This window comes from Klebsiella sp. HN106 (assembly GCF_051209435.1).
Classification (GTDB): Bacteria; Pseudomonadota; Gammaproteobacteria; order Enterobacterales; family Enterobacteriaceae; genus Klebsiella; species Klebsiella oxytoca.
The window spans coordinates 57672-173014 of the sequence record NZ_JBLURD010000011.1 but is presented as its reverse complement, the minus strand read 5'-3'; the positions used below and the strand labels follow the sequence as shown (position 1 = coordinate 173014).

Sequence of the window (115343 nt, the reverse complement as noted above, 5' to 3'; positions counted from 1 at the left end):
GCGGCCAACGAACGAAATGACGGACATGCCATTGCGACGGTCCACGGTAAGCTGGATGCCATCGATGCCTGGACCATAAGATCCCGCGCGGCCAGCCTGCTGCACGGCCTCGGTTTCAGCAATGAACAGCTTGAGAGGCCGGTGAGCGACTTTTCCGGCGGCTGGCGCATGCGTCTTAACCTCGCGCAGGCGCTTATTTGCCGTTCCGATCTGCTACTGCTTGATGAACCGACTAACCACCTCGACCTCGACGCGGTAATCTGGCTGGAGAAGTGGCTCAAAAGCTACAGCGGCACGCTGATCCTGATCTCCCACGATCGCGACTTCCTTGACCCAATCGTCGACAAAATTATTCATATCGAACAGCAAACGATGTTCGAATACACCGGCAACTACAGCTCTTTCGAAGTGCAGCGCGCAACCCGCCTTTCTCAACAACAAGCGATGTATGAGAGCCAGCAGCAGCGCGTGGCCCATCTGCAGAGCTATATCGATCGTTTCCGCGCGAAAGCGACCAAAGCCAAGCAGGCGCAAAGCCGTATCAAAATGCTCGAGCGTATGGAGCTCATCGCCCCTGCCCACGTTGATAATCCGTTCCACTTTAGCTTCCGTGCGCCGGAAAGCCTGCCCAATCCACTGCTGAAGATGGAAAAAGTCAGCGCCGGCTATGGCGAGCGCGTCATTCTCGATTCGATCAAGCTGAATCTGGTTCCAGGGTCGCGCATCGGTCTGCTGGGGCGTAACGGAGCAGGTAAATCCACGCTGATTAAGCTGCTGGCCGGCGAGCTACAGCCGCTGCGCGGTGAAATTGGCCTGGCGAAAGGCATCAAGCTTGGCTACTTTGCTCAGCACCAGCTTGAATTCCTGCGCGCGGACGAATCCCCGCTCCAGCATCTTGCCCGCCTGGCGCCGCAGGAGCTGGAGCAGAAACTGCGCGACTATCTGGGCGGTTTCGGGTTCCAGAGCGACAAAGTCAACGAAGAGACAAAGCGTTTCTCCGGCGGCGAGAAGGCGCGCCTGGTGCTGGCGCTGATCGTCTGGCAACGCCCTAACCTGCTGCTGCTTGATGAACCGACCAACCACCTCGATCTCGACATGCGCCAGGCGCTAACTGAAGCGTTAATTGATTTTGAAGGCGCCCTGGTGGTGGTCTCCCACGACCGCCATCTGATTCGTTCCACTACCGACGATCTTTATCTGGTGCACGATAGCAAAGTCGAACCTTTCGACGGCGATCTCGAAGATTACCAGCAGTGGTTGAGCGACTCGCAAAAGCAGGAAAGCCAGGCATCGGAAGAACCGAAAGAAAACGGCAACAGCGCCCAGGCGCGTAAAGATCAGAAACGCCGCGAAGCCGAGCTGCGTACGCAAACCCAGCCGCTGCGTAAAGAGATTATCCGTCTGGAAAAAGAGATGGAGAAGCTCAACGCCCAGCTGGCGCAGGCGGAAGAGAAGCTCGGCGACAGCGGCCTGTACGATCAAAGCCGTAAAGCAGAGCTTACCGAATGTTTACAGCAGCAGGCCAGCGCAAAGTCCGGCCTCGAAGAGTGTGAAATGGCCTGGCTGGATGCGCAGGAACAGCTGGAGCAGATGCTGCAGGAAGGCTAGCGGCAACATGCGCTACAGCGAGGCGGGGAAACCCGCCTGTTTACCTCTCTCTCCGCGGCTTTTTACACGTAACCTGCCTACCGATTAGCCGCAAGACCACATATTGGCTAACCTGCGTACTTCATGCGCGGTATAGTATGGATAAAGATTATTAATTGCTCTGGTGCTATGGTTGATATCACTCCTACAGAAATGACGCCCCCGGAAAACGACTCGCAGCAGTTTCATCCGATGCGCGGCGTAGGTAATCGTCATTTGCAAACCATGTTGCCGCGGCTAATCCGTCGCAAACTCCGTTTCACTCCCCACTGGCAGCGTCTTGAACTGCCGGATGGCGACTTTGTCGATCTGGCCTGGAGTGAAGATCCTTCTCAGGCACGCCATAAACCCAGACTGGTGGTATTTCATGGCCTGGAGGGCAGCCTGCACAGCCCTTACGCACACGGACTTATCCATGCGGCAATGCAGCGCGGCTGGCTGGGCGTGGTGATGCATTTTCGCGGCTGTAGCGGCGAACCCAACCGAAATAACCGCATCTACCATTCGGGCGAAACGGAAGACGGCTCCTGGTTTCTGCGCTGGCTCCAGCGCGAATACGGTTCGGCACCGACCGCAGCGGTAGGTTATTCGCTCGGGGGCAATATGCTGGGCTGCCTGCTGGCAAAAGAAGGCGACGACATTCCGGTCGATGCCGCGGTAATCGTCTCGGCTCCGTTTATGCTGGAAGCCTGTAGCTATCATATGGATAAAGGTTTCTCACGCGTTTATCAGCGCTATTTGCTTAATCTGCTAAAAGCCAACGCCGCACGTAAGCTAAAAGCCTATCCTGGCTCTCTGCCCGTCGATTTACGTCAGCTAAAAAGCATGCGCCGTATCCGCGAATTTGACGACAGCATCACCGCGAGGATCCACGGTTTTGCCGATGCGCTGGACTATTATCGCCAGTGCAGCGCCATGCCGCGCTTAAGCGATATCACGAAGCCCACGCTGATTATTCACGCAAAAGACGACCCTTTTATGGACCATCACTCGATACCGCCGCAGGAACAATTGCCGGCGAATGTCGAGTATCAGCTGACGGAGCACGGCGGGCACGTTGGGTTCGTCGGCGGTACCTTGCGTAAGCCAGAGATGTGGCTTGAAAGACGCATTCCGGATTGGCTAACCCGCTGGTTAGGAGGAAAATTATGATCATACCCTGGCAAGAGCTCGCTCCCGAAACGCTGGATAGCCTGATCGAAAGTTTTGTCTTGCGCGAAGGCACCGATTATGGTGAACATGAACGTTCGCTGGTTGATAAAGTCTCTGATGTAAAACAGCAGCTAAAAAGCGGAGAGGCCGTGCTGGTATGGTCAGAGCTGCACGAGACGGTCAACATCATGCCCCGCAAGCAGTTTCACGGCTAAGGCGGCACACACTATCGTTTATCCAGGGAGTTGTTATGTCTGCCAAACATCCGGTGATTGCCGTCACGGGCTCCAGCGGCGCGGGTACCACAACCACCAGCCTCGCTTTCCGCAAAATCTTCGCCCAGCTGAATCTGCATGCCGCTGAAGTCGAAGGGGATAGCTTTCACCGCTACACCCGCCCGGAAATGGACATGGCGATCCGCAAAGCGCGGGATCAGGGCAAACATATCAGCTACTTCGGCCCAGAGGCCAACGACTTTGGCCTGCTGGAACAGACGTTTTCTGAGTATGGGCTAAGCGGCAAAGGCCAGTCGCGCAAGTATTTACATACCTATGACGAAGCCGTGCCGTGGAACCAGGTTCCGGGGACCTTCACGCCCTGGCAGCCGCTGCCCGAGCCGACTGACGTCCTCTTTTACGAAGGCCTGCACGGCGGCGTCGTGACGCCGCAGCACAACGTCGCAAACCATGTCGACCTTCTGGTCGGCGTGGTGCCCATCGTCAATCTTGAGTGGATCCAGAAGCTTATCCGCGACACCAGCGAACGCGGCCACTCTCGGGAGGCGGTGATGGACTCGGTGGTCCGCTCGATGGAGGACTACATCAACTTTATCACCCCGCAGTTTTCGCGCACCCATCTCAACTTCCAGCGCGTCCCCACGGTGGATACGTCCAATCCCTTTGCGGCCAAAGCCATCCCTTCCCTGGATGAAAGCTTCGTGGTGATTCATTTCCGCAACCTGAAAAATATCGATTTTCCGTGGCTTCTGGCGATGCTTCAGGGTTCGTTTATCTCACATATGAACACGCTGGTGGTACCGGGCGGAAAAATGGGGCTGGCGATGGAGCTGATTATGGCGCCGCTGGTTGAACGGCTGATGGAAGGCAAGAAAATAAGCTAGCTGCGATCGCCCCGGCGGCAACATAACCTACCGGGGTCGGTTCCGTTTATCCTTCGATCACTTCATAAGAGTGAGTAATGTTTACCGCCTTCTCAAGCATCAGCGCCACCGAGCAGTATTTTTCCGCCGACAGGTCAACGGCGCGGGAAACGGCCGCGTCTTTTAACTCCTTACCGGTCACGATAAAGTGCAGATTGATATGGGTAAACAGACGCGGCGCCTCTTCGCGACGCTCCGAGGTCAGCTTAACTTCGCAGTTGGTGACGTTATGACGCCCCTTCTGCAAAATGGAAACCACGTCAATCGCGCTGCACCCGCCTGCCGCCATTAGCACCATTTCCATCGGGCTGGGCGCTTTATCCCCGGAATTACCGTCCATCAGAATCTGGTGGCCAGAAGCCGACTCACCGATGAAGGTTAACCCTTCAACCCACTTCACTCGCGCTTGCATAAATTTAACTCCAGGGCTGTAATTTTCCTGACAGATTACGCGTAGATAACAATTCTCGCAACGGAAGGCGACCTGGGTCATGCTGAAGCGAGACACCAGGAGACATGCGGCGAAAGCTATGCTAAAACAGTCTGGATGCTACAGTAATACATTGATGTACTGCATGTATGCAGAGGAGTTCACATTACAGGCTGCAGAACACTTTCAGCCGGATTCCCAGGTATAGGGATTCAATACGATTGCATGCCCGGATGCCGTGTAGTGTCGGCACCCGGAGATAGCTTATAACAGAGGATAACCGCGCATGGTGCTTGGCAAACCGCAAACAGACCCTACCCTTGAATGGTTCTTGTCTCATTGCCACATTCATAAGTACCCATCAAAGAGCACGCTGATCCACCAGGGTGAAAAAGCAGAAACGTTGTACTACATCGTTAAGGGCTCCGTGGCTGTACTCATCAAGGATGAAGAAGGTAAAGAGATGATCCTCTCTTACCTCAACCAGGGCGATTTCATCGGTGAATTAGGCCTGTTTGAAGAAGGTCAGGAGCGTAGCGCCTGGGTACGTGCGAAAACCGCATGTGAAGTGGCCGAAATCTCCTACAAAAAATTCCGTCAGCTGATCCAGGTTAACCCGGATATCCTGATGCGTCTCTCTTCGCAGATGGCGCGCCGTCTGCAGGTTACGTCGGAAAAAGTGGGCAACCTCGCTTTCCTCGACGTGACTGGTCGTATCGCCCAGACGCTGCTGAACCTGGCAAAACAGCCGGATGCGATGACCCACCCGGACGGTATGCAAATTAAAATTACCCGCCAGGAAATCGGTCAGATTGTCGGATGCTCTCGCGAAACCGTTGGCCGCATCCTGAAAATGCTGGAAGATCAAAACCTGATCTCGGCACACGGTAAAACTATCGTCGTCTACGGTACCCGTTAAGTCGGTAAAACGGCGTATTGCCTGACAATACGCCGTTTTTGTTTTCCCCTCATGTGGCGCAGGCTGATTTACCACCCGGAAGTCAACTATGCACTGCGGCAAACGCTGGTGTTGTGTCTGCCGGTTGCGATAGGGCTTCTGTTCGGTCATCTACAGCAGGGGCTGCTGTTTTCTCTTGTTCCCGCCTGCTGCAACGTTGCCGGGCTGGATACACCGCATAAGCGTTTCTTTAAACGCCTGATTATCGGCGGCTGCCTGTTTGCCGGCAGTAGCCTTATCGTTCAACTCCTTCTGCAGCGAGAAATACCTTTGCCGCTGATCCTCACGGGTCTGGCGCTCATCCTCGGCGTCACGGCCGAAATCAGCTCTCTGCACGCAAGGCTGCTGCCCGCCTCGCTTATCGCGGCTATATTTACGCTCAGTCTCGCGGGCAACATGCCGATCTGGGAGCCGCTGCTGATCTACGCGCTCGGGACGTTATGGTATGGCGTTTTTAACTGGGTCTGGTTCTGGCTTTGGCGCGAACAGCCGCTGCGCGAATCCTTAAGTCTGCTGTATCGCGAGCTGGCCAATTATTGCGAGGCCAAATACAGTCTGCTTACCCAGCATACGGACCCCTCAACATCGTTGCCGCCGCTGCTTAATCGACAGCAAAAGGTGGTAGATCTGATAACCCAGTGCTATCAGCAGATGCATATGTTGGCGGCCAACCAGCGCAGCGATCATAAACGCCTGCTGCGCGCATTCCAGGTTGGACTGGACCTGCAGGAGCATATTTCCGTCAGCCTTCATCAGCCGGAAGAGGTGCAAAAACTGGTGGAGCGCAGCCATGCGGAAGCGGTGATTCGCTGGAACGCGCAAACCGTTGCCGCCCGCCTGCGGGTGCTGGCGGACGATCTCCTTTACCATCGTTATCCTCAGCGCTTTCAGATGGATAAACAGATCGGTGCGCTGGAAAAAATCGCCTGGCAGCATCCCGATAACCCGGTCGGGCAGTTTTGCGCCTGGCATTTCAGCCGTATTGCCCGGGTTCTGCGCACCCAGCGGCCGCTGTACGCGCGTAACCTGATGGCGGATAAAACCCGTCGCCTGCCGCTGCTGCCTGCCCTGAAAAACTATCTGTCGCTTAAGTCGCCGGCCTTACGAAATGCGGCGCGTATCAGCGTGATGCTGAGCGTCGCCAGCCTGATGGGCAGCGCGCTAAACCTGCCAAAACCCTACTGGATCCTGATGACGGTTCTGTTCGTGACGCAAAACGGCTACGGCGCCACCCGAGTACGCATCGTCCACCGGGCTGCAGGAACCATTGCCGGGCTGGTCATTGCCGGACTGACGCTGCACTTTCACGTCCCTGAAGGCTATACGCTGACCGCGATGCTCTTTATCACGCTGTTAAGCTATCTGATTATCCGCAAGAACTACGGCTGGGCGATGGTCGGATTTACGGTAACGGCAGTGTATACCCTGCAGCTACTCACCCTGAACGGCGAACAGTTTATCGTTGCCAGGCTGATTGATACGCTGATTGGCTGCCTGATCGCCTTCGGGGGTATGGTCTGGCTATGGCCGCAATGGCAAAGCGGCCTGCTGCGCAAAAATGCCCACGATGCGCTGGAAGCCGATCAGGATGCTATCAGGCTGATCCTCAGCGACGACCATCAGGCCCCGGCGCTGGCCTATCAGCGAATGCGCGTCAACCAGGCGCATAACGCGCTGTTTAACTCGCTGAATCAGGCAATGCAGGAACCCGGTTTTAACTCGCACTATCTGGAAGATATGAAGCTGTGGGTTACCCACAGCCAGTTTATTGTCGAGCATATCAACGCCATGACCACCCTGGCGCGCGAGCACAATATGCTCACGCCAGATCTGGCGCAACGTTATCTGGAGTCCTGCGAGATTGCGCTCCAGCGCTGCCAGCAGCGGCTGGATTCCGATGGGCCGGGCAGCGCAGGGGATGTGAATATCATGGAGGCGCAGGATGCGGAGGTTCCTCGCGGCCCGCTCAGTACAATGGAGCAGCATCTGCAGCGCATCCTCGGGCATCTGAACACCATGCACACGATTTCATCGGTGGCATGGCGTCAGCGTCCGCATCATGGCATCTGGCTGCGCGCCACTAAGCGCTGAGCACCCGCTCAACAGCCTGGGCAAAGCGCGTCATGCCTTCAGCAATATCGCTATCATCAATCACCAGCGACGGTACAAAGCGCATCACGTCCGGTCCGGCATTGAGCACCATGACACCAGCCTCTGCGGCGGCGTAGAGGAAATCGCGCGCCTTCCCGTGATACTGCGGCTTAAGCTCGGCGCCGATAAGCAGCCCCATGCCGCGGATATCGCTGAACAGATCGAACCGCGCGTCAATTTGCTGAAGGTGCTCAACAAACAGCTCGCGCTTCGCGGTGACGCCGTCCAGCACTTCCGGTGTGTTAATCAGATCGAACGCCGCTCCGCCCACCGCGCAGGCCAGTGGGTTACCGCCGTAGGTCGATCCATGAGAACCGGCGTGGAACGCGCTGGCGATGTCATGGGTGGTCAGCATCGCGCTGATTGGGAAACCGCCGCCCAGCGCCTTGGCGCTGGTCAGAATATCCGGCGTCACGCCATAGTGCATATAAGCAAACAGCGAGCCCGTGCGCCCCATACCGCACTGAACTTCATCAAAGACCAGCAAAGCCTGATGCTGGTCGCACAGATCGCGCAAGCCTTGCAGAAATTCCGGCGTCGCTGCGGTCACGCCGCCTTCTCCCTGAATCGGCTCGACCACCACCGCGCAGGTATGATCGTCCATCACGGCTTTCACCGCGTGTAAATCGTTAAACGGCACGTGAACGATATCGGCCGGTTTAGGCCCAAAACCATCGGAATATTTCGGCTGCCCGCCAACGGAGACGGTAAACAGCGATCGACCGTGGAATGCGTTATGGAAGGCAATAATTTTGGTTTTGTACGGACTATGGCGAGTGACGGTATAGTGGCGCGCCAGCTTAAAAGCCGTTTCGTTGGCTTCGGTTCCGGAGTTCATAAACACGACGCGATCGGCGAACGTCGCATCAACCAGCTTACGCCCCAGGCGCAGGGCCGGTTCGTTGGTAAAAACGTTGCTGGTATGCCACAGCTTTTCACCCTGTTCATGGAGTGCCGCCACCAGCGCCGGATGGCAATGTCCGAGCGCAGTCACGGCAATACCCCCGGCGAAATCAACGTACTCTTTCCCCTGCTGATCCCATACCCGGCTTCCTTTGCCCTTCACCGGAATAAATTCCGCCGGTGCATAAATTGGCAAAATAACCTCATCGAATGTCGCGCGGGTGATCGCCGGTTGTTCAGTTGCCATGTCGTGCCCATCCCTCTTCGTTATGCGATAGTGATTATGATAATCTAATCACAAAATATGCATAAAAAATCAACCCATGGCAACTACAAATCACCGATTGAAGAAGTTTGCCAGCAGCTGGTGGCCCTGTTCGCTGAGAATGCTCTCCGGATGAAATTGCACGCCCTCAAGGTCGAATTCGCGGTGGCGAATGCCCATGATCTCACCTTCCTCGCTGCGAGCGGTCACCTCAAAGCATTCAGGCAGCGTTAGCGGGTCAATCAGCAGGGAGTGGTAGCGGGTCACGGTTAGCGGATTATTGAGGCCACGAAATACCCCCTGGCCACGATGGCTAATGGGGGACGTTTTCCCGTGCATGACTTTGGCCGCCCGCACGATCGCGGCGCCGAAAACCTGGGCTATCGCCTGGTGGCCCAGGCAAACGCCTAAGATTGGCGTCTTGCCGGAGAAGTGGCGAATAACCGCCAGCGAAATCCCGGACTCATTCGGCGTGCAGGGCCCCGGCGAAATAACGATTTTCGCGGGCGCCAGCGCAACAATTTCCGCTAACGTCAGCTCGTCATTACGCCTGACCTGCACTTCTGCCCCAAGTTCGCAGAAATACTGGTACAGATTCCAGGTAAAAGAATCGTAGTTATCGATAAGCAGGATCATAGCGGCTCCGGGAACAAAGAACCGCGCTATTCTACTCAGTTTCCGCAGCTTCGCTTACCACTTTACGAAATATCGTCTGCAGTGGAGAAAGGTCGCCCATTGCGCCACTCTGGTTGGCCTGGTTCCATACATCGACGGCAATATCACGCCAGTCCAGCGTATAGCCAGCATGAATAGCCAGTTGTTCAAAGAAAATGCGTTGCGCCAGGCCGTTGCCGATTCGGAAAGGATGCAGGACGTTAATTTCGCAGTAGTAATGAGCGAGACGTTCAATGAATTTATCCTGAGCAAGCCCCACCAGATAGCCTTCCTCTTCCAGGGCCTGAAAGAGCGTGTTCCCCTCTTTTTCGATATAGGCGAAATGGCAGAAACGGGTGTCGCCCTGATAGATATCCACTTCACGCAGTTGTCCCGCCCAGTCGAAAATATCCTGATAGAGCTGGCGATGAATCGCGCAGAGATGAGGCAAGCCGCGCACCAGTGGCCCGAGTTCGATGGTTGCCGCGCGTAGCGCGGTCAGCTCCCACGCCGCCTGCTCAAGGCGCTGTGCCTGGCGGATACCTAAGCGGTTACGCATGACCTGCAGACCGGAGTAAAGATAAGGATCCCGGCCCTCACCAAATTTATCGCTCATAGTGGCTCCTTAACGCCGCAATACGCGCCAGGGCTTCTTCGGGAGTAAGGTTGATTAGCGGAATATCGACGCCCTCCAGCCGCCGGCTGGCCTGAAAATTCACGTTGCGTCGATCCTCCCAGAGTCGGGATTTCTGTTTTTCGGTGAGCTTTTTCATTTAACACCTCCCTGACATGTCCGCAGTAGCCACAAGTATAAGCGGCAAAAAGCGATTTCGCAGGGAAGCGGGGAATGCGCGGGTGAGCGTTACCCGCGCAATTAAGATTACGGCAGTACTTTTGCGGAAAGAATAACGATAGGTTTGGACGGAACATTTTGATACGGCCCAACGTTGTGAGTCGGCACCTGAGAAATTTTATCCGCGACGTCCATGCCTTTGACTACTTTACCAAACACCGCATAGCCGAAATCACGCTGGCCATGATCGAGGAAGGCGTTATCCGCAATATTGATAAAGAACTGGCTGGTGGCGCTGTCCTGATCGGCAGTACGCGCCATGGCGATGGTGCCGCGCGTGTTGCGCAGACCGTTGTCGGCTTCATTTTTAATCGGCGGATTAGGCTGTTTCTGCTGCATCTGTTCGTTAAAGCCGCCGCCCTGCACCATAAAGCCCGGGATCACACGGTGAAAAGTGGTGTTGTTATAAAAACCGCTGTTCACGTACTTGAGGAAGTTATCAACCGAGATGGGCGCTTTCTGGCTATTCAGCTCAAGCTCAATATTGCCCGCAGACGTGGTCAGCAACACATGAGGATCCCCCTTTGCCGCCATGGCCGGGGAAAATGCTGAAATGGCGAAAACGGCAGCCACCGCCGCGAGAGTTGATTTGAGCATGGAAATTCCTTAACGGAGCAGAATAAAAACCGAGTGCTTTGATTCTAAAGAGCCTTTGCATCCTGGGCTAGCCTTTTACCTAATTTTACTTAGCTGAAACACTTGTAACGATGGGCCAGGCGCTCCGCCAAATAATCAAATGTGATACAAGTCACACTAACAATTGCAAAAAACTATAAATTTCAGAATAAACGTTTGCTTGAATCACGCTAACGCATAAAATCTGTCCGCCCGGCGCAGAGTCAACGCGCTTTACATTTCTATTCACAGGCCTGTCATGACTAACAGCAATCGTATCAAGCTCACATGGATCAGCTTCTTCTCCTACGCCCTGACCGGCGCGTTGGTGATTGTCACCGGGATGGTGATGGGAAACATCGCAGATTATTTTCATCTGCCCGTCTCCAGCATGAGCAACACCTTTACCTTTCTTAATGCCGGTATCCTGATCTCTATCTTCCTGAACGCTTGGCTGATGGAAATTGTTCCGCTGAAAACGCAACTGCGCTTTGGCTTTATCCTGATGATTCTGGCCGTCGCCGGTTTGATGTTCAGCCATAGCCTGGCGCTGTTTTCCGCCTCGATGTTCGTGCTTGGGCTGGTCAGCGGGATCACCATGTCGATTGGTACCTTCTTGATTACCCATATGTACGAAGGTCGTCAGCGCGGCGCGCGGCTGCTGTTCACCGACTCCTTCTTCAGCATGGCGGGGATGATCTTCCCGATGCTGGCCGCCTATCTGCTGGCGCGCAGCATCGAATGGTACTGGGTTTATGCCTGCATCGGCCTGGTCTACGTCGCTATTTTCATTCTGACCTTCGGCTGTGAATTCCCGGTCCTGGGCAAAAAAGCCCTGCAGGATAGCCAGCCGGTCGTGAAAGAAAAATGGGGTATCGGCGTGCTGTTTCTTTCCATCGCCGCCCTGTGCTACATCCTCGGCCAGTTGGGGTTCATCTCCTGGGTACCGGAATACGCCAAAGGCCTGGGCATGAGCCTTGGCGATGCGGGTAAGCTGGTAAGCGATTTCTGGATGTCGTACATGATCGGCATGTGGTCATTCAGCTTCATCCTGCGCTTCTTTGACCTGCAGCGTATCCTGACCGTGCTGGCGGGCGTGGCGACGGTGCTGATGTATCTGTTTATTAACGGTTCGCCGGAGCATATGCCGTGGTTTATTCTCACCCTCGGCTTCTTCTCCAGCGCCATCTATACGTCGATCATCACCCTGGGGTCACTGCAAACTAAAGTGTCGTCGCCGAAGCTGGTGAACTTCATTCTGACCTGCGGCACCGTGGGTACCATGCTGACTTTCGTCGTTACCGGCCCTATCGTTGCCGCCAGCGGACCGCTGGCAGCGCTGCATACCGCTAACGGCCTCTATGCCGTGGTCTTTGTGATGTGTCTGATCCTCGGCTTCGTCTCCCGCCACCGCCAGAACAACGCGGCAGCGGAATCGCACTAAGCCTCAGGCCCCTTTGTTCCGGCAAAGGGGCTATTTCGGGTAAAGAACAGCTCCTCCCCGCCCCGATCCATCTGTACCCAGGTTTGCGCCAGCTGCGTGGTAGCGATAACTCTCCCCTGGCGAATTGACCAACGAACCGGAACCTGACAACGCACAGCCTCAAACCCGTTTTCCGCAGGGAGAATCACCAGATTCGCCGTGTTCCCCGTCGCAATACCGTAATCGCTCAGGCCAAACGTTCGCGCGCTATTTTCCGTCACCAGCTTGAGTCCATCGTTAATCTGCTGATAGCCCATCATCTGACAAACGTGCAGCCCCATGTGCAGCACCTGCAGCATGTTGCCGGTTCCCAGCGGATACCAGGGATCAAAGACATCGTCATGGCCAAAGCAGACGTTAATGCCCGCCGCCATCAGCTCCTTCACGCGCGTGATGCCGCGGCGTTTCGGATAGTCGTCAAACCGTCCCTGAAGGTGAATATTGACCAGCGGGTTAGCCACGAAGTTAATGCCGGACAGTTTCAGCAAACGAAAAAGACGTGATGTATAAGCGCCATTGTAGGAGTGCATCGCGGTGGTATGGCTGGCGGTCACTCTCGGCCCAATCCCCTCTTTTAACGCCAGGGCCGCCACGGTCTCAACGAATCGCGACTGTTCATCATCGATTTCATCACAGTGGATATCTAAAGGCCGCTGATACTTTTTCGCCAGACGAAAAGCGATGTGCAGGGACTCCACGCCATATTCGCGAGTGAATTCAAAATGCGGGATGGCGCCCACCACATCGGCGCCCAGCAGCAGGGCTTCTTCCAGCAGAGCCTCACCATTGGGATAGGATAAAATCCCCTCTTGTGGGAAGGCGACAATCTGCAAATCTACCCACGGCGCGACTTCCTGCTTCACCTCCAGCATGGCTTTGAGCGCGGTCAGCGTCGGATCGGAAACGTCGACGTGGGTGCGCACAAACTGAATACCGTTGGCAATTTGCCATTTCAACGTCTTCCAGGCGCGGGCTTTCACGTCCTCATGGCTCAACAGCGCCTTACGCTCCGCCCAACGCTCAATCCCTTCAAACAGGGTACCGGACTGATTCCAGTTCGGCTCGCCGGCGGTCTGGGTCGTATCGAGGTGAATATGCGGTTCAATAAAAGGGGGGATGGCCAGCCCGCCGCGCGCATTCAGCACTTCAAAATTCTCTTTGCGCGCCTCCCCCATAGGGGTGATATCCCCGAAGCGCCCCTTGTCTATCGCTATCTGCCATAACCCTTCGCGATCGGGCAGACGAACGTTCTCAATTAACCAAAGCGGCGCTGCTGTCATATCGATGACTCCCGTAATTGTTGCTGAAATTTTACTCAACCCGCCGTGGGTATCCGTTGCTAATTTTGTACATAAAAAAAGCAAAAAGGAAAAGCCAGCGTTTTCCGTTACTTATAAAAATACTGACAAATCATAAACATACCACTTAAGTAGTAGGTAAAGGTGTAATTGATTTGCATCAATAAGTGTCGCGGCTGAATCGTTAAGGTAGGCGGTAATATAAAAGAAATCGAGGCAAAAATGAGCAAAGTCAGACTCGCTATCATTGGTAATGGTATGGTCGGCCACCGCTTTATTGAGGACCTTCTTGATAAATCCGACGCCAGCCTGTTCGATATTACCGTCTTCTGTGAAGAACCCCGTATCGCCTACGACCGCGTACACCTCTCCTCCTACTTCTCTCACCATACTGCCGAAGAGCTCTCTTTGGTACGGGAAGGTTTCTACGAGAAGCACGGCGTTAAGGTACTGGTCGGTGAACGCGCCATTACCATCAACCGCCAGGAGAAGGTCATCCACTCCAGCGCAGGCCGTACCGTTTTCTATGACAAGCTGATTATGGCAACCGGCTCCTATCCGTGGATCCCGCCGATAAAAGGTTCTGAAACTCAGGACTGCTTTGTTTATCGCACTATTGAAGACCTGAACGCTATTGAAGCCTGCGCCCGTCGCAGCAAGCGCGGCGCCGTCGTCGGCGGCGGTCTGTTAGGCCTGGAAGCCGCTGGGGCGCTAAAAAACCTCGGCGTTGAAACCCACGTCATTGAATTCGCCCCCATGCTGATGGCGGAACAGCTGGATCAGATGGGCGGCGAACAGCTGCGCCGTAAGATTGAAAGCATGGGCGTGCGGGTGCACACCAGCAAAAATACCAAAGAGATTGTCCAGGAAGGACGCGAAGCGCGTAAAACCATGCGTTTTGCCGACGGCAGCGAGCTGGAAGTTGACTTCATCGTTTTCTCTACCGGTATCCGCCCGCGCGATAAGCTGGCCACCCAGTGCGGTCTGGAAGTCGCTCCACGCGGCGGCATTGTGATCAATGACGCCTGTCAGACTTCTGACCCGGATATCTACGCCATCGGGGAATGTGCCAGCTGGAATAACCGCGTTTATGGCCTGGTCGCCCCGGGCTATAAAATGGCCCAGGTTACCGTTGACCATATCCTGAAAACAGAAAACGCCTTTGAAGGCGCGGATCTGAGCGCCAAGCTAAAGCTGCTGGGCGTTGACGTCGGCGGGATTGGCGACGCTCACGGACGCACGCCAGGCGCGCGCAGCTACGTTTATCTCGACGAAAGCAAAGAGGTCTACAAACGCCTCATCGTGAGTGAAGATAATAAAACTCTGCTCGGTGCGGTGCTGGTGGGCGACACCAGCGATTACGGCAATCTGCTGCAGCTGGTGCTCAATGCGATCGAACTGCCGGAAAACCCGGACTCGCTGATCCTCCCGGCGCACGCGGGCAGCGGTAAGCCGTCAATTGGCGTGGATAAACTGCCGGACAGCGCACAAATTTGCTCCTGCTTTGACGTCACCAAAGGCGCATTGATTGCCGCTATTAATAAAGGCTGCCACACCGTGGCGGCGCTGAAAGCAGAAACCAAAGCCGGCACCGGCTGCGGCGGCTGTATCCCGCTGGTGACTCAGGTTCTCAACGCCGAACTGGCGAAACAGGGCATCGAAGTCAACAATAACCTGTGCGAGCACTTTGCGTACTCCCGTCAGGAACTGTTCCACCTCATCCGCGTGGAAGGCATCAAAACCTTTGAAGAGCTGCTGGCAAAACACGGTAAAGGCTACGGCTGTGAGGTTTGTAAACCGACCGTTGGCTCGCTGCTGGCCTCCTGCTGGAACGAATATATTCTGAAACCGCAGCACACCCCGCTGCAGGATACCAACGACAACTTCCTGGCCAATATCCAGAAAGACGGCACCTACTCCGTTATTCCTCGCTCTGCCGGCGGTGAAATCACCCCGGAAGGGCTGGTGGCGGTGGGCCGCATCGCTCGTGAATTTAACCTGTATACCAAGATCACCGGCTCCCAACGTATCGGCCTGTTTGGCGCACAAAAAGACGATCTGCCAGAAATCTGGCGTCAGCTGATCGACGCGGGCTTCGAAACCGGTCACGCATACGCTAAGGCGCTGCGAATGGCGAAAACCTGCGTAGGCAGCACCTGGTGCCGCTACGGCGTGGGCGATAGCGTCGGCTTCGGCGTAGAGCTGGAAAACCGCTACAAAGGCATCCGTACGCCGCACAAAATGAAGTTTGGCGTCTCGGGCTGTACCCGCGAATGCGCGGAAGCTCAGGGTAAAGACGTCGGCATCATCGCCACGGAGAAAGGCTGGAACCTTTACGTCTGCGGTAACGGCGGTATGAAACCCCGCCACGCGGATCTGCTCGCAGCGGATCTGGATCGCGAAACATTAATGAAATATCTCGACCGCTTCATGATGTTCTATATCCGTACCGCCGACAAACTGACCCGTACCGCACCGTGGTTAGATAACCTGGAAGGCGGCATCGATTATCTGAAGTCGGTCATCATCGACGACAAGCTGGGACTGAACGAGCATCTGGAAGAAGAGATGGCTCGCCTGCGTGCAGCGGTAGTCTGCGAGTGGACAGAAACCGTTAACTCGCCAGCGGCCCAGGTACGCTTCAAACACTTTATCAACAGCGACAAGCGCGACCCTAACGTCCAGGTCGTGCCTGAGCGTGAGCAACATCGCCCGGCCACGCCGTACGAACGTATCCCGGTAACTCTGGTGGAGGAAAACGCATGAGCCAGTGGAAAAATATCTGCAAACTCGATGACATCCTGCCGGAAACCGGCGTCTGCGCGCTGTTAGGCGATAAACAAGTGGCGATTTTCCGCCCGTATCACGGTGACCAAGTGTTTGCGATTAGCAATATCGACCCGTTCTTCGAGTCCAGCGTCCTCTCTCGCGGCCTGATCGCCGAGCATCAGGGCGAGCTGTGGGTGGCCAGCCCGCTGAAAAAGCAGCGCTTCCGCCTGCGTGACGGCCTGTGTATGGAAGATGAAAGCCATTCGGTGGCGCACTATGAAGCCCGAGTGAAAGACGGCATCGTGCAATTACGCGGTTAAGCAATTTAAGGGAGGCGCAACGCCTCCCTTTTTTTTAAATTTTTTACCTTCAATTGATGACACAACATCATCTGTGCTGCGTCGCGAAGGCTGCCAACCAGGAAGCAGCGCAAAGGATGAGGTGTTAAAGGAAATCCTATGTTTACGGACACAATAAACAAGTGCGCGGCCAACGCCGCCCGCATTGCGCGCCTTTCGGCCAATAATCCAATCAGCTTCTGGGTCAGCTCAATGATGGCGGGAGCCTATGTCGGCCTCGGCATCATTCTTATTTTTACCCTCGGCAACCTGCTCGATCCTGCGGTCCGCCCGCTGGTGATGGGCGCCACCTTTGGCATTGCGTTAACGCTGGTGATTATCGCCGGCTCTGAATTGTTCACCGGCCACACCATGTTCCTTACGCTGGGCGTGAAAGCGGGCACCATCAGCCAGAGTCAGATGTGGGCGATTCTGCCCCAGACCTGGATGGGTAATCTGCTGGGTTCGGTTTTCGTGGCGCTGCTGTATTGCTGGGGTAGCGGCAGCCTGCTGCCGGTCGATAGCAGCCTCGTGCATACCGTCGCGCTGGCAAAAACCAGCCAATCCGCGATGGCGCTCTTTTTCAAAGGCGCGCTGTGTAACTGGCTGGTGTGTCTGGCGATCTGGATGGCGATTCGTACCGAGGGCGCGGCCAAATTTATCGCCATCTGGTGGTGTCTACTGGCGTTTATCGCGTCCGGCTATGAGCACTCCGTCGCCAACATGACGCTTTTTGCCCTCTCCTGGTTTGGCCATCACAGCGATGCGTATACCCTTGCGGGAATAGGTCACAATTTGTTATGGGTAACACTCGGCAATACTTTGTCCGGTGTCGTATTTATGGGATTGGGTTATTGGTATGCTACGCCGAAATCGGAGCGCCCCGCCCCGGAAAAAACTAACGAGACTGAGAGTCTGGCTCAGTAGGCGTAATCGGTGAAGGCAGGTTGAACGCGGACAGCGCGAAACAACCGGAACGTACACGTAGTACGTGAGGATGATTCGCTACGCTCACCCTTCGGGCCGCCCTAAAGGGCGTTCAAAACTCGATGAATTTTGTGTGAGCACTGCCCAGGTTCAACCTGACAAATAAAATAGCCTGATAGCCAGATTCTAAGGCTGCTGCCAATAATTAAGAGGGAATGTCGTGGACCATTTGCCTATATTTTGCCAATTACGCGATCGTGACTGTTTGTTAGTCGGCGGCGGCGATGTGGCTGAACGTAAAGCTCGCCTGTTACTGGACGCTGGCGCCAGATTGACGGTTAATGCCCTGGATTTTGTGCCGCAATTCCAGGTATGGGCCGATGCAAACATGCTAACCCTGGTCCAGGGCGAGTTTAATCCTGCGCTGCTGGATAACTGCTGGCTGGCCATCGCTGCTACCGATAACGAAGCGGTTAATCAACAGGTCAGCGAATCAGCGGAAGAAAGGCGAATATTTTGCAACGTGGTCGATGCGCCTCAGCAAGCCAGCTTTATTATGCCGTCGATTATCGACCGTTCACCGCTGATGGTTGCCGTCTCTTCCGGCGGCACCTCGCCGGTGCTGGCGCGCCTGCTGCGCGAAAAGCTGGAGTCGGTTCTGCCATTACATTTAGGCCAGCTGGCCCACTATGCAGGTCAGCTGCGTTCAAGGGTGAAGAAGCAGTTTGCCACCGTCGGCGAGCGCCGACGCTTCTGGGAGAAGCTGTTTGTTAACGACAGGCTGGCGCAGTCGCTGGCCAACGAGGACCGCCAGGCCGTCGCGGACGCTACGGAGCAGCTGCTGACCGAGCCGCTGGATCATCGCGGCGAAGTAGTGCTGGTAGGCGCAGGTCCTGGCGACGCCGGACTGCTGACCCTCAAAGGCCTTCAGCAAATACAGCAGGCCGATGTAGTGGTTTATGACCGCCTGGTCTCCGACGACATCATGAATCTGGTGCGCCGCGATGCCGATCGGGTCTTCGTGGGAAAACGCTCGGGCTACCACTGCGTACCGCAGGAAGAGATTAACCAGATTCTGCTGCGCGAAGCCCAGGGTGGAAAACGCGTTGTTCGCCTGAAAGGTGGCGATCCGTTTATCTTTGGTCGCGGCGGCGAAGAGCTGGAAACTTTGTGTCATGCGGGTATTCCTTTCTCGGTAGTACCGGGAATTACCGCGGCCTCTGGCTGTTCCGCCTACTCCGGCATCCCCCTGACTCACCGGGATTTTGCCCAGGGCGTGCGCCTGGTCACCGGCCACCTTAAGACCGGCGGCGAACTGGACTGGGAAAACCTGGCGGTAGAGAAACAGACCCTGGTGTTCTACATGGGCCTGAACCAGGCTCCGGCGATCCGGGAAAAACTGATTGCCCACGGCATGGCGGCGGATATGCCCGCTGCCATCGTTGAGAACGGCACGGCGATAACCCAGAAGGTGGTCACCGGTACGTTAGAACAGCTGGATATTCTGGCGAAGCAAATGGCCAGCCCCGCGCTGATTATTGTCGGTCGCGTTGTCGGCCTGCGCGACAAGCTGAACTGGTTCTCAAATCACTAATCTTCCTGGCCCACTATTACCATTAATATTGGGCCATATTTTCTTTCAACATAATCTTGCCGCAAATATATTCCATAATATTTAAAAAGCAATTAAGTTAATTTAATCCTTGAAAATTTGACACCCAAAATAAAATCCTATTAAATCAAAAATAAGAAATGACTCAAAAGCCGTTTCTTATTAGCAATGGAAAGTCAAATATATTATATATCATACGACAGGGATTATCTTATGAAAAACATGCTCAGGTTCGCTGCATTAGCGGCAGTTCTCACGTCGCTCACTGCCTGCACCGGCCACATTGAAAACAAAAATAAAACATGCAGTTATGACTATCTCCTTCATCCTGCAATTTCTATTTCCAAGATGATAGGCGGCTGTGGACCCGCAGCAGATCAGAAATAAAATATCAGGTCGGATTATTCCGGCCTTTTTATATGCGGCCTAAAAACCAGTACAATTAAGAAAGTCATGATTGTGTATGAGCGATACGAATAATGACATTTCGGGCTCACTGCTTTCCGGCCAATCAACGAGTGCTCCTCGCTAATAAATGCAGAGCGTTTACAGAATCACTGCATCATATGGCATCAGCGATTACCAATGAAAAAGCCGGATGTTTTGCACCCGGCTTTTATTGCTCAACCACCGTTAATCCATCAGGGTTTGGCGACGAAACCAATCGCTTCGTAAACCGCTTTCAGGGTCACGGAAGCGCGAGCGCTGGCTTTCTCTGCGCCCTCTTTCATGACCTGATTAAGGAAGGCTTCATCACCGCGGAATCGGTGATAGCGCTCCTGCAGTTCGGTCAGCATACCGGAAACGGCTTCTGCCACCTCGCCCTTCAGATGACCGTACATTTTGCCTTCAAAATGCTGCTCCAGCTCTGGAATGCTCTGACCGGTAACCGCAGAGAGAATATCCAGCAGGTTGGAAACACCCGCTTTGTTCTGGATGTCGTAGCGAACAACCGGCGGCTCGTCGGAGTCGGTGACCGCGCGTTTGATCTTCTTCACTACCGATTTCGGGTCTTCCAGCAGACCGATAACGTTGTTGCGGTTATCATCTGACTTGGACATCTTTTTGGTCGGCTCCAGCAGCGACATCACGCGCGCGCCGGATTTGGGAATAAACGGTTCCGGAACTTTAAACACGTCGCCATAGATAGCGTTGAAACGCTGGGCGACATCGCGGCTCAGTTCCAGGTGCTGCTTCTGGTCTTCGCCAACCGGGACCTGGTTAGTCTGATACAGCAGAATGTCGGCAGCCATCAATACCGGATAGTCAAACAGACCGGCGTTAATGTTTTCCGCATAGCGCGATGACTTGTCTTTAAACTGGGTCATACGGCTCAGTTCGCCAAAATAGGTGTAGCAGTTCAGCGCCCAGCCCAGCTGCGCATGCTCAGGCACGTGGGACTGAACAAAAATGGTGCTTTTTTTCGGGTCGATACCGCACGCCAGATACAGCGCAAGCGTATCCAGCGTCGCCTTACGCAGCTGCTGCGGATCCTGACGGACGGTAATCGCGTGCTGGTCAACGATGCAGTAAATGCAGTGGTAATCGTCCTGCATGTTTACCCACTGACGCAGCGCACCCATATAGTTGCCAATGGTCAATTCACCTGAGGGCTGTGCGCCACTAAAAACGATGGGCTTGGTCATTTTTTATTCCTGATTTTCACTGTACGGTAGCCCGAAAGCGGGCAAGAGTTCATTAAATTGGTCAAAGATATAATCCGGCTCACTCAACGAAATCGGCTCGCCGTAGTTGTAGCCGTAGGTCAATCCGATAGAGCAGCAGCCGGCGGCCTTCGCGGCCTGAATATCATTGCGCGAGTCGCCAACGAACAGCAGCTCTGCGGGCGCCAGCCCCAGTTTCTCCGCGACCATCAGCAGCGGTTCCGGGTGCGGTTTTTTGTTTTTTACGTCATCGCCGCCGATAACAACGGTAAAATATTTGGCGATATCCAGCGACGACAGTATTGGCGCGACAAACTGCGTTGGCTTATTGGTCACCAGCGCCAGCGGCAGGCCTTTTGCGTGCAGCGCGCCCAGCGTATCGGCAACGGCAGGAAACAAAAAGCTCCCCTCTTCCGCCACTTCGCCATAGTAGCGATCGAACAACTTGCGCAAAATGGCCTGTTGCTCAGCCTGCGGGATATCATCATGATCGACGGAAGGTTTGCCCTGCGCCGCTCTGAGCGTCGCGCGCTCCTGACGAGCCCAGGTCAGGGCCCGCTGGATGAGTACGTCAGCGCCGTTACCAATCCAGGTCACGACTCGCTCTTCGCCCGCCATCGGGAGTTCCAGCGCATACAGGGCGTTATCAACGGCAGCGGTCAATCCCGGCGCGCTGTCCACCAGCGTTCCGTCGAGATCAAACGCCACACCGCGAATGTTGTGTAACTTATCCATGGCTAACCTTTGCTAATTCACTACGCATTTGTTCAACGACTTTTTTGTAGTCCGGCTGATCGAAAATAGCCGAGCCGGCAACAAACATATCCGCACCGGCAGCAGCAATCTCAGCGATGTTGCTCACTTTTACACCGCCATCCACTTCCAGACGGATGTCGTAGCCGGATTCATCAATGCGACGACGAACTTCACGCAGTTTATCCAGGGTATGCGGAATAAAGGACTGACCACCAAAGCCAGGGTTGACGGACATCAACAGAATGACATCCAGCTTATCCATCACGTAATCGAGGTAGCTCAGGGAGGTCGCCGGGTTAAATACCAGGCCGGCTTTACAGCCGTGCTCTTTGATAAGCTGCAGCGTACGGTCAACGTGTTCGGAAGCTTCCGGATGGAAAGTAATGATGCTGGCGCCCGCGGCGGCAAAATCAGGGATGATGCGGTCAACCGGCTTGACCATCAAATGCACATCAATCGGCGCGGTGATACCGTAATTTCGCAGTGATTTCAGCACCATCGGACCAATGGTCAGATTCGGCACGTAGTGGTTGTCCATCACGTCAAAGTGCACAACATCCGCACCCGCAGCCAACGCATTGGCGGTATCCTCGCCCAGACGGGCAAAATCAGCCGACAGAATCGAAGGGGCAATCAAATACTGCTTCATCCGCATCTCCTTGAAATTTATTTGGTCTTGGGCGGACGGTACAGAGCCAGAAGCTCGTCCACCTTCTTACGTGTACCACCGTTACTGCTGATGCTGCGTCGAACCTTCACAATATGCGTCTCAGCGGCGTTTTTATACCACTCCTGAGTGAGCGGCGTGCGATGGTTGGAAATCAGCACTGGAATACGCTTTTTCATCAGCGATTCCGCTTTTTTAGCCAGCAGCTCCTGCTGCTCCTGGCTAAAGCTATTCGTATGATAGGCCGTGAAGTTAGCCGTTGACGACAGCGGCGCATAGGGCGGATCGCAGTAAACAACGGAACGGTGATCTGCCCGCTTCATGCACTCTTCATAAGATTCACAATGAAACTCGGCATGCTGCGCCTTCTCCGCGAAATGATACAGTTCAGCTTCGGGAAAATAGGGCTTTTTATAACGGCCAAAGGGCACGTTGAACTCCCCGCGCAGGTTGTAGCGACACAGACCATTGTAGCCATGACGGTTCAGATACAGGAACAGCACCGCGCGGCGCAGCGGCTCCTGGCTCTGGTTAAACTCGTCGCGAAACAGATAATACTGTTCAGCAACGTTGTTCTCAGGCGTAAACATCTCTCGCGCCGCCGCAACGTACTCATCGGTTTGCAGTTTGACGATGTTATACAGATCGATCAAATCACTATTGATATCAGCGAGGATATAACGAGAAAAGTCGGTATTAAGAAATACCGACCCGGCGCCCACGAAAGGCTCAATCAAGCAGTCGCCCTGCGGCAAGTGCTTTTTAATATCATCAAGCAGGGGGTATTTGCCCCCTGCCCATTTCAGAAAAGCGCGATTCTTTTTCATGCTGCCTAACTAATTACACATTCTCCGGCTGTGGAGAAAGCTCCGACAGCATCCAGCGCTTCAGACTACACTGCGGCATTATTTCAGGTCAGACTGAACCTGATGCAGCGGTTTTGCCCACGGATTTTTCGCCTGTACATCTGCTGGCAGCGTAGCAACGGCACGTTTCGCTTCATCTTTTGAAGCGTAAATACCGCTCACCAGCACATACCAGGGCTGACCGTTACGCGTAGTCTCGTAGACAACATATTTCTCCAGCTTCTCTTTCTTCGCCCAACTGTTAAGGTTGTTGTAGTTAGAAGAGCTGCTGAGCTGCAGCGTATAGTGGCCGGACGGCGCAGACTTCATCGAACCAACATCGCCAGCGCTTTTACCCGTAGTCGCCGCTGTTGCTGCCGGAGCGGCAGCTGCAGTCGCAGCCGGAGCAGTAGATGCTGTCGCGGTGGTCGCCGCAGGAGCGGTAGTCGCAGCCGGTTTAGCCTGTGCAGTAGCGGTAGGCTTAGTGGTCGGCTGAGTTTTTGCCGGGGTCGTAGCGGCGACGCTTTCTGTACGCTTAGGCTGAACCGGAACCTGTTTCGGCTGCGTCGGCGCTTTCGCCGTGGCCTGCGGTTTTGGTTCGATAACCGTATGCTTACGCTCAGCCGGACGCGGCGCTGCCGCCGTCTGACGCTCGGTAGTGGCCTGACGCGGGGCGGCGCCATTGCGCAGCGGCGCAACGGTAGCAGGTTCTGTAGGCAGAGTAGAGTTGGCTACCGCGCTATCAATTTGCCCCTGCTGCTGGGTCAGCGCGTTATTCAGATCACCCTGAACCTCAACGCGCTGCTGCCCTTGTGGTTCAGCCGTCGTCTGCCCTTGAGTCGGGTTAGACGCGATGGGCGGCAGAGAGACATCCTGCGATTGCGCGTTGTTTGCCGCAGAGGAGTCCTGGGCCGCTGGCTGGGTATTATTGTCCTGATCTCCGGACAAGTTGATGCTCTTCTCGCCGGAAGCGGTTTGCTCGTTGGATGAGGATGGTGATTTCAGCGCGGAACCAACGCCAACGATCAGCAGCAGCAGAACGAGGATGCCTACGCCCATCATGATGTACTGACGGGAGGCCGGTTTTGCCGGCGCTTTCTTACGCTTACGCGGACGACGCTCAACCTGACGCTCTTCGTCATCGCCTTCGTCAGACTCTACTTCTTCTTCGTACTCTTCATACTGCTCTTCATCGCGCTCACGGCGTGCTTTGCTGCCGCGCGTCGGGCGACCATCGTCAGCATCATCAAGATCGACATCATCAAAATTGATTTGCGGATCGGCATCACGCTCTGAAGACTGACGAGAACGACCAGTACGACGATCGCTGCGATCGGCTTTCATATCGTCTTCTGGTTTTAATTCATCCATTTAACACCCCACTAAAAGGCTTATGCTCACGACTATTGCATGTCACCCGAAATGATAACGCCGCGCGAACGCGGCCAGACCTTCTTATTGTTGCGCCTGCTGAGTATCAGCAATCGCGCCAAGAACAACATCATGCGGTACTCCGCCGCGTATCTCGCTCTTCCCTATCGCGAGGGGTAGCACCAGCCGCATCTCGCCTGCCAGTACTTTTTTATCACGCATCATGTGGGGCAAATACGCGTCAGCTGTCATCTCCTGCGGCCCGCACACCGGCAGGCCTGCACGTTGCAGCAGATGGATAATTCGCTGCGTATCCTGCGGATTAAACCGCCCCAAACGCTCGGACGCATGCGCCGCCATCACCATACCGGCAGCAACCGCTTCACCATGTAACCAATTACCGTAGCCCATTTCAGCTTCGATAGCATGACCAAAAGTATGGCCAAGATTGAGTAAAGCACGTAACCCGGTTTCGCGCTCGTCGGCAGCGACAACTTCAGCTTTCAGCTCACAACAGCGACGGATACAGTACGCCATCGCTTTTTCATCCAGCGCCATCAGTGCATCAATATTATTTTCCAGCCAGTCGAAAAATTCGCCGTCAAGAATCACGCCGTACTTGATCACTTCAGCCAGACCGGAAGAGAGCTCACGCTTCGGCAGCGTTTTAAGACAGTTGAGATCGACAACAACGGAAACTGGCTGCCAGAAGGCGCCAATCATGTTTTTACCGAGAGGGTGGTTGACGGCCGTTTTGCCGCCCACCGAAGAGTCCACCTGCGACAGCAGAGTGGTAGGAACCTGAATAAAGCGCACGCCACGCTGGTAGCTGGCGGCGGCAAATCCGGTTAAATCACCGATCACCCCACCGCCGAGCGCCACTAGCGTCGTGTCGCGGCCGTGTGGTTTTTGCAATAGCGCGGTAAAAACAGTATCCATCACCGCCAGGCTTTTAAACTGCTCGCCGTCGGGAAGAATCACGCTATCGACTTTTACTCCCGCTTGCTCAAGTACGGAGCGTACGGTATCCAGATAAAGCGGCGCCAGCGTTCCATTGGTGACCAGCATAACCTGATCGCCTGATTTCAGTGGCAGGAAGGAAGCTGGATCGTTAAACAAACCAGCCGCGATGGTAATCGGGTAACTACGTTCCCCGAGGGTTACAGTAAGCCTCTCCATAACGCGACGTCCACCTCAGTTGCTTTTACTCTGACGCACTTTATTAAGCCAGAATCAATTGCTTTCCAGCATATGAATAATCTGGTTTGCTACCACTTTCGCGCTTTGATCGTCAGTGCGGATAGTGACATCAGCAATCTCTTCGTACAGTGGATTGCGCTCATCTGCCAACGCTTCCAGAACTTCGCGAGGCGGCGCATCAACTTGTAACAAAGGACGCTTTTTATCGCGCTGCGTACGGGCAAGCTGCTTTTCGATAGTTGTTTCCAGGTACACCACCACGCCGCGGGCGGAGAGACGGTTACGCGTTTCACGGGATTTTACAGAGCCACCGCCGGTTGCCAGCACGATTCCCTGTTTTTCCGTCAACTCATTGATGATTTTTTCTTCACGGTCGCGGAAGCCGTCTTCGCCTTCTACATCAAAGACCCAACCCACATCTGCGCCAGTGCGTTTCTCAATTTCTTGATCGGAATCGTAAAATTCCATGTTGAGCTGTTGGGCTAACTGGCGCCCAATAGTGCTTTTGCCGGCACCCATAGGCCCAACCAGAAAGATATTGCGTTTCTCTGCCATTTTTTCGGTACTACTAAGACTATTCGTTAATGGTAAACCCGCTTCGCAGACACCCAGCGCAGCAGGACATGAACTGAAACCTCATATGCAATAGAGCGAGAGTCAGACTAAAAATTATCTCAATACTCCGGCTGGTTTGGCAACAGAATAAATCACCGGACAAGAAAGGGAGGATTGATGTCGTACCCGACTCTCAAATCGGTACCCCTTGTATGCTAAATCCGTCCTCACGTCAAACACCTGAAACGTGTTTAGCATGAAAAACCCGCTTAATGCACTGCCAGAATACGTGGAGTGATGAAGACAACCAGTTCACGTCGTTCGTTATCCTTGCCGTCGCGGCGAAACAGCTGGCCAAACCAGGGGATGTCGCTAAGGAGAGGAATACCCTCGCGAGAAGTTTTATTTTTTTGCGCAAAGATACCGCCTAAAGCCAGGGTCTCGCCGCTTTTAACCTCTACCTGAGTTTCTATTTCTTGTTTATCAATAGCCAATACTTCGCCATTATCCTGTTTGAGCACCTGGCCCGGCGTATTTTCGCTAATTCTGAGTTTTAAACGTACGCGGTTTTGATGTAACACCGTCGGCGTTACCTCCATCCCCAGCACCGCCTCTTTAAACTCCACAGAGGTTGCGCCGCTTTCGCCGCTGGAGACCTGATAAGGTATCTCGCTTCCTTGCTTAATGCTGGCGGGCTGCATATGCGAAGCCAGCAGTCGAGGGCTGGCGATGATGTCTACCTGCTGCTTCCGCTCAAGCGCGGAGAGCTCCAGCTCCAGAAGCCGCCCGCTGAGGCGGCCGATGTTAAACCCGGCCCTTGTACTGGCATCCCCTACCGCCAGGTTGCTGCTCAAGGTGGTTAATTTACCCGAGCCTGGCGGGCTACTCGCTTCTGCCAGGCTCCATTTAACGCCCAGTTCCCGCAGGCTGGTTTCGCTCATTGAAACGATATGCGCCGCCAGCTCGACCTGACCTACGGGTACATCCATCTCCTGGGCCCATGCTTTTAATGCCGGAAGGTGCCGGACATCATCTCGAATCAACAGACGGTTGGTTCGCTTATCGACCGTCAGATGTCCGCGAGCGCTCAGCAATTTTTCGCCGGCTTTAGCCAGATCCTCCGCATCAGCATAGCGAAGGGTCACGCTATGCCCCTGCAAAGGGAGATTCTGCAGACGCTTTGCTCTTTCCGCCTCAAGGTTCATCTGCTGCGCCTTTTGCCACGCCTGGGTGTGTACGTAGAGAACCGAACCTTGCTGGGTAAGGGTCAAACCGGCGCTGTCGATCACCGATCGCAACGCCTGCAGCCAGGGTACCTCATTCAGATGAAGAGATACCGAGCCGCTGACGTCAGGTGCGATCACGAGATTTTTTTGCTTTAGCTCCGCCAACGACTGGAGTACCTGAGCCACCGGGGCATCATCGACGACCAGCGACACGGGAAGATCCTTTTTTGCCGCGTTGCCCATCAGCGGCAGGAGCAGAAACAGCAGGCTTATCCATCGCATCATTCTTTATTCCCTTTCGCAGCCAGACCCACTGTGCAGGTTCACACCCGGGGCCGGTTAATATGGTTATTTTCTCTGCCGTCAGCAGCGTCACCCGCCAGCCCGCGGGTAAAATCGTCTCCGCCCTCACCCGACGCCACTTCCCGGCGCTATCCTGCAAGATGCCAATAAGCGCCAGCGGGTCGCCGACAGCTCCGCCATAGCGCCACTGGCTAAGCTGCGCCGTCCGGCAGCGATCCACCGGGGGGCGGAACGGATCGCGTTCCACCGCCAGCAGCGGAAGTGGGAACAGCAGCCAGTACCACCATTTAAGGCGCATCTTCCGCCCCCAGATGCAAAGTCAACCGTAGAGCCTGTTTTTCCGGCTGCACAGAGAAAGCCGTAGCCCGCATCCCGCAGCGGGCAAGCCAGGAAAAGAGCGCAGGCACCGCTTGCCAGTCAGCCTCCAGCTGCATCTCGCCCCCACCGCCCATCGGCCGCCAGGCGATAAGCGCCGCCCCAGCCACCGGGGGCTCAATGGGAGAAAATGGCTGGGTCGCTGCGTCATCTATTCCGGCTGCACGTAGCGCGCTCACCAGCGGCAGCAGTTTTCGCCACTGCATCTGTATGCGCGGCGAGAGCTCCACTGGCGTTTCTGTCTGGGAAGGCAGCATGAGCCAGCGCCCGATTGCGGCAATCAGAACCAGCAGGAGAGGTATCGCTAACAGACTTTTACGCTCCGCCAGCAAGCGTTCAATGCTCCCCCGCATGTTCGTCCTCTCCAACCATGGAAAAGTGAAATAGCCAGCGCCCTTCGCTATCGCGGTGCGTTTCCCCTGCCTTTGCCGGAAGAAAACCGCTAATGTTTGCCAGCGCCTTTTCCAGCGCGGCTAACCCTTTAAGATTCAACGTTAGCCCGCTTAGCGACAGAGCGTTCTGGCGGTATTCCAGATGGGTTAACCAGGCATCTTCCGGCATACGCGCCGCTATCTCCTGCAGCCTTGGCTGCCACGCGGCGGTTTTTTCGCGCCGCAGGCGGCGCAGGCGCTGTTGATCCCTGTGCTGTAGCTGCTGACGCATGGTGCGCTCACGCTGCTGTAATGCGCTGTAAAGCTGGTTATCAGCGTTTAGCTTAACGGTTGCCAGCCAGTGAGCGGCCCGTTTGTTGAGCCGTGGGGCAAGCAGCGCCGCAAGCAGGATAAGCAGTAAACCGACGCTCACCAGGCCGCCTATGCGCAGGCGCTGTTTTCGCCGCGTTTCGCGCCAGGGAAGAAAGTTGACGATGTGGCTCATAGCTGGCGCGCTCCCAGCGCCAACCCCAGAGCAACGGTATAGCTGTCGCCACAGCTCGGCAGAGGCGGCTGCAGGCGATCGATGACGCTCCAGGCGTCAAAGCTCTGCCCGTCGCACGGCGCTGAAGTGCAGAGACGAAATGCTCCAGCGTTTACCCGGGAAACCATGTGGGGAAAAGAGGGAGCTTCGCTGCACAAACAATATCCCCAGTTCTCGGCGGTTGCCCAAAGCCAGCTCGCTTCGTCGCGCCACGCCAGCCCCTGCGTTTCAACCGGCAGCCAGGGGATAAAAGCGCTAAGCGCGCTGGCATCCGGGACAATCCCCACCACTCTTAACCTGAGGCGGGTTGCCAGCCGGCATAGCGCGTTGACGTCTAAGCGCTGCGCAGCGGTAACCCGCCAGCCATCGACCGCAGCAGATTGGGCATAATCGACGCACAGCGAAGAGGCGGGCATTTCCAGCTGCTGCGCCATGGCGCTGGTAATCCAGGTCGCCTGCTCGCTTTCTCTTAATGAAATCTGCGGACGCAGGAGCTGCTTCTGCAGCGTTCGCGCCGCCGGGAAGGCAATGCAGACTTGATGCTGCAAAGGCAGCTCCCGCCGCCAGCTTTGCAACTGGTGGGCCAGCGACTCAACGTCCACTACCATCCCCTGACGCACGGTGCCGGGCATTAATGGGATATTCCACCAGCGGCGCAGCGCCCAGCGTGAGCGCTCATGCAACAACGCGACAATAGCAATATGGTCCTGCTGAATATGCATTCCTATGCGCCAGTTTCTAAAAGCCATGCCTACGATCTCCTTATCACCCGATATGCTTCGCTATATCAATGCTCCAGGCTTGCCTTTATACTACTGCGCGTTTGTTTATAAACTGCCCAATGAAAACTAAATGAGAAATCTCCGGTGAAGTTCGTAAAGTATCTTTTTATCCTTGCAGTCTGTTGCGTACTGCTGGGAGCAGGCTCGATTTTTGGTCTCTATAAATATATAGAGCCGCAGCTCCCCGACGTCGCAACGCTGAAGGATGTGCGCCTGCAAATCCCGATGCAGGTCTATAGCGCGGATGGCGAGCTGATCGCGCAATATGGCGAAAAACGCCGTATTCCCGTCACGCTGCAGCAAATGCCGCCTGAGCTGATTAAAGCGTTTATCGCCACCGAAGATAGCCGTTTTTATGAGCATCATGGCGTTGACCCTGTCGGGATTTTCCGCGCCGCCAGCGTCGCGATGTTCTCCGGTCACGCCTCGCAGGGCGCCAGTACGATTACCCAACAGCTGGCGCGTAACTTCTTCCTGAGCCCCGAAAAAACGTTGATGCGTAAGGTGAAAGAGGCCTTCCTCGCGATCCGCATCGAGCAGTTACTCAATAAAGATGAAATTCTTGAGCTGTACCTGAACAAAATCTATCTTGGCTATCGCGCCTACGGCGTCGGCGCGGCCGCGCAGGTCTACTTTGGCAAATCCGTCGATCAGCTTACGCTGAGCGAGATGGCGGTGATTGCAGGCCTGCCTAAAGCGCCGTCAACCTTTAACCCGCTCTATTCCATGGATCGTGCAACCGCCCGCCGCAACGTTGTTCTTTCGCGTATGCTGAGCGAAGGCTACATCACGCAGGCGCAGTACGATCAGGCGCGTAGCCAGCCTATTGACGCAAGCTACCATACCCCGGAAATCGCCTTCTCCTCGCCGTATCTCAGCGAAATGGTGCGTCAGGAGATGGTCAGCCGCTACGGCGAGCAGGCTTATGAAGACGGCTATCGTGTCTACACCACCATCACCCGTAAAAATCAGCAGGCAGCCCAGCAGGCGGTGCGGAATAACGTGCTGGATTACGATATGCGCCACGGCTATCGCGGGCCGGAAAAGGTGCTGTGGAAAGTGGGTGAAACGCCGTGGGATAACCAGAAAATCATCGATACCCTGAAAAAAATCCCAGGCTCCGGACCGCTCTCTCCGGCGGTTATCACTTCGGCAAATCCGCAGGAAGCCGTCGCGCTACTGAGCAACGGAACCTCGGTGTCGCTGAATATGGAAGGCGTCCGCTGGGCGCGGCGCTTTATCTCCGATACTCAACAGGGCGCCACGCCGCGTAAGGTGAACGATGTCGTGCAGACCGGACAACAGGTCTGGGTTCGCCAGGTAGGCAACAGCTGGTGGCTGGCGCAGGTGCCGGACGTCAACTCGGCGCTGGTATCGATCAACCCGCAAAACGGGGCGATCATTGCGCTGGTCGGCGGTTTCGATTTCAACCAAAGCAAGTTCAACCGCGCCACTCAAGCGCTGCGTCAGGTTGGCTCTAACATTAAACCGTTCCTCTACACCGCGGCGATGGATAAAGGCCTGACCCTGGCGAGCATGCTCAACGACGTGCCGATTTCCCGCTGGGATGCCGGTTCCGGCTCCGACTGGCGGCCAAAAAACTCCCCGCCGCAGTATGCGGGTCCTATCCGCCTGCGCCAGGGTTTGGGTCAATCAAAGAACGTGGTAATGGTCCGCGCGATGCGGGCTATGGGCGTGGATTACGCGGCTGAGTATCTGCAGCGCTTCGGCTTCCCGGCGCAGAACATCGTGCGGACCGAATCACTGGCCCTGGGCTCCGCATCGTTCACGCCGCTGCAGGTTGCGCGCGGCTACTCGGTTATGGCTAACGGCGGTTTCCTGGTTAGCCCTTATTTCATCAGCAAAATCGAGAACGATCAGGGCGGCGTCATTTTTGAAGAGCGGCCAAAAATTGCCTGCCCACAGTGCAATATTCCGGTGATTTACGGCGATACGCCGAAGTCTGATGTGCTGGAAAATAAAGACGTTGAGGACGTAGCGACCTCGCAGGATCCGCAAAATCCCGGCGTTCCTCCGCAGCCGCAGCTGGCGCAGGCAAACCAGTCTCTGGTCGCGCAAAGTGGCGCTCCGGAGTATGCGCCGCACGTGATCAACACGCCGCTGGCGTTCCTGATTAAAAGCGCCCTCAACACCAATATCTTCGGCGAACCCGGCTGGATGGGTACCGGCTGGCGAGCAGGCCGCGACCTGCAGCGTCACGATATCGGCGGCAAAACCGGGACCACTAACAGCTCAAAAGATGCGTGGTTCTCCGGCTATGGCCCTGGCGTGGTGACATCGGTATGGATTGGCTTTGACGACCACCGTCGCGATCTCGGCCGCACCACCGCCTCCGGCGCCATCAAAAATCAGATATCGGGCTACGAAGGTGGCGCCAAAAGCGCGCAGCCGGCCTGGGATGATTTTATGAAAAGGGTGCTGGAAGGCGTACCGGAAGAGCCGCTCACGCCGCCGCCGGGCATTATTACGGTCAACATTGACCGCAGCACCGGTCAGTTAGCCAGCGGCGGGAATAGCCGCGCAGAGTACTTTATTGAGGGAACTCAACCTACCCAGCAGGCCGTTCACGAAGTGGGCACCACCATCACCGATGGCGGGGGCGAGACTCACGAACTGTTCTGACAAAAAAAGCGCCTGCGGGCGCTTTTTTCTTTGGCTGATGGTCACCATTCTAGAGACGCTGCCCGCCGCGTAGCCAGGCGGCTGGCGCCTTACCCGCCCAGGCGGTGCGGTACAGGCATTCACTCCGCAGGCAACGGGCGTTTTTTACCTGCGAGTGCGTTAAAGTCGCCCCTGAGCCTGAAGCCATTCCCGCAGCAGGAACAGCGCGCTCACGTTACGGGCTTCGTTGAAGTCTTCTTCATCAAGCAGCGTCATCAGCTGCGATAGCGGCCAGCGAACCTGCGGCAGCGGCTCTGGCTCATCGCCAGGCAGCGATTCCGGATACAGATCTTCCGCCACCAGGATATTCATCTTGCTGGAGAAATAGGACGGAGCCATGCTGAGCTTTTTCAAAAACGTCAGCTTTTGCGCGCCAAATCCGACCTCTTCTTTCAGTTCGCGGTTGGCGGCTTCCATAACGCTTTCGCCAGGATCGATCAGGCCTTTCGAAAAGCCCAGCTCATAGGACTCGGTACCAACAGCGTATTCGCGAATCAGGATTATGTGGTCATCGACAATCGGCACAATCATCACGGCTTCACGGGTAGAAGGCCGCATCCGTTCATATACGCGGCGCACCCCGTTGCTGAACTCAAGGTCCACGCTTTCAACATTAAAAAGGCGCGAGCGCGCGACTGTTTCAACGTTGAGAATGGTGGGTTTTTGTAATGATTTGCTCATTGTCATCGGTCTATGCTGTGATTACAGAGGGCATTGTGCGATACGCAGCACGGTTTCGGCAATCCAATTCGCCACTAATTTACATAGTTGCAACCTTTTCGTTTTGAAACCTATTATCACAAAGACTCAAAAGTCAATAGGTTGACCAGTATTTGAGAATATACCGATTCCTGGATTTTAACGTTTTTGATAAGGTTGTATGCTGCTGCATTGCACAATAGATGTTCCCGCTTTGACAGGATAAGTGCCGATGGCAACGGCTGTTTTACCTGCATGATGAATGGCAACCGACGATACCAATAAGAAAAGAATAACTATGATGGGATGGGCATGGGCACCTTTCTGATATTTTTGTTAGCTCTGCTAATCTGCGCATTGCTTATCGGGTGGTGGTATCGCTCGCATGCCAGACGTCGCCGCCTGCCGCTGCTGCACGCCTTTAGCGATGCCGCTACGCGCAACCTCTCCGATGAAGAGCGCAGCGCCGTAGAAAAATACCTCGAAAGTCTCAGCCGCAACCAGCAGTTGCCAGCTTCAGGCGCCAGTACCGCGCCGCTAAACCTGATGCTGAACGAACAGAGCGATACCGTTTATAGCGTTACCCGAGCGATCACTCGCTACGGCATCACCACGGACGATCTCAACAAATGGCGCTACTTCCTTGATTCAGTAGAAATTCATCTGCCCCCATTCTGGGAGCAACATATTAATGACGAGAACAGCGTCGAATTAATCTCCACCACGAGCCTACCGCTGGTGATTGCGCTTAACGGGCAGACGCTGAGCGACTATCCGCAGGAGTCCCGTGGTTTCGCCCTTGAACAAGCCCCGGCGACCCAGGCATCTATCCGCGGGGAAGAGAGCGAACAAATTGAGCTGCTCAACATCCGCCCGGAAACGCCCGAAGAGCACGCACTGAGCCGCCCCGACGGCCTTCGCGAAGCTATTCTGGCAGTCTCCGCGTTCCTGCTGTTTTATTGTAGCCTGATCGCCCCCGACGTCTTTTCGCCCTGGCTTCTCGGCGGCGGTATACTGCTACTTCTTGCCAGCGTATGGGGAATCTACGCGCCGCCGCGCAAAACGTCGCTGCGGGAAATTCATTGTTTGCGCGGTATGCCTAAACGCTGGGGGTTGTTTGGTGAAAACACCCAGGAGCATACCAACAATATTTCTCTCGGCATTATTGACCTCATCTACCCGCGCCACTGGCAACCGTGGATCGCGCAGGACCTTGGCCAGCAAACGGATATCGACATCTATCTCAGCCGCCATGTAGTCCGCCAGGGACGCTATCTGTCGCTGCACGATGAGGTTAAAAACTTCCCGCTTCAATACTGGCTTCGTAGCACGATTATCGCCCTGGGAGCACTACTGGTTGTTGTCATGCTGTGGGCCAGCGTTCCGCTAAACATGCCTTTTAAATTCACGCTGTCATGGCTAAAAGGCGCACAGACCATCGAAGCCACTACGGTCGCCCAACTGGAGAAATCGAAAATTCGCATTGGCGATACGCTGCGCCTGAAAGGCTCGGGAATGTGTAACATTCACACCCCGGGCGCGTGGACAGCAAAAGAGAACTCGCCGTTTATGCCGTTCGATTGTTCACAAATCGTCTGGAATGATGCGCCTCCCCTGCCCCTGCCGGAGTCAGATATCGTCAGTAAGGCCGCCGCGCTGATGCAGACCGTTCAGCGCCAGCTCCACCCCGAATCCGATGACGATTCGCGGGTCAGCCCGGCGCTACGCTCCGCTATTCAGAAATCCGGCATGGTGCTGTTGGATGACTTTGGCGATATCGTCACCAAAACCAACGACCTGTGCTCTGCGAAAGACGATTGCGTTCGCCTGAAGAATGCGCTGGTTAACCTCGGTAACACCCGTAACTGGGAAACGCTGACCAAACGCGCCAGCGCGGGCAAACTGGACGGGGTTAACGTGCTGCTGCGTCCGGTAAGCGCGGAGTCGCTGGAGAATCTGGTTACCACCTCCACCGCGCCGTTCGTCAGTCGGGAAACCTCACGTGCCGCTCAGGCGCTGAATAGCCCGGCGCCTGGCGGTTTTCTGATTGCCAGCGATGAAGGCAGCGACCTGGTCAATCAGCCCTGGCCAAGCACCGGATTATACGACTTCCCTGCACACCAGCAGTGGAGTGAACTACGGCGCCTGGCGAGCATGTTGATGCACACGCCGTTCCAGGCTGAAGGTATCGTCACCAGCCTTTATACCGATGCTAACGGCACGCAGCATATCAACCTGCACCGTATCCCTGACCGCACTGGCCTGTGGCGCTACCTCGGGACAACGCTGCTGCTGCTGGCCATGCTGGGCTGCACGGCGTATCACGGCATCCAGGCTTTTCGTCGCTATCAGCGCCATCGCCAGCGCCAGGAAGAGATCCAGAAATACTACGAAAGCTGCCTGAATCCGGTTCTGCTCTCCTCGCCGGACCCGCAAGAATAATTCTCTGTACGGCGGGGTGTGATACCCTGTCGCGCAATTTCCCTTCGCTGGAGACTTACCATGCATTTTGATATCGCCTGGCAGGAGGTTGATACCGTTCTGCTGGATATGGACGGCACGCTGCTCGACCTCGCTTTCGACAACTACTTCTGGCAAAAACTGGTTCCCGAAACCTGGGGCGCCGCGCGCGGGCTCAACCTGCAGGAAGCCAGAGACGCGATGCGCCAGGAATATCATGCGGTGCAACATACGCTAAACTGGTACTGCCTGGACTACTGGAGCGAGCGCCTGGGTTTGGATATTTGTGCGATGACCAGCGAGCAGGGGCCAAGGGCGACGCTACGTGATGATACCGTGCCGTTCCTTGAGGCGCTTAAAACCAGCGGTAAGCGCCGGATTTTGCTGACTAACGCGCATCCGCACAATCTGGCGGTGAAGCTAAAACATACCGGGCTGGATGCGCACCTTGATTTATTGCTTTCCACCCACACATTTGGTTATCCGAAAGAAGATCAGCGTCTGTGGCACGCTGTGGCTGAAGAGACCGGCTTCGACGCGCGTAATACGCTCTTCGTCGACGATAACGAGGCGATTCTGGACGCGGCGGCGGAGTTTGGCATCCGCTATTGCCTGGGCATCACCAACCCAGATTCCGGACTGGCGGAAAAAAGCTACGTTCGTCATCCCGGGTTGAATGACTACCGGCATCTGATCCCCTCGCTGACCCTACAGGAGAGGCCATGAAAGAAAAACCCGTCGCAGCCGTCAGGCTGGACAAATGGCTGTGGGCAGCCCGCATTTATAAAACCCGAGCGCTGGCGCGCGAGATGATTGAAGGCGGCAAGGTACACTACAACGGACAGCGTAGTAAGCCGGGAAAAGTGGTCGAACTCAACGCCACCCTGACGATCCGCCAGGGCAATGATGAACGCACTATCGTGGTAAAAGGCATTACCGAACAGCGCAGACCTGCCAGCGAAGCCGTCGCGCTCTATGAAGAGACGGCAGAGAGCATCGAGAAACGCGAGAAAATGGCGCTGGCGCGAAAAATGAACGCGCTAACTATGCCGCATCCCGACAGGCGTCCGGATAAGAAAGAGCGCCGCGACCTGATGAGATTTAAACACGGCGATAGTGAATAACTGTGGCCCGCAAGAGAGATGATTATGACTCAACACGATCAATTACACCGCTATCTGTTTGAAAACTATGCCGTACGTGGTGAGCTGGTGACAGTTTCTGAAACGTTAGAACAGATCCTGACTAACCATAGCTATCCGCAGCCGGTGAAAACCGTGCTCGCGGAACTGCTGGTCGCCACCAGCCTGCTGACCGCGACGCTGAAATTCGCTGGCGATATCACCGTTCAGTTGCAGGGCGATGGCCCGCTGTCGCTGGCGGTGATCAACGGCAACAACCAGCAGCAGATGCGCGGCGTAGCCCGCGTCCAGGGCGAGATCCCGGATGGGGCGGATCTGAAAACTATGGTCGGTAACGGATATCTGGTCATCACCATCTCTCCGGAAGAGGGCGAGCGCTATCAGGGCGTGGTCGGCCTTGAGGGAGACACCCTGGCTGCCTGCCTGGAAGATTACTTCCAGCGTTCCGAACAGTTGCCGACCCGGCTGATCATCCGCAGCGGCGAGCACGAAGGCAAACCGATGGCCGGCGGCATGCTGCTGCAGGTTCTGCCGGCGCAAGATGCGCAGGCGGCTGATTTTGAACATCTGAGCACGCTGACCGAAACCATCAAAGCTGAAGAGCTGTTTACCCTGCCAGCGAACGATGTGCTCTGGCGTTTGTATCACGAAGAGGAAGTCACCGTTTACGAACCGCAGAACGTCGAGTTTAAGTGCACCTGCTCTCGCGAACGCTGCGCCGGCGCGCTGAAAACGCTGCCCGATGAGGAGATTGATAGCATCCTCGCCGATGAGGGTGAGATCGATATGCACTGCGACTACTGCGGAAATCATTACATCTTTAATGCAATGGATATTGCCGAGATCCGCAACAACGCCTCTCCGGCCGACCCGCAGCTCCACTAATCCTCAATTCGTCAGGAGCGAGCTCTCCTCTCGTTCCTGACGTCAACCTTTTTCATCCGCGTGATGAATCGATTCCCCATGAAAGAGTTACGTAATTTTCTTTCAGGTAAGCGATTACATTCACATTTCAACAGTTTTTTTAATTACTTTTTAACCATTAAGAAACATCTACCCCCACCGACGCATCAATTCCTGAGATAATCCCCTATGCCTCGTGACAGGAGTCACAACGTTTTTCGTAAGTCCGTCGTTTGTCGAGATACGTAAATCTATGAGCCTGGTCGCGGTCTATACCCCGTAATAACCCCTACAATTTAAAGCAGTACATATTGGCTAAGGAGCAGTGACATGCGCGTTAATAATGGTTTAACCCCGCAGGATCTCAAGGCTTATGGTATCAATGACGTCCAGGATATCGTCCATAACCCCAGCTACGATACTTTGTATCAAGAAGAGCTCGCCCCCAATCTGGAAGGTTATGAACGTGGCGTATTAACAAATCTTGGTGCAATCGCCGTAGATACCGGTATTTTTACCGGCCGTTCTCCAAAAGATAAGTATATCGTTCGTGACGACACCACCCGCGATACGGTGTGGTGGGCTGATAAAGGCAAAGGCAAGAACGACAATAAACCGCTGTCAGAGGAAACGTGGCAGCACCTGAAAGGACTGGTCACCCGCCAGCTCTCCGGCAAACGTCTCTTCATCGTTGACGCCTTCTGCGGCGCTAACGCCGACACCCGCCTGAGCGTCCGCTTTATTACCGAAGTCGCCTGGCAGGCGCATTTCGTGAAGAACATGTTTATTCGCCCGAGCGATGAAGAACTGGCAAACTTTGAGCCGGATTTCATCGTGATGAACGGCGCCAAATGCACCAACCCGCAGTGGAAAGAGCAGGGTCTGAACTCCGAAAACTTCGTCGCCTTTAACCTGACCGAGCGCATCCAGCTGATCGGCGGTACCTGGTACGGCGGCGAAATGAAAAAAGGGATGTTCTCGATCATGAACTACCTGCTGCCGCTGAAGGGCATCGCTTCCATGCACTGCTCCGCCAACGTCGGGGAAAAAGAGGATGTCGCTATCTTCTTCGGGCTTTCCGGTACTGGCAAAACCACCCTTTCCACCGACCCGAAACGCCGCCTGATTGGCGATGATGAACACGGTTGGGACGACGACGGGGTATTTAACTTCGAAGGCGGCTGCTACGCTAAGACGATTAAGCTTTCAGAAGCCGCAGAACCGGATATCTATCATGCGATTCGCCGCGATGCTTTGCTGGAGAACGTGGTCGTACTGGCCGACGGCACCATCGACTTTAACGACGGTTCGAAGACCGAAAATACCCGCGTCTCCTATCCGATCTACCATATCGAAAACATCGTTAAGCCGATATCCAAAGCGGGTCATGCCACTAAGGTTATCTTCCTGACCGCCGACGCGTTTGGCGTTCTACCTCCGGTTTCTCGCCTGACCGCCGACCAGACCCAGTACCACTTCCTGTCTGGCTTTACCGCCAAGCTGGCCGGTACCGAGCGCGGCGTCACGGAGCCGACGCCAACCTTCTCCGCCTGCTTCGGCGCCGCGTTCCTTTCGCTGCACCCGACGCAATACGCTGAAGTGCTGGTAAAACGCATGCAGGCCTCCGGCGCGCAGGCCTATCTGGTCAACACCGGCTGGAACGGCACCGGCAAACGTATCTCGATCAAAGATACCCGCGCCATTATCGATGCGATCCTTGACGGTTCGCTGGACAATGCCGAAACCTTCACGCTACCGATGTTTGAGCTGCAGATCCCGACCGAGCTTCCGGGCGTGGATACTCATATCCTCGATCCGCGCAACACCTACGGATCGCCGGAGCAGTGGCAGGAAAAAGCGGAGCAGCTGGCGAAACTGTTTATCGAGAACTTCGAGAAGTACACCGATACGCCAGCGGGCGCTGCGCTGGTGGCCGCAGGGCCAAAACTCTAATCGGTTCAGCAGAAAATACAAAGCCGGGAATCACTTCCCGGCTTTTTTAACGCTCCCAATCAGGCGGATTTCTTCTTACTTGCCGACTTACGCCGCTTATCCAGATCCTTAATCAGCTTATTCACCTGCTCATCGGCAAACATCGCCTCGAGCGTGGTGGAGAGCTTGCGACGCCAGTTTGGATACTCCGTGCTGGTGCCGGGAATATTGACCGGCTCGGCCATCTCCAGCCAATCTTCCGGCTGCAGGCCCAGCAGCGCGCTGTTGCTGTCGGCAATATAGCGCTGCATACCGCGATTCAGGGTTGAGGTCATCGCCATCAGCGACGCTTTATGCCCGGTACGCTTCGGCAGACAGCCGTAGCGGTGCAGAGCATCCAGCAGCCCCTGCTTCGCCAGCTCGCGATCCTGATAAAGTCCGCGCAGCACCACCTCATCCGGATACAGGCCAAGCGATTTCCCCAGCGTCAGGTCGCCGCTTTCCCAGTAGCCGCGCAGCGTTGGCAGGTCATGCGTCGTTGCCACAGCCATTGATTGCTCCGGATACGCCTTCGGCGCACGGAAAGTCTTCTCGTGGTCATTTTCGAAATAGAGCACTTTGTAAGAGTAAACGCCGCTTTTTCGCAGCTTACCGACGATCTCAACCGGTACGGTTCCCAGATCCTCGCCGATCACCATACAGCGGTGACGCTTACTCTCCAGCGCCAGAATCGACAACAGATCGTCTACCGGATACTGAACGTAAGCACCGTGATCGGCCGTCTCACCGTAAGGGATCCACCACAGACGCAGCACCGACATCACGTGATCGATGCGCAGCGCCCCGCAGTTTTGCATATTAGCGCGCAACAGCTCGACAAATGGCTCATAGGCGCGCGCCACCATGATATGCGGGTCCATCGGCGGCAGGCCCCAGTTCTGTCCCAGCGGACCCAGAATGTCCGGCGGCGCCCCGACGGAGGCTTTCAGACAGTACAGCTCGCGATCGCACCAGGTTTCCGCTCCGCCTTCCGCAACGCCGACCGCCAGATCGCGATACAGGCCGATCGGCATGGCATCGTTCTGGCTGGTATGCCAGCACTCGGCGAACTGGGTGTAAGCGAGCCATTGCAGCCACAGGTAAAAATTCACCTCGTCGGCATGCTCGGTACAGAATGCTTTAACCTCCGGGCTATCGGTATCCTGGTAAGCCTTCGGCCACGCGGGCCAGCCCCAGCGCATCGGATCCTGCTTAACCTGCCAGGCGTGCAGCGCGTCATACGCCGCCTGCCAGTACAGACTTTCGCCCTCACGGGTCACAAACTGACGGAACTCCGCCGTCGTCTCATCATTGCGCGCGGAAAAACCTTTCCAGGCCATGCGCAGCGCAGTGAGCTTAAGAGCGGTCACGGCGGTATAGTCAACGTCATCGGTCTGGCGCGCGGCCTGTAAGGCTTGCTGCGTAGCCGATGATTGCCACCATTTTTGCGCCTCTTTGCTGTGACGGAAATCGTCTACCGCGTTGACGTCGATATAGATAACGTTGAGCCAACGGCGTGAAGAGGGGCTGTACGGGCTGGCGCTCTCCGGGTTAGCCGGGTAGAGCGCGTGAATCGGGTTAAGCCCAATAAACGCGCCGCCGCGGCGAGCGATTTCCGGCAGCATAGCGCGCAAATCGCCGAAGTCGCCAATTCCCCAGTTCTTCTCCGAGCGCAGCGTATACAGCTGCACGCAGGTTCCCCACAGCTTCTTACCATCCTTCAGCGCCTGCGGTTCATAGCAGCGCGCGGGCGCGACGATAACCCGACAGTGGCTGCGCTCGCCGTCCTGAGTCAGCGTCAGCGTGTGATACCCTTCCGGCAATTTTGCCGGCAGCGGCAGCGTTTCTCCGCCACGCGCCTGGCCCTGATACTGTTTCCCTTCTTCGGTGGTGAGGATCCAGTGAAACTCCCCCTGGCCCGCCACCGGCAGAGACATCTTTTTGCCATAGGTGAACACCTGCACCGCAGGCAGCGGATCAACCGTCGCCTTCACGGCAGTCGCTGTACGATGCATCGCATCAAGCAGCCGCTGCTTGGTCGCCGCAGCAATAGACTGCGGCTTACCGTGAGCATTGATGTAGCTTGGGCTTATCCCCGCCGCCAGGGCAGCGTTATCAAGGCGTTTACTCTCCATAGGCCTGTCCTTAGCGTTTTGCCTGCCAGATACGTTGCTGATAATCGCGAATCGAACGGTCGGAGCTGAACATGCCGCAGCGCGCGGTGTTCAGAATCGTTGCGCGCGTCCAGGCTTCCTGGTCGCGATACAGCTCATCAACCTGCTTCTGCGCCGCCACGTAGGCTTCAAAATCCGCCAGCACCAGGTACGGGTCGCCGCCTTTCAGCAGACTGTGCAACATCTGGTCGAAGGCATGCTTATCGCCATCGCTATATTTACCGCTCTCCAGCTCTTTCAGCACCGCATCCAGCAGCTTATCTTTCTTCCGCCACTTCAGCGGGTCGTAACCTTTGGCCTTCAGCGCTTTCACTTCTTCCACAGTATGACCGAAGATGAAGATGTTCTCTTCGCCCACCTGCTCAGCAATTTCAACGTTGGCGCCGTCGAGGGTTCCCACGGTCAGCGCGCCGTTCAGCGCCAGCTTCATATTGCCGGTACCGGAGGCCTCTTTGCCCGCCGTAGAGATCTGCTCGGAGACATCCGCCGCCGGGATCAGCATTTCCGCCGCCGAGACGCAGTAGTCCGGCAGGAATACGACTTTCAGCTTATCGCCTACCAGCGGATCGTTATTGATCGCTGCGGCAACTTTGTTGATCGCCCAGATAATATTCTTCGCCAGGTAGTAGCCCGGAGCCGCTTTCGCACCGAACAGGAACACGCGCGGTACGCGGTCGGCCTGCGGGTTCTCGCGGATTTCTTTGTACTGCGCGAGGATATTCAGCAGGTTGAGGTGCTGGCGTTTATATTCGTGCAGACGCTTAATCTGAATATCGAAAATCGCCTGCGGATTAATTTCGATACCGGTACGCCGCTTCACAAACTCCGCCAGACGAACCTTGTTGGCCAGCTTAATCTCACGATACGTCTGGCGGAACGTCGCGTCATCAGCATATTTTTCGAGGTTGATCAGCTGGTCGAGATCGTTGGCCCACTCTTTCTTCAGCGTTTTATCCAGCAGCGCGGCCAGCGCCGGGTTACACTGCTTGATCCAACGACGCGGGGTAATGCCGTTGGTGACGTTATGGAATTTGTTCGGCCACAGCTGGTGATATTCCGGGAACAGATCTTTCACCACCAGATCGGAGTGCAGCGCGGCAACGCCGTTAACCGCAAAGCCGCTGACCACGCACATGTTCGCCATACGAACCTGTTTGTCGTGCACCACCGCCAGCTTCGCCCAAACCTGCTTGTCGCCCGGCCAGGTTTTATCCACCAGCGTTTTAAAGCGGTCGTTAATCTGTTTAATGATCTGCATGTGGCGCGGCAGCAGCGCTTTTACCAGCTTCTCATCCCAGCACTCCAGCGCTTCCGGCATCAGGGTGTGGTTGGTGTAAGCAAAAGTTTTGCTGGTAATCGCCCAGGCGTCGTCCCAGCTCAGCTGGTGCTCGTCAATCAGCACGCGCAGCAGCTCCGGAATCGCAATCGTCGGGTGAGTATCGTTCAGCTGAATAACTTCATAATCCGCCAGCTCTGCCAGCTTGCGACCTGCCAGATGATGGCGACGCAGAATATCGGCAACCGAGCAGGCGCACTGGAAGTACTGCTGCATCAGACGCAGTTTTTTACCCGCCTGATGGTTATCGTTCGGGTAGAGGACTTTCGTCAGTTTTTCGGCGTCAATGCCCTGCTGTTCGGCACGCAGGAAATCGCCGTCGTTGAATTTAGTCAGGTTAAAAGGATGCGCGTGCTTAGCCTGCCACAGACGCAGCGGCTGAGCCACGTTGTTGCGGTAGCCCAGCACCGGCAGATCCCAGGCTTCGCCGGTAATCACAAATGCCGGAACCCACTCACCATTTTTAGTCACTTTACCGCCGAGGCCCACCTGTACGTCCAGCGCTTCATTGTGGCGGAACCACGGGTAGTTGCTACGTCCCCAGTCATCCGGCGCTTCCATCTGCTGCCCGTCAGCGAAAGACTGGCGGAACAGACCGTACTGATAGTTCAGGCCGTAGCCGGTGGCCGACTGACCCACGGTTGCCATTGAATCCAGGAAACATGCCGCCAGACGGCCGAGGCCACCGTTGCCCAGGCCCGGGTCGATTTCCTCTTCCAGCAGGTCGGTCAGGTTAACGTCATGCGCCTGTAGCTCATCGCTGACCTGCTGATACCAGCCAAGGTTGAGCAAATTGTTGCCGGTCAGGCGACCAATCAAAAACTCCATTGAGATGTAGTTTACGTGACGCTGCCCTGCGGCCGCTTTCGCTACCGGCTGAGCCGACAACAGCTCGGACAGCGCACCGCTTACGGCGCGCCACCATTGACGCTGGGTCATCTCGGAAGCGGACTGTAAACCAAAATGCTGCCACTGACGCGTCAGTGCAGCCTGAAACTGAGCTTTGTTAAAAGAAGTCTGTGACATAAGAAATCCGGGTCCTTTACTAAAACGTTAGCGTTAGTGTGCCGACCTCCCGGAGTCACGTCCTCATCCCGCCAGGGATTAGCCGGGGAGGAGTAGCAGGGATGAGCGAAAAGTGTGATCGTGGCCACTATTACGTTAGCTTACCGGCAAAATTATGCTGCAAAATTCGCCGCTGCGGAACCCGCAACCTGTCTCTCCTGGCGAACAAAACTTTGTTACAAGCCTGGCTGATAAAAAGGCCATAAAATGCCGTTTTGTAAATATGGCGAAATAAAAGTAAATATTCGAAGAATAAACGGAATTTAATGCAGAAATAACTCAAAAAGATGACTTATAAGAATAAGCTGACAATATTTTAATAAAAACAAACAACTACTTAGATTGTAAAAAAAGATTAGCCTGTCGTGCCTGAATTTCCCGCAAGCCCAGAAACCGCGCACGCTGCCCTCCTTTATATCAATTTCACTCGATGTCAAAATTTGTGACATAGAGCAAATTCAAGAGCATAAAACTCGGACATAACTTGCAATAAAATTCATTATGGCCGACCTTATTGGGTATTAATTACGAAGCGCAAAAAAATTCGCAATCCCTCCCTTGCACAGCGAAATGAAGAACTATGTTGATTCCGTCTAAATTAAGTCGTCCGGTCCGCCTTGAACACACTGTGATTCGTGAGCGATTACTGGCGAAACTTTCCGGCGCGAACAATTATCGTCTCGCGTTGGTGACCAGCCCGGCTGGATACGGTAAAACCACGCTCGTTTCTCAATGGGCGGCGGGGAAAAATGACCTTGGCTGGTTCTCGCTGGATGAAGGTGATAACCAACAGGAGCGTTTTGCCAGCTATCTCATCGCCGCCGTTCAGCAGGCGACCGGCGGCCACTGTGCAGCCAGCGAGGCCATGGTGCAAAAGCGCCAGTACGCCAGCCTGCCTTCCCTCTTCGCTCAACTGTTTATCGAACTGGCCGACTGGCAGCGCCCGCTATTCCTGGTGATTGATGATTACCATCTGATCACCAACCCGGTTATTCATGATGCAATGCGCTTCTTCCTCCGCCACCAGCCGGAAAATATGACTCTGGTGGTGCTGTCGCGTAATCTGCCGCAGCTGGGTATCGCCAACCTGCGCGTACGCGATCAGCTGCTGGAAATCGGCAGCCAGCAGCTCGCTTTTACCCATCAGGAGGCCAAGCAGTTTTTCGATTGTCGTCTCAGTTCGCCTATTGAGGCCGACGACAGCAAAAGGCTGTGCGACGATGTTGCCGGCTGGGCCACCGCGCTGCAGCTGATCGCCCTCTCGGCGCGCCAGAACAACACTTCCGCGCAACACTCCGCCCGTCGTCTTGCCGGTATTAATGCCAGCCATCTTTCTGACTATCTGGTCGATGAGGTGCTGGATAACGTCGATCCGCGAACGCGTAATTTCCTGCTGAAAAGCTCGCTGCTGCGCTCAATGAACGATGCGCTCATCGTCCGCGTCACCGGCGAAGAGAATGGCCAGATGCAGCTGGAGGAGATTGAACGCCAGGGACTATTCCTGCAACGGATGGACGATTCCGGCGAATGGTTCCGTTATCATCCGCTGTTTGGTAATTTTCTGCGCCAGCGCTGTCAGTGGGAGCTGGCGGTCGAGCTGCCGGAAATTCACCGCGCGGCGGCCGAGAGCTGGATGGCGCAGGGCTTCCCGACCGAGGCTATCCATCACGCCCTGGCGGCGGGCGACGCTAAAATGCTGCGCGATATTCTGCTCAATCACGCATGGGGCATGTTTAACCATAGCGAGCTGAGCTTGCTGGAACAGTCTCTCGCCGCGCTACCGTGGTCAAACCTGCTGGAAAATCCGCGGTTAATTCTCCTGCAGGCCTGGCTGATGCAGAGCCAGCACCGCTATAGCGAAGTGAATACCCTGCTGGCCCGCGCCGAGCAGGAGATGGATACGGAAATGGACACCGCCATGCACGGCGATTTCAACGCCCTGCGTGCCCAGGTGGCGATCAACGCCGGCGATCAGGACGAAGCCGAGCGCCTGGCGATGGTGGCACTTGATGAGCTGCCGCTGGCCAGCTACTACAGCCGAATCGTAGCGACCTCGGTACACGGCGAAGTGCTGCACTGCAAAGGCCAGCTGAGTAAATCGCTGGCGGTCATGCAGCAGACGGAACAGATGGCCCGCCGCCATGACGTCTGGCACTACGCGCTATGGAGCATGATCCAGCAAAGCGAAATCCTGTTTGCGCAAGGTTTCCTGCAGGCCGCCTGGGAAATTCAGGAAAAAGCGTTCCAGCTCATTCGCGAACAGCATCTGGAGCAGTTGCCGATGCATGAGTTTTTGCTGCGTATTCGCTCCCAGCTGCTGTGGGCATGGGCGCGGCTGGATGAAGCGGAAACCTCCGCGCGCAACGGCATGAACGTGCTTTCGTCCTACCAACCGCAGCAACAGCTGCAGTGCCTGACGCTGATGGTGCAGTGCTCGCTGGCGCGCGGCGATCTGGATAACGCCCGCAGCCATCTGAATCGCCTGGAGAATCTGCTTGGCAACGGTCATTACCATAGCGACTGGGTATCCAATGCCGATAAAGTCCGGGTGATCTACTGGCAGATGGTCGGCGATAAAGCCGCCGCGGCAAACTGGCTGCGTCAGACGCCCAAACCGGAATTCGCTAACAACCACTTCCTGCAGAGCCAGTGGCGCAATATCGCCCGCGCGCAGATCCTGCTCGGTGATTTTGATTCCGCTGAAATGGTGCTGGAAGAGCTAAACGATAACGCCCGCTCGCTGCGTCTGATGAGCGATCTCAACCGCAACCTGCTGCTGCTCAACCAGCTCTACTGGCAGGCCGGGCGTAAAAGCGAAGCGCAGAAAGCGCTACTGGAAGCGCTCACCCTCGCCAACCGCACCGGGTTTATCAATCATTTTGTGATTGAAGGAGAAGCGATGGCGCAGCAGCTGCGCCAGCTGATTCAGCTCAATACCCTGCCGGAGCTCGAGCAGCACCGCGCCCAGCGTATTCTGCGCGATATTAACCAGCATCATCGCCACAAATTCGCCCACTTTGACGAGAGCTTCGTCGAGCGGCTGCTGAACCACCCGGAAGTGCCAGAGCTCATCCGCACCAGCCCGCTAACCCAGCGCGAATGGCAGGTACTGGGACTTATCTATTCCGGCTACAGCAATGAGCAGATTGCCGGCGAGCTGGACGTTGCCGCCACCACGATTAAAACGCATATTCGCAATTTGTATCAAAAGCTGGGCGTCGCGCACCGCCAGGATGCCGTTCAGCATGCCCAGCAGCTGCTTAAAATGATGGGATATGGAGTCTAATTCCTGCGCGATCTGTGGAAAACTATTCTGCTTTACCTAAAACGCTAACGCATTGTTATGTCATTAAAAAAAGCCAGCGAAACGATCCCCTCGCCCCTTCGGGGAGAGGGTCAGGGGAAGAACATGCGCAAAACAGCCCTCATTCCGGCCTTTTCCCGAGACAGAAGAGAATCACCACTTTACGTTTCCGGCGATACCGCAAAGTTTAATCGCGAACCTGAATAAGATAGCCAATATCACTCGGTTCACAGGTAAATCGGATCGGCAGAAACCGCTCAACCACCGCGATATTGGTCAGCAAATGCGCCGATACTTCCGCGACGGTAAATGCACCTTCGCCCGCCAGCGCCAGCGGTAATATCAGCTGGTCGGCCAGATATTCCCCCACAGCCGCTTTGCTTGCCAGATAGCGTTTGGCCTGCGAAGCAAGCTGGTGCGCAACCTTTTCAGCACTCACGCCTTTGGAGCCAAAAGCCATAAACAGCTCCGTAAGATGTTCGCACTCCACGGTCAGCGACAGCGTATTTCCCGGCCCGGCGCCGCCCTCCAGCACGCGAATTTTTTTATCTGCCAGCGGCAGCCAGGCCTTCAGCGCTATCACTTCGCGCTCGCCAACGTGGTAAGGAACCGCCGCCAGCAGCGCTTCTGCGGTGAGGCAATTCGTTTCACCACGCGAAAGCAGCTCTAGCCCGCTGAGTGACGCACTCGGCGCCACTTCCGTTAGCGCGGCGCCGCCCCCGGCCGGATAGAAGCCATGCTTGATCAAAGCCGTACGCTGGTTTATACCCATTTTCGCCAGCAGCGGCTCCCAGACGCGGCAAATGAAATCCGCGCTCGGGGCCGCCTGATTATGCGTGCCGCCGCTGACTTCGACGCGGGCCGGGCTATCGGCAAACCAGAGCGCCGGTAACACCGTTTGCAGCACCAGCATGCAACTGCCCGCGCTGCCGATGGCAAATTTATACGCTCCGCCGCGAATCGGCCCAGGGACAAAACGCAGCCGCTGCGAGCCCAGCTCATCGCCGCTCAGCTGAGCGCTACAGATCTCGGCCGCCGCCCGTACCGCCGTGAGATGCTGGCGCAGCAGTCCCGGTTTAGCGCGACCGGCGCGGATGCCGATAATCTCAAACGGCTGGCCGGTTATCATCGACAGGCTCAGCGCCGAGCGCAAAATCTGCCCGCCGCCTTCTCCCTGCGCGCCGTCCAGCGTAATCATCCTTTTCATTACATTATCCTTTCACGCATACCACCTGACGCAGGGTATGCACAATTTCCACCAGATCGGACTGCGCGGCCATCACCGCGTCAATGTCCTTATAGGCCATCGGGATCTCGTCGATGACGTTTGCATCTTTACGGCATTCTACATGCGCGGTGGCGCGAATCTGATCCTCTACGCTAAACAGTTTTTTCGCTTTGGTACGGCTCATCACGCGTCCGGCGCCGTGGCTGCATGAACAGAACGACTCCGGGTTACCGAGTCCGCGAACAATAAAGCTTTTCGCGCCCATCGATCCCGGAATAATCCCGTACTGACCGCGCCGGGCGGATACCGCCCCCTTACGGGTAACGTAAATCTCCTTCCCAAAATGCTGCTCTTTTTGCACATAGTTATGGTGGCAGTTAATCGCCTCGCTCACCAGCGTAAAGGGTTTGTCGATGGTTTTACGCAGCGCCAGCAGCACGTTTTCCAGCATCGCTTCACGGTTGGCGCGCGCATAATCCTGGGCCCAGCTCACCGCCCGAACGTAATCCACGAAATGCTCGCTGCCTTCAGAGAAATAAGCCAGATCGCGCGAGGGCAAGTTCGCAATATGCTGCTCCATATCTTTTTGCGCCATTTCAATAAAATAGGTGCCTATGGCGTTACCAATTCCGCGTGAACCGGAGTGCAACATCACCCAAACCTGCTGCGCCTCATCGAGGCAAATTTCAATAAAGTGGTTACCGGTTCCCAGCGTTCCCAGGTGCTTGTAGTTATTGGTGTTAAGGAAGCGCGGATATTTACTGGTTAGCCATTGAAACTCCGCATGCAGCGTTGACCAGTGCGCGTCAACGTTAGCCGGTGGATTTTCCCATGCCCCCGCGTCACGACGGCCCCGCCCGGTCGTCCGTCCGTGCGGCACGGCGGCTTCAATCGCACTACGCAATTCAGCAAGGTTATCCGGAAGATCCGCCGCCGTTAAGCTGGTGCGCAGCGCATTCATTCCGCAGCCGATATCCACGCCAACCGCAGCCGGAATAATCGCACCGAGAGTGGGGATCACGCTTCCGATTGTCGATCCTTTACCAAGGTGCACATCGGGCATAACGGCAACATGGTTGAAAATAAACGGCATCTTTGCCGTGTTAATCAACTGCTGGCGCGCTTCGTCTTCCACGGGTACGCCCTTGGTCCACATTTTCACCGGGGCGTTCTGGGTGGCCATCAATTCATAATTCATTGTCTTTTCTCATTTTATTAATAGGGCGGCGACAAGTTGTGAAGCATCTTAACGCCGGCTTAACCGGAGCCGCATCATGAGAACTTGCCGGCGCGTTATAACGGCGGAACGGAACTGAAGTAGATTAGCCATCTGATTTCCTGGTTCCGTTATTCTCCATGACAGTGTCTTTGCAACCTGCGTGCCAGATTATAAAAATAAAATTATTTGTTTGATTTTTATGATTTATTTATTTTTTCCCGCGCTTCATTCAAAAAGACACTGCGTGCGGGAAGCGAAAATACGATAATTAAATATCGTCTTTTATAAGGAAATCTAAGATGCGCAAAACGGTAGCCTTTGGTTTTGTCGGTACGGTACTGGATTATGTTGGCCGCGGCAGCCAGCGCTGGGAGAAATGGCGGCCAACCTTATGCCTGTGTCAGCAGGAAACACTGGTTGTTCATCGCCTTGAGCTGCTTTACGACGCCCGTTCGCGCGGCTTGTTTGAGACCTTAAAGCAGGATATCGCCAGCGTATCGCCGGAAACGGAGGTCGTCGGCGTTGAGATGACCATCCGCAATCCATGGGATTTCGAGGAGGTTTACGCCTGCCTGCACGATTTTGCCCGCAGCCACCGGTTCCATCCTGAAGATGAAGACTATCTGATACACATCACCACCGGCACTCACGTGGCGCAGATCTGCTGGTTCCTGCTGGCCGAAGCGCGCTATCTCCCGGCGCGACTGGCGCAAACCTCCCCGCCGCGGAAAAAAGACAAGCCCCATACCCCGGGCGGCGTGACGATCATTGACCTCGACCTCAGCCGCTATAACGCTATCGCCAGCCGCTTCGCCCAGGAACGGGAAGAGACGCTTAACTTTTTGAAATCCGGTATCGAGACCCGTAACCCGCGCTTCAACCGCACGATCGAGAATATTGAGCGCGTCGCTATCCGCTCCCGTTCGCCGATTCTGCTGAACGGCCCCACCGGCGCAGGTAAATCATTTCTTGCCCGCCGCATTTATGAGTTAAAGCTGGCGCGCCATCAGTTTAACGGTCCGCTCGTCGAGGTGAACTGCGCCACCCTGCGCGGTGATACCGCAATGTCGACGCTGTTTGGCCATGTCAAAGGCGCTTTTACCGGCGCAAGGGAAGAACGGGCTGGCCTGCTGCGCAGCGCTAACGGCGGGATGCTTTTCCTGGATGAGATTGGCGAGCTGGGCGCAGATGAACAAGCGATGCTGTTGAAGGCCATTGAGGAAAAACGCTTCTATCCCTTCGGCAGCGACCAGCAGGTCAGCAGCGATTTTCAGCTCATCGCCGGCACCGTGCGCGATTTGCGCCAGCGGGTTGCGCAGGGCCAGTTCCGCGAAGATCTCTACGCACGTATTAATTTGTGGACCTTTGAACTGCCCGGTCTGCGTCAGCGCCAGGAAGATATCGAACCCAATCTCGAGTATGAAATGGAGCGTCACGCCGCGCTAACCGGCGACAGCGTGCGCTTTAATACCGAAGCGCGCCGCGCGTGGCTGACGTTCGCCACCTCGCCCCAGGCGGCGTGGAGCGGCAACTTCCGCGAACTCTCCGCCAGCGTGACCCGCATGGCGACCCTGGCGGAAAACGGTCGCATCACGGTAAGCACGGTGGAGGATGAGATTGAACGGCTGCGCTACAGCTGGAACGATCGCCGCCCCTCAGCGCTCGACGCGCTACTGGGGGCGGAGGTGGAAAATCTTGACCTCTTTGATCGCCTGCATCTACAAAACGTCATTGCCGTATGCCAGCAGGCAACAACGATTTCCGATGCCGGACGCCAGCTCTTTAACGTTTCACGCCTCGGCAAAGCAACGGTCAACGACGCGGATCGGCTGCGCAAGTATCTGGCGCGCTTTGGCCTGAGCTGGGAAATGCTAAAGGATCAGCACAGCTCCAGCTGAAGGTTGTTATCGGTAATCACCTTCAGTACTCCTGCGGGCGGCATCACATCAGTATAGACCGCATCAACCATGCTGATGCTGCCCATATTCACCATCGCATTGCGGCCGAATTTGGAATGATCAACCACCAGCATTACGTGGCGGGAGTTTTCAATAATCGCCCGTTTGGTGCGCACTTCGTGGTAGTCAAACTCCAGCAGCGAGCCATCGCTGTCGATGCCGCTGATGCCAAGAATGCCAAAATCGAGTCGGAACTGAGAGATAAAGTCGAGCGTGGCCTCACCGATAATACCGCCATCCCGGCTGCGCAGCTCGCCGCCGGCCAGAATGATGCGGAAATCCTCTTTCACCATAAGCGTATTGGCGACGTTGAGATTATTGGTGACGATGCGCAAATCGTTATGGTTAAGCAACGCATGGGCCACCGCTTCCGGCGTGGTGCCGATATCGATAAACAGCGTCGCGCCATCGGGAATTTCGCTCGCGACCTTACGGGCGATGCGCTCTTTTTCCTGGGTCTGGGTCGACTTCCTGTCGTGCCAGGAAGTATTCACCGAACTGGAAGGTAGCGCAGCGCCGCCGTGGTGGCGCAGAATCATTTTCTGATCGGCTAAATCATTCAGGTCGCGGCGAATGGTCTGCGGGCTGACGGCAAACTGTTCGACCAGTTCTTCGGTACTGACGTATCCCTGTTTTTTTACCAGCTCGATAATCGCGTCATGACGTTGTGTTTGTTTCATGAAATATCCCTGGGAATCTCTACGTTCGTTTTCGCACATTCTGCGTATCAACAAACGCCATCGCCAGCCCGGTCACCAGACCAGCCACGTGCGCACCGTTCGCAATCGACATGCCGAAAACATCAAACCATCCAGCAACTAACCATACTAAGGAGAAGAGTATCAAGCCGCGCTGTAAATAAACGCCGCTCTGCGGATCGCGTTCGCCTCGCAGCCAGACATAGCCCATCAGCGCATAGACCACGCCGGACAGACCGCCAAACCACGGGCCGCTAAACTGATGCTGTACAAAGCCGCTCAGTAAAGCGCCGATCGCGGTAATCACCACCAGCTTGCCGCTGCCGATTCGCTTTTCTACCGCCCCGCCGAGGTACCACCACCATAGCAGGTTGAACAGAATATGCATCAGCGAGAAGTGCATAAGGGCATGGCTAAAGTAGCGCCAGACTTCAAATTTCAGCGAAGGATCGTAGGGCCAGGCCAGCAGCATCATGACCGGTTGATCGCCAATGACCGATTGCAGGACAAAGACGGCGATGCAGGCGAAGAGAACGCTCCAGGTAACCGGCCCGGCGTTGTGGCGAAGCGTCGCTAAAAAAGGGAATCGCTGGTAGTGCAGCCCGCTATTGGTGTGCCCCGACTGCCAGCTGGCGGCCAGATAGCGCGGATCGGCTGGATTTTCAAGAAATCGGGCCAGTTCGGCCTGCACGCGCGCGGCCTGGCTCTCGTCAGCCAGCCAGATATCGCTCTGTGTATGCTGCTGAATAGTCAAAATAATTCCCTGCGTCGCCATATAGTCGACAAACGCCTGGGCCACGCGCGGGTTGGCAAAAGAGGTAATCATTAACATGCAGCGGTTCGCTTATTCCACACAAAGGGGGATATTATAGCCACAACCTGCGCTAACGCCTAAACTGCGCCATGCGCGACTTCCGCCGGAAAATGCCGTTGCCAGGCATCAAACCCGCCGTCCACGCTGTACACCTTGTCGTAACCCTGCTGCAGCAGATATTGCGCAGCGCCCTTGCTGCTATTACCGTGATAGCACATCACCATGACCGCCGTATCAAAGTCGTTGTCGCGCATAAACGCGCCCAGCGTATCGTTGGTCAGATGAAACGCGCCCGGCGTATGGCCCATCGCGAAGCTTTGCGGGTCGCGGATATCCACCAGCACCGCCGTCTGCTGATGCATTTTCTGGTGGGCTTCTTCTACGTTAATACATTCAAAGTGATCCATAAGCTCTCTTTTTTTCTACAGGCAGGCGACGAAACGCCCCGGATTTTAGCGCCTAGTGTACAGCCTGGCGCGAAATAAACGCCAATATGTTACACGCATCACTCTGAAATGTTTTTTTGATGTTACCAATGGCGCGATTGTTTGCTATATTGAGCGATATCGAACATTTGTGAGCTTAAACGAAAGTGTAAGAGGTAGCAGCGTGGAAACCAAAGATCTGATTGTGATAGGGGGAGGCATCAACGGTGCCGGTATCGCGGCAGACGCCGCAGGGCGTGGTTTATCCGTGCTGATGCTGGAGGCGCGCGATCTGGCCTGCGCGACATCCAGCGCCAGCTCAAAGCTGATTCACGGCGGGCTGCGCTACCTCGAACACTATGAATTCCGCCTGGTGAGCGAAGCGCTGGCCGAGCGTGAAGTGTTATTAAAAATGGCCCCGCATATCGCCTTCCCGATGCGTTTTCGCTTACCGCATCGCCCGCACCTGCGTCCGGCGTGGATGATCCGCATTGGCCTGTTTATGTACGACCATCTCGGTAAGCGCACCAGCCTGCCTGGATCAACCGGTTTGCGTTTTGGTACAGAATCAGTACTTAAACCTGAAATCGTGCGCGGTTTCGAATATTCCGACTGCTGGGTCGACGATGCGCGCATGGTGCTGGCCAATGCCCAGATGGTTGTGCGTAAAGGTGGAGAAGTACGCACGCGCACCCGCGCCATTTCAGCAAAACGTGAAAACGGTTTGTGGATTGTCGAAGCGGAAGATATTGATAGCGGTGAAAAGTTCACCTGGCAGGCGCGCGGTCTGGTTAACGCGACCGGCCCGTGGGTCAAACAGTTCTTCGACGAGGGGATGCACCTGCGTTCTCCGTACGGTATCCGCTTGATTAAAGGCAGTCATATCGTCGTACCGCGTGTACATACGCAGAAGCAGGCCTATATCCTGCAAAATGAAGATAAACGCATTGTCTTTGTGATCCCGTGGATGGACGAGTTCTCCATCATCGGCACCACCGACGTCGAATATAAAGGCGATCCAAAAGCGGTGGCGATCGATGACAAAGAGGTTAACTATCTGCTGAACGTCTATAACGCTCACTTTAAAAAACAACTCACCCGGGACGATATTGTCTGGACCTACTCGGGCGTGCGCCCGCTGTGCGATGATGAATCTGATTCACCGCAGGCGATCACCCGCGATTACACCCTCGATATTCATGATGAGAACGGCCAGGCGCCGCTGCTATCGGTCTTCGGCGGTAAGCTCACCACCTACCGTAAGCTGGCCGAACACGCGCTGGAGAAACTGACGCCTTACTACAAAGGCATTGGCCCGGCATGGACCAAAACCGCGGTGCTGCCCGGCGGCGATATCGGCGGCGACCGTGATGACTATGCGGCTAAGCTGCGCCGCCGCTTCCCGTTTATCAGTGAATCTATGGCCCGCCATTACGCCCGCACCTACGGCAGCAACAGCGAGTTGATCCTTGATAAGGCGACCTCGCTGGACGATCTGGGCGAACATTTCGGTCATGAGTTTTTTGAAGCCGAACTGCGTTATCTGGTTGAGCACGAATGGGTTCGTTCACTGGATGACGCTATCTGGCGGCGGACCAAGCAGGGCATGTGGCTCACGGAGGAACAGCAGGCGCGCATTAGCGAATGGCTGGCGCAGCACGCGGGAAAGTCTGAGCTGTCGCTGGCGTCGTAACAGCGTAAATAGTAACGGGGCCCGTAGGCCCCGTTTTTTTTATGGCAACCCCGTTACAGCCTTACCGGATCGATATGCCAGATATGGTCGGCATACTCTTTAATCGTGCGATCGGACGAGAAGTAACCCATATTAGCGATATTCAGCATCGCTTTATTGGCCCACTCCTCCGGATGACGGTACAGCTCATCCACCTTATCCTGACAATCCACGTAGCTACGGTAATCCGCCAGAACCTGATAGTGGTCGCCGAAGTTAATCAGCGAATCCAGCAGGTCGCGGTAACGTCCCGGTTCAGATGGACTAAACAGGCCGGTGCCAATCTGCGTCAGCGCCTGGTGCAGCTCTTCATCCTGCTCGTAGTAATCACGCGGTTTATAGCCATTGGCCCGCAGGGCTTCAACTTGTTCCGCCGTATTACCGAAGATAAAGAAATTATCCGCCCCAACGTGCTCCTGCATCTCAACGTTAGCGCCATCCAGAGTACCAATGGTTAACGCGCCGTTAAGCGCGAACTTCATGTTGCTGGTACCGGACGCCTCCGTCCCTGCCAGAGAGATCTGCTCGGAGAGATCCGCCGCCGGAATGATCAGCTGCGCGAGGCTAACGCTGTAGTTAGGAATAAATACCACTTTCAGCTTATCGCCAACTTCCGGATCGTTATTCACTACCGCCGCGACATCATTAATTAAATGAATAATATGCTTCGCCATATAGTAAGCCGAAGCCGCCTTTCCGGCGAAAATATTCACGCGCGGTACCCACTCAGCGTCAGGATCGGCTTTGATGCGATTGTAGCGAGTGATCACATGCAGCACGTTCATCAACTGACGTTTGTACTCGTGAATACGCTTGATCTGCACATCAAACAGAGCTTTCGGGTTGACGACCACGTTAAGCTGCTGGCCGATGTAGTTCGCCAGCCGCTGCTTGTTTTCCAGCTTGGCCTGGCGTACCGCCTGATTGACCTTCGGATAGTCGATATGCTGCTCCAGCTCCTTCAGCTGACTTAAATCCGTGCGCCAGGTGTGACCGATATTTTCATCCAGCACTTTTGACAACGGCGGATTCGCCAGCGCCAGCCAGCGGCGCGGAGTCACGCCATTCGTGACGTTGGTGAAGCGCATCGGAAAAATTTTGGCAAATTCGGCAAACAGCGACTCAACCATCAGCCGGGAGTGCAGCTCCGACACGCCGTTGACCTTGTGGCTTACCACCACCGCCAGCCACGCCATACGGACGCGACGCCCGTTAGACTCGTCGATAATCGACGTACGACCCAGCATCGCCGTATCGTTGGGATACTGCTCCTGCAGGGTCTTCAGGAAGTAGTCATTAATCTCGAAAATAATCTGCAAATGACGCGGCAGAATTTTACCCAGCATGTCGACGGGCCAGGTCTCCAGCGCTTCGCTCATCAGGGTATGGTTGGTATAAGAGAAGACCTGGCAGGTTACCTCGAACGCCTCATCCCAGCTGAACTTATGCTCGTCAATCAGCAGGCGCATCAGCTCCGGAATCGACAGCACCGGGTGCGTGTCATTGAGATGAATCGCGATTTTATCCGCCAGATTGGCGTAGGTTTTATGCAGCTGGTAGTGGCGGCTGAGGATATCTTGTACCGTCGCCGACACGAGGAAATACTCCTGGCGCAGGCGCAGTTCGCGCCCGGAATAGGTGGAGTCATCCGGATAAAGTACCCGCGACACGTTCTCGGAGTGGTTTTTATCTTCCACCGCCGCGAAGTAGTCGCCCTGATTAAATTTACCGAGGTTAATCTCGCTGCTGGCCTGCGCGCTCCACAGACGCAGCGTATTGGTGGCGTCGGTATCAAAACCCGGGATAATCTGATCGTAGGCTTCAGCAATAATCTCTTCGGTTTCCACCCAGCGTGAATGTTTACCTTCCTGCTGAATGCGGCCGCCGAAACGCACTTTATAGCGCGTATTGTGGCGCTCAAATTCCCACGGGTTACCATACTCCAGCCAGTAATCCGGGGACTCTTTCTGCCGCCCATCGACGATGTTTTGCTTAAACATGCCGTAGTCGTAGCGAATACCGTAGCCACGGCCCGGTAAACCCAGCGCCGCCAGCGAGTCAAGGAAGCAGGCGGCCAGACGCCCCAGGCCGCCGTTGCCCAGGCCCGGGTCATTCTCTTCATCAATCAGCTCTTCAAGATTCAGCCCCATCTCTTCCAGCGCGCTATTCACATCTTCATAAATACCTAGCGATAACAGCGCGTTGGATAAAGTACGGCCAATCAAAAATTCCATCGACAGATAGTATACCTGGCGCACCTCCTGAGAGAGCTGCGCCCGGTTTGAACGTAGCCAGCGCTCAACCATGCGATCGCGAACGGCGAACAGCGTAGCATTAAGCCATTCATGCTTGTTCGCGATAGCCGGATCTTTACCGATAATAAACATCAGTTTATAAGCAATAGAGTGCTTTAACGCCTCAACGCTCAGGGTGGGTGATGAGTAGCTAAAAGGTACATTCATAGCTTTGCTCCTGGTTACAGCAAGCGTTGATAAAGTTCGCGGTAAGAGTTTGCGGCAACCTGCCAGCTAAAATCCATATTCATCGCCTGGCGCTGGACGTAACGCCAGAGCGATGGGCGCGACCACAGGACGAACGTGCGTCGAATGGCCCGCAGCAGCGACACAGCGTTGCTATCTTCAAAAACAAAGCCGGTAGCCAGACCGTCGGCGAGATTCTCCAGCGAGCAGTCGGAAACGGTGTCTGCCAGACCGCCGGTGCGCCGCACCAGCGGTAGCGTGCCGTACTTCAGGCCGTACAGCTGGGTCAAGCCGCACGGTTCAAAACGGCTGGGCACCAGAATCACATCGGCGCCGCCCATAATACGGTGAGAGAATGCCTCATGGTAGCCAATCTGAACGCCGACTTTGCCCGGATGCTCGGCCGCAGCGGCCAGGAAGCCCTCCTGCAGTACCGGATCGCCAGCCCCCAGCAGCGCCAGCTGACCACCCTGCTCCAGCAGGCCCGGCAGCGCCTCCAGCACCAGGTCCAACCCTTTTTGGCTGGTCAAACGGCTAACCACGGCAAACAGCGGCGCTTTATCATCCACCTTCAGCCCCATGGCGATTTGCAGCTGACGTTTGTTCTCAGCCTTCTCTTCCAGCCGATCGCGGTCATAGCGCGCGGCCAGCAGCAGGTCGCTTTCCGGATTCCAGATGTGATCATCCACTCCGTTGAGGATCCCCGAAAGGCGGCCCTCATGCTGTCGCTGGCGCAGCAGCCCTTCCATCCCGTAAGCGAACTGCGGCTCGGTGATTTCGCGGGCATAGGTTGGACTAACCGCCGTAATATGGTCGGCGTAGTAAAGACCCGCCTTCAGGAAGGAGATCTGACCGTTAAATTCGAGGCCATGAACGTTATAGAACGACCAGGGCAGCTCAATGTCGTTCATATGCCACGAGTAGAACATCCCCTGATAGGCCAGGTTATGCACCGTAAAGACTGACTTCGCCGGGTGGCCGCGCGCCGCCAGATAGGCAGGGGTCAGCCCCGCATGCCAGTCGTGGGCGTGAACAACATCGGGACGCCAGAAAGGATCCAGGCCGCAGGCCATCTCGCTGCCTACCCAGCCCAGCAGCGCGAAGCGCAGCACGTTGTCGGTATAGGCATGCTGATTGGTATCGTGGTAAGGGCTCCCCGGACGATCGTAGAGATGCGGAGCATCAATCAGATAGATGCCCACGCCGTTAAAGTGGCCGAACAGTAAAGTGATACGCCCGGCAAACGTCTCCCGGCGCGTTACCACCTGCGCATCCGTCACGCCGCGGCGGATATCAGGAAACGCGGGCAACAGTACGCGCGTGTCAACGCCCCCGGCAATTTGCGCTGCAGGCAGCGCGCCGATCACATCCGCCAGTCCACCGGTTTTTAACAGCGGGAACATCTCTGAACATACATGTAATACCTGCATTAGCGCTCCTGTGGGTACCCCAATTTCCGCAGCATGTCGCGGGTGACCAGCACGATACCTTCCTCCGAGCGGTAGAAACGGCGTGCATCCTCTTCCGCGTTCTCACCAACAACCATACCTTCCGGTATCACGCAGGCACGGTCAATAATGCAGCGACGCAGGCGGCACGAACGGCCAACCCAAACCTCTGGCAGCAAGACTGCCGAATCAATATTACAGAATGAATTCACCCGCACGCGCGGGAACAGCACCGACTGCACAACCACCGAACCGGAGATGATACAGCCGCCGGAGACCAGCGAGTTGAGGGTCATCCCGTGGCTACCCGAGCGGTCCTGAACGAATTTCGCCGGAGGCAGAGGCTCCATATGGGTGCGAATCGGCCAGTTCTGATCGTACATATCCAGTTCCGGGGTCACCGAAGCCAGATCGAGGTTGGCTTTCCAGTACGCTTCCAGGGTCCCGACATCCCGCCAATAGGGCTCAGACTGCGGATCGGACTGCACGCAGGAAAGCGGGAAAGGATGTGCATAAGCCATGCCAGCTTTGGTGATTTTCGGAATGATGTCTTTACCAAAATCGTGGCTGGAGCTTTCATCGCTGTCGTCTTCTTCCAGAAGCTCATAAAGGTAATCCGCGTCAAAGACATAGATACCCATACTCGCCAGCGATTTGCTCGCATCGCCCGGCATCGCCGGAGGGTTAGCCGGTTTTTCGACGAAATCGATAATCTTATCGCTCTCGTCCACCGCCATTACGCCGAACGCCCGTGCTTCTTCAATAGGCACCGGCATACAGGCAACGGTGCAACGCGCGCCTTTTTCGACATGGTCGATAAGCATCCGCGAGTAGTCTTGTTTGTAGATATGGTCGCCGGCGAGGATGACGACATACTCCGCCTTGTAGCGACGAATGATGTCGAGGTTCTGCGTCACCGCGTCCGCGGTGCCGCGATACCAGTTTTCTCCCTGCATCCTTTGCTGGGCGGGCAGCAGGTCAACAAATTCGTTCATCTCTTCATTGAAAAAAGACCAGCCGCGCTGAATATGCTGCACCAGAGTATGCGATTGATACTGGGTGATGACGCCGATACGACGAATACCTGAGTTAATACAGTTAGATAACGCAAAATCGATAATACGGAACTTGCCGCCGAAATGGACAGCAGGTTTCGCGCGTTTATTGGTCAGATCCTTCAGACGGGTACCACGTCCCCCGGCAAGGATCAGCGCAACGGATTTGATCGGCAACTGACGCGCCAGCATCAATGGATCGTTCTTTTCTACCCCAACCATAATTAACTCCTTTTTTACTCCCCAGCTTGCCTGCCCTTCTCGTCGCGCCGCCGCTTCGAGACCAACCGGAAGCCCCGAGGTTACGACCTTTGAAATACGCACACTCCGTGCGCGGGCCCATGCCAGACAGCCATAGTGACCGGATTATCCTCTCCGGCGAAAGGTGGAATGGCGCGCCATTCCCCCGCGGGTAAAACCATCTCTGCCACCTCGGCGGTGGCGTTCAGCGCCATCAGCCAGCGATCGGACAATATGATCTGCATGCGCGGCGCACCGTGCTGCCATTCATCAGCGGACAGCGGCTGAGCATGTTGGTTTAACCAGCGAACGCTGCCGTCTCCCTCCTGCCACCAGCGATTATCGGTTAAAGCCGAAATACGCTGGCGCAGATGAATCAACGCGGCGGTGAACGCGGTCAGCCCGCGGTTAGTATGGTTCCAGTCCAGCCAGGTCAACGCATTGTCCTGACAGTAAGCATTGTTGTTACCATGCTGGCTGTGACCGTGTTCGTCACCCGCCAGCAGCATCGGCGTTCCCTGCGCCAGCAGTAGCGTCGCCAGAAGAGCGTGAACGCTGGCACGGCGCCGCTCAATGACGGCAAGACTCCCTTCTAATCCTTCTATACCATGATTGTTGCTGTAGTTATTGTTAGTCCCATCGCGATTCTCCTCCCCGTTTGCCTCATTGTGTTTCTGATTGAAACAAACGCAGTCGCGCAGGGTGAAACCATCGTGCGCGGTGACCAGGTTAATCGCCGCCGACGGCGCTCTGCCGTTACGCTGGAAAACGTCGCTCGAGGCGGCAAAACGCAGCGCGAAGTCGCCCAGCGAGACGTTCTGCTGTAGCCAGAATCGACGTGCGGTATCGCGGAAATGGTCGTTCCACTCAGCAAACAACGGCGGAAAGTTACCGACCTGGTAGCCCCCGGGACCGATATCCCAGGGCTCGGCAATCAGCTTCACTTCCGCCAGCCGCGGATCGTTACGAATGGCCTCAAACAGCGGCGCATCCTGACGAAACTCCGGCGTCCGCCCCATTACCGAGGCGAGATCGAAACGAAAACCGTCGACGTGGCACTCATCGACCCAAAAGCGCAGACACTGGCGCGCATACTCCACCACCCCGGGATGGCTGAGGTTGAGGGTGTTCCCGCAGCCGGTCCAGTTGTGGTAATCACCGTCTTCCCTGATCCAATAATAGCTACGGTTGTCGATTCCGCGCAGGGAGAAGGTCGGCCCTTCCAGGTCTATCTCCGCGCTATGGTTCAACACCACGTCAAGGATCACTTCAATACCTGCCGCGTGCAGCGCTTTTACCGCATCGCGAAATTCGTTTAACGCCTGCTCCGGCGCGCTGGCGTAGCGCGTATCGAGGGCAAAAATCGCCAGCGGGTTGTAGCCCCAATAGTTGCTTAACCCCATCCTCTGCAGACGCGGTTCGCTGGCGAACTGCGCCACCGGCATTAACTCTAGTGCAGTAATGCCGAGCGTGCGGAAGTATTCGATCATCACCGGATGACCCAGCGCTTTGTAGGTGCCGCGGATCTCTTCCGGCAGCTCAGGGTGCAGCCAGGTCAGCCCCTTGACGTGGGCTTCATAAATCACCGTCTGGCCCCACGGCGTGCGCGGCGGCTTATCGCCGCGCCAGTCATAATGGAGGTCGATTACCCGCGACTTCGGCGCTATTGCCGCGCTATCGCGGTTATCGGGAACGCCATCGCCGCCGTGAAGTCGCTCGTCGTCAGGCAGTCCGCCATCCACCTGGTGGCAGCAGGGATCGAGCAGCAGCTTTGCCGGATTGAAACGGTGCCCCTGCGCCGGGTCCCAGGGGCCGTGGACGCGGTAGCCGTAGCGCAGACCTGGCCCGACATCGGCGAGCCAGCCGTGCCAGATATCGCCGCTGCGTGCGGGCAGGTCGACTCGCCGCTCATTGCCCTGCTCGTCAAACACGCAGAGTTCCACCCGCTCCGCATGGACGGAAAAGAGCGCGAAATTCACGCCCTTACCGTCGTAGCTGGCCCCTAAAGGCGCGGGCTTTCCTGCCGTGAGTGCGATCATTGCGCCTCCCGCACCAGCCATACCGTCGCCAGCGGCGGCAGCGTAATGGAGAGCGAGTGTTCACGACCGTGGCTGGCGATCGGGTCGCTCTCGACGACGCCGCCGTTGCCGGTATTGCTACCGTGGTAGTGCATAGAGTCGGTGTTCAGCTCTTCACGCCAGCGGCCAGGCTGGTTGATGCCAAAGCGATACTCATGGCGCGGCACTGGCGTGAAGTTGCTGGCGACGATAATTTCGTTACCCGCCCTGTCGCGACGAACAAAGATAAAGACCGAGCGCTCGTGGTCGTCCACCACCAGCCATTCAAATCCGTAGGGGTCAAAATCCAGTTCATGCAGCGCTTTATGGTGGCGATAAGTATGGTTGAGATCGCGCACCAGCCGCTGAACGCCGTGGTGCCAGTTATCGCCGCCTTCCAGCAGATGCCAGTCGAGGCTTGTATCGTGGTTCCACTCTCGCCCTTGAGCAAACTCATTGCCCATAAACAGGAGCTTTTTACCGGGGAAGGCAAACAGCCAGCCGTAGTACGCGCGCAGGTTAGCGAACTTCTGCCAGGCATCGCCCGGCATACGGTCGAGAATCGATTTTTTGCCGTGCACGACCTCATCATGAGAGAGCGGCAGGACAAAGTTTTCGGTGTAGTTGTAGAGCATACCGAAGGTCATCTTGTCGTGATGATGTCGGCGATGCACCGGGTCCAGCTTCATATAGTCGAGGGTGTCGTGCATCCAGCCAAGGTTCCACTTGAACCAGAAGCCGAGCCCGCCGGTGGAGGAAGGACGAGACACGCCGGGGAAATCGGTCGACTCTTCCGCCATCGTCACCGCGCCCGGCGTCTGCTCGCCCAGCACGCGGTTGGTATTGCGCAGAAACTCAATGGCTTCAAGGTTTTCCCGACCGCCGAATTCGTTCGGCACCCACTCGCCCTGTTTGCGGCTATAGTCGCGATAAATCATTGATGCCACCGCATCAACCCGCAGCGCGTCAATGCCGAAGCGTTCGATCCAGTACAGCGCATTGCCGACCAGATAATTACTGACCTCGCGACGACCGTAGTTGTAAATCAGGGTGTTCCAGTCCTGGTGGTAGCCTTCGCGCGGGTCGCTATGTTCATACAACGAGGTGCCGTCAAACGAGGCGAGCGCGAAATCATCCGCCGGAAAATGGCCGGGTACCCAGTCCAGAATCACGTTCAGGCCCGCAGCGTGCGCGGCGTTGATAAAGTAGAGGAAATCCTCCCGGGTGCCGAAGCGACGAGTTGGCGCATATAGCCCGGTTGGCTGATAGCCCCAGCTGCCGTCAAACGGATGCTCATTAACCGGTAGTAGTTCAAGATGGGTGAAGCCCATCCATTTGGCATAAGGCACCAGTTGGTCGGCAAGCTCGCGGTAGCTCAGCCAGAAGTTATTATCGGTATGGCGACGCCAGGAGCCGAGGTGCACCTCATAAATCGAGATTGGCGCATCAAACTGGTTAGCCAGCTTGCGCTCCGGCGGCTGCTGGACCTTTTCCGGCAGCCCGCAGATGAGCGAGGCGCTATCCGGGCGCATCTGCGCTTCAAAAGCGTAAGGGTCGGACTTCACCCGCAGGTTGCCGTGGGCATCAATCAGCTCGAATTTATACAGCTGGCCGTTCAGCGCGCCGGGAACGAACAGCTCCCAGATGCCGGACTCTTTACGCAGGCGCATCGGGTGGCGGCGACCATCCCAGTAGTTAAACTGGCCGACGACCGACACCCGACGGGCGTTAGGCGCCCAGACCGAGAAACGCGTGCCGACCACGCCGTCCATAGTATCGGCATGCGCGCCCAACGTTTCATACGGACGCAGGTGCGTGCCTTCCGACAGCAGCCAGACATCCAGATCCTGCAGCAGCGGGCCAAAACGATACGGGTCATCGATCAGATTCTGCTGCCCGTGCCAGGTGACAGCCAACTGATAACGAAAAGGATTTTTACGACGCGGCAGAACGCCGCTAAAGAAACCGCGCGAGTCGAGGCATTCCAGCTTGCCGACTTTGCGTCCGGTTTTTGGTTCAATGACCCACACTTCGGTGGCATCGGGTAATAATGCACGAACTTCCAGCCCGGCGTCGGTGTAATGCATGCCAAGCACGGAAAAAGGATCCGCAAAATGGCCGGCGATAAGCGCATTAATCACGTCCTTATCGATACGATTAGACATGGTTTCATCCTGTTGTAGGTGTCGCCCTTTCCTGTATCTGGCGACTTTTTTTTGACCTGAACGGCGCAGCACGTTACGCGTCCCCCTGCTCCGTCCCACCTTCAGGTAAGGAGACGTCATGACTCCTTACTTAAAGCATAGCCAAGGCTGAGTTACCTCCGTTGGGAAAAATCTAACATTCGCGTTTACTCCTTGTATTACGCAAAAAAAAGGGGTGTTTCAACACCCCTTTTCTCATCTTGTGACGACTACGCCAGCTGTCTTAGCATACGGCGGAGCGGCTCGGCGGCCCCCCACAGTAGCTGGTCACCAACGGTGAACGCCGACAGATACTCCGGCCCCATATTCAGTTTACGCAGGCGCCCCACCGGGGTGGTCAGGGTGCCGGTGACGGCAGCCGGGGTCAGCTCACGCATAGTAATATCACGATCGTTCGGCACCACTTTGGCCCACGGGTTGTGCGCGGCCAGCAGTTCTTCAACGGTCGGAATAGAAACATCTTTTTTCAGCTTGATGGTAAACGCCTGGCTATGGCAGCGCAGCGCGCCAACGCGAACGCACAGGCCGTCTACCGGAATCGGTGAGGCGGTCGCGAGGATTTTGTTAGTCTCCGCCTGGCCTTTCCACTCTTCACGGCTCTGGCCGTTATCCAGCTGTTTGTCGATCCATGGGATCAGGCTGCCCGCCAGAGGAACGCCAAAGTTATCCACCGCCAGTTCGCCGCTGCGGGTCAAAGAGGTGACTTTGCGTTCAATCTCCAGGATTGCGGAAGCCGGATCCGCCAGCTCAGCCGCAACATGGCTGTGCAGCTGGCCCATCTGGGTCAGCAGTTCGCGCATATGACGCGCACCGCCGCCGGAAGCCGCCTGGTAAGTCGCCACGCTCACCCACTCAACCAGATCCTGAGCAAACAGGCCGCCGAGGGACATCAGCATCAGGCTAACGGTACAGTTGCCGCCGACAAAGGTTTTAACGCCGTTGTTCAGACCTGCGGTAATGACATCCTGGTTCACCGGGTCAAGAATAATGATGGCGTCGTCTTTCATGCGCAGCGAAGAGGCGGCGTCAATCCAGTAGCCCTGCCAGCCGCTTTCACGCAGCTTCGGGTAAATATCGTTGGTGTAATCGCCGCCCTGACACGTGACAATAATGTCCAGCGCCTTCAGTGCTTCCAGATCGAATGCATCCTGAAGCGTGCCACCGGTACTGCCACCAAAGGATGGAGCAGGCTGCCCCAACTGGGAGGTGGAGAAAAAAACAGGGCGAATGGCGTCAAAATCGCGCTCTTCTACCATGCGTTGCATGAGGACAGAGCCGACCATTCCGCGCCAGCCGATAAAACCAACATTTTTCATAACGTATTCCTGCGAGGTGTGTGCTGTTTGTTCCAGGCCAGTTTCCTACTGGTTAGTCCTTCACATTACAAAATGCAGCTAAAGTCGCAAGTGAAATTAATCAATGATTGCCAGGCAATCAGTAACGCAGCTAATTTTGCCTGGCGGCCGCCGTCACTGGCACCCCGGAATACCCGAATAATTATCAGGGAATTTAGATTGAGAAGGGAATATTTTCCGCCGCTATTTTATTGATCAAGATTATGGATTACAGCAGAAATTGGGTTGTTTTATTCTTGCGGAGAAGACCGAAAAAACCAGGCGTGGCGTGGGTTTGTGAGCCGTATGACGTTTATCGTATTTCTGATAGTGGCAGATCGGGAGAGGGTTAAAGCTAAAGGTTTTCGATATAAGTCGAGCATGAAATTAACCCGGCATCGCTTCGCTCCGCCGGGTTATCACTTTGGCGTTTAGCTCAACAGCGTAAACGCAATCATACCAACAATCGCCCCGACGGTGCCGAGGATGGTTTCCATCATCGTCCAGGTTTTCAGCGTTTGCGCTTCGGTCGCGCCGGTAAACTTGCCGAACAACCAGAAGCCCGCGTCGTTAACGTGGCTGACCACGATAGAACCGCCGGCGATACAGATAGAGAGCGCCGCCATCTGCGCGCCGCTGTAGTGCAGCTGTTCAATAACCGGCATCACCAGCCCGACTGCCGTCAGGCAGGCAACGGTCGCGGAACCCTGAATAATACGCACCGCCGCCGCCAGCACGAAGCAGGTGATGGCAATCGGCAGGCCCATACCGGTTAACGCTTCACCGAGGGCAGGGCCTACGCCGGAGTCGACCAGCACCTGTTTAAACACCCCGCCCGCACCGATGACCAGCAGGATGATGCCCGCAGGCTGGAGCGCATGACCGCAAATCTCCATCACCCGATCTTTAGCCATTCCCTGACGTACCGCCAGACCATAGATAGCCACCAGGCACGCCACCAGAATCGCGGTAAACGGATGGCCGATAAACTCAAACCATTCGTAAGCGGTAGAACCTTCCGGCACAAAGCGCGCGGCGATGGTTTTCAGGCCAACCAGCACCAGCGGCAGCAGAATCAGCGACAGGCTGAAGCCGAACGACGGCATTTTGCCTTCGCCAAGGTGTGGCTCGCTAATATCGTCCGGAATGTGCAGTTCAACATAGCGGCTGATGAAGTTACCCCACAGCGGCCCGGCAATAATCATCCCCGGGATAGCGGCGCACAGGCCAATCAGGATCATCCAGCCAAAGTCGGCATGCATCTGCGAGGCGAGCAGCATCGGCGCAGGCCCCGGTAGCAGGAACGCGGCCGCGGCGGCTACGCCAGCAAACAGCGGGATCACCAGCTTCACAAGGTTGGTGCCGGTATGGCGCGCCATTGAGAAAGCCACGCTGATCAGCAGCACGATCGCCACTTCAAAAAACAGCGGCAGCGCGCAGATAAGCCCGGCCAGACCTATCGCATAATGGGCGCGATTGTGGCCGAAAGATCTCAGCATCTTAACGGCAATCTGGTCGACCGCGCCGGTTTCATGCAGGATCTTACCAAACATAGCCCCTAACGCGACGACGATAGCCAGAAAACCCAGCGTGCCGCCCATGCCTTTTTCCATCGTCGCCGCGATCTTATCTAACGGCATTCCGGAAAAAAGCCCTGCTCCAATAGAAACCACCATCAAAGCCACGAAGGCATGCATACGCGCCTTCATGACTAAAAACAGCAGCAGCAAAACGGAGCCGACTGCTGTCAAAACAAGCGTTAATGTACTCACTAGTTACTGCCTTTGTTGATCACCTCAATGGTGCTGGCGACCACGCCTTCCAATGACTGGTCGATATCGACGATTAACACATCGCTTTCATCCGCGCCCGGTTCCTGCAGCGTCTCAAACTGCGTAACCAGCATCTGAGTCTTAAAGAAGTGGCCTTTACGCGCCTTCAGACGTTGTTCGATAACCGCAAAATCACCTTTCAGATAGATAAAGGAGAGGTTCGGGTTACCTTTACGCAGGATGTCGCGATAGCTCTTTTTCAACGCGGAGCAGACAATCAGCGACACTTTATTGGTGCGCTGCATAGCAAAGGCGGCATCGTTCAGCGCCTGCAGCCACGGGGTGCGGTCGTCGTCATTTAACGGTTCGCCGGAAGCCATCTTGTTGATATTGCTGCGCGGATGAAGAAAGTCGCCGTCGAGAAACGCGGCGTGCAGTTGATGCGCCACTTCGCTGGCGACAGCGGATTTCCCGCTGCCGGAAACGCCCATCAGGACATAGATGTGGTGATCATGGTTAGTCGTGCTCAAAGCTTCCTCCCACTGGACACATACGCGCAGCCTGGCAGCGTTTAACGGCGTGGAATACTGGCGTACAGATTAATTGTTACGGGTAACTGTTATCGGTAACATTGTCATGCCGGAGTAGTGGAGAAGCAATAACCATTCGTGCCAGATGTGAATATGTGTGATCTACTTCAAATTTGTCAGTTTAAATAGATCCGCCCGGTGACAATGTGAAACCTAAATCTAACATCTTAGGCGTCACCGCTTCACCGCGTATCCGCGCCAGCAGACGTTCAGCGCCAATCCGCCCCATACGCTCACGCGGCGTCAGCACGCTGGCCAGACGCGGCTCCATCACCTGACCAATATCGTGGCCGTGGAAACCGGCAATCGCCATATCGTCAGGGATTTTAAGCCCCAGCCGCTGGCACTCAAACGCTGCGCCGACCGCAAGGTCATCGTTGGTACAGAAAATGCCGTCAAGCTGCGGATATTCGCGACGCGCCTGGCGCATCAGCTCAATTCCCGATGAATAAGAAGAAGACTGCTCAACCATCACGCTGTAGGGCGTCATTCCGGCATCAAGCATCGCTTGCTCATACCCCTTCTGTTTGATGATAGTACGTTCATCAAGACGTGCGCCAAGATAGGCAACGTGACGGTGACCATGATTGATAATCGCCGCGGTCATCTGTCGGGCCGCTTCAAAGTTATCAAAGCCGACGGCGATATCGAGGCACGGCGACTGACTGTCCATCAGCTCCACAACCGGGATACCCGCGACTTCAATCATCTTCAGGGTTCGCGGCGTATGGGTCCGTTCGGTAAGGATCAGGCCGTCAATATTCCAGGAGAGCATCGATTCCAGGCGTTTTTCTTCCATTTCCGGCTTATAGCCGTAGTGCGCCAGCATAGTCTGATAGCCGAAAGAGTCGGTTACGCTTTCAATACCGCGCAGCACTTCCGAGAAGACCTGGTTAGTTAACGAGGGCAGCAGCACGCCAATGGCGCGGCTGGTCGCATTAGAGAGGATATCAGGGGCGCGATTAGGAATATAACCCAGTTCATCGAGAGCAACGGCAATCTTGCCACGCAGCGCTTCGGAAACCTGTTCCGGGTTACGTAAATAGCGACTGACCGTCATTTTGGTCACGCCGACAAGATCGGCTACATCCTGAAGTACGGGTCTTTTCTTTTTCATCGTCCTGACTGTGATAAACGGGAGACATTTTCTCAGTTTATCACGGACAAAGCCCAACCTTCCCGGAGAAAAGAGGGCTAACAGATTAATTTAGAGTGGATACGCAAAATCATTCAAGTTGCATTGAGGCGGCAACGCAACGAACCCCCGGAAGCGTACAAGGGGTACGCGACCGGGGTGAGTGAGGAGAGCCAACAAAAATGCGGCTTGAAGGATGACGCGTATCAGACTGGCGGCAGATCGAACAGCAGTATCTCGCTATCGCCGTCAGCATGCACGGAAATCGCCTGCTCGTCCCAAATGGCCAGGCCATCGCTGGTGGTGGCCTTCGTTCCGTTGATGGTGACTTCACCTTTCACCACCTGGATCCACACCCGGCGTTCGGCGGCAATCTGATGCACCGACTGCTCATCTTTCAGCAGGGCCCAGCGGTACAGTTCCATATCCTGGTACACTTTCAGCGAGCCTTCGCGAGCATCCGGCGACAGCACCAGCTGTTTGCCCTGAACGGCGTCAAAGCGGCGCTGTTCGTAGCGCGGAGTGATGCCATTTTTTTCCGGCATAATCCAGATCTGGTACAGATGCAGTTTTTCCGTGGCGCTTGGGTTGTACTCAGAGTGACGAATACCGGTACCCGCGCTCATGATCTGAAACTCACCCGCCGGAACCTGCTCTTTGTTACCCATGCTGTCCTGATGCTCCACGGCCCCTTCCAGCACGTAGGTCAGAATTTCCATATCTTTATGCGGATGGGTACCGAAGCCCTGGCCTGCGTCGATCACGTCATCGTTGATAACCCGCAGCGCCGAGAAGCCCATAAAGTTAGGATCGTAATAGTTCGCGAAAGAGAAAGTATGCCAGGAATCCAGCCAGCCGTGGTTAGCGTGGCCGCGTTCGTTAGCTTTGCGTAAGTAGATCATGTTGCACCCCCATATGTTTTCGATGGGATAAGTGTGGACCCAATCCCCTGGCGATCATAGAGGGTGAAAATTGACTCCTCTGTTCAAAAAATATGAACAAGCACAGAGGAGCCGGAGTTGCTTATCCTGCAAGGGTTATAGTGGCGGGAGACGGCTGCTCAAAGCCGCGTTCAAGGATCTCGATATTCGTGAGAACCTCAGATTCCTTGACGAAATTAGGCTGGCCGTTAACGAGGGTTTCATACAGCGAATCATAGACGCGGCCATAGTCGCCGGTTTCAAGCGGAACCTCTTCCCGTACGGTTTCCCCTGCTTCATTGACGTACTCCAGCAGGCCCAACGTATCGTCCGCGCCGAATCCTGGCTCACCGGGCATGATATTCGCCTTCAGGCTGGTCTCCTGCTGGTCGATACCGTATTTAATAAATGACCCTTTATGACCATGGACGATGAATTTTGGGTAGGGCAGCTTCACCAGATGGCTGGATTTAACAATCGCTTTCAGATTGCCGTAGAACAGCTGGGCCTCAAAAGTATCGTCCGGGTTGGCCTGGTTGCGCAGGCTACGAATGTCGTAAGACACATGATCCGGGCGGCCAAACAGAGCAATAATTTGGTCCATGGTATGGACCCCCAGACCATAGAACGTCCCATCCTGCGGCAGGCCAGGCTTTCCACCATCTATCGGGCGATAGTTATCGAAATGGTTTTCAATCTCGACGAGCTCCCCCAGTTTGCCGCTCTCAATGACTTTCTTCGTGGTCAGAAAGCAGGAGTCAAAGCGGCGGTTCTGGTACGGAGTGACCGTCAGCCCTTTGCTTTTCGCCAGCGCGAATAGCGTCTTCGCCTCGTCCAGAGTCGGCGTAAAAGGCTTTTCGACCAGCACATTTTTACCCGCCTCCAGCGCCCGTTTGGCATAGTCAAAATGGCTGTCCGCGTGGGTACACACGATCACCAGCTTGACCTGCGGGTCGTTAAGCACTTCATCGAGATCGCTGGTGAAGTGGATGTGCGAATACTGCGGCGCCTGCTCCTCCGGCCTGGCGCTGCGGCGGAAGATATGCGCCACATGCCAGCGGTCTTTTCGGTGCAAAACATAGGGAAGATGGTAGCGGGTGGTACTTTTGCCGAATCCAATAAATGCGCAGTGTAAAGTCATAACGCTGTCCTTAGTTAATATCGCTGCTATTAACCATAGCGCAAGCCAGCAGCGAACTTAAACCCTACATTCAGAGGGGTATATTCTGAAATGTTAAATTTACCGTTCAAAATGATTGACCCCGCAGACTAATTTCTGGATAAGAGAAACCCTCAGGAAGAGAACATTTTTTATCCAGCGCGCTGGCGGTTAGTAAGCCACATCGTCCTTCTCTTTTCCAACCCACGATGACTAAGGAGTAGCCATCTCATTCGCATGGAAAGCAAGTACTTAGCCATAAATAGCGCTCTTCTCTTCTGGCTGCTTGGCCTGCTGGCATGGTGCTTCGAATCCACGTACATGGCCTTGTTATCTGGTTCTTTCTCCCTGTCATCCTTCGTTTTTCATTTTCAATACCATCGGGTTAACCATATGTTTAAAAAGAATAAAACTATCGACGTTACGCCACAGCCAGCCAGCGTACCCGCGCCGGTCAACGACAAAGTCACCTCTGCGGCCAGGAAGCCGGATACCACGGTCATCGCCAGCGGCATGCGCTTTGAAGGAAACATTATTGCGGCGGGTAATGTCGATATCTACGGCATGGTGAGCGGCGATATCGACGCGAAAGAGAACCAAATTAAGATCATGACCGGCGGCCTGCTGGAGGGAAACATTACCTGCCGCGAACTGGTTATTGACGGCTGCGTCATCGGCCAGTGCAGTAGCGATACCATTGAAATCGATAAAAACGGTAACGTCACCGGAACGCTGGCCTACCGTACGCTGGCCATTAAAAAGGGCGGCGTGTTTTCCGGCCAGGCAGAAGTGCTGCCGCCGGTCGCGGAAAAGAACAACGTGGTGGGATTCATCACAGATACCGCGGTAGAAACGAAAGAGAGAGCGGAAGCGCATACTGCCGAAGCGGCGCAGTAACCCACATCCGGGCGCAGGCTGAAAAAAAGCAAAAAAAAAAGCCAGCACCCGGCTGGCTAAAGTAATACTGGAAGCAATGTGAGCAATGTCGTGCTTTCAGGCTTTCCGCAAGGGTCTCCCTGAACGCAAAGCAATAATAATCATTCTCATTCGCACTTGTCCACCTCTTTTTGCAAAAAATAGTCGTTGATCCCTCTTTTAAAGTCAGTGATGTTTAGAAGGACGATTAACCCATCAAGGAAAATGAAGAATGAGCGACATAGTGATACGCCATGCCGAAGCCAAAGATTACGACGCAATCCGTCAGATCCATGCTCAGCCGGAGGTATATCGCAATACGCTACAGGTTCCTCATCCTTCCAGCCATATGTGGCACGAGCGACTAACCGACCGACCGGGCGTCAAACAGCTGGTCGCCAGCATAGATGACCAGGTCGTGGGACACCTCGCCATTGAGGTTATCCAGCGCCCGCGCCGGAGCCACGTCGCCGATTTCGGCATTTGCGTGGATTCACGATGGCACAATCGCGGCGTTGCCAGTGAGCTGATTCGCACCATGATCGACATGTGCGACAACTGGCTCCGCGTTGACCGTATTGAGTTGACGGTGTTTGTGGATAACGCTCCCGCGGTTGCGGTATATCAGAAATTAGGCTTTGAAATTGAAGGGACGGGGAGAAAGTATGCCCTGCGCAACGGCGAATATGTCGATGCCTACTTTATGGCGCGGCTGAAGGGGTGAAGCTCAACTAACCCTCTCCCGGCAGGGAGAGGGTTAGTTGAGGGTAAACCTAATACCCTGCGGTTAAATCATCCGGCGAACGCGGATCGGATGCGCCGTACAGCGTGCCATCCGGGCCAACCATAATACTCTGGGTGCTGCCCATCGCCTCTTTCACCGCCACTTTCTGCCCTTTGCTCTCCAGCAGCTTCAGCGTATCCGGGCTAAACCCCTTCTCTACCCGCAGTTCGTCCGGCAGCCATTGATGGTGGAAGCGCGGGGCGTTGGTGGCTTCCGCGACGTTCATCCCAAAGTCGATGGTGTTCACCACCATCTGCAGTACCGTGGTGATGATGCGGCTGCCGCCCGGGCTACCGGTCACCAGCCAGGTTTTGCCATCTTTCACCACAATCGTTGGCGACATCGATGACAGCGGACGTTTTTTCGCCTCGACGGCGTTAGCGTCGCCGCCCACCAGCCCGTAGACGTTCGGCACGCCGGGTTTAGCTGAGAAATCATCCATCTGATTGTTCAGCAGAATGCCTGAGTTCCCCGCCACGATACCGGTGCCAAAGGTGGTGTTCAGCGTATAGGTCACCGCATCGGCGTTACCGTCCTTATCCACCACCGAGAAATGGGTAGTCTGGTTGCTTTCATAGGGGGCCAGCTTGCCGGGGCGAATCTGGCTCGACGGCTTCGCCTTATTGACATCAATCTGCCCGGCAATCGATTTAGCGTAGGCTTTGCTGGTCAGCGCCTGCCACGGCACCTTGACGAAGTCCGGATCGCCAAGGTATTCCGAACGGTCGGCATAGGCGTGCTTTTCAGCTTCGGCCATCACCTGCATGGCGTCGGCGCTGCCGAAGCCGTACTTATGCATATCGAAGTTTTCGAGGATATTCAGGATCTGCACGATATGAATGCCCCCGGACGATGGGGGCGGCATGGAGAACACCTGATAGCCGCGATACTCGCCGCTCACCGGCGTACGTTCAACCGCGTTGTAATTCGCCAGATCCGCTTTGGTGATTAGTCCGCCGTTATTCTTCATCTCCGCGGCAATCTGGTCGGCGATCGCCCCTTTATAGAAGGCATCTGGCCCCAGCTCGGCAATCAGCTCCAGGCTTTTCCCCAGCTGTTTTTGCACCAGCTTATCGCCCTTTTTCAGCGGCTCGCCGTTTTTCCAGAAGATAGCCCGGCTGTTGGCATGGTCGGGGATCACTTCGCTGCCGTAGGTTTTCAGATCGTCGGCCAGCGCATCGTTGACCGTGAAGCCCTCTTCCGCCAGCTTAATGGCCGGACGGATCACTTTGTTGAGCGGCATCGTGCCGTATTTCTCCAGCGCGAGGGAGAAGCCGGCCACGGTTCCCGGGATGCCGGAAGCCAGATGGGAGGTCAGCGATTTCTTACTGTCCGGATTGCCCTGATCGTCGAGAAACATATCGCGGGTGGCTTGTTCAGGGGCCATCTCGCGGAAGTCAATTGCCGTGGTATTACCGTCTTTGGTTCGCAGCATCATAAACCCGCCGCCGCCGATATTACCGGCCTGCGGATGGGTGACCGCCAGCGCGTAGCCCACCGCCACGGCAGCATCCACCGCATTGCCGCCCTGACGTAAAATATCCACGCCAACCTTCGTTGCCAGCGTATCCACCGAGGCAACCATCCCCTGCTGAGCGCGAACCGGATGAAAAACATCTTCCTCTACACCATACGAGACCGGAGGCGGGGCGGGATCTGCCGCGACGGTAAAACTGCCGCCCGCCAGCAGCGCAGCGATGACCACCTGACGCCAGAGCGTTGTTCTTCTCATTGTCATACTCCTGAATTGTGTTTTATCCCCGTCGATACCCGTTATACTTCAGGCCGCACTTACGCTGTCCGCGCTCGTCACCCGCATCGCTTACCTGAGTAAGCTCATCGGGAGCCACCTTCTTGCGACTCGAATTATTTAGGGTATAAGCCTGGCTGATAAGTCCTAAAAGATCATTGTTACGCCGGAAACGGAGTAGACTTAAGCGATCCCACGAAGTGAGGAGAGAACAATGAAAGCAATGTTATATCTGGCGGCGCTGGTCCCGCTGAGCGTCATGGCGCAGCCGATCAATATCGACAATAACCCCAATCAGCCGGGGTACGTGGTGCCCAGCCAGCAGCGGATGCAAAATCAGATGCAGACCCAGCAAATGCAGCAGCAAAACAATCTGAAGCAGGGTATTCAGAGCCAGTCGCGCACGCAGCAGCAGCATCTTCAGACGCAGTTGAATAACGATCGGCAGCGGGTACAGCAGAATAACAACCTGAACCGGCAGCAGCCTCTACCCAACAACAACGGTGGGATGCTGCAGCGCCAGACGACCCCGTAAGGCCGCCTGCCGCCTGTTATGCCGAAAAGCGTGGGCCGATGAGATCAATCGCATCGGTGCAGATACAGTCAACGCCCCAACGCAGCAGTTCGGCGGCACGCTGCGGTTTATTAACGGTATAGACGAGAATATGCAGGCCCGCAGCCTTCAGGTTTGCCACTCGCGCTTCATCCAGCAGCTTGTGGTTGAGATGAATAGAGACGCAGCCAAGACGCGCGGTGAGTTCGCGCCAGTCGTTGCGCCACTCATCCAGCAGTAGCCCACGCGGTAGTTCGGGCGCTGCTTCCTGCGCCGCTTCCAGCGCATCGATTTCAAACGATGAGAGCAGCGGCGGCGTCATTCCCTGCCACAGCTCACGCGCCGCCAGCGCCACCGCTTTACCGGTCACCAGGCCGGTGCCGGTGGTCGGTTTAATTTCGATATTGGCCATCATGCCGTGCTGACGGCAGCGATCGGCCACTTCGCTCAGCAGCGGCAGCGGCTCGCCTTTGAATTTGCCGCTGTACCAGCTGCCGGCATCCACTTTTAGCAGATCGTTCCACGCCAGCTCGCCCGCCACGCCCCAGCCGTTGCTGGTGCGTTCAAGATTGTCATCGTGCAGTAAAAAAATGTGCCCGTCTTTCGATAACTTAGCGTCAAACTCAATCATCGTATGGCCGTAACGAGCGCCAGTATCGATGGCCGCCAGGGTATTTTCCGGGGCCAGTTTACCGCCGCCGCGGTGGGCGACGATATGGGGATAAGGCCAGTGACTCATGCGCGTTGTCCTGTTTCACTATCAAAAAGGTGCAGACTTTCCTGCGGCAGATGCAGCCACAGAGTGCTGCCCGCCTGCGGACGCTGCTGGTGCGGCAGCCGGACCACCAGCTTTTGCGCGCCCCAGCGCCCGTGAGCAAGGTTATCGGCGCCTAAAATTTCCAGAGTATCCATCACCAGCGGTACGCCCCCTTCCGTCCGGGAGCTTAAAGCAAAATGTTCCGGACGGATACCCAGCGTCATCTTACGCCCGGCATAGCGGCGATGCTCGCCGTTAATGGGTAAAAGCATCCCGCTCTCAAGCTCAAAGCGGCTTCCGTCGTCGCTGACCCGACCGTCCAGCAGGTTCATTGCCGGGCTGCCGATAAAGCTCGCCACAAAGCGGCTGGCCGGTTTTTCATAGACTTCGACCGGCGTACCAATCTGCTCGGCAATACCTTTATTCATCACCATTACCCGCTGCGCGAGGGTCATCGCCTCTACCTGATCGTGAGTCACGTACAGCGAGGTGGTTTTCAGCCGTCGGTGCAGCTGCTGCAGCTCAAGACGCATCTGCACGCGCAGTTTAGCATCGAGGTTGGAGAGCGGCTCATCAAACAGGAATACCGCCGGATCGCGTACGATAGCCCGTCCCATCGCCACGCGTTGGCGCTGGCCGCCTGAGAGTTCGCGCGGACGGCGTTTCAGCAGGCCGTCCAGCTCCAGAATGCGCGCCGCCTCCTGGACGCGCTCAGCAATTAATCCTTTGCCCAAACCGCGAATTTTCAGACCCCACGCCATATTCTCTTCCACGCTCATATGCGGGTAGAGGGCGTAGTTCTGGAACACCATCGCGATGCCGCGATCTTTCGGTTCCATTTCGGTAACACGCTTGCGGTCAATCCAGATATCGCCGCTGGTAACCCGCTCCAGACCCGCCACCATACGCAGCAGGGTTGATTTTCCGCAGCCCGAAGGGCCCACCATCACAATAAATTCGCCGTCCGCAACGTCCAGCGTCAGCGGTTGGATCACCTGGGTTTTGCCATCCCAGCTTTTGGTTACTGCCTGTAGCTTCAGTCCTGCCATTTTATTTCTCACTATCCACTAAACCACGCACAAACGCGCGCTGCATGGCTAAAACGATGACTACCGGAGGAATCAATGTGAGCAGCATCGCCGCCATCACCTGATTCCACTGCGTGGTGCCCTGGCCGATGGCGATCATCCCTTTGATGCCCGCGACCGCGGTGCCGAGATTCACGTCGGTAATAATCAGCAGCGGCCACAAATACTGGTTCCAGCCGTAAATAAAGGTGATGACGAACAGCGCCGCCAGGTTGGTTTTCGACAGCGGCAGGACGATGTCGCGGAAAAAGCGCATCGGCGATGCGCCGTCGATACGTGCGGCCTCGATAAGCTCGTCCGGCAGGGTCATAAAGAACTGGCGAAACAGGAAGGTCGCGGTCGCCGAGGCCATCAGCGGCAGCGTGAGTCCGGCATAGCTGTCGAGCATTTTCAGGTTGGCGATCACTTCCACCGTCGGGAAAATACGCACCTCAACCGGCAGCATCAGCGTGATGAAGATCATCCAGAAGAACAGGTTGCGCAGCGGAAAACGAAACCAGACGATGGCGAAAGCGGAGAGCATCGAGACCGTAATTTTGCCCACCGTGATGCCGAAGGCCATGATGAAGCTGTTGAGCATCATCAGCCAGAACGGCGCGCTATTGGCCCCTACGCCGTTCACCCAGATAAACTTCATGTTTTCGAGAAGATGCCCGCCGGGTATCAGCGTCATCGGCGTGTCAAAGACCGCTTTACTGTCCAGCGTCGCCGCAACAAAGGCGACATACAGCGGGAACAGAATGACCGCGATCCCTAAAATCAGCATCGTGTGGCTGAAAATCGTCAGCCCGCGACGGTTTTCAATCATTGGTAGCGCACCTTTTTCTCAACGTAACGGAATTGCACCACCGTCAGAATAATGACGAGGAACATCAGCACCACCGACTGGGCGGCGGAAGCGGACAGGTCGAGCCCCGCGAAACCTTCACGGTAGATCTTATAAATCAGCGTCGTCGTCGCCTGCACCGGCCCGCCGCCGGTTGCGGCATCGATAACCGGAAAGGTATCAAAGAAGGCGTACACCAGATTCACTACCAGCAGGAAGAAACTCACCGGGGCGATCAGCGGTAGCGCCAGCCTGAAGAAGCGGCGAACCGGCCCGGCGCCGTCAATCGCGGCGGCTTCAACCAGCGAGCGGGGAATCGATTGCAGCGCAGCAAAGAAGAACAGGAAGTTGTAACTAATTTGCTTCCAGACCGAGGCGAAAACCACGAGGAACATCGCCTGACCGCTATTCTGTGCGTGGTTCCAGTCATAGCCCATTTCGTCGAGAAGATGGGTAATCAGCCCGCGTCCAGGGTTGAATAAGAAGATCCACAGCACCGCCGCCACCGCGGGCGCAACGGCATAGGGCAGGAGCATCAGCGTTTGATAGAAGCGGCTGCCGCGCACCACATAATCGACCAGTGCGGCGAAAAACAGCGAGATCAGCAGACCGCTGACGGTAACCATCGTACTGAACTTAATGGTGGTCCAGAAGGAGTCCAGGTAATACGGATCGTGGAACAGGGCTAAAAAGTTGTCCAGGCCGACAAACTGGCTGGAGAGCCCAAAAGGATCGACGCTCTGCAGCGAATACCACAGCGCTTCGCCAGCGGGCCAGATAAAGAATACGACGGTGATAACCAGCTGCGGCGCGACCAGCACATAGGGCAGCCAGCGGGATTTAAACACCGGACGGGATGATGACATAGTTAAACTCTGCGTTGTTTTCCCCTCACCCCGGCCCTCTCCCAAAAGGCAAGGAAGAGGAGTGCGCCGAACGGTCCCTCTCCGCTTTCGGGAGAGGGTGAGGATGAGGGACGGGCTAAAAGATTACGACTTCGTTGACTGTTCGAAACGGCGCAGCAGCTGATTACCGCGCTCAACCGCGGCGTCAAGCGCCTGCTGGGGCGTTTTCTTACCGGTCCACACGCTTTCCAGCTCTTCATCCACGATGGTGCGGATCTGCGGCATATTGCCCAGACGCAGCCCTTTGGTGAACGGCAGCGGCGGCTTATTCAGCATCTGACGCGTCGCAATATCCGCACCCGGATTCTTATCATAGAAACCCTGCTCGCGGGTCAGGTTATAAGCAGCGGTGGTAATCGGCAGATAGCCAGTTTTCTGGTGCCATTCGGCCGCGTTTTCCGGTTTAGTCAGGAAATCGAGGAATCTGGCGACCCCGGTATAGGTTTCTTTGTCTTTCCCCTGCATCACCCACAGGCTGGCCCCGCCGATAATGGCGTTTTGCGGCGCGCCTTTCACGTCGGCGTCGTACGGCATCATCCCTACGCCATAGTTGAACTTCGCGTACTGACGAATATCCGCCAGCGAGCCGGAGGAGGCGGTGGTAATGGCGCAGTCGCCGTTATAGAACTTCTCGGTGGATTCGTCTTTACGCCCGAAGTAGCTGAAGTCGCCTTTCTTGTTCAGTTCTTCGAGCAGGGCGATATGCTTGACCTGCTCCGGCTTGTTGAACTCCAGCACCGCGTCGGTACCGTCGAAGCCGTTGTTTTTGGTGGCCACCGGCAGGCCGTGCCAGGCGCTGAAGTTTTCAATCTGGATCCAGCCCTGCCAGCCGCTGGCGTAGCCGCATTTCATCCCGGCAGCCTTCAGCTTCGCGGTATACGCCGCCAGATCCTGCCAGGTTTTCGGCGGCTGTTCCGGATCTAACCCGGCTTTTTTAAAGGCGTCTTTGTTGTAGTACAACACCGGCGTGGAGCTGTTAAACGGTTGAGAGAGCAGGTGTCCGGTTTTCGAATCAGTGTAATAACCGGAAACGGTGGGAACGAACTGCGTTTCGTCAAACTGAATGCCCGCATCGCTGAACACCTGATAAACCGGCTTAATCGCCTTTGAGGCCATCATCGTCGCGGTGCCGACTTCATAAACCTGTAATAGCGCCGGCGCGTTGCCGGTACGGAAGGCGGCGATGCCTGCGCTCAGGCTCTGCTCATAGTTGCCTTTATACACCGGGACAATTTTATAGTCCGGGTTGGCTGCATTGAAACGTTGCGCCAGTGAATCAACTTCTTTCCCCAACTCCCCTTCCATCGAGTGCCAGAATGGGATAGTGGTTACCGCCAGGGCTTGTCCGGCAAATGCCAGGCTGAGCGCCAGTCCTAAAGCTGTATGTCGTAACGATATCATCGGTTATCTCTCTTGTTGTTCCGGATGCGCGATTTCACGCGTTTTATGTTCGCGGGGGTAACATGACATGCTCGAATGACAGAAAAATAACTATTGCATTACAAAAATATTACAATAAATTGGCAAAAACATGATGAAACGGTGAAAAAAAAGTGGCAGGGAAATGGCAAAGGAAAAAGAGAGGCGGCGCAGACTACAGATAAACGGGGATCTGTAGTTAAATAGAGTGCGTTAAAGAGCACTCTACGGCGAGCCGTCAAAAGGAAAAATATGAAGACGCTTCATAAACCTACCGAGCGCGTTTTGCTCATTCTGGAAACCTTAGCCAACGCGGATGGAATGACGCTTTCCGAGCTATCGCTCAAAACGGATATTTCCAAGGGAACCATTTTCCCGATCCTCAAATCACTGCAGTATCGCAAATATATCAGTCACGACGATCGCAACGGGATTTACACTCTGGGGATCTCCTGCGCGGTTCTGGCCAGCGCCACCGTCGAAAAAGAGTTCTGGCTGAAAACGATCAATAGCGAAATGCACGCGGTGGTCACTGAATGCAACGAAGTTTGCCAGCTCGGCATTCTGGATGACGCCTGGGTACTGTATGTTGATAAAGTCCAGGGCGATCAAACCGTGCAGCTGGTCTCTAAGGTAGGGACGCGCCTGCCGGCAATCTGCTCCGCCCTGGGCAAGGCGCTGCTGCATAAGCACCGCGACGAAGAGATTCTGGAGCTCTATCCGCAGGGTTTTCCTTCCGTTACCGCCCGCAGCGTAACGAATATGGCCCAGCTTCGTCAGCAGCTGGATATGGTTGCCGCCAACGGTTATGCCATGGACGATCGGGAAATCAACGACGATACCATCTGCTTCGCCGTCCCCCTGCAACAGAAAGGCATTATTCTGGCGGCGATCAGCGTCTCATTGCCCTCTTTCCGCGCCAGCGATGAAAAAACGCAGCAGGTGATTCGTGCGCTAAAAGAGGCCAAGGGTCGTATCGAAAGCGTGCTGAATAAGCTGCCTGATATTAAAAATTACTGATTTATTTGCCAACGGCGCCTTCGGAATTGTGATTACCCACACAATACCGATATTTAATGATCCACCGTGGCGCCCGACTATTCTGCATAATTCCCCATCTATTCATTGATTTAATCAATTATCCGCACGACTTTGGCGCCATTTGACTTCACGTCGATGGCGTGTTTACTTATGCTTAATCGCAAATACAAACACAGTTTGTATATACGAACAACAAAGAGGTTTAATATGCAAAGTCATTACATCACCCCGGCAATAACGGTTTTTGATGAGCAGGGCAGGCTGGATCCTGAAGGCAACTTTCGCCTGTATGATTTCATTAAAAGCAGCGTATCGGGATTTGTCGTCATGGGCAGTACCGGTGAGTTTTTCTCGCTGGATATGAAAACATCCCGTCAGGTAATTCAAATGGCGGCAGAGTTCCCGCGCGAGGGAATAAAGGCCTATGCGGGTACCAGCCGCATGGATATTGACGAGTGCGTAGAGCTGGCTAACTATGCAGATGAGTGCGGACTGGATGGCGTCATGATTATCAGCCCGTGGTACTTCCGCCTGACTGATGAAGGCATTTATACATTTTATAGCCAGATAGCTCGCCGCACCGCCGCCAAAATATTTATTTATAACTTCCCGGAACGTACCGGCTATTGCGTCTCGCCAGAGGTCTGTTTACGACTTGCCAGAGAGTTCCCAAACATTGTCGGTCTTAAAGACACCATTCCGGACACCAATCACACGTCGCAGGTGATTCGCCAGGTAAAATCTGAACTACCGTATTTTGAAGTCTATGCCGGTTATGACAATAACTTCGCGCACAATGTCCTGGCGGGGGGCGATGGATGTATCGGCGGGTTATCCAATATTTGCCCTGAAATATTCCGCGACTGGATGCTGGCATTTAACGATAACGATTTGCAGCAAATTTCGCGGTATCAGCAAAAAGTGGATGGGTTAATGGATATTTACGCGGTTAACGATCCGTTCATTCCAACATTTAAAAAAGCGCTACAGCTGCGCGGAATTATTCAGTCCGACCGCTGCACGCCACCGTTTAGCTCACTCACAACCGGCCAGACCGAAAGTATTTTGCGGATACTTTCCCGTGCTGGTATTGAAATTAATGCCTGACCCCCACGCGGAGGTATTATGAAAACCATCACAGCTTACGACAATCCGGCCCTCAATTCCGCGATTACGAAATCATGGAAGCGCCTGGTGCCACTGATGTTTATTTTGTACTTCATCGCCTTTATCGACAGGGTGAACGTGGGATTCGCTAAAGAGGCGATGCAGGTGGATATTGGGCTCTCCAATTCCGCCTTCGCCCTCGGGGCAGGGATCTTTTTCGCCGCCTATGCGCTATTTGGCATTCCCGCAAACCTGATCCTGAATAAAATTGGCGCGCAGAAATGGTTAAGCATCACTACTGCGCTGTGGGGCGTTCTCTCTGCCCTCACCGGACTGGTGCAGACGGAAACCCAGTTTATTGTTCTGCGTTTTTTACTGGGATTAGGCGAAGCCGGTTTTTATCCCGGTATTCTGCTGCTGGCCTCCATCTACTTTCCCAATAAAGTTCGCGCATCCGTCGTCGGTATCTTCGTACTCGGCGTGCCGCTGGCGCTGACCTTAGGCTCGCCCATCTCCGGCGCGCTGCTGGAAATGCACGGTTTCCTCGGTAAACCCGGCTGGTTCTGGATGTTCTTTATTGAAGGCATTCCGGCGGTCATCATGGGGATCTTCGCCTGGTTCTGGCTCGACGATACGCCAGCCAAAGCGCGCTTCCTGAACGAAGAAGAGAAAAAGGCGCTGATTGCCCAGCTACAGCAGGAGCAGCGGCAGACGGAAACCAGCAGCGTTGGTACCGCGCTGAAAAGCCTTAAAGTCTGGCACCTGGCGCTGATCTACGGCACCATCCAGATCAGCGTGTACGGACTGATGTTCTTCCTGCCTTCGCAAGTCGCCTCGCTAATGGGTTCCACGCTCGGCTTTAAAGAGTCGCTGGTCGCCGCCATTCCGTGGGCCTGCTCCGCCGTCGGCGTCTATTACATTCCGCGTCTGGCGGACAAAATGCCGGCTCGCCGGGTACTGATTTCGGTCATCTGCATGCTGGCTGCGGCGCTGGGGCTGTTTGTTTCTGCCTGGTCCGGCCCGGTGCTCGCCATTGCCGCGCTCTCGCTGTCGGCCATCGGCTTTCTCTCCGTGCAACCCATTTTCTGGACTTTCCCGGCGCAGATTGTGTCAGGCTCGGCGCTGGCCGCCAGTATCGGCTTTTGCACCACCATGGGCGCGTTTTGTAGCTTCCTGGCGCCGCTCATTCGCGTTGAGGTCGATACCTTCTTCGGCAATGATTCGGCGGGCCTGGTCGCACTGTCGCTGATTACCGTCTGCTGTGCGCTGCTGATTGCCGCTCTTGCCGGCAGAAAAGCGACAAACGGCGTTGCGGTTACCCATCACTAAGTCCTGATGCGCTTATAACAAAGGATAAATAACATGCAGACCATCTTAAAGATTGACCCTACTGATAACTTAATCGTTGCGCTGCAGGACTTACGCAAAGAACAGCGGGTTCACTGGAACGATGAGGCCTACGTTCTGCGTAGCGATGTCAAAGCCAAACATAAATTTGCCACCGAGGATATTGCGCCCGGCGATATCGTTTCGCTGTACGGCGTACCGGTCGGTAAAGCGACGCGCCCCATCACCCGGGGCGAAGCCATCACAACGGAGAATATCAAACACTACGCGGCCCCGGTTACGCTTGACGATGTCGCCCCCTATGACTGGCAGCAGCCGGATATTTCCGCCTGGCAGCAGCGGACGTTTAAGGGAATCGTGCGTGAAGATGGCCGGGTCGCCACCGCAAACTACTGGCTGGTCATTCCGCTGGTATTCTGTGAAAACCGCAACGTTCAGCGCGTCACCGATGCGCTAAACGACGCCCTTGGCTACGCCAATAACGGCCTGAAAAATTTTGCTCGCCAGGTGACATCGGCAGGGGCTTTAAACGATACCCGACATCTGCCCTTTCCGCATCTTGACGGTATTCGCTGTATTACCGTTAATTCCGGCTGCGGCGGCGCCACCTCGGACAGCATGACGATGTGCGACGTGCTGGCCGCCTATTCCGATCATCCTAACGTTCTTGGCGTGACGGTTTTTGCTCTCGGCTGTGAAAAAGCGCGAATTGTTGATTTCAACGCCGCGCTGGCGAAGCGCAACCCGAACTTCAGCAAACCGATTATTTACTTCAGGCAGCAGGACTGGAGTAGCGAAGAGAAAATGATGCAGGATGCGTTGACCGAAACTTATAACGCGATCCGCGAAGCCCCCGTCGCCGAGCGGCAGGACGTCCCGCTCTCCCACCTCAAAATCGGCGTGAAGTGCGGCGCTTCTGACGGGTTCTCGGGGATCAGCGCAAACCCGGCGATGGGCGAAGTATCAGACCGCCTCGTCGCCCTCGGCGGCGCGTCGGGGCTGGCGGAATTCCCCGAGCTGTGCGGCGCGGAAGGGGATATCGTTCAGCGCTGCGCGACCCGGGAGCTGAAAGAGAAGTTTTTGTCGCTGATGAAAAACTATGAGCATGTCGCGAACTTCTTCGGCACCACCATCGCCGATAACCCCAGCCCGGGAAACATTGCCGATGGGCTGATCACTGACGCGATAAAATCCGCCGGCGCGGCGAAAAAAGGCGGCAGAGCGCCGGTTAGCGCGGTATGCGACTATGCCGAACCGATGGGAGAAAGCGGCCTTTCGCTGGTCTGCACGCCGGGCAACGATGTGGACGCGGTAACGGGCCTGGTCGCGGCGGGGTGCAACGTGGTGATCTTCTCAACCGGGTTGGGTACGCCGACGGGGAACCCTATCGTTCCGGTTCTCAAAGTTTCAACCAACACCGCGCTCGCAAAAAAGATGCCGGATATTATCGATTATGACTGCGGGCCGATTATCGAAGGCACGCCGCTGGCGGATATCGCCGACGGCCTGTTTGAGAAAATCATCGCTACCGCCAGCGGAACCTGGCGCACCAAAGCGGATGCGCTCGAACAGTATGATTTTATGCTGTGGAAACGCTCTCTGGAGCTGTAGGAGTCAAGTAAAACGCCCGGCAGATGCCGGGCGTTTGGTGTGAATAGCGAACCTCTTTAATATACCGTTCTGGCGTTCCTGCCGGGCGTCTTGATTACACTACCCGCCCAGATAGGCGCTGCGTACCGCTTCATTCGCCAGCAGCGCGTCGCCGGTATCCTCCAGCACCACGTGACCGTTTTCCAGCACGTAGCCGCGGTCGGCCAGCTTCAGCGCCTGGTTGGCGTTCTGCTCGACGAGGAAGATAGTCATCCCCTGCTCGCGCAGTTGTTCGATGGTATCGAAGATTTGCTGAATGATAATCGGCGCCAGGCCGAGCGAAGGCTCATCCAGCAGCAGCAGGCGCGGCTGGCTCATCAGCGCGCGCCCGATGGCCAGCATCTGCTGCTCGCCGCCGGACATGGTGCCCGCCCGCTGAACCCGGCGCTCATGCAGGCGCGGAAACAGCTCATACACCCATTTAATACGGGTCTGAAACTGGTCGCGATCGGCAAAAAAACCGCCCATCGCCAGGTTCTCTTCCACCGTCATCCGCGAGAAGACCCGGCGCCCTTCCGGCACGATCGCCACCGCTTCGCGCATGATTTTCGCCGTCTGCCAGTCGGTAATATCTTTACCGTCGAAAACCACGCGGCCGCTGGAGGCGCGCGGGTCGCCGCACAGGGTACCCAGCAGCGTGGTTTTCCCCGCACCGTTGGCACCAATCAGGGTGACAATTTCTCCCTGATTGATATGCAGACTGACGTTGTGCAGCGCCTGGATTTTGCCGTAATGCGCGCTGACGTTGTCAAAAGATAACATCACTTTTTCCATCTTATGCGTCACCACCATTATGCTTCACCTAAATAGGCGCGGATCACGTCCGGGTTGTTGCGGATCGCTTCCGGCGTACCGTTGGCCAGCGGCGTGCCCTGGTTTACCACGTAAATACGGTCGGAAATGCCCATCACCAGCTTCATATCGTGCTCAATCAGCAGGATGGTGGTGTTGTGATGGCTGCGCAGCTCGACGATCAACTCATCCAGCTCTTTGGTCTCTTTCGGGTTTAGCCCCGCGGCGGGCTCATCCAGCATCAGGATTTCCGGCTGGGTCACCATGCAGCGGGCGATCTCCAGACGGCGCTGGTCGCCGTAGGCCAGGTTACTGGCCTGGCGGTTGGCGTGTTCGAGCAGGCCAATACGCTCAAGCCAGGTCGCGGCGCGATCGAGCGCTTCGCTCTGGGCGCGGCGGAAGGATGGCGTCTTCAGCAGGCCGGAGAAAACCCCGGTTTTCAGCTGCTGATGCTGTGCCACCAGCAGGTTTTCAATCACCGTCATTTCGCGGAACAGACGCACGTGCTGGAACGTTCGCACTACGCCCATGCGGGCAATCTGCTGGCCCGGCAGCCCTTCCAGATGCTGGTCACGCAGCATAATAGTGCCGCCAGTGGGCTTGTAGAAACCGGTCAGACAGTTAAAAACGGTGGTTTTGCCCGCGCCGTTCGGGCCGATAAGCGAGACAATTTCCCGTTCCCGCAGCTCCAGCGACACGTTGTTAACCGCCAGCAGACCGCCAAAACGCATCATCAGGCCGTTTACGGATAATAATGGCTGACTCATGCCTGCTCTCCTTTTGCCTGACCGTTTTTCAGCTTCAGCTGCGGACGCGTCATCGGCAGAAGGCCCTGCGGACGCCAGATCATCATCAGAACCATCAGCGCGCCCAGCATCAGCATGCTGTACTCATTGAAATCACGCATCAGCTCGCGCGAGACCACCAGCAGAACCGCCGCCAGGATCACCGCAAACTGGGAGCCCATACCGCCGAGAACCACAATCGCCAGCACAAAGGCCGACTCGGCGAAGGTGAAGGATTCCGGGCTGACAAAGCCCTGACGGGCGGCGAACAGGGTGCCGGCAAAACCGGCAAACGCGGCGCTGATGGTAAAAGCGGTCAGCTTGATGCGCGTCGGGCTGAGGCCCAGCGAGCGACAGGCGATTTCATCTTCGCGCAGCGCTTCCCACGCGCGGCCCAGCGGCATACGCAGCAGACGGTTAATCACGAACAGACTTAACACCACCAGCAGCAGAGCGACCAGGTAGAGGAAAATGACGCGATCGGAGGGGTCGTACTTCACGCCAAAGAAGTTGCTGAACGTATCCCAGCCGCCTTCACGGGCGCTGCGGCTAAATTCAAGGCCGAAGAGCGTCGGTTTTGGGATCTGGCTAATGCCGTTCGGGCCGCCGGTTATTTCGGTGTTGTTAAGCAGCAGGATGCGCACGATTTCGCCGAAGCCGAGCGTGACAATCGCCAGATAGTCGCCGCGCAGACGCAGGACCGGGAAGCCAAGCAGGAAGCCCGCCGCCGCCGAAACCAGCCCCGCCAGCGGCAGGCAGGTCCAGAACCCCAGGCCGTAATAGTGGTTCAGCAGCGCAAAGGTATAGGCGCCGATGGCATAAAAGCCGCCGTAGCCCAGCACCAACAGGCCGGAAAGCCCCACCACCACGTTAAGACCCAGGCCGAGGATGATATAGATCATCGTCAGCGTGGCGATATCCACCGTCCCGCGCGACACCATAAACGGCCACGCCACGGCGATAACCAGCAGGGCGATCAGGAACAGCTTCTGTTTTACCGTCGAACCGTCGATAGCCGGCAGAATAAACTTCGGCCCGGAGACGTTCTTCAAGGTTTTCTGAAAAATGGGACGCAGCAGCTGGAAGAAGAAAACCACTGCGGTTCCGATAAAGATCCACTGCCAGCGGATATCGGCGGCGGTATCCACCACCAGCTTCGTGCCGTCAAGCTCCAGCTGCACGCCCATAAAGACGCCCGCCAGGATAAAGAACATAACTGCCGACAGCAGCGCCATCGCAAAATGCATCGGTTTCATACTTTTTCTACCTCCGGACGGCCCAGGATGCCGGTAGGCATCACCAGCAGAACCAGGATCAGCAGCGCGAACGAGACCACGTCTTTATATTCCGTGCTGAGATAGGCAGAAGAGAGCGCTTCGGCAATACCGAGGATCAGCCCGCCGATCATCGCGCCAGGAATGCTGCCGATGCCGCCCAGAACCGCAGCGGTGAAGGCCTTCATCCCGGCCATAAAGCCGATGTAGGGGTTGATAACGCCGTAAAACTGTCCGAGCAGAACGCCGGCAACCGCCGCCATTGCCGCGCCGATCACAAAGGTCAGCGCAATGACGCGGTCGGTGTTAATCCCGAGCAGGCTGGCCATTTTCAGATCTTCAGCGCAGGCGCGGCAGGCGCGCCCCATGCGGGAATAGCGAATAAACAGCGTTAGCGCCAGCATGGCGATAAAGGTCACCACCCAGATCACCAGTTGCATGGTGGTAATGGTCGCGGAGAAGTTGTCGCTACTGCCCACCGTCCACTGGCCGTTAAACAGGCTTGGCAGCGCGACATCGCGCGAGCCTTCCGTCAGACTGACGTAGTTTTGCAGGAAGATCGACATCCCGATGGCGGAGATCAGCGCAATCAGGCGTTTTGAGCTGCGAACCGGCCGGTAGGCCACGCGCTCGATACTCCAGCCGTAGGCGCTGGCAATCACGATAGCGCCGACGAATCCGGCAGCAACCAGCAGCCAGCTGGTATCAATACCCATCATCATCAGGGCGGCAATGATCATGAAGGAGACGTAGCTGCCAATCATATACACCTCGCCGTGGGCGAAGTTGATCATGCCGATAATGCCGTACACCATGGTATAGCCGATGGCAATCAGCGCATAGGTGCTTCCCAGCGTGACGCCGTTAAACATCTGCTGCAAAAAATAGAGAAACTGCTCGGACATAAGGTAACCTTTTTCAACCCGCCCGCTTTGCACGGGCGGTGGGATAACTTGTCTTATGGCTTATTTCGCGAGGGTGGATGACCCATCCGCGTGCCACTGGAAGACACCAAACTCAAATCCCTTCAAATCGCCTTTTTCGTCCCAATTCAGCGGCCCAATCACGGTTTTCGCGCCGTGAGCTTTCAGATCTTTGATTAAATCCAGCGGCTCCTGGCTTCCGGCCCGGTCCATCGCCTGCGCCAGTGACTGTACGGCGGCGTAGGTGATCCAGACATACGGACCGCTCGGGTCCTTCTTCTCCGCTTTGAGCGCGTCAACGATAGCGCTGTTAGCCGGGTCCTGGTCATAGCGTTTTGGCATCGTGACCAGCATGCCTTCCGCCGCATCGCCCGCGATATTGGACAGCGACGCGTTACCCACGCCTTCCGGGCCCATAAACACGGTTTTCAGCCCTACGGAACGCGCCTGGCGCAGCATCTGACCCATTTCCGGGTAGTAGCCGCCGTAGTAAACGAAGTCGATATTCTCTTTTTTCAGGCGCGCCAGCAGCGCGGAGAAGTCTTTTTCGCCAGCGGTGATGCCGTCGAAGAAGACGATATTCGCGCCGCCTTTTTTCAGGCTCTCCTGAACAGAGCGCGCTAAGCCTTCACCGTACTGCTGCTTATCATGAATGATAGCAATACGCTGCGGTTTGACGGTTTCCATGATGTATTTAGCGGCGGTCGGCCCCTGCGAGGAGTCCAGACCCGCAGTACGCATGATGTACTGATAACCGCGCTGAGTCAGCTCCGGGTTAGTCGCTCCCGGGGAGATCATCAGAATACCTTCATCTTCGTAGATATCGGATGCGGGCTGAGTGGAAGAAGAGCAGAGATGGCCGATAACATACTGGATGCCGTCATTGACGATTTTGTTCGCCACCGCAACGGCCTGTTTCGGGTCACAGGCGTCATCGTACTCTACGCCGACCAGCTTATCGCCCTTAATGCCGCCCTGCGCGTTAATGTCTTTGATTGCCTGGCGCGCGCCGTTAAATTCCATATCGCCCCACTGGGCTACCGGGCCAGACATCGCGCCAACAACGGCGACCTTAATATCTTTGGCAAAAGCCGCCTGGGACATCGCCAGTGCGACTAACCCCGCGATAACCGTTTTCGCGTTCCTTTTCATGCTGCAGAACCCCGTTCGTGATGTGGTGTAAATATTTTGTATTTTTATGGTTAAAAAGCATTCTGTGCTTTTATTAAACAACGCTACTTTTACCATTATCTTTAATGGTTTAGCGAGGTTTTTTGCCTGAATCCAGAGTAAATTCTCTATTTTTCAGGCGATTAAGCAAAGATAATATTCTGTATTTACGTGAAGATAAACAAAAAAAGTCCAGCAAACAGCATAAAATAACGATACATAAGGCGGAATAAAACGCTATATATCAGGTTAAAATTCTGCTTATTTTTCGATCCATGATGAATTGCTCTACCCTGTTCCTTCCAGGAAAACGAATCCCCTGATGACGAGGCAAAAAACGGCGCTCCGCCTGGCGGGGAATTTGGATACACTGACGCATCCGTTTTAACTGGACTCACCGAGCATGAAATTGACCATTATTCGTTTACAGCACTTCAGCGATCAGGATCGTATCGACTTAGGGAAAATCTGGCCGTCGCAGGATCTCGCGGCACTGGCGATAGATGAGAGCCATCGTATTTACGCCGCCCGCTTCAACGAGCGTCTGCTGGGAGCGGTACGTATTACGCTGAATGGCGTTGAGGGCGAACTCAGCGCGCTGTGCGTGCGTGAAGTGACCCGCCGTCGCGGCGTCGGGCAATATTTAGTGGAAGAAGCGCTAAAGGATAATCCAGAAATCACCAGTTGGCGGATTGCGGATGCCGGCGTGGAAGACCGCGGCGTGATGGCGGTGTTTATGCAGGCGCTGGGCTTTAGCGCGCAAACGGGCGGTTGGGTAAAAAATCAGTAAATCGGCGAAAGAAGGCTGAACATTCCCGGGTTGCGGCTGACGCCTTACCCGGGCTACCGACTAAAAAAGGCAACTTACGTTGCCTTTTTGCTTTTACCTTTCTCCTCGCCTATGCGAAGAGGCAAGGATCAACTGATTTAACCCAGCATTTCGCGTTGTAGAAAGGCGTCAAGACCCGAAATCCCCGAGAGCTTACATCGCTAAGTGACCGGGGTTGAGGGGCGCAGACAACGCCTCTGCGGCGGGAAGGGCCCCTTTCATTTAACCAAGAATTTCGCGCTGCAGAAAGGCGGCAAGCGCTGAAATCCCCGGGAGCTTACATCAGTAAGTGACCGGGGTTGAGGGGCGCAGCCAACGCCTCTGCGGCGGGAAGGGCCCCTTTCATTTAACCAAGAATTTCGCGCTGCAGAAAGGCGGCAAGCGCTGAAATCCCCGGGAGCTTACATCAGTAAGTGACCGGGGTTGAGGGGCGCAGCCAACGCCTCTGCGGCGTGAAGGGCCCCTTTCATTTAACCAAGAATTTCGCGCTGCAGAAAGGCGGCAAGCGCTGAAATCCCCGGGAGCTTACATCGGTAAGTGACCGGGGTTGAAGCGTGCAGCCAACGCCTCTGCGGCGCGAAAGGCGCAGGTTAAATTTATTTGGCGTCGGTCGCCGTACCGTTCGCATGCCAGGTAAACACACCGAATTCGAAGCCTTTCAGGTCGCCCTTCTCGTTCCAGGAGAGCGGCCCCATCACGGTCTCAACCGTTGCCCCTTTCAGGTATTTCGCGATTTCAGCCGGATCGTCAGACTGATTCAGGCCCGCTTCCAGCGACTGCAGCGCGGCATAGGTGGTCCACACGAACGCGCCGCTCGGATCCTGTTTCTTCGCCTTGATCGCATCCACAATCGGTTTGTTCGCCGGAACCTGGTCGTAGTTTTTCGGCTTGGTGACCAGCATACCTTCCGCAGAAGCGCCCGCGATATTAGACAGCGACACGTTGGCGACACCTTCCGGCCCCATAAACTGCGTTTTCAGGCCAGCGGCGCGAGACTGACGCAGGATCTGCCCCATCTCCGGGTGATAGCCGCCGTAGTAAACGAAGTCGATATTCTCTTTTTTCAGGCGCGCCACCAGGGTGGAGAAGTCTTTCTCGCCGGCGGTGATGCCATCAAAGAACACCACGTTGGCGCCACCCTTCTTCAGATTATCCTGTACAGCACGGGCCAGGCCTTCGCCGTACTGCTGCTTATCGTGAACAATCGCGATACGCTGTGGTTTCACGCTTTCCAGAATATATTTGGCGGCGGTTGGCCCCTGGTCGGAGTCCAGGCCGGTAGTGCGCAGAATCAGGTGATAGCCGCGAGCTGTCAGCTCCGGCGCGGTGGCCGCCGGGGTGATCATCAGCACGCCTTCATCTTCATAGATATCAGACGCCGGCTGGGTGGAAGAAGAGCACAGGTGGCCGATAACGTATTTGATACCGTCGTTAATCACTTTGTTGGCGACGGCAACCGCTTGTTTCGGGTCACAGGCGTCATCGTACTTTACCATCTGCAGCTTATTGCCTTTGATACCGCCTTTAGCGTTGATATCCGCAATAGCCTGCTCTGCGCCAGTGAACTCCTGGTCGCCGTACTGCGCTACCGGACCGGACATCGCGCCAACAACGGCCACTTTGATATCCTCGGCCATTGCCGCACCGCTCATGATTAAGGCAATACATCCTGCCAGTAACGCTTTACCCTTCATATTCATCCTGAGGCTCCCCATTATTATGGTTTTTGCATTTGTTGTGATGTTGTTTATTAGCGCATTATTCTAATTAGACACATAAGTAAAGCATATGATAGTTAGATTAGGGTCTGCCGCCTGCGCTTTTGCAGCACACTATGCTAAACATACCGTCATTCAGGAGAATTGGAAACGATAAAATTGCGGAGTATGTAACAGATAAGTGACAAATAAAAACCCGCGCCGGAATAAACCGAACGCGGTGGCATGAGCGACGGTACTACCAGCCCGCAGGCAGGTAGCCAAAGGCGGAAGCAATGGCGTAGGCGGCGCTGCAAAGATAGAGCAATACGATGAAGATCTGGATTAAAGGATGCGTAATCAGCGCCGGGCAGGTCCAACCGGGATTGATATCACCCTGCCTGCGCGAGCCTTTAAGGATCAGGATCGGCATGATAGATAAAATCACCCCGCTAAATACCCCGGCAAAATAGAGCGCATTCACGAAGGATACCATCCCACTGTAGGCCAGAATGAAAGGCGGTACGGCGACCACTAACAGCACCTTAAAGCGTTTCAACGGCTGCTCGTCGTTTCCAAGGCGAAACTGATCGAAGATATTGGTCAGGAAGCTGCCGCCCAGCCCCCAATAGGAGGTCAGCATCGCGCAGAACGCAAAAAGGTTTGCCGAGAAGAAGGCCCACTCGCCGAGCGCACGTCCCCAGGAAATGGTCGCCACATCAGAAATATTATCCAGCCCGCTTAATGCAATCACCGAGAGCGGGACCAGCGCCAGCAGGCAAAAGGTTAATAACATTCCCACCATAATGGCCTTCGGCAGTTTCTCCGGTTTATCAGCGAAACCGCGCGCCATTTCCGGCACGATATACTGCGCGGAGAAGCAGAACGCGACAACGTTAAATACCGGCACCATATACAGCCAGTTACCATCCAGCAAATAGCCGACGCTGGCGGTCTCTTTCAGCAACGTCGCGGCGACAAGTATGGTTATCATGACGACCATGCCGATACTGATAAATTTCTCGCCCCGGCCAATCGCCTTCAGGCCAAGATAAAGTACCCCGGCCGCCGGAATAAAAAACAGCGCGCTGCCGAGAGCCGGCGAGATACCGAATAACGAATGCAATAATTTACCGCTGCCGGTCATATAGGCCGTCAGCGCGCCGACGCTGTTGACGCAAACAGAGAGGAACATCATCAGCGCGCCAAAGCGGCCAACGTAGCGCTGCGACAGGCCGCTAAGCTGCAGATGCTTGCGCGTGCGCAGCGTCGACTCCGCTACGTAGAGCATGGTAATGGTCGTCAGACTACCGACCACAATCAGCCAAAACAGCAGCGGCAGAAAGCCCGCTTTGCTGGAGGCATAGGCGATGGATAGCACCCCAGCGCCGATATTGGTGCCGACGATCATCGACACGCCTTCAATGAAACTCAGGGATTTTGCAGGTACAGCGGTACGCTCCCGGCTCGTCAGAACCGAAGAAAAGGTGGAGTTGTCAGACATAATATTTTCCGTTTTATTCCGGCAGCGTGCGCTGCCGGAAAAAAGGTGATATCAGGGTGATAAACCACTCACGCTGAGCATGAATAACCAGTCTGCGGCCTCCTGTTTCTGTTCGGCTTCCGTGCCGCCGCAGCCTGACCGGACGAAAAGTTAGCGCTTCAGCACGCGGGCCAGAATATCCAGCGCTTTCGTAAACTGCGCATCCGGAATCGTTAACGGATAGAGGAAGCGAATGACGTTGCCATAGACGCCGCAGCTCAGCAGCAGCAGGCCGTTCTCCTGGGCTTGTTGCTGGATTTGACGGGTGATCTCCGCCGACGGATCCCCGGTTTGCGGATCGTTAAACTCCACCGCCACCATCGAGCCCTGACCGCGAACGTCAGCAATGGCCGGGCAGCTTTGACGCGCCTGATTCAACACCTCTTTCAGATGGCTGCCTAAGCGCTCAGCGCGCTGGCACAGCTGTTCTTCTTCAATCACGTCCAGCACCGCGTGCGCCGCCGCGACCGCCAGCGGGTTACCGGCATAGGTGCCGCCCAGGCCGCCCGGCGCAGGCGCATCCATCACCTCGGCGCGACCTACCACGCCGGAGAGCGGGAAACCGCCGGCCAGGCTTTTGGCCATCGTCATCAGGTCAGGCTTCACATCATAGTGCTGCATCGCAAATAGCTTACCGGTGCGCGCAAAGCCGGTTTGTACTTCATCGGCAATCAGCAGAATGCCGTGGGTATCGCACAGCGCGCGCAGCGCCTGCATAAACTCAGGCGGGGCAACGTTAAAGCCGCCTTCCCCCTGAATCGGCTCCAGCACAATCGCCGCCACCTGATCGGCCGCGATATCCGCTTTGAAAATGCGCTCCAGGCTCTTCATCGCGTCGGCGGTGGTAATGCCATGGGCGGCGTTAGGGTAGACGGCGTGATAAACCGAGCCCGGGAACGGGCCGAAACCAATCTTGTAAGGCGCCACTTTGCCGGTCAGCGCCATGGTCATAAACGTACGACCGTGGAAGCCGCCGCCGAAGGTAATCAACCCCGGACGGCCGGTATAAGCGCGCGCGATTTTCACCGCGTTTTCAACCGCTTCTGCCCCCGTGGTAAAAAAGGCGGTTTTCGCCGGACCGTCAATCGGCGCCAGTTCGTTAATCCGCTCGGCCAGCGTGACATAGCTTTCGTACGGGACAATCTGGTAAGCCGTGTGGGTAAAGGCCTGCAGCTGCTGTTCAACGGCGGCAACGATTTTTGGGTGGCGATGGCCGGTATTCAGCACCGCGATGCCGGCGGCGAAATCGATCACCTCATTCCCTTCAATATCCCACAGCGTAGCGTTCTCAGCTTTCTCAACAAAGTAGCTGCACATCACCCCTACGCCGCGTGGAGTCGCCTGCTGGCGACGCTGATTCAGTTCTGAACTTTTCACCGGGAATCTCCTGTCATGTGTGTCACGTTATCGCAACAAATCCGAAACTATGTCGTTTATTTACACAGGATTTGGCCCTATAATCGAGTACCAATTCAGATTATCTGAGGGATCCAATTGCGTTCGCTTATCGCAGACCTGGTGCTGGTCAGATTGCAGAAAGAAACCGATCCGCTCCTGCACAAGCGCCTTTACAAGGCGATTCGCCACGCCATTCTGGATGGTTCTCTCCCGCCCCATAGCCGGCTGCCGCCGTCGCGGGATCTGGCGGGGGAACTAGGAATGTCTCGCAACACAATTTTAACAGTTTACGAACAACTCCTGGCTGAGGGGTACGTTGTGTCCCGTCGCGGCAGCGGCACTTTCGTGGCGAAAACGCTGCCCGATATGTTTCTTCCCGCCAGCAGCGCCAACGAAAGCCATCCCGCGCAGCCCCCCAGCGGGACTCTTTCCCGTCGCGGCCAACATCTGCTGGGGCACATCAGCGCCAGCCCGCGTCAGTGGGGGGCGTTTATCCCCGGCGTACCGGACGTCAATGCATTTCCCCACCCGCTGTTCAGTAAAATTCAGGCACGCATCAGCCGCCGTCCAAAACCCGAACAGCTCAGCTATAGCTGTAACGGCGGTACCGCCGAGCTGCAGCACGCGTTGGTGGACTATCTGAGAGTAGCGCGCGGCGTTCTGTGTCAGGCAGATCAAATTCTTATTACTGAAGGGATCCACCAGGCCATCGACCTGATCACCCGCATGCTGTGCGACCGCGGCGATCTCGCCTGGGTGGAGGAGCCTTCCTACTGGGGCATTCGCCACGTGTTGGCGATGAATGAAGTGCGGGCTGAGCCGATTGTGGTGGATGCCAGCGGCCTGTGCCCGCCCGAAAGCGTAGCCGAAGCGCCGCGGCTGATCTTCGTTACGCCATCCCATCAGTATCCCCTCGGCGCGGTAATGAGCCTTGAACGCCGACAGCGCCTGCTCACCCTGGCCCATCAGCACGGCAGCTGGATTGTGGAAGATGATTACGACAGCGAGTTTCGCTTTTCCGGCCAGCCGATCCCGGCACTACAGGGCTTAGTCCCCGAAGCGCCGGTGGTCTACGTCGGCACGTTCAGTAAAACGCTCTACCCGGGGCTGCGGCTGGGCTACGTCGTGCTGCCTCGACCGCTTGCGGCTGAACTCAAAAACGCCCATGCCGAGCTCTACCGCGGCGGCCATTCGCTTATCCAGCTGGCGCTGGCGGAATTTATCAATGCCGGTCATTACTCGGCGCACATTCGTCGCATGCGCCTGCTCTACAGCCGCCGTCGCGTCTTTTTGACCGAACTGATTCAGCGGCACTGCGGAGCGCATGCGCTGTCGGACTTCAGCGACAATGCCGGACTGCATCTGATTCTGAATTTGCCGGATGAGGCAGATGACGTGACGATTGCCCGCGATGCCAACGCGCGCAATATCTTAGTGCGTCCGCTGTCGCGCTATTACCTGACGGCGCAGCGGAAGAAAGGACTGTTGATGGGGTTTGCTTCGCAGCCGGAAACGCAGATGGAGCCGGCGTTCAACGTGCTGCTTGAGTGTCTGAACAGGCACTGCCCGCAGGCGCTGACGGAGGCAGAAAAACAAAACGCCCCAACGTAATGTGGGGCGTTATCGCGGGACTGGCGCGCAGATTAGGCTTCGATAGCGGCGCGCAGTTTTTTCATGGCGTTCTTTTCAAGCTGCCGTACTCGCTCGGCCGATACGCCGTAGCGATCCGCCAGCTCCTGCAGCGTGGACTTATTGTCTTCGTCCAGCCAGCGGGCGCGGATGATATCCTGACTACGTTCGTCAAGCCCCTGCATTGCGTCGGTCAGCTTGTTCGCCGCCTGCTCTTCCCAGTTATCGTCTTCAATACCGTCGGCAAAGTTAGACGTTTTATCCTGCAGATAGAGCACCGGCGCCATCGGCTGGCTATCGGATTCATCATCCGACGACATGTCGAAGGTCATATCCTGCGCCGCCATACGTGACTCCATCTCACGCACGTCTTTGCTCGATACGCCCAGCTCGCGAGCCACCATTTCGACTTCGTCCTGGTTGAACCAGCCCAGACGCTGCTTAGTTTTACGCAGGTTAAAGAACAGCTTACGCTGCGCTTTCGTGGTCGCGACCTTCACAATACGCCAGTTACGCAGAACGTATTCATGAATCTCCGCTTTGATCCAGTGCACGGCGAAGGAAACCAGACGCACGCCCACTTCCGGGTTAAAACGGCGCACGGCTTTCATCAGGCCAATGTTGCCTTCCTGAATCAGATCCGCCTGCGGCAGGCCATAACCCGAGTAGTTACGAGCAATATGAACAACAAAGCGCAGGTGAGACAGGATCAGCTTTTTCGCTGCTTCCAGATCGCCCTGGTAATGCAGCTTTTCAGCAAGCTCCCGCTCTTCATCAGCCGACAACATCGGCCAAGTGTTAGCAGCCCGGATGTACGATTCCAGGTTACCAACGGGGGCTAAGGCTAAAGTTTGCATATCTTTGGTCATTCAAATCCTCTCAATCGATATCTTCTGGCACCATTCTGTCCTCACAGCGGAGCAACAAACATGCCAGCATTGATGAGCAACGAGAATATCACTCACATTAGTATCAGACAGTGATTTTATCCACAAGTTCCATGCAACGATGTGAATAGATTACGCACAAAATGTGACATGGTTATGAAGTTTAGGGAAGCGTCGACAGGGACTCTTTCCCTGCAGAGAGATATTCAGTGCAGGGAAAGATTATACCAGATTTTTACTACTCGGGAGTAAAGTGACGTAAATGTTGTACGGTTGCCAGCCAGGCGGCGACCCAGCCAATCATTGAGCAAACAATCAGCATCAGCAGGCACTCATCAAAGCCTAAGCCGCTGAGTTCAAACTGCGTGCCGAAGACTTTCGCCACTTCGGTGACCGCCGACGAAAGGCGCATGACCATAATTTCCGACAGGATCAGCGACAGAAACGCGCCGGAGAACCCCAGCAGCGCACCGCCGTAAAGAAAAGGACGCAGAATAAAGCCGTCGGTTGCGCCAATCAGTTTCTGCACGTTAATGGTATCGCGGCGGGCGAAAATGCTCAGACGCACGCTGTTGCCGATCACCAGGAACACCGCCGCCACCATCAGTACGCCGATCATCGCCGACACGCGTCCGACCAGCCCGGTCAGCGACGAGAGGCGCGCAAACCAGCTATCATCCATTCGGACTTCATCAACGCCCTGAACATGACTCACGCGGTCGCGCAGCGTGTTCAGCGCTTCGACACTCTGGAAATCAATTTTCGGCACGACGATCGCCACTGCCGGCAGCGGGTTCTCTTCCAGCATATCCAGCGCGCCGCCGAAGCCTGACCAGTTGCGGAATTCGCCAAGGGCTTCATCGCGCGACAGATAGTTGACCTTCTCGACGCCCTGCTCCGCCTGCAGCTGACCGACTACCCGCGCAGCGGCATCGTCATCCAGCGTTTTCTCCAGATAGACGGTGATTTGCGGCGTGGGATAATACTGCGACGCCGCGGTGCTGACGTTTTTGTAGACCATATAGCACACGCTTGGCAGGGTCAACGAAATGGCGATAACCATCACCGTCAGGAACGTCGCCAGGGGCGTGCTTTTCAGATCCTGCACCGCACCATGCCAGGCATAGCGCACCTGTTCATTGAACACGTTGCTCTTGCGGGAAGCCGGATTCGGCGCCGCCTTAGGCCGCTTCGACGTATTGCGTCCACCGCTGCCGCCCGCTCCGCCCGCATTGCGGAAACGATCGAATCGATTGCCGAACCGGCGAATGTGGTTCATTGCCTCGCGCTTATTCACCGATATGGCCTCCATGCATATGCCCCTCGCTGAGGGACAGAACGCGATACGGACGACTGGAGATAAGCCCCAGATCATGCGTCGCCATCAGCACCGTCACCCCAACGCGGTTAAACTCTTCAAACAGACGTAAGATCCCTTCCGACAGCGCTTCGTCGAGGTTACCGGTCGGTTCATCCGCCAGCAGGACCGCTGGTTTGTTAACCACCGCGCGGGCGATACCCACGCGCTGTTGTTCCCCGCCTGAAAGCTGAATCGGCAGGTTTTTCGCTTTGTCCAGCAGCCCGACTTTATCCAGCGCCGCCGACACGCGACGGCGAATGTCATCGCCGCTGGCGCCGGCGATAATCAGCGGGATCGCCACATTATCGTAAACGGTACGGTCCATCAGCAGATGGTGGTCCTGGAAAATCATGCCAATCTGACGGCGCAAAAACGGCACTTCGCGGCTCTTCAGGCGGCTAATGTCATGGCCGCCGAAAAGGATTTTGCCGGCGCTGGGCCGCTCGATACCGCAGATAAGCTTCAGCAGGGTACTTTTCCCCGCGCCGGAATGGCCGGTCAGAAACGCCATCTCACCCGCCTGCAGGTGAAAAGTCACCCCCTGCAGCGCTTGTCTCCCACCGAGATAGGCTTTGCTGACTTGTTCAAAGCGAATCATTTTTAATCCTCTCGGGCAAAAAGTGCCTCAATAAAGTCGCCCGCATTAAACGGACGCAGATCTTCAATACGTTCGCCAACACCGATGTAGCGAATCGGAATACCGAACTGATCGGCAACCGAGAAGATAACCCCGCCCTTGGCGGTACCATCCAGCTTAGTCAAAGTGATACCGGTCAGTCCAACCGCCTCATGGAACAGTTTGGCCTGGCTAATCGCGTTTTGCCCGGTGCTGGCGTCAATGGTCAGCATGACCTCATGCGGCGCATCGATATCCAGTTTTTTCATGACGCGGACAATCTTCTTCAGTTCTTCCATCAGGTGCGATTTATTCTGCAGACGACCCGCAGTATCGGCAATCAGGACGTCAATGTTGCGCGCCTTCGCCGCCTGGATGGCATCGAAAATAACCGATGCCGAATCCGCGCCGGTATGCTGGGCAATCACCGGAATATTGTTGCGCTGACCCCACACCTGAAGCTGCTCTACCGCCGCCGCGCGGAAGGTATCGCCCGCGGCCAGCATCACCGATTTGCCCTGCTGCTCAAACTGACGCGCCAGCTTGCCGATGGTGGTGGTTTTACCGACGCCGTTGACGCCAACCATCAGAATTACAAATGGCGCCTTGCCTTCTACGTTCAGCGGCTCGTCCACCTTCGCCAGAATATCGCCCATCTCTTCTTTCAGCAGGCCGTACAGCGCCTCGGCGTCGCGCAACTGCTTGCGGCTGGCGTCGTTGGTAAGATTAGTGATGATCTTACGGGTGGTTTCCACGCCGACATCGGCAATCAGCAGCTGCTCTTCCAGCTCTTCAAACAGATCATCGTCGATTTTCTTGCCGCGGAACAGACTGATAAATCCGGAACCGAGGTTCTGCTTGGTTTTTATCAGGCTGCGTTTGAGGCGAGCGAAGAACCCTTCTTTGGTGGGTTTTTCCTGCTCTAACGGCGTCACCACGGTTTCGTCCGGCACCACTTCCACGGCATTTTCCGCCGCATCGGCTGCAGCCAGCGCCTGCGCTTCCAGCTCTTCGTCAGTGATTTCGGCTTCTTCTACCGGCTCAACGATTTCCGGCTCTTCAATGACAGCCTCTTTACCCTTTTCAACAACGACAGCTTCCGGTTCGGCAATCACCTCTTCCGGCGTCAGCTCAACTATAGCTTCAGCCACTACCGGCTCGGCGATAGCTTCTTCAACTACAGGCTCAGCGACAATTTCCTCAACCACAGGCGGTTCTGCAATCGTCTCAACTGCCGGGGAGTCGACAACCGCCTGCGGCTGTTCGCTCTCCACAACCTGCCCGGTCACCTCGACCACCTCGGCGGCAAAGGCTTCGGCATCCTGGTGCTCCGTCGCCGGCGCGTCGACCGTTTCCGGCGCAGCCGCAGGCGTTTCGCTTTCCGGAGCCTGTTCTTCAACCTCTTGCTGGGCTTCTACTTTTTGTTCTGCGTCGGTTTCCTGCGCCTGTTCTTTTTGACCAAAGCCCAGCCAGGAAAAGAAGCCACGTTTTTTGTCTTTCGCCATTTGCGACTACACTCCTCGCTGTTAATTCATGGCACAGCTTCGGCCTGTTGATAGCGGAAGCTGAAAAATGATGAAATTAGTCGGATAGTCTACCACTTAACTTAACTCGCATCACCGCCCCCGGATTAAGGTTTCGTCAACCGCTGGCGATCGTTAGAATAGCAGCCCGGAAGTTGAGACTTGAGCAAAGAAATGAAGAAACCAAACCACGCAGGCAGCGGTCAGATCCGTATTATCGGCGGGCAATGGCGAGGCCGTAAATTACCGGTGCCGGAGAGCCCGGGTCTGCGCCCGACCACCGACCGGGTGCGCGAAACGCTATTTAACTGGCTGGCGCCGTCGATCGTTGACGCGAGCTGCCTCGATTGCTTCGCCGGCAGCGGCGCGCTGGGCCTTGAAGCCCTCTCCCGCTACGCGGCTAACGCCACGCTGCTGGAAATGGAACGCGGCGTCGCGCAGCAGTTGCAAAAAAATCTGGCGACTCTCAAAGCCAGCAACGGCAAAGTCGTGAATACCAATACCTTAGCGTTTCTTGCTCAGGCGGGCACGCCGCATCACATCGTGTTTGTCGATCCCCCGTTTCGCAAAGGGCTGCTTGAAGAGACGCTAAAGCTGCTGGAAAACAACGGCTGGCTTAGCGATGAAGCGCTCATCTACATTGAAAGTGAAGTTGAAAACGGGTTACCGCCGGTGCCTGTAAACTGGCATCCGTACCGTGAGAAAGTGGCCGGACAGGTCGCCTACCGTCTCTATCAACGTGAGGCACAAGGAGAAAACCATGCTGATTAACTTTGGCCGCTTGCTGATGCTGTGCGTGTGGGCGTTTTTATTGCTGAATCTGTTCCAACCGTTCCCAAAGCCGCTCAATATCTTTGTTAACGTGGCGCTGATCTTTATGATTCTGATGCACGGCCTGCAGCTCACGCTGCTCAAGGCGACGCAGACGAAAGAGATGCCGCCGCTGGGGCGCTTCGAGCAAATTCGTATTTTCATCTTCGGCGTGTTCGAACTGGTCGCCTGGCAGAAAAAGCTCAAGGCGACCCTGAAGAAGAAATAAGGCCGAATAAAAGGTTCAGGGCTCGGGCGTAAAACCCATAAACCGCGAACCTTTATAGCTCAGTACGCCCTTATCGCCGACGCTTAGCGCATGATACTGCGGCGCCTGCAGACGAAAAACCACTTCCAGCCCGCCGCTTTCCGGCCTGAAGCTTGCTTCATAACGCATTTCGCTGCCGGCAGGCGTCACCGTCTGCTGGCGCGAACGGCGATCGTTAATCACCTTCTCCCGCTTATTGCTCACCACCACCCGTTTTTGCAACAGCGGCGCGGCATCGTTATCCATTTTTTCCCGACGCTGCTGCACATAGCGATACGACGCGGCAACCGCAATGATGGCAACGGCAACCATAAAAAACAGCGGAACTTTACTCATTCACCTTGCCCCCAGGAATTATCAGGAATAAGCATACTGTGGCTTGATTATCATTGTCATCTTCCTCTGCAAACCACTACACTGAGATTCAGTACTGTAAGTACAATCACTTACGTAATGATAACAGATACAGGGACTTACTATGCTTTGGTCATTTATTGCTGTCTGTTTCTCCGCATGGCTTTACGTCGATGCGTCTTATCGTGGGCCTGCCTGGCGTCGCTGGGTGTTTAAACCCGTCACGCTGATCCTGCTTCTGTTACTGGCCTGGCAAGCGCCGATGTTTAACGCCATCAGCTATCTGGTGCTGGCGGGGCTTTGCGCCTCGCTGGTCGGCGACGCGCTGACCCTGCTGCCGCGGCAGCGGGTAATGTACGCCGTGGGGGCATTCTTTCTCTCGCATCTGCTCTACACCATCTGGTTTGCCAGCCAGCTGACGCTATCTTTCTTCTGGCCGCTGCCGCTGGTGCTGCTGATCCTCGGCGCGCTGCTGCTGGCGATTATCTGGACGCGTCTGGAAGAGATGCGGATGCCGGTGTTTACCTTTATCGCGATGACGCTGGTGATGGTCTGGCTGGCCGGGGAGCTGTGGTTTGCCCGCCCGACGGATACCGCCCTGTCCGGCTTCGCTGGCGCGGCATTCCTGCTGCTCGGCAACGCGGTCTGGCTGATCAGCCATTATCGCCGCCGCTTCCGCGCTGACAACGCGATCTCCTCGGCATTTTACTTCGCCGGGCACTTCCTGATCGTCCGCGCGCTTTATTTGTAATTAAGCGCTTGACTCTGGAGTCGACTCCAGAGTGTATCCTGCGGGTAATGAGAAAATTATCATTACCCGGAGGGTCCTATGTCGGCTCCAGAATCGCAGGATAAAAAAGTCCCACACTTCTCATCGTTAAAATTTACCCCTGCCGCGCAGCCGGCGGAAAGCTGCTGCGCGGACCACGCCTGCCGCAGCGAAACCACCGAGGAAAACGAGGCTCTGAGGCACGCACGCTTTAGTTGGCTGGTAGAAGGCATGGATTGCGCAGCCTGCGCGCGCAAGGTCGAAACCGCCGTTCGCCAGGTACCGGGGGTCAGCCAGGTGCAGGTACTGTTCGCCACCGAAAAGCTGCTGGTCAATGCCGAGGGCGATGTTGGTCCGCAAATCGAAAGCGCCGTGCGCGCCGCGGGCTATCAGCTGCGTGATGAAAACGCGCCACGGGCAGAGGAGTCCACCTCGTGGCTGCGCGAGAATCTGCCGCTCATCACGCTGGTCATCATGATGGGACTAAGCTGGGGGCTGGAGCAGTTCAGCCCGCCTCTGGGCGAAATCGCCTTCATCGCAACCACGCTGGTCGGCCTGTGGCCGGTCGCCCGGCAAGCGATACGCCTGATCAGAAGCGGAAGCTGGTTCGCCATTGAAACCCTGATGAGCGTCGCAGCCATCGGCGCGCTGTTTATCGGCGCCACCGCCGAAGCGGCGATGGTCCTGCTACTGTTTTTAATCGGCGAACGTCTTGAGGGATGGGCTGCCAGCCGCGCGCGGCAAGGCGTCAGCGCATTGATGGCGCTGAAGCCCGACACGGCAATCCGCGTGCGCGATGGCGTGCGTGAAACCGTAGCCCAGCACGACCTGCGCCCCGGCGACGTGATTGAAGTCGCCGCCGGAGGCCGCCTCCCTGCCGATGGCCAGCTACTCTCCCCCTTCGCCAGCTTCGATGAGAGCGCTTTGACCGGTGAATCCGTACCGGTAGAGCGTAACGCCGGGGAACGCGTAGCGGCCGGCGCCACCAGCGTCGATCGTCTGGTACAGCTGACGGTGATCTCCGAACCGGGCGACAGCGCTATCGATCGTATTCTTAAGCTGATTGAAGAAGCGGAGGAGCGCCGCGCGCCGATTGAACGCTTTATCGATCGCTTTAGCCGCATCTATACCCCGGCGATTATGGTCGTCGCCCTGCTGGTGGCCATTGTTCCGCCGCTGCTGTTTGCGGGCGCCTGGCTGCCGTGGATCTATAAAGGCTTAACGCTGCTGCTGATTGGCTGTCCGTGCGCGCTGGTGATCTCCACCCCGGCGGCAATTACCTCCGGGCTGGCGGTAGCGGCACGACGCGGCGCGCTGATTAAAGGCGGCGCGGCGCTGGAGCAGCTCGGCCGCGTGCGCCAGGTGGCGTTTGATAAAACCGGTACCCTGACCATCGGCCAGCCGCGCGTCACTGCGGTGATGGCGACCGCAGACATCAGCGAAAACGATCTGCTGGCGCTCGCGGCCGCCGTGGAGCAAGGCTCCAGCCACCCGTTAGCCCAGGCTATCGTGCGTGAGGCAGAACAGCGCCGGCTGGTCATTCCGTCGGCAAGCGATCAGCGCGCGCTGGCCGGATCCGGCATTGAGGCTCAGGTTGAAGGACGCCAGGTGCTGATTTGCGCCGCCGGTAAAACTCGCGATCCGCAGTACGATGAACCTATTCAGCAGATGGAGAGCGCCGGGCAAACCGTGGTGCTGGTAATGCGCGATAAGACGCTGCTGGGGATTCTGGCGCTGCGCGATACGCTTCGCGATGATGCCCGTCAGGCGGTGGATGAGCTCCATCAGTTGGGCGTTCAGGGAGTGATACTGACCGGCGATAATCCACGTGCGGCGGCGGCTATCGCTAACGAGCTGGGACTGGCGTTCCGCGCCGGGCTGCTGCCCGCGGACAAAGTGCAGGCGGTGATAGCGCTTAATGCCCAGTCGCCGCTGGCCATGGTCGGCGACGGTATCAACGATGCGCCGGCGATGAAAGCGGCGACGATAGGTATCGCGATGGGCAGCGGCACCGACGTTGCTCTGGAGACCGCCGATGCGGCATTGACCCATAACCGCCTGACCGGGCTGGCGCAGATGATTTCGCTGGCGCGCGCCACCCACGCCAATATCCGGCAGAACATCGCCATCGCTTTGGGTCTGAAGGGCATTTTCCTCGTCACCACCTTGCTCGGCCTGACCGGCCTGTGGCTAGCGGTGCTGGCTGATACCGGGGCGACGGTGCTGGTCACCGCTAACGCGCTGCGGTTGCTGCGTAAGAAGTAAGGGCAAGCCCCGGAGGCGGCGCTTGACGCGCCTTGCCCGGGCTACAGGTTAGTGCGGTCTGTTTTTTGTAGCCCGGATAAGGCGTCAGCCGCGATCCGGGGAGGCCTGGCTCAGTGGCTTTTACGAATCAGATAGCGGTACGGCAGCGCCTCGGTTTCCTGCGCCAGTAGCTCATGCTCCATAAAGCGGCAGAAACCGGGAATATCGCGGGTGGTCGCCGGATCGTCGGCCACAATTAGCAGCGTCTCGCCCACCGGCATCGTACGCACGGTCTTGCGCACCATCATCACCGGTTCCGGGCAACGAAGCCCCTGCGCATCAAGCGTATGGTCAGGGCTGGAGAAAAGTTCGCTCATTTTCATCTCACATTAACAAAACGGCCCTAGTTTACCCCCAGTTCGCCAGTACGCAAGCCAGGTTAACGTTTGCGCGAAAAACAACCATTGCATTACGCACGCAACGCAGTATCATGCAGCCGTTTTTATTGGGTTCCCTCACCCCAACTCTCTGGCCCTAAATCATTCGAGTTGCAGAAAGGCGACGACGCAGCGAATTTCCAGGAGCTTACATCAGTAAGTGACTGGGATGAGCGAGGAAAGTTAACGCATCTGCAGCTTGAAGAATAACGGGCATAAAAAGGTCACAATATGAGTCCGTTTACTACCGTACAGCGTAAAAAAGCGCTGATCTGGCTATCGCTTTTCCATCTGCTGGTCATCACTTCCAGTAACTATCTGGTGCAGCTACCGATCTCCATCTTTGGTTTTCATACCACCTGGGGCGCGTTCAGCTTTCCGTTTATTTTCCTCGCCACCGATCTGACGGTACGCATTTTCGGCGCTCCGCTGGCGCGACGCATTATCCTCGCGGTGATGATCCCGGCGCTGCTGATCTCCTACGGGGTTTCCGCGCTGTTCTACATGGGCGAGTGGCAGGGCTTTGCCGCCTTAACCAGCTTTAACCTGTTTGTCGCTCGTATCGCCGCCGCCAGCTTTATGGCCTACGCGCTGGGGCAAATCCTTGACGTCCACGTCTTTAACCGCCTGCGTCAGAGCCGCCGCTGGTGGCTGGCGCCCACGGCATCCACCCTTTTCGGTAACATCAGCGATACGCTGGCCTTCTTCTTTATCGCCTTCTGGCGCAGCCCGGACCCGTTTATGGCGGCGCACTGGGGGGAAATCGCCATCGTCGATTATTGCTTCAAGGTGCTGATTAGCATCGTATTCTTCCTGCCGATGTACGGCATGTTGTTGAATATGCTGCTGAAAAAACTGGCAGATAAATCTGATTTATCCGCATTGCAGCCAGGTTAAGAGTACTCGCGAAACGATGTGATAAGATAAGCGAATGAGCCGTTAATGGCCGTTTATCGAAAGGAAGATGTCAATGCGCAATTTGGTTAAATATGTCGGTATTGGCCTGCTGGTTATGGGGCTTGCTGCCTGTGATAACAGCGATACCAAAACGCCGACTGCCGGGGCTGCTGCGGAAAGCAACGCCAGCGGGCAACCTATTAGTCTGCTGGATGGCAAACTGAGCTTCTCCCTGCCTGCCGGTATGACCGACCAGAGCGGCAAGCTGGGCACCCAGGCCAACAATATGCACGTCTACTCTGATGCCACCGGACAAAAAGCGGTGATCGTGATTGTTGGCGACAATACCAATGAAGAGCTGGCGGTGATGAGCCAGCGCCTGGAAGAGCAGCAGCGCAGCCGCGACCCGCAGCTGCAGGTCGTGAGCAATAAATCCATTGAGCTCAAAGGCCACACCCTGCAACAGCTGGACACCATCATCTCCGCTAAGGGCCAGACCGCCTGGTCTTCCGTGCTTCTCGGCAAGGTTGATGACAAACTGCTGACGCTGCAGATCACGCTGCCAGCGGACAACCAGCAGCAGGCTCAGACCGAAGCGGAAAACATTATCAACACCCTCGTCATCCAGTAACTACTGGCCTGACGCCGCGGCCTCCGGTTCATTGACCGGGGGCCGTTTTTTTAATCGCCATCCCAGCAGCAGCGCTACCGCGACCAGCCCCGCCGTCGCCAGATAGATCGATGAAATTCCCGCCCACGCCATCAGCAGCCCGGCCAGCGGGCCGGTGATCCCCAGCGAGAGATCCATAAATACCGTATAGGTTGCCAGCGCCGACCCCTGGTTGTGCTGCGGCACCGCCTTCACCGCCACCACGCCAAGCGCCGGGAACACCAGCGAAAAACCGGCTCCGGCAAAGAAAGTACCGATTTTCGCCATCAGCGGCGTCTCCGCCAGGCCCACTAACAGCAGCCCGATAATCTCGACGACAAAACAGATCATCGCCACGTTCAGCCCACCGAGGCGATTAATTCCGTTGGGAAACAGCAGGCGAGTGCCGACAAAGGCGCAGCTAAACAGCGTCAGGGCGAAGGCCGCGCCGTCCCAGCCTTTGGCATCATAAAACAGGGTGATAAAGGTGGCGATAACGCCGAAACCCGCCGATGCGAGGGCCAGCGCCATGCCGTAGAGCCAGACGCGCCCCAGCACCGCGCGAAACGACATCGCTTTCCCCTTACCCGCTTTTACCGCCGCCCGCGGCAACGCGCACAGCACCGCCACCAGCGCAACCACCATAATCGTCAACGCCAGACCGTGCAGGCCAATCAGCGAGTAACAGAGCACCCCGAGCGGCGCGCCCATCGCCATCGCCCCGTAGGTCACAATCCCGTTCCAGGAAATAACCCGCCCGATATGCAGCGAACCGACTACCCCTACGCCCCACAGCGTTGAGCCGGTGCCCGCAAAGCTCTGCCCGATGCCGAGAATAATGCGCCCCAGACACAACAGCGCCAGACTAACCACGGGCCAGCCGCCGCATAACGCCGCCAGCAGATAGCACAGTCCGCTCAGAAAGCAGCCGCACAGGCCAAAAACAACGATTTTTTTCGGGCCCAGCAGATCGGCATAGCGCCCGGCGTGAGGGCGGCTGAGCAGCGTAGCAAAATACTGCAGGCTAATCACCAGCCCGGCCCAGAAGGCGCTATACCCCATTACATCATGAACATAGCCGGGTAATACCGCCAGCGGCAGGCCTATGGTCAGGTAGCTGGCAAAGTTAAAGATAACGACAGAGACAATCCGCAGATTGAGGCGCAATCCATTAAGCGCCGGTTCAGCGACGGTTTCGGGCATCGGGTTCCACCAGATTTTTACAACAGTGTTTCATTTCTACCACGCCGCACGTTATAAATCAGCAGCCAGATTAGGATTCCTGGCAGCAAGCCAGACGCTACACTTAATGAAAATCATAGAAAGGAAGAGTGAATGACAACCCCTCAGCCCGATAAAACGGGCATGCATATTCTGCTCAAACTGGCGTCACTGGTGGTTATCCTCGCCGGTATCCACGCCGCGGCAGATATCATCGTGCAGCTATTACTGGCATTGTTCTTCGCCATTGTCCTGAATCCGCTGGTCACCTGGTTTATTCGCCGCGGTATCAGACGTCCGGTAGCCATTACCATCGTGGTCGTGGTGATGCTGATCGTACTTACCGCGTTAATTGGCGTGCTGGCCGCGTCGGTTAACGAATTCGTCGCCATGCTGCCAAAGTATAATAAGGAGCTGACGGCGAAAGTCCTGCGCCTGCAGGAGGCGCTGCCGTTTTTGCATATTCACATGTCCCCGGAACGTATGCTGCAACGCATGGACTCCGACAAGTTAATGACATTCACTACCGTCCTGATGACTGGCCTCTCTGGCGCCATGGCCAGCGTTATTTTACTGGTCATGACCGTGGTCTTTATGCTGTTTGAAGTCCGTCATGTCCCCTATAAACTCCGCTTTGCACTGAACAACCCGCAAATCCATATCGCCGGTCTTCACCGGGCGTTAAAAGGCGTCTCGCATTATCTGGCGCTGAAAACGCTGCTCAGCCTGTGGACAGGGGGGATTATCTGGTTAGGACTGATGCTGATGGGGGTTCAGTTTGCGCTGATGTGGGGCGTGTTGGCTTTTCTGCTGAACTATGTGCCTAACATTGGCTCGGTGATTTCCGCCGTCCCGCCAATGATCCAGGCGTTACTTTTTAACGGTTATTACGAATGCCTGCTGGTTGGCGCGCTCTTTTTAGTCGTGCATATGATTATCGGCAATATTCTCGAACCGCGCATGATGGGCCACCGGTTGGGCATGTCTACGCTGGTAGTTTTCCTCTCATTGCTGGTCTGGGGGTGGCTGCTTGGCCCGGTGGGAATGCTGCTGTCGGTGCCGTTAACCAGCGTCTGTAAAATATGGATGGAAACCACTAAAGGCGGCAGTAAGTTAGCCATCCTGCTCGGGCCCGGACGCCCGAAAAGCAGGCTGCCGGGCTAGCCCTGCCGCTTCACCGGCCAGAAGATCGTCAGCACCCCGGCGACAATCAGCAGCACGCCCAGCAGCGATTGCCAGTGGAAAGGTTCATGCCAGCCGGGGAGCCAGATGGCGGCGGCCCAGACCAGAATGTAGCTCAGGCTCAGCAGCGCGTAGGCTTTCGCCAGCGGCAGCTGATGCAGGGCAAAGTACCAGCAGACCATCGACAGCAGGTAGCCCAAAAGACCAAACGCCAGGCCAAAGGTGCCCGCCCGCAGATGCAGCAGATGGTTGAGGAAGGTAAATAGATCCGTCAGCGGCGGCAGCTCGACCATCGCGCTGCGCAGCAGCAGCTGCGCGCCGCTCACCAGTCCGACGCTGAATAACGCCCAGATTAAGCCCATCAGATGCGGCTCCCCAGAATAACGATCCCAACGACGATAAGCGCCACGCCAAACCAGTGGCGGCGTGCGACCGGCTCGCGCCAGATCCCCCATGCTGCCAGCGTCACCCAGACAAAGTTCAGGCTCAGCATAGGGTAGGCGATGCTGACCGGAATCGACTGCAGCACGCTAAGCCACAGCAGCATGCTACAGCCCAGAGAGAGCAGCGCCAGCCCCAGCCAGCCAAGAATATGGTGCCCGCGCCGCCCGGATTTGGACGGGCGGGTCGCCTGTTTCTGGCACAGCTGTCCGGCGCAGCTCAGCAGGCTGGCGAAAACCAGACAGATCCACACGCTCATTGCGGCAGGTACTGGATAAACACTACCCGCCCCAGCTCATAAGAGCTATCCGGTTTCGGTAGCGGTAGATCGGCCATACTCTCTCCTTTATCCATCAGCAGAACCAACGAGATCGGCCCCTGCTGGCGGTGCGCCGTTAACCAGTCAGCAAATTGCACCTTATCGACAAACTGGTGCTGCGCATCCGGCCAGGAGAGACCATATTTCAGCTCGCCCTGCTTGTCGAACAGGATAATATCGCTGCGCTTGAGCTCCCAGGACAGTCCGCCGGCAATACCGACGTTATTGGTCAACACGTAGCGGCTCGGCGTCAACGATTCGCTCACGATATCCACCATAAACTGCGGCTGCTTGCTGTCGATAACCCGGTCGGGAATCGCGAAACCCACCAGCAGCGCCAACCCCAGCGGGCAGCACGCGGCAAGCGTCCAGCGGCGACCGTTATTCTTCATCGCCAGCCATCCCATCAGCGCCCAACAGCCGAATATTAGCGCCGCCAGCAGGCATTTATACAGCTCAATATGGCTCCATACCGGCTTGTGCATAAAGCCCCACGGCGAAACCACCAGCACCGCTACCAGACCAATCAGGCCAAAAGCCAGGTTGATCGCGCCGTTAATTTTCAGCGCTTTCGCCCCCGCCTTTGCCGCATCCAGCGCGTAGCGCGCCATCAGAATCGACAGCGGCGCGAAACACGGCAGGATGTAGGTCGGAAGCTTACCCTTAGCAATGCTGAAGAACAGAAACGGCATCGCCACCCATCCGAGCAAATAGAGCGCCCCGCGCGACTCGTCGCGCTCGGTCCAGCCGCGCTTGAGCGCTCCCGGCAGCAGCGCCAGCCACGGCAGGCTTCCGGCAATCAGGAACGGGATGTAGTACCAGAACGGCGCTTTATGCTGGGCATCTTTTTCCGCGAAACGCTGGATATGTTCAACCCAGAAGAAGTAGCGCCAGAAGTCCGGCTCTCGTTTGGCGATGGCCAGCCCCCACGGCAGAACCACCAGCGCGCAGACGCCCACCGCCAGCCACCCGTAAGTCAGCACTTCACGCCAGCGTTTACGCGCAATGACCCATGGCAGCACTCCAACCACCGGCACCGCCAGCGCGAGGAAGCCTTTGGTCATCACCCCCATCCCGCAGGCCACGCCCAGCAAGACGTAGCCGAAGATTTTACCGCTGTGGCTTTGAGCCTGCGCCGCACCCCAGAAGCTGCACATTGCCAGCGCCAGCCACATGGTAATCATCGGGTCGAGCACCGCATAGGTGCCGATACCGTAGACCAGCAGCGCGGTCAGGAATATCACTGGCGACAAAATCGCCAGGCGTTTATCGCGGAAAATACGCCATGCCAGCCAGGCCACCAGCAGGGCGGTGACGGTAATGGAGAACACCACCCCAAAGCGGACGGCAAAATTATTATGACCGAATAGCCACTGGCCGATGCTGTTGATCCAGTAGCCGGCAATCGGCTTCTCAAAGTAGCGCAGACCGAGGAAGTGCGGCACCACCCAGTCGCCGGTCGCCAGCATTTCGCGGCTGATCTCCGCGTAGCGGGTTTCATCCGGTTGCCACAGCAGGCGGAAGTTGAGGGGGAGTAAATAGTAGAGGACAAAAAGGGCGACCAGAGAGGCGCCGTAGCGAATGCTTTTCATCAAACACCCGAATTCAGTAATTGTTCACGCCCAAGCCAGCCTTCCCGGCCGGCTAATTCACCACGAACCACCTTGCCTCGCGGCAGCGCGCTAAAATCGGCGGGCAGCAGCTGGCTTAGCGGGCAAAAACGGATCTCTTGCTGAGCGGCCATGGTCAGCAGCTCGTCAAACTGTTGCGCAAAGGCGATCCCTTCCACTTCAGCGTGGATGGTATAGACCGGGGTGCCCTTATCGCGGTGGATGCAATCCAGCAGATAGCGATTGAAGCCCGCAATATCGACCGCGCTGCCGACCACTTCATCCCAGGTGGGTAAGGTGACCGGGATCTGCACGGTCCCGGAAGCGCCGTTACCGAGCTGCGGCAGAAAAGGGGCGATTCCCCGGCAGTCGCTGTTGTAGAGGAAATCAAACGCCTCTTTGGCTTTAATGACCCGCTGATCGGCACGCCAGCCGGCAACGGCGGAGCAGGTCACCGGACGACCGATGATCCGCTCCAGCTCCAGCAGCCCGCGCTCCACCTCCAGCGTCAACTTCTCCTGCGGCCAGACTCCGCTCCACGTTTGCCAGCTATAGTGATCCCAGGCGTGCAGACCGACTTCATGCTCCTGCGCGGCGGCGCGGATAACCTCTTCATTGCCCGCGCCGATCCTGCGCCCTGGCCAGGCGGTACCTGCCAGCAGGATATCCCAGCCGTACAGCGAAGCGGCCTTTGAGCGCAGCATCTTCCACAGAAATTTCGGTTTTATCAGGCGCCATAAATGACGCCCCATATTGTCCGGCCCGACGCTGAAAAAGAAGCTTGCCTGAATCCCGTGCTGGCTCAGCAGAGCCAGCAGCCGCGGGACCCCGTCCCGCGTGCCGCGAAAGGTATCGACATCTATGCGTAAGCCGACCTGTTTCATGATTTGCCGTTGTCCGTCAATTCAACCGTGCGCAGGAAGAAGTCCAGGGTATGTTCCACGGTCTCTTCCATTTCGACCGTCGGCACCCAGTTCAGGCAGCGTTTCGCGTTGCGAATGCTGGGCTTACGGTGCTCGACGTCCTGATAACCCTTCCCGTAATAATCGCTGCTTTCCACTTCGCGGAAACCGGCAAACGGCGGGAAACGGTCGCGCAGCGGATGACGTTCAAAGCAGGCCAGCAGCATTTCCGCCAGCTCTTTGATGCTCGCTTCGTTATCCGGGTTACCGATGTTGATGATCTGCCCGTCGCAGCGGCCGTCTTTGTTCTCAATGATGCGGAACAGCGCTTCGATACCGTCGCTGATATCGGTGAAGCAGCGCTTCTGTTTCCCGCCTTCAATCAGCTTGATCGGCGAGCCTTCTACCAGGTTGAGGATCAGTTGGGTAATGGCGCGAGAGCTGCCGATACGCGCGGCGTTCAGGTTATCAAGGCGCGGCCCCATCCAGTTGAACGGACGGAACAGGGTAAACTTCAGGCCGTTCTTATCGCCGTAGGCCCAGATCACGCGATCCAGCAACTGCTTGGAGACCGAATAGATCCAGCGCTGTTTGT

101 protein-coding genes (2 of these 101 cut by a window edge) are annotated in these 115343 nt (G+C 56.1%); 37 read left to right on the top strand and 64 right to left on the bottom strand.

What is annotated here, in order from left to right; translation table 11 throughout:
• The 4 genes from ACSIPU_RS22135 to ACSIPU_RS22120 form a co-directional block, all read left to right on the top strand.
• Positions 1–1608: the 3' portion of an ABC transporter ATP-binding protein gene (locus tag ACSIPU_RS22135; protein ID WP_004106394.1), read on the top strand. Its footprint begins 297 nt before the window's first position; 1608 of the gene's 1905 nt are visible here — the last part of the coding sequence; its start codon lies beyond the left edge, outside the window; its stop codon occupies positions 1606–1608.
• Between the two features lie 192 nt (positions 1609–1800).
• Positions 1801–2799 carry a hydrolase gene (locus ACSIPU_RS22130; protein WP_160886763.1) on the top strand — a complete coding sequence of 333 codons (999 nt, stop codon included), beginning with the start codon at positions 1801–1803 and terminating at the stop codon, positions 2797–2799.
• On the top strand, positions 2796–3014 hold the full coding sequence (locus ACSIPU_RS22125; protein ID WP_004106398.1) for a YheU family protein: 219 nt from the start codon (positions 2796–2798) through the stop codon (positions 3012–3014). The genes ACSIPU_RS22130 and ACSIPU_RS22125 overlap by 4 nt, the downstream gene beginning before the upstream one ends.
• A gap of 35 nt (positions 3015–3049) precedes the next feature.
• Positions 3050–3919, top strand: a complete 870-nt coding sequence (locus ACSIPU_RS22120) for a phosphoribulokinase (RefSeq protein ID WP_004106399.1) — start codon at positions 3050–3052, stop codon at positions 3917–3919.
• Between the two features lie 46 nt (positions 3920–3965).
• On the opposite strand, the gene ACSIPU_RS22115 is transcribed toward ACSIPU_RS22120, so the two are convergent.
• Positions 3966–4370 (bottom strand): OsmC family protein, encoded by a 405-nt coding sequence (locus tag ACSIPU_RS22115; protein ID WP_004106401.1) that lies wholly within the window; start codon positions 4368–4370, stop codon positions 3966–3968.
• A 304-nt stretch (positions 4371–4674) separates the two neighbouring features.
• On the opposite strand from ACSIPU_RS22115, the gene crp reads away from it, so the two are divergent.
• Positions 4675–5307, top strand: a complete 633-nt coding sequence (gene crp / locus ACSIPU_RS22110) for a cAMP-activated global transcriptional regulator CRP (RefSeq protein WP_000242758.1) — start codon at positions 4675–4677, stop codon at positions 5305–5307.
• A gap of 51 nt (positions 5308–5358) precedes the next feature.
• Positions 5359–7437 (top strand): YccS/YhfK family putative transporter, encoded by a 2079-nt coding sequence (locus ACSIPU_RS22105; RefSeq protein ID WP_049127652.1) that lies wholly within the window; start codon positions 5359–5361, stop codon positions 7435–7437.
• On the opposite strand, the gene argD is transcribed toward ACSIPU_RS22105, so the two are convergent.
• The 5 genes from argD to ppiA all read right to left on the bottom strand — a co-directional run bounded on the left by argD (position 7427) and on the right by ppiA (position 10769).
• The gene (argD, locus tag ACSIPU_RS22100) at positions 7427–8647 is read right to left on the bottom strand and encodes a bifunctional acetylornithine/succinyldiaminopimelate transaminase (protein ID WP_004106406.1); all 1221 of its coding nucleotides are present in this window, start codon (positions 8645–8647) and stop codon (positions 7427–7429) included. The genes ACSIPU_RS22105 and argD overlap by 11 nt on opposite strands.
• A gap of 90 nt (positions 8648–8737) precedes the next feature.
• The gene (gene pabA / locus ACSIPU_RS22095; RefSeq protein WP_004106408.1) at positions 8738–9301 is read right to left on the bottom strand and encodes an aminodeoxychorismate synthase component 2; all 564 of its coding nucleotides are present in this window, start codon (positions 9299–9301) and stop codon (positions 8738–8740) included.
• A gap of 31 nt (positions 9302–9332) precedes the next feature.
• Positions 9333–9935 carry a putative adenosine monophosphate-protein transferase Fic gene (locus ACSIPU_RS22090; protein ID WP_004106410.1) on the bottom strand — a complete coding sequence of 201 codons (603 nt, stop codon included), beginning with the start codon at positions 9933–9935 and terminating at the stop codon, positions 9333–9335.
• Positions 9925–10092: a YhfG family protein gene (locus tag ACSIPU_RS22085; RefSeq protein ID WP_004106412.1), complete on the bottom strand. Its 168-nt coding sequence runs from the start codon at positions 10090–10092 to the stop codon at positions 9925–9927. Before ACSIPU_RS22085 ends, ACSIPU_RS22090 begins: the two co-directional genes overlap by 11 nt.
• A 107-nt stretch (positions 10093–10199) precedes the next feature.
• Complete coding sequence (gene ppiA, locus ACSIPU_RS22080) at positions 10200–10769, bottom strand: peptidylprolyl isomerase A (RefSeq protein WP_004854889.1); 570 nt, start codon at positions 10767–10769, stop codon at positions 10200–10202.
• A 277-nt stretch (positions 10770–11046) separates the two neighbouring features.
• On the opposite strand from ppiA, the gene tsgA reads away from it, so the two are divergent.
• On the top strand, positions 11047–12231 hold the full coding sequence (tsgA, locus tag ACSIPU_RS22075) for an MFS transporter TsgA (RefSeq protein WP_004106415.1): 1185 nt from the start codon (positions 11047–11049) through the stop codon (positions 12229–12231).
• On the opposite strand, the gene ACSIPU_RS22070 is transcribed toward tsgA, so the two are convergent.
• Positions 12228–13550: a cytosine deaminase gene (locus ACSIPU_RS22070; protein ID WP_023329053.1), complete on the bottom strand. Its 1323-nt coding sequence runs from the start codon at positions 13548–13550 to the stop codon at positions 12228–12230. The two genes, tsgA and ACSIPU_RS22070, sit on opposite strands and share 4 nt — an antisense overlap.
• Positions 13551–13790: 240 nt before the next feature.
• Here ACSIPU_RS22070 and nirB point away from each other — a divergent pair, with 240 nt between their 5' ends.
• From nirB to ACSIPU_RS22045, 5 genes are all read left to right on the top strand, one after another.
• A complete protein-coding gene (gene nirB, locus ACSIPU_RS22065) occupies positions 13791–16334 on the top strand; it encodes an NADPH-nitrite reductase large subunit (RefSeq protein ID WP_023329054.1) in 2544 nt (847 codons plus the stop codon).
• Positions 16331–16657 (top strand): nitrite reductase small subunit NirD, encoded by a 327-nt coding sequence (nirD, locus tag ACSIPU_RS22060; protein WP_004106426.1) that lies wholly within the window; start codon positions 16331–16333, stop codon positions 16655–16657. Before nirB ends, nirD begins: the two co-directional genes overlap by 4 nt.
• Positions 16658–16795: 138 nt before the next feature.
• Complete coding sequence (gene nirC, locus ACSIPU_RS22055) at positions 16796–17602, top strand: nitrite transporter NirC (RefSeq protein WP_023321706.1); 807 nt, start codon at positions 16796–16798, stop codon at positions 17600–17602.
• A gap of 220 nt (positions 17603–17822) precedes the next feature.
• On the top strand, positions 17823–19196 hold the full coding sequence (cysG, locus tag ACSIPU_RS22050) for a siroheme synthase CysG (protein WP_004106431.1): 1374 nt from the start codon (positions 17823–17825) through the stop codon (positions 19194–19196).
• Between the two features lie 231 nt (positions 19197–19427).
• Positions 19428–19601: a YhfL family protein gene (locus ACSIPU_RS22045; protein ID WP_016810006.1), complete on the top strand. Its 174-nt coding sequence runs from the start codon at positions 19428–19430 to the stop codon at positions 19599–19601.
• Between the two features lie 254 nt (positions 19602–19855).
• Here the strand turns inward: ACSIPU_RS22045 and trpS are convergent, their stop codons facing one another.
• The 12 genes from trpS to ACSIPU_RS21985 form a co-directional block, all read right to left on the bottom strand.
• Positions 19856–20860, bottom strand: a complete 1005-nt coding sequence (gene trpS, locus ACSIPU_RS22040) for a tryptophan--tRNA ligase (RefSeq protein WP_004106433.1) — start codon at positions 20858–20860, stop codon at positions 19856–19858.
• A gap of 3 nt (positions 20861–20863) precedes the next feature.
• Complete coding sequence (gene gph / locus ACSIPU_RS22035) at positions 20864–21613, bottom strand: phosphoglycolate phosphatase (protein ID WP_023329055.1); 750 nt, start codon at positions 21611–21613, stop codon at positions 20864–20866.
• Positions 21606–22283 (bottom strand): ribulose-phosphate 3-epimerase, encoded by a 678-nt coding sequence (gene rpe, locus ACSIPU_RS22030; RefSeq protein ID WP_004106437.1) that lies wholly within the window; start codon positions 22281–22283, stop codon positions 21606–21608. The genes gph and rpe overlap by 8 nt, the downstream gene beginning before the upstream one ends.
• Before the next feature lie 17 nt (positions 22284–22300).
• Entirely contained in the window at positions 22301–23128 is an 828-nt protein-coding gene (gene dam, locus ACSIPU_RS22025; protein WP_004106438.1) for an adenine-specific DNA-methyltransferase, read from the bottom strand.
• A gap of 78 nt (positions 23129–23206) precedes the next feature.
• A complete protein-coding gene (damX, locus tag ACSIPU_RS22020) occupies positions 23207–24517 on the bottom strand; it encodes a cell division protein DamX (RefSeq protein WP_032729086.1) in 1311 nt (436 codons plus the stop codon).
• A gap of 84 nt (positions 24518–24601) precedes the next feature.
• The gene (aroB, locus tag ACSIPU_RS22015; RefSeq protein ID WP_196558215.1) at positions 24602–25696 is read right to left on the bottom strand and encodes a 3-dehydroquinate synthase; all 1095 of its coding nucleotides are present in this window, start codon (positions 25694–25696) and stop codon (positions 24602–24604) included.
• A gap of 54 nt (positions 25697–25750) precedes the next feature.
• Positions 25751–26272, bottom strand: a complete 522-nt coding sequence (gene aroK, locus ACSIPU_RS22010; RefSeq protein ID WP_004106441.1) for a shikimate kinase AroK — start codon at positions 26270–26272, stop codon at positions 25751–25753.
• 269 nt (positions 26273–26541) lie between these two features.
• Positions 26542–27783 (bottom strand): DNA uptake porin HofQ, encoded by a 1242-nt coding sequence (hofQ, locus tag ACSIPU_RS22005; protein WP_024274776.1) that lies wholly within the window; start codon positions 27781–27783, stop codon positions 26542–26544.
• On the bottom strand, positions 27692–28099 hold the full coding sequence (locus ACSIPU_RS22000; protein WP_049593664.1) for a HofP DNA utilization family protein: 408 nt from the start codon (positions 28097–28099) through the stop codon (positions 27692–27694). Before ACSIPU_RS22000 ends, hofQ begins: the two co-directional genes overlap by 92 nt.
• Positions 28089–28529 (bottom strand): HofO family protein, encoded by a 441-nt coding sequence (locus tag ACSIPU_RS21995; protein ID WP_004106444.1) that lies wholly within the window; start codon positions 28527–28529, stop codon positions 28089–28091. Before ACSIPU_RS21995 ends, ACSIPU_RS22000 begins: the two co-directional genes overlap by 11 nt.
• Positions 28513–29052, bottom strand: a complete 540-nt coding sequence (locus ACSIPU_RS21990) for a PilN domain-containing protein (RefSeq protein WP_004106445.1) — start codon at positions 29050–29052, stop codon at positions 28513–28515. Before ACSIPU_RS21990 ends, ACSIPU_RS21995 begins: the two co-directional genes overlap by 17 nt.
• The gene (locus ACSIPU_RS21985) at positions 29049–29840 is read right to left on the bottom strand and encodes a hypothetical protein (RefSeq protein WP_004106446.1); all 792 of its coding nucleotides are present in this window, start codon (positions 29838–29840) and stop codon (positions 29049–29051) included. Before ACSIPU_RS21985 ends, ACSIPU_RS21990 begins: the two co-directional genes overlap by 4 nt.
• 117 nt (positions 29841–29957) lie before the next feature.
• On the opposite strand from ACSIPU_RS21985, the gene mrcA reads away from it, so the two are divergent.
• The gene (gene mrcA, locus ACSIPU_RS21980; RefSeq protein ID WP_024274777.1) at positions 29958–32516 is read left to right on the top strand and encodes a peptidoglycan glycosyltransferase/peptidoglycan DD-transpeptidase MrcA; all 2559 of its coding nucleotides are present in this window, start codon (positions 29958–29960) and stop codon (positions 32514–32516) included.
• A gap of 159 nt (positions 32517–32675) precedes the next feature.
• On the opposite strand, the gene nudE is transcribed toward mrcA, so the two are convergent.
• The gene (nudE, locus tag ACSIPU_RS21975; protein ID WP_004106453.1) at positions 32676–33236 is read right to left on the bottom strand and encodes an ADP compounds hydrolase NudE; all 561 of its coding nucleotides are present in this window, start codon (positions 33234–33236) and stop codon (positions 32676–32678) included.
• A gap of 330 nt (positions 33237–33566) precedes the next feature.
• Here nudE and ACSIPU_RS21970 point away from each other — a divergent pair, with 330 nt between their 5' ends.
• From ACSIPU_RS21970 to pckA, 5 genes are all read left to right on the top strand, one after another.
• Positions 33567–35696 (top strand): intracellular growth attenuator family protein, encoded by a 2130-nt coding sequence (locus ACSIPU_RS21970; protein WP_004106455.1) that lies wholly within the window; start codon positions 33567–33569, stop codon positions 35694–35696.
• A 60-nt stretch (positions 35697–35756) separates the two neighbouring features.
• On the top strand, positions 35757–36440 hold the full coding sequence (gene yrfG, locus ACSIPU_RS21965) for a GMP/IMP nucleotidase (protein WP_004106458.1): 684 nt from the start codon (positions 35757–35759) through the stop codon (positions 36438–36440).
• Positions 36437–36838 (top strand): ribosome-associated heat shock protein Hsp15, encoded by a 402-nt coding sequence (gene hslR, locus ACSIPU_RS21960; protein WP_004106460.1) that lies wholly within the window; start codon positions 36437–36439, stop codon positions 36836–36838. Before yrfG ends, hslR begins: the two co-directional genes overlap by 4 nt.
• Before the next feature lie 18 nt (positions 36839–36856).
• Positions 36857–37741: an Hsp33 family molecular chaperone HslO gene (hslO, locus tag ACSIPU_RS21955; RefSeq protein WP_016810014.1), complete on the top strand. Its 885-nt coding sequence runs from the start codon at positions 36857–36859 to the stop codon at positions 37739–37741.
• Between the two features lie 348 nt (positions 37742–38089).
• Entirely contained in the window at positions 38090–39712 is a 1623-nt protein-coding gene (gene pckA / locus ACSIPU_RS21950; protein ID WP_004106463.1) for a phosphoenolpyruvate carboxykinase (ATP), read from the top strand.
• A 59-nt stretch (positions 39713–39771) separates the two neighbouring features.
• On the opposite strand, the gene malQ is transcribed toward pckA, so the two are convergent.
• Both malQ and malP read right to left on the bottom strand, forming a co-directional pair.
• Positions 39772–41865: a 4-alpha-glucanotransferase gene (gene malQ / locus ACSIPU_RS21945; protein WP_017145314.1), complete on the bottom strand. Its 2094-nt coding sequence runs from the start codon at positions 41863–41865 to the stop codon at positions 39772–39774.
• Positions 41866–41875: 10 nt separating this feature from the next.
• Positions 41876–44266 carry a maltodextrin phosphorylase gene (gene malP / locus ACSIPU_RS21940; RefSeq protein WP_004106468.1) on the bottom strand — a complete coding sequence of 797 codons (2391 nt, stop codon included), beginning with the start codon at positions 44264–44266 and terminating at the stop codon, positions 41876–41878.
• A 619-nt stretch (positions 44267–44885) separates the two neighbouring features.
• On the opposite strand from malP, the gene malT reads away from it, so the two are divergent.
• Entirely contained in the window at positions 44886–47591 is a 2706-nt protein-coding gene (malT, locus tag ACSIPU_RS21935) for an HTH-type transcriptional regulator MalT (RefSeq protein ID WP_004106471.1), read from the top strand.
• A 205-nt stretch (positions 47592–47796) separates the two neighbouring features.
• Here the strand turns inward: malT and rtcA are convergent, their stop codons facing one another.
• Both rtcA and ACSIPU_RS21925 read right to left on the bottom strand, forming a co-directional pair.
• A complete protein-coding gene (gene rtcA, locus ACSIPU_RS21930) occupies positions 47797–48816 on the bottom strand; it encodes an RNA 3'-terminal phosphate cyclase (protein WP_049101802.1) in 1020 nt (339 codons plus the stop codon).
• Positions 48817–48820: 4 nt separating this feature from the next.
• Positions 48821–50035, bottom strand: coding sequence for an RtcB family protein (locus ACSIPU_RS21925; protein ID WP_016810018.1), 1215 nt, complete (start codon positions 50033–50035; stop codon positions 48821–48823).
• 320 nt (positions 50036–50355) lie between these two features.
• On the opposite strand from ACSIPU_RS21925, the gene rtcR reads away from it, so the two are divergent.
• Positions 50356–51954 carry an RNA repair transcriptional activator RtcR gene (gene rtcR, locus ACSIPU_RS21920; RefSeq protein WP_049101804.1) on the top strand — a complete coding sequence of 533 codons (1599 nt, stop codon included), beginning with the start codon at positions 50356–50358 and terminating at the stop codon, positions 51952–51954.
• Here rtcR and ACSIPU_RS21915 read toward each other — a convergent pair.
• The 3 genes from ACSIPU_RS21915 to glpE are packed head-to-tail and all read right to left on the bottom strand — an operon-like array spanning position 51936 to position 53933.
• Positions 51936–52694 (bottom strand): DeoR/GlpR family transcriptional regulator, encoded by a 759-nt coding sequence (locus ACSIPU_RS21915; RefSeq protein WP_004106478.1) that lies wholly within the window; start codon positions 52692–52694, stop codon positions 51936–51938. The two genes, rtcR and ACSIPU_RS21915, sit on opposite strands and share 19 nt — an antisense overlap.
• 19 nt (positions 52695–52713) lie before the next feature.
• The gene (gene glpG / locus ACSIPU_RS21910; protein WP_004116008.1) at positions 52714–53544 is read right to left on the bottom strand and encodes a rhomboid family intramembrane serine protease GlpG; all 831 of its coding nucleotides are present in this window, start codon (positions 53542–53544) and stop codon (positions 52714–52716) included.
• Positions 53545–53603: 59 nt separating this feature from the next.
• Complete coding sequence (gene glpE / locus ACSIPU_RS21905; RefSeq protein ID WP_024274780.1) at positions 53604–53933, bottom strand: thiosulfate sulfurtransferase GlpE; 330 nt, start codon at positions 53931–53933, stop codon at positions 53604–53606.
• 202 nt (positions 53934–54135) lie between these two features.
• On the opposite strand from glpE, the gene glpD reads away from it, so the two are divergent.
• Entirely contained in the window at positions 54136–55644 is a 1509-nt protein-coding gene (gene glpD / locus ACSIPU_RS21900) for a glycerol-3-phosphate dehydrogenase (protein WP_023321714.1), read from the top strand.
• A gap of 53 nt (positions 55645–55697) precedes the next feature.
• On the opposite strand, the gene glgP is transcribed toward glpD, so the two are convergent.
• The 11 genes from glgP to ACSIPU_RS21845 all read right to left on the bottom strand — a co-directional run bounded on the left by glgP (position 55698) and on the right by ACSIPU_RS21845 (position 72059).
• Positions 55698–58145 (bottom strand): glycogen phosphorylase, encoded by a 2448-nt coding sequence (glgP, locus tag ACSIPU_RS21895; RefSeq protein WP_004106484.1) that lies wholly within the window; start codon positions 58143–58145, stop codon positions 55698–55700.
• 14 nt (positions 58146–58159) lie between these two features.
• Entirely contained in the window at positions 58160–59593 is a 1434-nt protein-coding gene (gene glgA / locus ACSIPU_RS21890; RefSeq protein WP_004106486.1) for a glycogen synthase GlgA, read from the bottom strand.
• Positions 59593–60888 carry a glucose-1-phosphate adenylyltransferase gene (gene glgC / locus ACSIPU_RS21885; RefSeq protein ID WP_004106488.1) on the bottom strand — a complete coding sequence of 432 codons (1296 nt, stop codon included), beginning with the start codon at positions 60886–60888 and terminating at the stop codon, positions 59593–59595. Before glgC ends, glgA begins: the two co-directional genes overlap by 1 nt.
• Positions 60889–60968: 80 nt before the next feature.
• A complete protein-coding gene (gene glgX / locus ACSIPU_RS21880) occupies positions 60969–62945 on the bottom strand; it encodes a glycogen debranching protein GlgX (RefSeq protein ID WP_004106490.1) in 1977 nt (658 codons plus the stop codon).
• Entirely contained in the window at positions 62942–65128 is a 2187-nt protein-coding gene (gene glgB, locus ACSIPU_RS21875; protein WP_004106491.1) for a 1,4-alpha-glucan branching enzyme, read from the bottom strand. The genes glgX and glgB overlap by 4 nt, the downstream gene beginning before the upstream one ends.
• 248 nt (positions 65129–65376) lie before the next feature.
• Complete coding sequence (gene asd / locus ACSIPU_RS21870; protein ID WP_004106493.1) at positions 65377–66483, bottom strand: aspartate-semialdehyde dehydrogenase; 1107 nt, start codon at positions 66481–66483, stop codon at positions 65377–65379.
• A 449-nt stretch (positions 66484–66932) separates the two neighbouring features.
• The gene (gene gntU, locus ACSIPU_RS21865) at positions 66933–68273 is read right to left on the bottom strand and encodes a gluconate transporter (protein ID WP_004106495.1); all 1341 of its coding nucleotides are present in this window, start codon (positions 68271–68273) and stop codon (positions 66933–66935) included.
• A complete protein-coding gene (gene gntK, locus ACSIPU_RS21860; RefSeq protein WP_004106496.1) occupies positions 68273–68803 on the bottom strand; it encodes a gluconokinase in 531 nt (176 codons plus the stop codon). The genes gntU and gntK overlap by 1 nt, the downstream gene beginning before the upstream one ends.
• A gap of 181 nt (positions 68804–68984) precedes the next feature.
• A complete protein-coding gene (gntR, locus tag ACSIPU_RS21855) occupies positions 68985–69980 on the bottom strand; it encodes a gluconate operon transcriptional repressor GntR (RefSeq protein WP_004106498.1) in 996 nt (331 codons plus the stop codon).
• A gap of 224 nt (positions 69981–70204) precedes the next feature.
• Positions 70205–70900 (bottom strand): quercetin 2,3-dioxygenase, encoded by a 696-nt coding sequence (yhhW, locus tag ACSIPU_RS21850; protein ID WP_004106500.1) that lies wholly within the window; start codon positions 70898–70900, stop codon positions 70205–70207.
• Positions 70901–71021: 121 nt separating this feature from the next.
• A complete protein-coding gene (locus ACSIPU_RS21845; RefSeq protein ID WP_004106502.1) occupies positions 71022–72059 on the bottom strand; it encodes an oxidoreductase in 1038 nt (345 codons plus the stop codon).
• 255 nt (positions 72060–72314) lie between these two features.
• Here ACSIPU_RS21845 and ACSIPU_RS21840 point away from each other — a divergent pair, with 255 nt between their 5' ends.
• Both ACSIPU_RS21840 and yhhY read left to right on the top strand, forming a co-directional pair.
• Entirely contained in the window at positions 72315–72974 is a 660-nt protein-coding gene (locus tag ACSIPU_RS21840; RefSeq protein ID WP_435322267.1) for a bactofilin family protein, read from the top strand.
• Between the two features lie 250 nt (positions 72975–73224).
• Positions 73225–73716, top strand: a complete 492-nt coding sequence (gene yhhY, locus ACSIPU_RS21835) for an N-acetyltransferase (RefSeq protein WP_004106504.1) — start codon at positions 73225–73227, stop codon at positions 73714–73716.
• A gap of 49 nt (positions 73717–73765) precedes the next feature.
• On the opposite strand, the gene ggt is transcribed toward yhhY, so the two are convergent.
• Positions 73766–75508, bottom strand: coding sequence for a gamma-glutamyltransferase (gene ggt / locus ACSIPU_RS21830; protein WP_196558210.1), 1743 nt, complete (start codon positions 75506–75508; stop codon positions 73766–73768).
• Between the two features lie 232 nt (positions 75509–75740).
• On the opposite strand from ggt, the gene ACSIPU_RS21825 reads away from it, so the two are divergent.
• Positions 75741–76061: a DUF2756 family protein gene (locus tag ACSIPU_RS21825; protein ID WP_004106506.1), complete on the top strand. Its 321-nt coding sequence runs from the start codon at positions 75741–75743 to the stop codon at positions 76059–76061.
• Between the two features lie 16 nt (positions 76062–76077).
• Here the strand turns inward: ACSIPU_RS21825 and ugpQ are convergent, their stop codons facing one another.
• From ugpQ to ugpB, 5 genes are all read right to left on the bottom strand, one after another.
• Positions 76078–76818, bottom strand: coding sequence for a glycerophosphodiester phosphodiesterase (ugpQ, locus tag ACSIPU_RS21820; protein WP_004106507.1), 741 nt, complete (start codon positions 76816–76818; stop codon positions 76078–76080).
• The gene (locus ACSIPU_RS21815) at positions 76815–77885 is read right to left on the bottom strand and encodes a sn-glycerol-3-phosphate import ATP-binding protein UgpC (RefSeq protein WP_024274782.1); all 1071 of its coding nucleotides are present in this window, start codon (positions 77883–77885) and stop codon (positions 76815–76817) included. The genes ugpQ and ACSIPU_RS21815 overlap by 4 nt, the downstream gene beginning before the upstream one ends.
• A gap of 1 nt (position 77886) precedes the next feature.
• Positions 77887–78732 (bottom strand): sn-glycerol-3-phosphate ABC transporter permease UgpE, encoded by an 846-nt coding sequence (ugpE, locus tag ACSIPU_RS21810; RefSeq protein ID WP_004116045.1) that lies wholly within the window; start codon positions 78730–78732, stop codon positions 77887–77889.
• On the bottom strand, positions 78729–79616 hold the full coding sequence (ugpA, locus tag ACSIPU_RS21805; RefSeq protein WP_024274783.1) for a sn-glycerol-3-phosphate ABC transporter permease UgpA: 888 nt from the start codon (positions 79614–79616) through the stop codon (positions 78729–78731). Before ugpA ends, ugpE begins: the two co-directional genes overlap by 4 nt.
• Before the next feature lie 123 nt (positions 79617–79739).
• Positions 79740–81056: a sn-glycerol-3-phosphate ABC transporter substrate-binding protein UgpB gene (ugpB, locus tag ACSIPU_RS21800; RefSeq protein ID WP_004106515.1), complete on the bottom strand. Its 1317-nt coding sequence runs from the start codon at positions 81054–81056 to the stop codon at positions 79740–79742.
• Between the two features lie 270 nt (positions 81057–81326).
• Here ugpB and ACSIPU_RS21795 point away from each other — a divergent pair, with 270 nt between their 5' ends.
• The 4 genes from ACSIPU_RS21795 to ACSIPU_RS21780 all read left to right on the top strand — a co-directional run bounded on the left by ACSIPU_RS21795 (position 81327) and on the right by ACSIPU_RS21780 (position 86180).
• A complete protein-coding gene (locus ACSIPU_RS21795; RefSeq protein WP_004106526.1) occupies positions 81327–82094 on the top strand; it encodes an IclR family transcriptional regulator in 768 nt (255 codons plus the stop codon).
• A gap of 228 nt (positions 82095–82322) precedes the next feature.
• On the top strand, positions 82323–83222 hold the full coding sequence (locus ACSIPU_RS21790; RefSeq protein WP_024274784.1) for a dihydrodipicolinate synthase family protein: 900 nt from the start codon (positions 82323–82325) through the stop codon (positions 83220–83222).
• Between the two features lie 18 nt (positions 83223–83240).
• The gene (locus ACSIPU_RS21785) at positions 83241–84551 is read left to right on the top strand and encodes an MFS transporter (protein WP_004116060.1); all 1311 of its coding nucleotides are present in this window, start codon (positions 83241–83243) and stop codon (positions 84549–84551) included.
• Between the two features lie 33 nt (positions 84552–84584).
• Positions 84585–86180, top strand: coding sequence for a UxaA family hydrolase (locus ACSIPU_RS21780; RefSeq protein WP_004116062.1), 1596 nt, complete (start codon positions 84585–84587; stop codon positions 86178–86180).
• Positions 86181–86279: 99 nt separating this feature from the next.
• On the opposite strand, the gene livF is transcribed toward ACSIPU_RS21780, so the two are convergent.
• From livF to livK, 5 genes are read right to left on the bottom strand one after another with little or no spacing between them, the layout of a single operon-like run.
• Positions 86280–86993 (bottom strand): high-affinity branched-chain amino acid ABC transporter ATP-binding protein LivF, encoded by a 714-nt coding sequence (gene livF / locus ACSIPU_RS21775; protein WP_004126158.1) that lies wholly within the window; start codon positions 86991–86993, stop codon positions 86280–86282.
• 17 nt (positions 86994–87010) lie between these two features.
• The gene (gene livG / locus ACSIPU_RS21770; protein WP_004106537.1) at positions 87011–87778 is read right to left on the bottom strand and encodes a high-affinity branched-chain amino acid ABC transporter ATP-binding protein LivG; all 768 of its coding nucleotides are present in this window, start codon (positions 87776–87778) and stop codon (positions 87011–87013) included.
• Positions 87775–89052, bottom strand: coding sequence for a branched chain amino acid ABC transporter permease LivM (gene livM, locus ACSIPU_RS21765; protein ID WP_024274785.1), 1278 nt, complete (start codon positions 89050–89052; stop codon positions 87775–87777). The genes livG and livM overlap by 4 nt, the downstream gene beginning before the upstream one ends.
• The gene (livH, locus tag ACSIPU_RS21760; RefSeq protein WP_004106541.1) at positions 89049–89975 is read right to left on the bottom strand and encodes a high-affinity branched-chain amino acid ABC transporter permease LivH; all 927 of its coding nucleotides are present in this window, start codon (positions 89973–89975) and stop codon (positions 89049–89051) included. The genes livM and livH overlap by 4 nt, the downstream gene beginning before the upstream one ends.
• A gap of 60 nt (positions 89976–90035) precedes the next feature.
• Positions 90036–91145, bottom strand: coding sequence for a high-affinity branched-chain amino acid ABC transporter substrate-binding protein LivK (gene livK, locus ACSIPU_RS21755; protein WP_004106543.1), 1110 nt, complete (start codon positions 91143–91145; stop codon positions 90036–90038).
• Between the two features lie 421 nt (positions 91146–91566).
• On the opposite strand from livK, the gene panM reads away from it, so the two are divergent.
• Complete coding sequence (gene panM / locus ACSIPU_RS21750; RefSeq protein WP_004106545.1) at positions 91567–91953, top strand: aspartate 1-decarboxylase autocleavage activator PanM; 387 nt, start codon at positions 91567–91569, stop codon at positions 91951–91953.
• A gap of 635 nt (positions 91954–92588) precedes the next feature.
• Here the strand turns inward: panM and ACSIPU_RS21745 are convergent.
• The 3 genes from ACSIPU_RS21745 to ACSIPU_RS21735 all read right to left on the bottom strand — a co-directional run bounded on the left by ACSIPU_RS21745 (position 92589) and on the right by ACSIPU_RS21735 (position 96609).
• Positions 92589–93692, bottom strand: coding sequence for a branched-chain amino acid ABC transporter substrate-binding protein (locus ACSIPU_RS21745; protein ID WP_016807580.1), 1104 nt, complete (start codon positions 93690–93692; stop codon positions 92589–92591).
• Between the two features lie 256 nt (positions 93693–93948).
• Positions 93949–95193 carry an aromatic amino acid transport family protein gene (locus ACSIPU_RS21740; protein ID WP_435322266.1) on the bottom strand — a complete coding sequence of 415 codons (1245 nt, stop codon included), beginning with the start codon at positions 95191–95193 and terminating at the stop codon, positions 93949–93951.
• A 150-nt stretch (positions 95194–95343) separates the two neighbouring features.
• Positions 95344–96609, bottom strand: a complete 1266-nt coding sequence (locus ACSIPU_RS21735; protein WP_004106551.1) for a 4-aminobutyrate--2-oxoglutarate transaminase — start codon at positions 96607–96609, stop codon at positions 95344–95346.
• Between the two features lie 117 nt (positions 96610–96726).
• Between ACSIPU_RS21735 and ACSIPU_RS21730 the strand changes: the two genes are divergently transcribed.
• The gene (locus ACSIPU_RS21730; RefSeq protein ID WP_004106553.1) at positions 96727–98241 is read left to right on the top strand and encodes a MocR-like pyridoxine biosynthesis transcription factor PdxR; all 1515 of its coding nucleotides are present in this window, start codon (positions 96727–96729) and stop codon (positions 98239–98241) included.
• Between the two features lie 32 nt (positions 98242–98273).
• Here ACSIPU_RS21730 and rpoH read toward each other — a convergent pair whose 3' ends face one another.
• From rpoH to ftsY, 4 genes are all read right to left on the bottom strand, one after another.
• Positions 98274–99128 (bottom strand): RNA polymerase sigma factor RpoH, encoded by an 855-nt coding sequence (gene rpoH / locus ACSIPU_RS21725; RefSeq protein WP_004106554.1) that lies wholly within the window; start codon positions 99126–99128, stop codon positions 98274–98276.
• Positions 99129–99384: 256 nt separating this feature from the next.
• The gene (gene ftsX, locus ACSIPU_RS21720) at positions 99385–100443 is read right to left on the bottom strand and encodes a permease-like cell division protein FtsX (RefSeq protein WP_024274786.1); all 1059 of its coding nucleotides are present in this window, start codon (positions 100441–100443) and stop codon (positions 99385–99387) included.
• Positions 100436–101104 (bottom strand): cell division ATP-binding protein FtsE, encoded by a 669-nt coding sequence (gene ftsE, locus ACSIPU_RS21715; RefSeq protein WP_004106557.1) that lies wholly within the window; start codon positions 101102–101104, stop codon positions 100436–100438. The genes ftsX and ftsE overlap by 8 nt, the downstream gene beginning before the upstream one ends.
• A gap of 2 nt (positions 101105–101106) precedes the next feature.
• On the bottom strand, positions 101107–102627 hold the full coding sequence (gene ftsY, locus ACSIPU_RS21710) for a signal recognition particle-docking protein FtsY (RefSeq protein ID WP_004106570.1): 1521 nt from the start codon (positions 102625–102627) through the stop codon (positions 101107–101109).
• A 192-nt stretch (positions 102628–102819) separates the two neighbouring features.
• On the opposite strand from ftsY, the gene rsmD reads away from it, so the two are divergent.
• Together rsmD and ACSIPU_RS21700 are read left to right on the top strand one after the other, a co-directional pair.
• Positions 102820–103416 carry a 16S rRNA (guanine(966)-N(2))-methyltransferase gene (gene rsmD, locus ACSIPU_RS21705; protein WP_004106572.1) on the top strand — a complete coding sequence of 199 codons (597 nt, stop codon included), beginning with the start codon at positions 102820–102822 and terminating at the stop codon, positions 103414–103416.
• A complete protein-coding gene (locus tag ACSIPU_RS21700) occupies positions 103406–103684 on the top strand; it encodes a DUF1145 family protein (RefSeq protein ID WP_004106574.1) in 279 nt (92 codons plus the stop codon). Before rsmD ends, ACSIPU_RS21700 begins: the two co-directional genes overlap by 11 nt.
• A gap of 15 nt (positions 103685–103699) precedes the next feature.
• Here the strand turns inward: ACSIPU_RS21700 and ACSIPU_RS21695 are convergent, their stop codons facing one another.
• Positions 103700–104059, bottom strand: coding sequence for a DUF2500 domain-containing protein (locus ACSIPU_RS21695; RefSeq protein WP_004106576.1), 360 nt, complete (start codon positions 104057–104059; stop codon positions 103700–103702).
• Positions 104060–104201: 142 nt separating this feature from the next.
• On the opposite strand from ACSIPU_RS21695, the gene ACSIPU_RS21690 reads away from it, so the two are divergent.
• Together ACSIPU_RS21690 and zntA are read left to right on the top strand one after the other, a co-directional pair.
• Complete coding sequence (locus ACSIPU_RS21690) at positions 104202–104828, top strand: lysoplasmalogenase (protein ID WP_004106578.1); 627 nt, start codon at positions 104202–104204, stop codon at positions 104826–104828.
• A 78-nt stretch (positions 104829–104906) separates the two neighbouring features.
• Positions 104907–107111 carry a Zn(II)/Cd(II)/Pb(II) translocating P-type ATPase ZntA gene (zntA, locus tag ACSIPU_RS21685; RefSeq protein ID WP_004106580.1) on the top strand — a complete coding sequence of 735 codons (2205 nt, stop codon included), beginning with the start codon at positions 104907–104909 and terminating at the stop codon, positions 107109–107111.
• Positions 107112–107221: 110 nt separating this feature from the next.
• Here zntA and tusA read toward each other — a convergent pair whose 3' ends face one another.
• Complete coding sequence (gene tusA / locus ACSIPU_RS21680; RefSeq protein ID WP_004106582.1) at positions 107222–107467, bottom strand: sulfurtransferase TusA; 246 nt, start codon at positions 107465–107467, stop codon at positions 107222–107224.
• Between the two features lie 291 nt (positions 107468–107758).
• Between tusA and ACSIPU_RS21675 the strand changes: the two genes are divergently transcribed.
• Both ACSIPU_RS21675 and ACSIPU_RS21670 read left to right on the top strand, forming a co-directional pair.
• Positions 107759–108424, top strand: a complete 666-nt coding sequence (locus tag ACSIPU_RS21675; protein ID WP_004106584.1) for a 7-cyano-7-deazaguanine/7-aminomethyl-7-deazaguanine transporter — start codon at positions 107759–107761, stop codon at positions 108422–108424.
• Between the two features lie 73 nt (positions 108425–108497).
• Complete coding sequence (locus ACSIPU_RS21670; protein WP_004106586.1) at positions 108498–109055, top strand: DcrB family lipoprotein; 558 nt, start codon at positions 108498–108500, stop codon at positions 109053–109055.
• Here ACSIPU_RS21670 and ACSIPU_RS21665 read toward each other — a convergent pair whose 3' ends face one another.
• Positions 109056–110276 carry an MFS transporter gene (locus ACSIPU_RS21665; protein ID WP_004106588.1) on the bottom strand — a complete coding sequence of 407 codons (1221 nt, stop codon included), beginning with the start codon at positions 110274–110276 and terminating at the stop codon, positions 109056–109058. It abuts the gene before it with no gap.
• A gap of 132 nt (positions 110277–110408) precedes the next feature.
• Between ACSIPU_RS21665 and ACSIPU_RS21660 the strand changes: the two genes are divergently transcribed.
• Positions 110409–111458 carry an AI-2E family transporter gene (locus tag ACSIPU_RS21660; RefSeq protein WP_004106590.1) on the top strand — a complete coding sequence of 350 codons (1050 nt, stop codon included), beginning with the start codon at positions 110409–110411 and terminating at the stop codon, positions 111456–111458.
• On the opposite strand, the gene arnF is transcribed toward ACSIPU_RS21660, so the two are convergent.
• The 5 genes in view from arnF to arnA are tightly spaced (each overlapping or abutting the next) and all read right to left on the bottom strand, a layout consistent with a single transcriptional unit that may run on beyond the window.
• Complete coding sequence (gene arnF, locus ACSIPU_RS21655; RefSeq protein ID WP_004106591.1) at positions 111455–111838, bottom strand: 4-amino-4-deoxy-L-arabinose-phosphoundecaprenol flippase subunit ArnF; 384 nt, start codon at positions 111836–111838, stop codon at positions 111455–111457. The two genes, ACSIPU_RS21660 and arnF, sit on opposite strands and share 4 nt — an antisense overlap.
• Positions 111838–112176 (bottom strand): 4-amino-4-deoxy-L-arabinose-phosphoundecaprenol flippase subunit ArnE, encoded by a 339-nt coding sequence (gene arnE, locus ACSIPU_RS21650; protein WP_004106593.1) that lies wholly within the window; start codon positions 112174–112176, stop codon positions 111838–111840. Before arnE ends, arnF begins: the two co-directional genes overlap by 1 nt.
• Entirely contained in the window at positions 112173–113828 is a 1656-nt protein-coding gene (gene arnT / locus ACSIPU_RS21645) for a lipid IV(A) 4-amino-4-deoxy-L-arabinosyltransferase (RefSeq protein WP_049591488.1), read from the bottom strand. The genes arnE and arnT overlap by 4 nt, the downstream gene beginning before the upstream one ends.
• Positions 113828–114730, bottom strand: a complete 903-nt coding sequence (arnD, locus tag ACSIPU_RS21640) for a 4-deoxy-4-formamido-L-arabinose-phosphoundecaprenol deformylase (protein ID WP_004106597.1) — start codon at positions 114728–114730, stop codon at positions 113828–113830. The genes arnT and arnD overlap by 1 nt, the downstream gene beginning before the upstream one ends.
• Positions 114727–115343: the end of a bifunctional UDP-4-amino-4-deoxy-L-arabinose formyltransferase/UDP-glucuronic acid oxidase ArnA gene (arnA, locus tag ACSIPU_RS21635; protein ID WP_004106604.1), read on the bottom strand. Its footprint extends 1369 nt past the window's final position; the window shows 617 of its 1986 coding nt (coding positions 1370–1986); the start codon falls outside the window, past its right edge; the stop codon is at positions 114727–114729. The genes arnD and arnA overlap by 4 nt, the downstream gene beginning before the upstream one ends.

Excerpts from the sequence above, each read along its gene's own strand:
- ACSIPU_RS22130 (WP_160886763.1), top strand. The coding sequence starts at position 1,801 with ATGACGCCCCCGGAAAACGACTCGCAGCAGTTTCATCCGATGCGCGGC.
- ACSIPU_RS22125 (WP_004106398.1), top strand. The coding sequence starts at position 2,796 with ATGATCATACCCTGGCAAGAGCTCGCTCCCGAAACGCTGGATAGCCTG.
- ACSIPU_RS22120 (WP_004106399.1), top strand. The coding sequence starts at position 3,050 with ATGTCTGCCAAACATCCGGTGATTGCCGTCACGGGCTCCAGCGGCGCG.
- ACSIPU_RS22115 (WP_004106401.1), bottom strand. The coding sequence starts at position 4,370 with ATGCAAGCGCGAGTGAAGTGGGTTGAAGGGTTAACCTTCATCGGTGAG.
- crp (WP_000242758.1), top strand. The coding sequence starts at position 4,675 with ATGGTGCTTGGCAAACCGCAAACAGACCCTACCCTTGAATGGTTCTTG.
- ACSIPU_RS22105 (WP_049127652.1), top strand. The coding sequence starts at position 5,359 with ATGTGGCGCAGGCTGATTTACCACCCGGAAGTCAACTATGCACTGCGG.
- argD (WP_004106406.1), bottom strand. The coding sequence starts at position 8,647 with ATGGCAACTGAACAACCGGCGATCACCCGCGCGACATTCGATGAGGTT.
- pabA (WP_004106408.1), bottom strand. The coding sequence starts at position 9,301 with ATGATCCTGCTTATCGATAACTACGATTCTTTTACCTGGAATCTGTAC.
- ACSIPU_RS22090 (WP_004106410.1), bottom strand. The coding sequence starts at position 9,935 with ATGAGCGATAAATTTGGTGAGGGCCGGGATCCTTATCTTTACTCCGGT.
- ACSIPU_RS22085 (WP_004106412.1), bottom strand. The coding sequence starts at position 10,092 with ATGAAAAAGCTCACCGAAAAACAGAAATCCCGACTCTGGGAGGATCGA.
- ppiA (WP_004854889.1), bottom strand. The coding sequence starts at position 10,769 with ATGCTCAAATCAACTCTCGCGGCGGTGGCTGCCGTTTTCGCCATTTCA.
- tsgA (WP_004106415.1), top strand. The coding sequence starts at position 11,047 with ATGACTAACAGCAATCGTATCAAGCTCACATGGATCAGCTTCTTCTCC.
- ACSIPU_RS22070 (WP_023329053.1), bottom strand. The coding sequence starts at position 13,550 with ATGACAGCAGCGCCGCTTTGGTTAATTGAGAACGTTCGTCTGCCCGAT.
- nirB (WP_023329054.1), top strand. The coding sequence starts at position 13,791 with ATGAGCAAAGTCAGACTCGCTATCATTGGTAATGGTATGGTCGGCCAC.
- nirD (WP_004106426.1), top strand. The coding sequence starts at position 16,331 with ATGAGCCAGTGGAAAAATATCTGCAAACTCGATGACATCCTGCCGGAA.
- nirC (WP_023321706.1), top strand. The coding sequence starts at position 16,796 with ATGTTTACGGACACAATAAACAAGTGCGCGGCCAACGCCGCCCGCATT.
- ACSIPU_RS22045 (WP_016810006.1), top strand. The coding sequence starts at position 19,428 with ATGAAAAACATGCTCAGGTTCGCTGCATTAGCGGCAGTTCTCACGTCG.
- trpS (WP_004106433.1), bottom strand. The coding sequence starts at position 20,860 with ATGACCAAGCCCATCGTTTTTAGTGGCGCACAGCCCTCAGGTGAATTG.
- gph (WP_023329055.1), bottom strand. The coding sequence starts at position 21,613 with ATGGATAAGTTACACAACATTCGCGGTGTGGCGTTTGATCTCGACGGA.
- rpe (WP_004106437.1), bottom strand. The coding sequence starts at position 22,283 with ATGAAGCAGTATTTGATTGCCCCTTCGATTCTGTCGGCTGATTTTGCC.
- dam (WP_004106438.1), bottom strand. The coding sequence starts at position 23,128 with ATGAAAAAGAATCGCGCTTTTCTGAAATGGGCAGGGGGCAAATACCCC.
- damX (WP_032729086.1), bottom strand. The coding sequence starts at position 24,517 with ATGGATGAATTAAAACCAGAAGACGATATGAAAGCCGATCGCAGCGAT.
- aroB (WP_196558215.1), bottom strand. The coding sequence starts at position 25,696 with ATGGAGAGGCTTACTGTAACCCTCGGGGAACGTAGTTACCCGATTACC.
- aroK (WP_004106441.1), bottom strand. The coding sequence starts at position 26,272 with ATGGCAGAGAAACGCAATATCTTTCTGGTTGGGCCTATGGGTGCCGGC.
- hofQ (WP_024274776.1), bottom strand. The coding sequence starts at position 27,783 with ATGATGCGATGGATAAGCCTGCTGTTTCTGCTCCTGCCGCTGATGGGC.
- ACSIPU_RS22000 (WP_049593664.1), bottom strand. The coding sequence starts at position 28,099 with ATGCGCCTTAAATGGTGGTACTGGCTGCTGTTCCCACTTCCGCTGCTG.
- ACSIPU_RS21995 (WP_004106444.1), bottom strand. The coding sequence starts at position 28,529 with ATGCGGGGGAGCATTGAACGCTTGCTGGCGGAGCGTAAAAGTCTGTTA.
- ACSIPU_RS21990 (WP_004106445.1), bottom strand. The coding sequence starts at position 29,052 with ATGAGCCACATCGTCAACTTTCTTCCCTGGCGCGAAACGCGGCGAAAA.
- ACSIPU_RS21985 (WP_004106446.1), bottom strand. The coding sequence starts at position 29,840 with ATGGCTTTTAGAAACTGGCGCATAGGAATGCATATTCAGCAGGACCAT.
- nudE (WP_004106453.1), bottom strand. The coding sequence starts at position 33,236 with ATGAGCAAATCATTACAAAAACCCACCATTCTCAACGTTGAAACAGTC.
- ACSIPU_RS21970 (WP_004106455.1), top strand. The coding sequence starts at position 33,567 with ATGGGCACCTTTCTGATATTTTTGTTAGCTCTGCTAATCTGCGCATTG.
- yrfG (WP_004106458.1), top strand. The coding sequence starts at position 35,757 with ATGCATTTTGATATCGCCTGGCAGGAGGTTGATACCGTTCTGCTGGAT.
- hslR (WP_004106460.1), top strand. The coding sequence starts at position 36,437 with ATGAAAGAAAAACCCGTCGCAGCCGTCAGGCTGGACAAATGGCTGTGG.
- hslO (WP_016810014.1), top strand. The coding sequence starts at position 36,857 with ATGATTATGACTCAACACGATCAATTACACCGCTATCTGTTTGAAAAC.
- pckA (WP_004106463.1), top strand. The coding sequence starts at position 38,090 with ATGCGCGTTAATAATGGTTTAACCCCGCAGGATCTCAAGGCTTATGGT.
- malQ (WP_017145314.1), bottom strand. The coding sequence starts at position 41,865 with ATGGAGAGTAAACGCCTTGATAACGCTGCCCTGGCGGCGGGGATAAGC.
- malP (WP_004106468.1), bottom strand. The coding sequence starts at position 44,266 with ATGTCACAGACTTCTTTTAACAAAGCTCAGTTTCAGGCTGCACTGACG.
- malT (WP_004106471.1), top strand. The coding sequence starts at position 44,886 with ATGTTGATTCCGTCTAAATTAAGTCGTCCGGTCCGCCTTGAACACACT.
- rtcA (WP_049101802.1), bottom strand. The coding sequence starts at position 48,816 with ATGAAAAGGATGATTACGCTGGACGGCGCGCAGGGAGAAGGCGGCGGG.
- ACSIPU_RS21925 (WP_016810018.1), bottom strand. The coding sequence starts at position 50,035 with ATGAATTATGAATTGATGGCCACCCAGAACGCCCCGGTGAAAATGTGG.
- rtcR (WP_049101804.1), top strand. The coding sequence starts at position 50,356 with ATGCGCAAAACGGTAGCCTTTGGTTTTGTCGGTACGGTACTGGATTAT.
- ACSIPU_RS21915 (WP_004106478.1), bottom strand. The coding sequence starts at position 52,694 with ATGAAACAAACACAACGTCATGACGCGATTATCGAGCTGGTAAAAAAA.
- glpG (WP_004116008.1), bottom strand. The coding sequence starts at position 53,544 with ATGTTAATGATTACCTCTTTTGCCAACCCGCGCGTGGCCCAGGCGTTT.
- glpE (WP_024274780.1), bottom strand. The coding sequence starts at position 53,933 with ATGGATCACTTTGAATGTATTAACGTAGAAGAAGCCCACCAGAAAATG.
- glgP (WP_004106484.1), bottom strand. The coding sequence starts at position 58,145 with ATGAATGTACCTTTTAGCTACTCATCACCCACCCTGAGCGTTGAGGCG.
- glgA (WP_004106486.1), bottom strand. The coding sequence starts at position 59,593 with ATGCAGGTATTACATGTATGTTCAGAGATGTTCCCGCTGTTAAAAACC.
- glgC (WP_004106488.1), bottom strand. The coding sequence starts at position 60,888 with ATGGTTGGGGTAGAAAAGAACGATCCATTGATGCTGGCGCGTCAGTTG.
- glgX (WP_004106490.1), bottom strand. The coding sequence starts at position 62,945 with ATGATCGCACTCACGGCAGGAAAGCCCGCGCCTTTAGGGGCCAGCTAC.
- glgB (WP_004106491.1), bottom strand. The coding sequence starts at position 65,128 with ATGTCTAATCGTATCGATAAGGACGTGATTAATGCGCTTATCGCCGGC.
- asd (WP_004106493.1), bottom strand. The coding sequence starts at position 66,483 with ATGAAAAATGTTGGTTTTATCGGCTGGCGCGGAATGGTCGGCTCTGTC.
- gntR (WP_004106498.1), bottom strand. The coding sequence starts at position 69,980 with ATGAAAAAGAAAAGACCCGTACTTCAGGATGTAGCCGATCTTGTCGGC.
- yhhW (WP_004106500.1), bottom strand. The coding sequence starts at position 70,900 with ATGATCTACTTACGCAAAGCTAACGAACGCGGCCACGCTAACCACGGC.
- ACSIPU_RS21845 (WP_004106502.1), bottom strand. The coding sequence starts at position 72,059 with ATGACTTTACACTGCGCATTTATTGGATTCGGCAAAAGTACCACCCGC.
- ACSIPU_RS21840 (WP_435322267.1), top strand. The coding sequence starts at position 72,315 with ATGGAAAGCAAGTACTTAGCCATAAATAGCGCTCTTCTCTTCTGGCTG.
- yhhY (WP_004106504.1), top strand. The coding sequence starts at position 73,225 with ATGAGCGACATAGTGATACGCCATGCCGAAGCCAAAGATTACGACGCA.
- ggt (WP_196558210.1), bottom strand. The coding sequence starts at position 75,508 with ATGAGAAGAACAACGCTCTGGCGTCAGGTGGTCATCGCTGCGCTGCTG.
- ACSIPU_RS21825 (WP_004106506.1), top strand. The coding sequence starts at position 75,741 with ATGAAAGCAATGTTATATCTGGCGGCGCTGGTCCCGCTGAGCGTCATG.
- ugpQ (WP_004106507.1), bottom strand. The coding sequence starts at position 76,818 with ATGAGTCACTGGCCTTATCCCCATATCGTCGCCCACCGCGGCGGCGGT.
- ACSIPU_RS21815 (WP_024274782.1), bottom strand. The coding sequence starts at position 77,885 with ATGGCAGGACTGAAGCTACAGGCAGTAACCAAAAGCTGGGATGGCAAA.
- ugpE (WP_004116045.1), bottom strand. The coding sequence starts at position 78,732 with ATGATTGAAAACCGTCGCGGGCTGACGATTTTCAGCCACACGATGCTG.
- ugpA (WP_024274783.1), bottom strand. The coding sequence starts at position 79,616 with ATGTCATCATCCCGTCCGGTGTTTAAATCCCGCTGGCTGCCCTATGTG.
- ugpB (WP_004106515.1), bottom strand. The coding sequence starts at position 81,056 with ATGATATCGTTACGACATACAGCTTTAGGACTGGCGCTCAGCCTGGCA.
- ACSIPU_RS21795 (WP_004106526.1), top strand. The coding sequence starts at position 81,327 with ATGAAGACGCTTCATAAACCTACCGAGCGCGTTTTGCTCATTCTGGAA.
- ACSIPU_RS21790 (WP_024274784.1), top strand. The coding sequence starts at position 82,323 with ATGCAAAGTCATTACATCACCCCGGCAATAACGGTTTTTGATGAGCAG.
- ACSIPU_RS21785 (WP_004116060.1), top strand. The coding sequence starts at position 83,241 with ATGAAAACCATCACAGCTTACGACAATCCGGCCCTCAATTCCGCGATT.
- ACSIPU_RS21780 (WP_004116062.1), top strand. The coding sequence starts at position 84,585 with ATGCAGACCATCTTAAAGATTGACCCTACTGATAACTTAATCGTTGCG.
- livF (WP_004126158.1), bottom strand. The coding sequence starts at position 86,993 with ATGGAAAAAGTGATGTTATCTTTTGACAACGTCAGCGCGCATTACGGC.
- livG (WP_004106537.1), bottom strand. The coding sequence starts at position 87,778 with ATGAGTCAGCCATTATTATCCGTAAACGGCCTGATGATGCGTTTTGGC.
- livM (WP_024274785.1), bottom strand. The coding sequence starts at position 89,052 with ATGAAACCGATGCATTTTGCGATGGCGCTGCTGTCGGCAGTTATGTTC.
- livH (WP_004106541.1), bottom strand. The coding sequence starts at position 89,975 with ATGTCCGAGCAGTTTCTCTATTTTTTGCAGCAGATGTTTAACGGCGTC.
- livK (WP_004106543.1), bottom strand. The coding sequence starts at position 91,145 with ATGAAAAGGAACGCGAAAACGGTTATCGCGGGGTTAGTCGCACTGGCG.
- panM (WP_004106545.1), top strand. The coding sequence starts at position 91,567 with ATGAAATTGACCATTATTCGTTTACAGCACTTCAGCGATCAGGATCGT.
- ACSIPU_RS21745 (WP_016807580.1), bottom strand. The coding sequence starts at position 93,692 with ATGAATATGAAGGGTAAAGCGTTACTGGCAGGATGTATTGCCTTAATC.
- ACSIPU_RS21740 (WP_435322266.1), bottom strand. The coding sequence starts at position 95,193 with ATGTCTGACAACTCCACCTTTTCTTCGGTTCTGACGAGCCGGGAGCGT.
- rpoH (WP_004106554.1), bottom strand. The coding sequence starts at position 99,128 with ATGACCAAAGATATGCAAACTTTAGCCTTAGCCCCCGTTGGTAACCTG.
- ftsE (WP_004106557.1), bottom strand. The coding sequence starts at position 101,104 with ATGATTCGCTTTGAACAAGTCAGCAAAGCCTATCTCGGTGGGAGACAA.
- ftsY (WP_004106570.1), bottom strand. The coding sequence starts at position 102,627 with ATGGCGAAAGACAAAAAACGTGGCTTCTTTTCCTGGCTGGGCTTTGGT.
- rsmD (WP_004106572.1), top strand. The coding sequence starts at position 102,820 with ATGAAGAAACCAAACCACGCAGGCAGCGGTCAGATCCGTATTATCGGC.
- ACSIPU_RS21700 (WP_004106574.1), top strand. The coding sequence starts at position 103,406 with ATGCTGATTAACTTTGGCCGCTTGCTGATGCTGTGCGTGTGGGCGTTT.
- ACSIPU_RS21695 (WP_004106576.1), bottom strand. The coding sequence starts at position 104,059 with ATGAGTAAAGTTCCGCTGTTTTTTATGGTTGCCGTTGCCATCATTGCG.
- ACSIPU_RS21690 (WP_004106578.1), top strand. The coding sequence starts at position 104,202 with ATGCTTTGGTCATTTATTGCTGTCTGTTTCTCCGCATGGCTTTACGTC.
- zntA (WP_004106580.1), top strand. The coding sequence starts at position 104,907 with ATGTCGGCTCCAGAATCGCAGGATAAAAAAGTCCCACACTTCTCATCG.
- tusA (WP_004106582.1), bottom strand. The coding sequence starts at position 107,467 with ATGAGCGAACTTTTCTCCAGCCCTGACCATACGCTTGATGCGCAGGGG.
- ACSIPU_RS21675 (WP_004106584.1), top strand. The coding sequence starts at position 107,759 with ATGAGTCCGTTTACTACCGTACAGCGTAAAAAAGCGCTGATCTGGCTA.
- ACSIPU_RS21670 (WP_004106586.1), top strand. The coding sequence starts at position 108,498 with ATGCGCAATTTGGTTAAATATGTCGGTATTGGCCTGCTGGTTATGGGG.
- ACSIPU_RS21665 (WP_004106588.1), bottom strand. The coding sequence starts at position 110,276 with ATGCCCGAAACCGTCGCTGAACCGGCGCTTAATGGATTGCGCCTCAAT.
- ACSIPU_RS21660 (WP_004106590.1), top strand. The coding sequence starts at position 110,409 with ATGACAACCCCTCAGCCCGATAAAACGGGCATGCATATTCTGCTCAAA.
- arnF (WP_004106591.1), bottom strand. The coding sequence starts at position 111,838 with ATGGGCTTAATCTGGGCGTTATTCAGCGTCGGACTGGTGAGCGGCGCG.
- arnE (WP_004106593.1), bottom strand. The coding sequence starts at position 112,176 with ATGAGCGTGTGGATCTGTCTGGTTTTCGCCAGCCTGCTGAGCTGCGCC.
- arnT (WP_049591488.1), bottom strand. The coding sequence starts at position 113,828 with ATGAAAAGCATTCGCTACGGCGCCTCTCTGGTCGCCCTTTTTGTCCTC.
- arnD (WP_004106597.1), bottom strand. The coding sequence starts at position 114,730 with ATGAAACAGGTCGGCTTACGCATAGATGTCGATACCTTTCGCGGCACG.